The 115,046-nt window shown below is 63.3% G+C and carries 100 protein-coding genes (1 of these 100 running past the window's edge); 50 read left to right on the top strand and 50 right to left on the bottom strand.

Annotation, left to right across the window (positions count from 1 at the left end; translation table 11 throughout):
- The 6 genes from E8E75_RS17655 to E8E75_RS17630 form a co-directional block, all read left to right on the top strand.
- Positions 1 to 314, top strand: partial view of a DUF1302 domain-containing protein gene (locus tag E8E75_RS17655; RefSeq protein WP_120650860.1) — the 3' portion only. Its footprint begins 1,609 nt before the window's first position; the window shows 314 of its 1,923 coding nt (coding positions 1,610-1,923); its start codon lies beyond the left edge, outside the window; its stop codon occupies positions 312 to 314.
- Positions 315 to 354: 40 nt separating this feature from the next.
- Entirely contained in the window at positions 355 to 1,713 is a 1,359-nt protein-coding gene (locus E8E75_RS17650; protein WP_120650861.1) for a DUF1329 domain-containing protein, read from the top strand.
- A gap of 68 nt (positions 1,714 to 1,781) precedes the next feature.
- Entirely contained in the window at positions 1,782 to 2,834 is a 1,053-nt protein-coding gene (locus tag E8E75_RS17645) for a YCF48-related protein (RefSeq protein WP_280359490.1), read from the top strand.
- Between the two features lie 17 nt (positions 2,835 to 2,851).
- Positions 2,852 to 5,380, top strand: a complete 2,529-nt coding sequence (locus E8E75_RS17640; RefSeq protein WP_280359489.1) for an MMPL family transporter — start codon at positions 2,852 to 2,854, stop codon at positions 5,378 to 5,380.
- A gap of 138 nt (positions 5,381 to 5,518) precedes the next feature.
- The gene (locus E8E75_RS17635; protein WP_120650864.1) at positions 5,519 to 5,872 is read left to right on the top strand and encodes a DUF3302 domain-containing protein; all 354 of its coding nucleotides are present in this window, start codon (positions 5,519 to 5,521) and stop codon (positions 5,870 to 5,872) included.
- Between the two features lie 3 nt (positions 5,873 to 5,875).
- Positions 5,876 to 6,835: an HlyD family secretion protein gene (locus E8E75_RS17630; protein ID WP_120650865.1), complete on the top strand. Its 960-nt coding sequence runs from the start codon at positions 5,876 to 5,878 to the stop codon at positions 6,833 to 6,835.
- Between the two features lie 4 nt (positions 6,836 to 6,839).
- Here the strand turns inward: E8E75_RS17630 and E8E75_RS17625 are convergent, their stop codons facing one another.
- From E8E75_RS17625 to E8E75_RS17610, 4 genes are all read right to left on the bottom strand, one after another.
- Entirely contained in the window at positions 6,840 to 7,760 is a 921-nt protein-coding gene (locus E8E75_RS17625; protein WP_120650866.1) for a polysaccharide deacetylase family protein, read from the bottom strand.
- 2 nt (positions 7,761 to 7,762) lie between these two features.
- Positions 7,763 to 8,629 (bottom strand): GNAT family N-acetyltransferase, encoded by an 867-nt coding sequence (locus E8E75_RS17620; RefSeq protein WP_280359488.1) that lies wholly within the window; start codon positions 8,627 to 8,629, stop codon positions 7,763 to 7,765.
- Positions 8,630 to 8,706: 77 nt separating this feature from the next.
- Positions 8,707 to 9,108, bottom strand: coding sequence for a hypothetical protein (locus tag E8E75_RS17615; protein ID WP_120650868.1), 402 nt, complete (start codon positions 9,106 to 9,108; stop codon positions 8,707 to 8,709).
- A gap of 55 nt (positions 9,109 to 9,163) precedes the next feature.
- Positions 9,164 to 9,961 (bottom strand): alpha/beta hydrolase, encoded by a 798-nt coding sequence (locus E8E75_RS17610; protein WP_120650869.1) that lies wholly within the window; start codon positions 9,959 to 9,961, stop codon positions 9,164 to 9,166.
- 188 nt (positions 9,962 to 10,149) lie between these two features.
- On the opposite strand from E8E75_RS17610, the gene E8E75_RS17605 reads away from it, so the two are divergent.
- A complete protein-coding gene (locus E8E75_RS17605) occupies positions 10,150 to 10,689 on the top strand; it encodes a cysteine hydrolase family protein (protein ID WP_280359487.1) in 540 nt (179 codons plus the stop codon).
- 23 nt (positions 10,690 to 10,712) lie between these two features.
- Here E8E75_RS17605 and E8E75_RS17600 read toward each other — a convergent pair whose 3' ends face one another.
- Both E8E75_RS17600 and E8E75_RS17595 read right to left on the bottom strand, forming a co-directional pair.
- Complete coding sequence (locus E8E75_RS17600) at positions 10,713 to 12,278, bottom strand: aldehyde dehydrogenase (NADP(+)) (RefSeq protein WP_280359486.1); 1,566 nt, start codon at positions 12,276 to 12,278, stop codon at positions 10,713 to 10,715.
- 85 nt (positions 12,279 to 12,363) lie between these two features.
- Positions 12,364 to 12,987 (bottom strand): isochorismatase family cysteine hydrolase, encoded by a 624-nt coding sequence (locus E8E75_RS17595; RefSeq protein WP_120650872.1) that lies wholly within the window; start codon positions 12,985 to 12,987, stop codon positions 12,364 to 12,366.
- A gap of 102 nt (positions 12,988 to 13,089) precedes the next feature.
- Between E8E75_RS17595 and E8E75_RS17590 the strand changes: the two genes are divergently transcribed.
- Positions 13,090 to 13,611, top strand: coding sequence for a helix-turn-helix domain-containing protein (locus tag E8E75_RS17590; protein ID WP_280359485.1), 522 nt, complete (start codon positions 13,090 to 13,092; stop codon positions 13,609 to 13,611).
- Between the two features lie 3 nt (positions 13,612 to 13,614).
- Here E8E75_RS17590 and E8E75_RS17585 read toward each other — a convergent pair whose 3' ends face one another.
- Together E8E75_RS17585 and E8E75_RS17580 are read right to left on the bottom strand one after the other, a co-directional pair.
- Complete coding sequence (locus E8E75_RS17585) at positions 13,615 to 14,781, bottom strand: MFS transporter (RefSeq protein WP_120650874.1); 1,167 nt, start codon at positions 14,779 to 14,781, stop codon at positions 13,615 to 13,617.
- A 45-nt stretch (positions 14,782 to 14,826) separates the two neighbouring features.
- The gene (locus E8E75_RS17580) at positions 14,827 to 15,042 is read right to left on the bottom strand and encodes a DUF1127 domain-containing protein (RefSeq protein WP_120650875.1); all 216 of its coding nucleotides are present in this window, start codon (positions 15,040 to 15,042) and stop codon (positions 14,827 to 14,829) included.
- Positions 15,043 to 15,178: 136 nt separating this feature from the next.
- On the opposite strand from E8E75_RS17580, the gene E8E75_RS17575 reads away from it, so the two are divergent.
- Positions 15,179 to 16,684 (top strand): winged helix-turn-helix domain-containing tetratricopeptide repeat protein, encoded by a 1,506-nt coding sequence (locus E8E75_RS17575; RefSeq protein WP_120650876.1) that lies wholly within the window; start codon positions 15,179 to 15,181, stop codon positions 16,682 to 16,684.
- Between the two features lie 7 nt (positions 16,685 to 16,691).
- On the opposite strand, the gene E8E75_RS17570 is transcribed toward E8E75_RS17575, so the two are convergent.
- From E8E75_RS17570 to E8E75_RS17560, 3 genes are all read right to left on the bottom strand, one after another.
- On the bottom strand, positions 16,692 to 17,435 hold the full coding sequence (locus E8E75_RS17570) for a DUF3726 domain-containing protein (protein ID WP_153921872.1): 744 nt from the start codon (positions 17,433 to 17,435) through the stop codon (positions 16,692 to 16,694).
- Positions 17,429 to 19,135: a hypothetical protein gene (locus E8E75_RS17565; protein ID WP_218584186.1), complete on the bottom strand. Its 1,707-nt coding sequence runs from the start codon at positions 19,133 to 19,135 to the stop codon at positions 17,429 to 17,431. The genes E8E75_RS17570 and E8E75_RS17565 overlap by 7 nt, the downstream gene beginning before the upstream one ends.
- 187 nt (positions 19,136 to 19,322) lie before the next feature.
- Positions 19,323 to 20,228, bottom strand: a complete 906-nt coding sequence (locus tag E8E75_RS17560; RefSeq protein ID WP_120650879.1) for a LysR family transcriptional regulator — start codon at positions 20,226 to 20,228, stop codon at positions 19,323 to 19,325.
- Positions 20,229 to 20,321: 93 nt separating this feature from the next.
- On the opposite strand from E8E75_RS17560, the gene E8E75_RS17555 reads away from it, so the two are divergent.
- The 5 genes from E8E75_RS17555 to E8E75_RS17535 all read left to right on the top strand — a co-directional run bounded on the left by E8E75_RS17555 (position 20,322) and on the right by E8E75_RS17535 (position 25,923).
- Complete coding sequence (locus tag E8E75_RS17555) at positions 20,322 to 21,764, top strand: aldehyde dehydrogenase family protein (RefSeq protein WP_120650880.1); 1,443 nt, start codon at positions 20,322 to 20,324, stop codon at positions 21,762 to 21,764.
- 13 nt (positions 21,765 to 21,777) lie between these two features.
- Positions 21,778 to 22,764, top strand: coding sequence for a dipeptidase (locus E8E75_RS17550; protein ID WP_280359484.1), 987 nt, complete (start codon positions 21,778 to 21,780; stop codon positions 22,762 to 22,764).
- Positions 22,765 to 23,044: 280 nt separating this feature from the next.
- Entirely contained in the window at positions 23,045 to 24,556 is a 1,512-nt protein-coding gene (locus E8E75_RS17545; RefSeq protein ID WP_348530024.1) for a BCCT family transporter, read from the top strand.
- A 62-nt stretch (positions 24,557 to 24,618) separates the two neighbouring features.
- Entirely contained in the window at positions 24,619 to 24,990 is a 372-nt protein-coding gene (locus tag E8E75_RS17540; protein WP_280359483.1) for a RidA family protein, read from the top strand.
- 171 nt (positions 24,991 to 25,161) lie between these two features.
- Entirely contained in the window at positions 25,162 to 25,923 is a 762-nt protein-coding gene (locus E8E75_RS17535) for a TerC family protein (RefSeq protein WP_120650884.1), read from the top strand.
- Between the two features lie 178 nt (positions 25,924 to 26,101).
- Here E8E75_RS17535 and E8E75_RS17530 read toward each other — a convergent pair whose 3' ends face one another.
- The 3 genes from E8E75_RS17530 to E8E75_RS17520 form a co-directional block, all read right to left on the bottom strand.
- Entirely contained in the window at positions 26,102 to 26,350 is a 249-nt protein-coding gene (locus E8E75_RS17530) for a transmembrane sensor/regulator PpyR (RefSeq protein ID WP_120650885.1), read from the bottom strand.
- Between the two features lie 81 nt (positions 26,351 to 26,431).
- Positions 26,432 to 27,634: an NAD(P)/FAD-dependent oxidoreductase gene (locus tag E8E75_RS17525; RefSeq protein WP_280359482.1), complete on the bottom strand. Its 1,203-nt coding sequence runs from the start codon at positions 27,632 to 27,634 to the stop codon at positions 26,432 to 26,434.
- A 242-nt stretch (positions 27,635 to 27,876) separates the two neighbouring features.
- Positions 27,877 to 28,269 (bottom strand): response regulator, encoded by a 393-nt coding sequence (locus E8E75_RS17520; RefSeq protein WP_153921886.1) that lies wholly within the window; start codon positions 28,267 to 28,269, stop codon positions 27,877 to 27,879.
- Between the two features lie 297 nt (positions 28,270 to 28,566).
- Here E8E75_RS17520 and E8E75_RS17515 point away from each other — a divergent pair, with 297 nt between their 5' ends.
- The gene (locus tag E8E75_RS17515) at positions 28,567 to 29,496 is read left to right on the top strand and encodes a LysR family transcriptional regulator (RefSeq protein WP_153921888.1); all 930 of its coding nucleotides are present in this window, start codon (positions 28,567 to 28,569) and stop codon (positions 29,494 to 29,496) included.
- A gap of 30 nt (positions 29,497 to 29,526) precedes the next feature.
- Here the strand turns inward: E8E75_RS17515 and E8E75_RS17510 are convergent, their stop codons facing one another.
- On the bottom strand, positions 29,527 to 30,483 hold the full coding sequence (locus E8E75_RS17510; protein ID WP_280359481.1) for a helix-turn-helix domain-containing protein: 957 nt from the start codon (positions 30,481 to 30,483) through the stop codon (positions 29,527 to 29,529).
- 452 nt (positions 30,484 to 30,935) lie between these two features.
- Between E8E75_RS17510 and E8E75_RS17505 the strand changes: the two genes are divergently transcribed.
- Entirely contained in the window at positions 30,936 to 31,610 is a 675-nt protein-coding gene (locus E8E75_RS17505; RefSeq protein WP_153921893.1) for a response regulator, read from the top strand.
- Positions 31,611 to 31,744: 134 nt separating this feature from the next.
- Complete coding sequence (locus E8E75_RS17500) at positions 31,745 to 37,246, top strand: ATP-binding sensor histidine kinase (RefSeq protein ID WP_280359480.1); 5,502 nt, start codon at positions 31,745 to 31,747, stop codon at positions 37,244 to 37,246.
- 77 nt (positions 37,247 to 37,323) lie between these two features.
- On the opposite strand, the gene E8E75_RS17495 is transcribed toward E8E75_RS17500, so the two are convergent.
- The 4 genes from E8E75_RS17495 to E8E75_RS17480 form a co-directional block, all read right to left on the bottom strand.
- Positions 37,324 to 38,355: an NAD(P)-dependent alcohol dehydrogenase gene (locus E8E75_RS17495; RefSeq protein WP_153921899.1), complete on the bottom strand. Its 1,032-nt coding sequence runs from the start codon at positions 38,353 to 38,355 to the stop codon at positions 37,324 to 37,326.
- An 86-nt stretch (positions 38,356 to 38,441) separates the two neighbouring features.
- The gene (locus E8E75_RS17490; RefSeq protein WP_280359479.1) at positions 38,442 to 40,031 is read right to left on the bottom strand and encodes an MFS transporter; all 1,590 of its coding nucleotides are present in this window, start codon (positions 40,029 to 40,031) and stop codon (positions 38,442 to 38,444) included.
- Complete coding sequence (locus E8E75_RS17485) at positions 40,028 to 41,125, bottom strand: HlyD family secretion protein (RefSeq protein ID WP_153921905.1); 1,098 nt, start codon at positions 41,123 to 41,125, stop codon at positions 40,028 to 40,030. Before E8E75_RS17485 ends, E8E75_RS17490 begins: the two co-directional genes overlap by 4 nt.
- A 94-nt stretch (positions 41,126 to 41,219) precedes the next feature.
- Positions 41,220 to 41,981 carry an SDR family oxidoreductase gene (locus tag E8E75_RS17480; RefSeq protein WP_153921908.1) on the bottom strand — a complete coding sequence of 254 codons (762 nt, stop codon included), beginning with the start codon at positions 41,979 to 41,981 and terminating at the stop codon, positions 41,220 to 41,222.
- Between the two features lie 240 nt (positions 41,982 to 42,221).
- Here E8E75_RS17480 and E8E75_RS17475 point away from each other — a divergent pair, with 240 nt between their 5' ends.
- The 3 genes from E8E75_RS17475 (at position 42,222) to E8E75_RS17465 (ending at position 46,441) form a co-directional block, all read left to right on the top strand.
- The gene (locus tag E8E75_RS17475) at positions 42,222 to 43,820 is read left to right on the top strand and encodes a winged helix-turn-helix domain-containing protein (RefSeq protein WP_153921911.1); all 1,599 of its coding nucleotides are present in this window, start codon (positions 42,222 to 42,224) and stop codon (positions 43,818 to 43,820) included.
- 596 nt (positions 43,821 to 44,416) lie between these two features.
- A complete protein-coding gene (locus E8E75_RS17470; protein ID WP_153921914.1) occupies positions 44,417 to 45,850 on the top strand; it encodes a catalase in 1,434 nt (477 codons plus the stop codon).
- Between the two features lie 60 nt (positions 45,851 to 45,910).
- Positions 45,911 to 46,441, top strand: coding sequence for a hypothetical protein (locus E8E75_RS17465; RefSeq protein ID WP_153921916.1), 531 nt, complete (start codon positions 45,911 to 45,913; stop codon positions 46,439 to 46,441).
- A 146-nt stretch (positions 46,442 to 46,587) separates the two neighbouring features.
- Here E8E75_RS17465 and E8E75_RS17460 read toward each other — a convergent pair whose 3' ends face one another.
- From E8E75_RS17460 to E8E75_RS17435, 6 genes are all read right to left on the bottom strand, one after another.
- On the bottom strand, positions 46,588 to 46,968 hold the full coding sequence (locus E8E75_RS17460) for a RidA family protein (RefSeq protein WP_120650886.1): 381 nt from the start codon (positions 46,966 to 46,968) through the stop codon (positions 46,588 to 46,590).
- A gap of 134 nt (positions 46,969 to 47,102) precedes the next feature.
- A complete protein-coding gene (locus tag E8E75_RS17455) occupies positions 47,103 to 48,392 on the bottom strand; it encodes an FAD-dependent oxidoreductase (RefSeq protein WP_280359478.1) in 1,290 nt (429 codons plus the stop codon).
- A gap of 4 nt (positions 48,393 to 48,396) precedes the next feature.
- On the bottom strand, positions 48,397 to 49,974 hold the full coding sequence (locus tag E8E75_RS17450; RefSeq protein WP_280359477.1) for an aldehyde dehydrogenase (NADP(+)): 1,578 nt from the start codon (positions 49,972 to 49,974) through the stop codon (positions 48,397 to 48,399).
- Positions 49,975 to 50,050: 76 nt separating this feature from the next.
- Positions 50,051 to 50,998, bottom strand: a complete 948-nt coding sequence (locus E8E75_RS17445; RefSeq protein ID WP_280359476.1) for a dihydrodipicolinate synthase family protein — start codon at positions 50,996 to 50,998, stop codon at positions 50,051 to 50,053.
- A gap of 74 nt (positions 50,999 to 51,072) precedes the next feature.
- Positions 51,073 to 51,999 (bottom strand): 4-hydroxyproline epimerase, encoded by a 927-nt coding sequence (locus E8E75_RS17440; RefSeq protein ID WP_280359475.1) that lies wholly within the window; start codon positions 51,997 to 51,999, stop codon positions 51,073 to 51,075.
- Between the two features lie 33 nt (positions 52,000 to 52,032).
- Positions 52,033 to 53,661, bottom strand: a complete 1,629-nt coding sequence (locus tag E8E75_RS17435; protein WP_280359474.1) for an APC family permease — start codon at positions 53,659 to 53,661, stop codon at positions 52,033 to 52,035.
- Positions 53,662 to 53,972: 311 nt separating this feature from the next.
- On the opposite strand from E8E75_RS17435, the gene E8E75_RS17430 reads away from it, so the two are divergent.
- Together E8E75_RS17430 and E8E75_RS17425 are read left to right on the top strand one after the other, a co-directional pair.
- Entirely contained in the window at positions 53,973 to 54,752 is a 780-nt protein-coding gene (locus E8E75_RS17430; RefSeq protein ID WP_280359473.1) for an AraC family transcriptional regulator, read from the top strand.
- Positions 54,753 to 54,963: 211 nt separating this feature from the next.
- Positions 54,964 to 55,395, top strand: a complete 432-nt coding sequence (locus E8E75_RS17425) for a glycine zipper domain-containing protein (RefSeq protein WP_120650893.1) — start codon at positions 54,964 to 54,966, stop codon at positions 55,393 to 55,395.
- A 109-nt stretch (positions 55,396 to 55,504) separates the two neighbouring features.
- Here the strand turns inward: E8E75_RS17425 and E8E75_RS17420 are convergent, their stop codons facing one another.
- Together E8E75_RS17420 and E8E75_RS17415 are read right to left on the bottom strand one after the other, a co-directional pair.
- Entirely contained in the window at positions 55,505 to 56,569 is a 1,065-nt protein-coding gene (locus E8E75_RS17420; RefSeq protein ID WP_120650894.1) for an alpha/beta hydrolase, read from the bottom strand.
- A gap of 218 nt (positions 56,570 to 56,787) precedes the next feature.
- The gene (locus E8E75_RS17415; protein WP_153921933.1) at positions 56,788 to 57,690 is read right to left on the bottom strand and encodes a LysR family transcriptional regulator; all 903 of its coding nucleotides are present in this window, start codon (positions 57,688 to 57,690) and stop codon (positions 56,788 to 56,790) included.
- A 139-nt stretch (positions 57,691 to 57,829) separates the two neighbouring features.
- Here E8E75_RS17415 and salA point away from each other — a divergent pair, with 139 nt between their 5' ends.
- Together salA and E8E75_RS17405 are read left to right on the top strand one after the other, a co-directional pair.
- On the top strand, positions 57,830 to 59,119 hold the full coding sequence (gene salA / locus E8E75_RS17410; protein WP_256660948.1) for a salicylate 1-monooxygenase: 1,290 nt from the start codon (positions 57,830 to 57,832) through the stop codon (positions 59,117 to 59,119).
- 72 nt (positions 59,120 to 59,191) lie between these two features.
- Entirely contained in the window at positions 59,192 to 60,547 is a 1,356-nt protein-coding gene (locus tag E8E75_RS17405) for an aromatic acid/H+ symport family MFS transporter (protein WP_280359472.1), read from the top strand.
- Between the two features lie 143 nt (positions 60,548 to 60,690).
- Here the strand turns inward: E8E75_RS17405 and E8E75_RS17400 are convergent, their stop codons facing one another.
- The gene (locus E8E75_RS17400) at positions 60,691 to 62,400 is read right to left on the bottom strand and encodes an amidase (RefSeq protein ID WP_280359612.1); all 1,710 of its coding nucleotides are present in this window, start codon (positions 62,398 to 62,400) and stop codon (positions 60,691 to 60,693) included.
- Positions 62,401 to 62,917: 517 nt separating this feature from the next.
- On the opposite strand from E8E75_RS17400, the gene E8E75_RS17395 reads away from it, so the two are divergent.
- On the top strand, positions 62,918 to 63,169 hold the full coding sequence (locus E8E75_RS17395) for a hypothetical protein (RefSeq protein WP_153921942.1): 252 nt from the start codon (positions 62,918 to 62,920) through the stop codon (positions 63,167 to 63,169).
- Between the two features lie 123 nt (positions 63,170 to 63,292).
- On the opposite strand, the gene E8E75_RS17390 is transcribed toward E8E75_RS17395, so the two are convergent.
- Complete coding sequence (locus E8E75_RS17390; RefSeq protein WP_120650899.1) at positions 63,293 to 65,773, bottom strand: EAL domain-containing protein; 2,481 nt, start codon at positions 65,771 to 65,773, stop codon at positions 63,293 to 63,295.
- 665 nt (positions 65,774 to 66,438) lie between these two features.
- Here E8E75_RS17390 and E8E75_RS17385 point away from each other — a divergent pair.
- Positions 66,439 to 66,942, top strand: a complete 504-nt coding sequence (locus E8E75_RS17385) for a hypothetical protein (protein ID WP_280359471.1) — start codon at positions 66,439 to 66,441, stop codon at positions 66,940 to 66,942.
- A 199-nt stretch (positions 66,943 to 67,141) separates the two neighbouring features.
- Here E8E75_RS17385 and E8E75_RS17380 read toward each other — a convergent pair whose 3' ends face one another.
- From E8E75_RS17380 to E8E75_RS17365, 4 genes are all read right to left on the bottom strand, one after another.
- Complete coding sequence (locus E8E75_RS17380; RefSeq protein WP_120650901.1) at positions 67,142 to 67,768, bottom strand: XRE family transcriptional regulator; 627 nt, start codon at positions 67,766 to 67,768, stop codon at positions 67,142 to 67,144.
- Positions 67,769 to 67,771: 3 nt separating this feature from the next.
- The gene (locus tag E8E75_RS17375) at positions 67,772 to 67,933 is read right to left on the bottom strand and encodes a hypothetical protein (protein ID WP_162945807.1); all 162 of its coding nucleotides are present in this window, start codon (positions 67,931 to 67,933) and stop codon (positions 67,772 to 67,774) included.
- Between the two features lie 230 nt (positions 67,934 to 68,163).
- Positions 68,164 to 69,150, bottom strand: coding sequence for a fimbrial protein (locus E8E75_RS17370; protein ID WP_162945808.1), 987 nt, complete (start codon positions 69,148 to 69,150; stop codon positions 68,164 to 68,166).
- Between the two features lie 315 nt (positions 69,151 to 69,465).
- Complete coding sequence (locus tag E8E75_RS17365; RefSeq protein ID WP_280359470.1) at positions 69,466 to 71,364, bottom strand: potassium transporter Kup; 1,899 nt, start codon at positions 71,362 to 71,364, stop codon at positions 69,466 to 69,468.
- Between the two features lie 235 nt (positions 71,365 to 71,599).
- Between E8E75_RS17365 and E8E75_RS17360 the strand changes: the two genes are divergently transcribed.
- Positions 71,600 to 71,737, top strand: a complete 138-nt coding sequence (locus tag E8E75_RS17360; protein ID WP_153921951.1) for a hypothetical protein — start codon at positions 71,600 to 71,602, stop codon at positions 71,735 to 71,737.
- Between the two features lie 286 nt (positions 71,738 to 72,023).
- Here the strand turns inward: E8E75_RS17360 and E8E75_RS17355 are convergent, their stop codons facing one another.
- From E8E75_RS17355 to E8E75_RS17345, 3 genes are all read right to left on the bottom strand, one after another.
- Positions 72,024 to 73,001, bottom strand: a complete 978-nt coding sequence (locus E8E75_RS17355) for a sensor domain-containing diguanylate cyclase (protein ID WP_120650904.1) — start codon at positions 72,999 to 73,001, stop codon at positions 72,024 to 72,026.
- Between the two features lie 75 nt (positions 73,002 to 73,076).
- Entirely contained in the window at positions 73,077 to 73,583 is a 507-nt protein-coding gene (locus tag E8E75_RS17350) for an N-acetyltransferase (protein ID WP_120650905.1), read from the bottom strand.
- Positions 73,580 to 74,758 carry an MltA domain-containing protein gene (locus E8E75_RS17345; protein ID WP_280359469.1) on the bottom strand — a complete coding sequence of 393 codons (1,179 nt, stop codon included), beginning with the start codon at positions 74,756 to 74,758 and terminating at the stop codon, positions 73,580 to 73,582. Before E8E75_RS17345 ends, E8E75_RS17350 begins: the two co-directional genes overlap by 4 nt.
- Positions 74,759 to 74,915: 157 nt before the next feature.
- Between E8E75_RS17345 and E8E75_RS17340 the strand changes: the two genes are divergently transcribed.
- The 4 genes from E8E75_RS17340 (at position 74,916) to E8E75_RS17325 (ending at position 79,985) form a co-directional block, all read left to right on the top strand.
- Entirely contained in the window at positions 74,916 to 75,110 is a 195-nt protein-coding gene (locus tag E8E75_RS17340; RefSeq protein ID WP_120650907.1) for a hypothetical protein, read from the top strand.
- Positions 75,111 to 75,345: 235 nt separating this feature from the next.
- A complete protein-coding gene (gene ilvA / locus E8E75_RS17335) occupies positions 75,346 to 76,926 on the top strand; it encodes a threonine ammonia-lyase, biosynthetic (RefSeq protein ID WP_280359468.1) in 1,581 nt (526 codons plus the stop codon).
- A 239-nt stretch (positions 76,927 to 77,165) separates the two neighbouring features.
- Complete coding sequence (locus E8E75_RS17330) at positions 77,166 to 78,776, top strand: 5-guanidino-2-oxopentanoate decarboxylase (RefSeq protein WP_153921958.1); 1,611 nt, start codon at positions 77,166 to 77,168, stop codon at positions 78,774 to 78,776.
- Between the two features lie 183 nt (positions 78,777 to 78,959).
- The gene (locus E8E75_RS17325) at positions 78,960 to 79,985 is read left to right on the top strand and encodes a LacI family DNA-binding transcriptional regulator (RefSeq protein WP_153921961.1); all 1,026 of its coding nucleotides are present in this window, start codon (positions 78,960 to 78,962) and stop codon (positions 79,983 to 79,985) included.
- Between the two features lie 110 nt (positions 79,986 to 80,095).
- On the opposite strand, the gene E8E75_RS17320 is transcribed toward E8E75_RS17325, so the two are convergent.
- Positions 80,096 to 80,986 (bottom strand): LysR substrate-binding domain-containing protein, encoded by an 891-nt coding sequence (locus E8E75_RS17320; protein ID WP_256673291.1) that lies wholly within the window; start codon positions 80,984 to 80,986, stop codon positions 80,096 to 80,098.
- A 93-nt stretch (positions 80,987 to 81,079) separates the two neighbouring features.
- On the opposite strand from E8E75_RS17320, the gene E8E75_RS17315 reads away from it, so the two are divergent.
- Positions 81,080 to 81,832 carry a class II aldolase/adducin family protein gene (locus E8E75_RS17315; RefSeq protein WP_280359610.1) on the top strand — a complete coding sequence of 251 codons (753 nt, stop codon included), beginning with the start codon at positions 81,080 to 81,082 and terminating at the stop codon, positions 81,830 to 81,832.
- A gap of 245 nt (positions 81,833 to 82,077) precedes the next feature.
- On the opposite strand, the gene E8E75_RS17310 is transcribed toward E8E75_RS17315, so the two are convergent.
- The 5 genes from E8E75_RS17310 to E8E75_RS17290 all read right to left on the bottom strand — a co-directional run bounded on the left by E8E75_RS17310 (position 82,078) and on the right by E8E75_RS17290 (position 87,179).
- Positions 82,078 to 82,923 (bottom strand): ABC transporter permease, encoded by an 846-nt coding sequence (locus E8E75_RS17310; RefSeq protein WP_153921967.1) that lies wholly within the window; start codon positions 82,921 to 82,923, stop codon positions 82,078 to 82,080.
- Positions 82,924 to 82,931: 8 nt separating this feature from the next.
- Positions 82,932 to 83,768 carry an ABC transporter permease gene (locus E8E75_RS17305; RefSeq protein ID WP_153921970.1) on the bottom strand — a complete coding sequence of 279 codons (837 nt, stop codon included), beginning with the start codon at positions 83,766 to 83,768 and terminating at the stop codon, positions 82,932 to 82,934.
- A 10-nt stretch (positions 83,769 to 83,778) separates the two neighbouring features.
- A complete protein-coding gene (locus tag E8E75_RS17300; protein WP_153921973.1) occupies positions 83,779 to 84,894 on the bottom strand; it encodes an ABC transporter substrate-binding protein in 1,116 nt (371 codons plus the stop codon).
- Positions 84,895 to 84,982: 88 nt separating this feature from the next.
- Positions 84,983 to 86,074, bottom strand: a complete 1,092-nt coding sequence (locus tag E8E75_RS17295; RefSeq protein WP_280359467.1) for an ABC transporter ATP-binding protein — start codon at positions 86,072 to 86,074, stop codon at positions 84,983 to 84,985.
- 199 nt (positions 86,075 to 86,273) lie between these two features.
- Entirely contained in the window at positions 86,274 to 87,179 is a 906-nt protein-coding gene (locus E8E75_RS17290) for a LysR substrate-binding domain-containing protein (RefSeq protein WP_280359466.1), read from the bottom strand.
- Between the two features lie 154 nt (positions 87,180 to 87,333).
- Here E8E75_RS17290 and E8E75_RS17285 point away from each other — a divergent pair, with 154 nt between their 5' ends.
- The 3 genes from E8E75_RS17285 to E8E75_RS17275 all read left to right on the top strand — a co-directional run bounded on the left by E8E75_RS17285 (position 87,334) and on the right by E8E75_RS17275 (position 91,787).
- Entirely contained in the window at positions 87,334 to 88,917 is a 1,584-nt protein-coding gene (locus E8E75_RS17285) for an amidohydrolase (RefSeq protein ID WP_153921979.1), read from the top strand.
- A gap of 115 nt (positions 88,918 to 89,032) precedes the next feature.
- Positions 89,033 to 90,769, top strand: coding sequence for an amidohydrolase (locus tag E8E75_RS17280; protein ID WP_280359465.1), 1,737 nt, complete (start codon positions 89,033 to 89,035; stop codon positions 90,767 to 90,769).
- A 46-nt stretch (positions 90,770 to 90,815) separates the two neighbouring features.
- A complete protein-coding gene (locus tag E8E75_RS17275) occupies positions 90,816 to 91,787 on the top strand; it encodes a GTP-binding protein (RefSeq protein WP_120650920.1) in 972 nt (323 codons plus the stop codon).
- 407 nt (positions 91,788 to 92,194) lie between these two features.
- On the opposite strand, the gene E8E75_RS17270 is transcribed toward E8E75_RS17275, so the two are convergent.
- Positions 92,195 to 92,788 carry a hypothetical protein gene (locus tag E8E75_RS17270; protein ID WP_153921985.1) on the bottom strand — a complete coding sequence of 198 codons (594 nt, stop codon included), beginning with the start codon at positions 92,786 to 92,788 and terminating at the stop codon, positions 92,195 to 92,197.
- Between the two features lie 429 nt (positions 92,789 to 93,217).
- On the opposite strand from E8E75_RS17270, the gene E8E75_RS17265 reads away from it, so the two are divergent.
- The 15 genes from E8E75_RS17265 (at position 93,218) to E8E75_RS17195 (ending at position 107,787) form a co-directional block, all read left to right on the top strand.
- Positions 93,218 to 93,712, top strand: coding sequence for a hydroxyquinol 1,2-dioxygenase (locus tag E8E75_RS17265; RefSeq protein ID WP_120650921.1), 495 nt, complete (start codon positions 93,218 to 93,220; stop codon positions 93,710 to 93,712).
- 37 nt (positions 93,713 to 93,749) lie between these two features.
- Positions 93,750 to 94,769, top strand: a complete 1,020-nt coding sequence (locus tag E8E75_RS17260; RefSeq protein ID WP_120650922.1) for a hydroxyquinol 1,2-dioxygenase — start codon at positions 93,750 to 93,752, stop codon at positions 94,767 to 94,769.
- Positions 94,770 to 94,891: 122 nt separating this feature from the next.
- Positions 94,892 to 96,355, top strand: a complete 1,464-nt coding sequence (locus E8E75_RS17255) for an aldehyde dehydrogenase family protein (protein WP_280359464.1) — start codon at positions 94,892 to 94,894, stop codon at positions 96,353 to 96,355.
- 8 nt (positions 96,356 to 96,363) lie between these two features.
- Positions 96,364 to 97,431, top strand: a complete 1,068-nt coding sequence (locus tag E8E75_RS17250; RefSeq protein ID WP_280359463.1) for a maleylacetate reductase — start codon at positions 96,364 to 96,366, stop codon at positions 97,429 to 97,431.
- A 106-nt stretch (positions 97,432 to 97,537) separates the two neighbouring features.
- Positions 97,538 to 98,407, top strand: a complete 870-nt coding sequence (locus tag E8E75_RS17245; protein ID WP_280359462.1) for an intradiol ring-cleavage dioxygenase — start codon at positions 97,538 to 97,540, stop codon at positions 98,405 to 98,407.
- Positions 98,404 to 98,715, top strand: coding sequence for a YciI family protein (locus E8E75_RS17240; protein ID WP_120650926.1), 312 nt, complete (start codon positions 98,404 to 98,406; stop codon positions 98,713 to 98,715). Before E8E75_RS17245 ends, E8E75_RS17240 begins: the two co-directional genes overlap by 4 nt.
- Positions 98,712 to 99,038, top strand: a complete 327-nt coding sequence (locus tag E8E75_RS17235; RefSeq protein WP_280359461.1) for a Rieske 2Fe-2S domain-containing protein — start codon at positions 98,712 to 98,714, stop codon at positions 99,036 to 99,038. The genes E8E75_RS17240 and E8E75_RS17235 overlap by 4 nt, the downstream gene beginning before the upstream one ends.
- A gap of 255 nt (positions 99,039 to 99,293) precedes the next feature.
- Positions 99,294 to 100,184 carry a LysR family transcriptional regulator gene (locus E8E75_RS17230; protein ID WP_153921991.1) on the top strand — a complete coding sequence of 297 codons (891 nt, stop codon included), beginning with the start codon at positions 99,294 to 99,296 and terminating at the stop codon, positions 100,182 to 100,184.
- 383 nt (positions 100,185 to 100,567) lie between these two features.
- Positions 100,568 to 101,917, top strand: a complete 1,350-nt coding sequence (locus E8E75_RS17225; protein ID WP_280359460.1) for an outer membrane beta-barrel protein — start codon at positions 100,568 to 100,570, stop codon at positions 101,915 to 101,917.
- 80 nt (positions 101,918 to 101,997) lie between these two features.
- Positions 101,998 to 103,308: an ABC transporter substrate-binding protein gene (locus E8E75_RS17220; RefSeq protein ID WP_120650929.1), complete on the top strand. Its 1,311-nt coding sequence runs from the start codon at positions 101,998 to 102,000 to the stop codon at positions 103,306 to 103,308.
- An 89-nt stretch (positions 103,309 to 103,397) separates the two neighbouring features.
- Positions 103,398 to 104,120 carry an ABC transporter ATP-binding protein gene (locus E8E75_RS17215; RefSeq protein WP_120650930.1) on the top strand — a complete coding sequence of 241 codons (723 nt, stop codon included), beginning with the start codon at positions 103,398 to 103,400 and terminating at the stop codon, positions 104,118 to 104,120.
- A 4-nt stretch (positions 104,121 to 104,124) separates the two neighbouring features.
- On the top strand, positions 104,125 to 104,826 hold the full coding sequence (locus tag E8E75_RS17210) for an ABC transporter ATP-binding protein (RefSeq protein ID WP_120650931.1): 702 nt from the start codon (positions 104,125 to 104,127) through the stop codon (positions 104,824 to 104,826).
- A gap of 2 nt (positions 104,827 to 104,828) precedes the next feature.
- Positions 104,829 to 105,692 carry a branched-chain amino acid ABC transporter permease gene (locus E8E75_RS17205; RefSeq protein ID WP_280359459.1) on the top strand — a complete coding sequence of 288 codons (864 nt, stop codon included), beginning with the start codon at positions 104,829 to 104,831 and terminating at the stop codon, positions 105,690 to 105,692.
- Positions 105,692 to 106,708: a branched-chain amino acid ABC transporter permease gene (locus E8E75_RS17200; protein ID WP_153921997.1), complete on the top strand. Its 1,017-nt coding sequence runs from the start codon at positions 105,692 to 105,694 to the stop codon at positions 106,706 to 106,708. Before E8E75_RS17205 ends, E8E75_RS17200 begins: the two co-directional genes overlap by 1 nt.
- A gap of 149 nt (positions 106,709 to 106,857) precedes the next feature.
- Entirely contained in the window at positions 106,858 to 107,787 is a 930-nt protein-coding gene (locus E8E75_RS17195; protein ID WP_120650934.1) for a LysR family transcriptional regulator, read from the top strand.
- A 120-nt stretch (positions 107,788 to 107,907) separates the two neighbouring features.
- On the opposite strand, the gene E8E75_RS17190 is transcribed toward E8E75_RS17195, so the two are convergent.
- The 7 genes from E8E75_RS17190 to E8E75_RS17160 form a co-directional block, all read right to left on the bottom strand.
- Positions 107,908 to 108,333 carry a hypothetical protein gene (locus tag E8E75_RS17190; RefSeq protein ID WP_280359458.1) on the bottom strand — a complete coding sequence of 142 codons (426 nt, stop codon included), beginning with the start codon at positions 108,331 to 108,333 and terminating at the stop codon, positions 107,908 to 107,910.
- Between the two features lie 373 nt (positions 108,334 to 108,706).
- Positions 108,707 to 108,889, bottom strand: a complete 183-nt coding sequence (locus tag E8E75_RS17185; protein WP_120650936.1) for a hypothetical protein — start codon at positions 108,887 to 108,889, stop codon at positions 108,707 to 108,709.
- Positions 108,890 to 108,987: 98 nt separating this feature from the next.
- Entirely contained in the window at positions 108,988 to 109,626 is a 639-nt protein-coding gene (locus E8E75_RS17180) for an SCO family protein (RefSeq protein WP_153922000.1), read from the bottom strand.
- A gap of 20 nt (positions 109,627 to 109,646) precedes the next feature.
- The gene (locus E8E75_RS17175; RefSeq protein ID WP_280359457.1) at positions 109,647 to 111,425 is read right to left on the bottom strand and encodes a multicopper oxidase domain-containing protein; all 1,779 of its coding nucleotides are present in this window, start codon (positions 111,423 to 111,425) and stop codon (positions 109,647 to 109,649) included.
- Between the two features lie 358 nt (positions 111,426 to 111,783).
- Positions 111,784 to 112,338 carry a hypothetical protein gene (locus E8E75_RS17170; protein ID WP_120650939.1) on the bottom strand — a complete coding sequence of 185 codons (555 nt, stop codon included), beginning with the start codon at positions 112,336 to 112,338 and terminating at the stop codon, positions 111,784 to 111,786.
- Between the two features lie 228 nt (positions 112,339 to 112,566).
- Complete coding sequence (gcvT, locus tag E8E75_RS17165; protein ID WP_280357865.1) at positions 112,567 to 113,685, bottom strand: glycine cleavage system aminomethyltransferase GcvT; 1,119 nt, start codon at positions 113,683 to 113,685, stop codon at positions 112,567 to 112,569.
- A 127-nt stretch (positions 113,686 to 113,812) separates the two neighbouring features.
- Positions 113,813 to 115,046 (bottom strand): L-serine ammonia-lyase (locus E8E75_RS17160; RefSeq protein WP_280357867.1); only part of this gene is annotated, 1,234 nt, incomplete at its 5' end.

Genomic DNA, 115,046 nt, shown 5'->3' with positions numbered 1-115,046 from the left:
CGCCGATGTCGGTGAACGTCGGCCTGGACGGCGTCTCTCCGGTCCAGGGTGGTGGTGCCGAAGACACCGGCAACTACTCCGTGGGGATCGGCGCGGCTATCTACAACCAGTACTTCGTCGACCTGAAGTACGTGGACTCATTCGGCGATGCCAAGAAGTGCACCAACGGTGCCACCGACGGCTCGACTCCTAACGCATTGGATGCCACGCAGCGCTACACCTGCTATGCCGGGGGTTACTCCTCCTTCTCCGGCGGCGGAGCTACCACGGAAGACCGTGGCGCGGTTTACCTGACTTTGAAGACCACCTTCTGACATTCCGCACCGCTCGTGACCCGAGCAGGAGAACAACGAGATGAAATTCGTGAAAACTCTGATGGCGGCTTCCCTCGCGGTGGCCTTCTCCAGCACTTCCCTTGCCGCCGTATCGCCTGATGAAGCGGCCAAGCTGGGCAACAACCTGACCCTGGTCGGCGCCGAAAAGGCCGCCAGCGCCGATGGCTCGATCCCGGCCTATGAGGGTGGCCTGACCACCGCGCCGGCCGGCTTCAAGGCTGGCGACAGCATGCGTCCGGATCCCTTCGCCAGCGAGAAACCGCTGCTGGTGATCGATGGCAAGAACGTCGACCAGTACAAGAACCAGCTCAGTGCCACCACCGTGGAACTGGCCAAGCGCTACCCGGATTTCCGCGTGGATGTCTACCCGACCCACCGGACCGTAGCCATGCCCCAGGCGGTGCTGGACAACGCGGTCAAGAATGCCACCGGCGCCAAGACCGGCAATGGCGGCCTGGCCCTCGACAACGTACTGCCGGGCGTACCCTTCCCGATTCCGCAGTCGGGCGCTGAAGCCATGTGGAACCACCTGCTGCGCTACCAGGGTGTGACCATCAACTCCAAGTACGATTCCTGGAACGTCGACTCTGCCGGCGTGGCGACCCTCGCCACCACCGGCCAGGCCTTCATCAACTACCCGATCTACGAAAACCTGAACAAGCCCATCGCCAACACCGACGTCTATTACCAGATGAAGCTGTATTACTCGGGCCCGGCACGCCGCGCTGGCGAGGCGATCATGCTCAAGGACGCCGCCAACGCTGTCGAGCAACCGCGCCGCGCCTGGCAGTACCTGCCCGGTCAGCGCCGCGTGAAGCTGGCACCGAGCCTGGCCTACGACACCCCGAACCCGGGTACCGCCGGTGCTGGCACCTACGACGACGTGTTCGTCTTCAACGGTGCGCTGGACCGCTATGACTGGAAACTGGTGGGCAAGCAGGAACTGATCGTTCCCTACAACACCTACAAGCTGACCTACGCCCAGGACCCGAAGACCCTGACCACCCCCAACCACCTGGCACCTGACTACGTGCGCTGGGAGAAGCACCGCGTCTGGGTCGTCGAAGGCACGCTGAAGGACGGCGCCCGCCATATCTATGCCAAGCGTCGCTTCTACCTCGACGAAGACAGCTGGGTGGCCCTGGCCTCCGACCAGTACGACGCCCGTGGGCAGATCTACCGTGGCTCCTTCGCCTTCCTCAGCCAGAGCTACGACAAGCAAGTACCGGATACCACGCCGTTCGTGATCTACGACCTGGTGGGTAACTCCTACAACATCAACGGCATCGTTGGCCCGTACGGCGGCATCCGTTATATCGACCCGCTGACCAAGGCTCAGTGGGCAGCCGAGTCCCTGGCTGGCGCTGGCATTCGCTAAGCCAGGCTGGTTGTCGCTCCCTTTGAGTGTGGGGGAGCGACAACCCCTTTTTTTCAGAGGACGTCCCGATGATTTCTTTCAAGTTCATCGCCCTGGGCATAGCCCTGATGGCGGGTAATGCCCACGCCGCATCTTTGGTGGATGTGCTCGAACTGCCGGCGCAGCACAGCGAACTGGCGCTACGCAGCCCCTTGCTCGACCTGGTGCAGGCCGGCCAGCGCCTGGTCGCGGTAGGCCAGCGTGGTCACATTCTCTACTCCGATGACCAGGGCCAAAGCTGGACCCAGGCCAGCGTGCCGGTCAGCTCCGACCTTAATGCCGTGCAGTTCCCCACGGAGAAGCAGGGCTGGGCCGTAGGCCATGACGGCGTCGTACTGCACAGCAGCGATGGTGGTGCCAGTTGGGTAAAGCAGCTCGATGGTCGCCAGCTCGGTCGCCTCATGCAGGACTACTACAGCGCCCGGCCTGATGCCGGGCAATGGCTGGAAGAGGGCAAGCGCATCGAGACCGAAGGCGCCGACAAGCCCTTCCTCGATCTCTGGTTCAGCGATGAACGCAATGGTTTCGTCGTGGGTGCCTTCAACCTGATCTTCCGCACCCGCGATGGCGGGCAGAGCTGGGAGCCCTGGACCGACCGTACCGACAACCCGTCCGGCTACCACCTCAACGCCATCACCAGCGACGGCGAGCATCTCTACATTGTCGGGGAGCAAGGCCTGCTGTTGCGCCTCGACGACGGTGGTGAGCGCTTCCAGGCCCTGCAGTCGCCCTATCAGGGCAGCTTCTTCGGTATCAGCGCCCAGCCTGGCGCGGTACTGGCGTACGGCCTGCGCGGACACGCCTACCGAAGCACTGATGCCGGCGCCAGCTGGACAGCGGTGAAGACCGGGCTGAACAGCAGCATCACCGCGTCCACGCGCGACGCCCAAGGCACGCTCTACCTGTTCGGCCAGACTGGTCAGGCCTTGGCCAGCAGTGATCAGGGCGCCAGCTTCCAGCCCCTGGACATCGGCCAGCCAGTGCCTGTCTACGGCGCCCTGGCTTCAAGCGAAAACGGCCTGCTGCTGGTTGGCGCGCGCGGCATCAGCCAGCGCCCCGTGGTTTCTGGAAAACAAGAATAAATGCGAGGCATACCCACATGGGTGGCATGAAACAAGAGGCGATGCCGGTTATCCGGGATCTGAAAGACTTCGATGCGCGCGGCGGCAATCTGCTGGAGCGCATGGTGTTCAACCACCGTTTGCCGTTCGTGATCGGCATTCTGCTGGTGACAGTGCTGCTGGGCTACATGGCTTTCACGCGGCTGGAACTCAAGCCCAGCTTCGAGAAGATGATTCCCCAGGGCCATCCCTACATCCAGAACTTCCTGGAAAACCGAAAGGCCCTGCGCGGGCTGGGCAACAGTGTGCGTATCGTGGTGGAGAACACCGAGGGCGACATCTATGACCCGGCTTACCTCGACGCGCTGAAAAAGGTGCATGACGAGCTGTTCCTCACTGCCGGTGTCGATCGCGCCTGGATGAAATCCCTTTGGGCACCCGGCGTACGCTGGACCGAAGTGACCGAGGAAGGCTTCCAGGGTGGTCCGGTCATGCCTGATGGCTATGACGGCTCGCCTGCGAGCATCGAGCAACTGCGGCAGAACATCGCCCGCGCCGGCATCGTCGGCAGCCTGGTGGCCAATGATTTCAAGTCCACCATGCTGGTGGTGCCGTTGCTGGACCAGGCTACCGCTGGCAGCCAGGGTGTGGACTATCACCAGTTCTCGCGCAACCTGGAAGAAAAGCTGCGGCTGCACTTCGAATACGGAGGCGACCGCAAGGCGCAAGCTTCGGGTGAAGAAGGGCAGGGCCCGATCAAGGTCCGCGTGATCGGCTTCGCCAAGCTGGTGGGCGACCTGATCGATGGCCTGATGCGAGTCATGGCCTTCTTCGGCCTGGCCGTGGTTACCACCTTCTTCATCATCCTGGCTTACACCCGCTGCCTGCGCAGCAGCCTGCTGGTGATCGTCTGCTCACTGCTGGCCGTGGTCTGGCAGCTGGGGATCGTGGCCTGGCTGGGTTACGCGCTGGACCCGTACTCGATTCTGGTGCCGTTCCTGATCTTCGCCATCGGCGTGTCCCACGCGGCGCAGAAGATGAACGGGATCATGCAGGACATCGCCCTCGGTACTCACCGCCTGGTGGCGGCGCGCTACACCTTCCGCCGGCTGTTCCTTGCCGGGGTCACCGCGCTGCTGGCCGACGCCGTCGGCTTTGCCGTGCTGATGCTGATCGATATCCCGGTGATCCAGGACCTGGCGATCACCGCGAGCATCGGCGTTGCGGTGCTGATCCTCACCACCTTGCTGATGATGCCGGTGGCGCTGTCCTACGTTGGTGTGGGCAAGAAGGCCGCCGAACGTGCACTGCGTATCGACACCAATGCCGCAGCGCACAAGGGCTTCGGTCATATCTGGGACTTCCTGGACCGTTTCACCGAGAAGCGCTGGGCCCTGACCACCATTTGTCTCGCCTTCGCCCTGGGCGTAGGCGGCTTCATGGTCAGCCAGCACCTGCAGATCGGCGACCTGGACGCCGGCGCACCGGAATTGCGCCCGGAGTCGCGATACAACCGCGACAACGCCTACATCACCAGCCATTACGCGCTGTCCAGCGACCTGTTCGCGGTGATGGTGAAGACGGCGCCGGAAGGTTGCCTGAACTACCAGACCCTGATCCAGGCGGACCGCCTGGCCTGGGCCCTGCAGCAACATCCGAACGTGCAGGCGACCTCTTCGCTGGCCAACGCGGTACGGCAGATCACCGCCGGCACCTATGAGGGCAACCCGAAGTTCCTCAGCCTGCAACGCAATCAGGATGTGCTGAACTACGCCGCCCAGCAGGCTTCGGTGAACACGCCTGAGCTGTTCAATACCGACTGCTCGCTGATGCCGGTAATCGCCTTCCTCAAGGACCACAAGGCGCAGACCCTGGATGAAGTGGTGGCGATCGCCGAACGCTTTGCCACCGAGAACAGCACCGAGGATCGCCAGTTCCTGCTGGCGGCGGGCAGTGCGGGCATCGAAGCGGCGACCAACATCGTCGTGCGCGAAGCCAACCGCACCATGCTGTTCTATGTCTACCTGGCTGTGACGCTGTTCTGCCTGATCACCTTCCGCAGCTGGCGCGCGACCCTGGTGGCGCTGCTGCCGCTGGTACTCACCTCGGTGCTCTGCGAGGCACTGATGGTGTGGATGGGCATAGGCGTGAAGGTTGCCACGCTGCCGGTCATCGCCCTGGGGGTTGGCATCGGCGTCGACTACGCGCTGTATCTACTCAGCGTGCAGCTGCAATTCCAACGCCAGGGCCTGTCGCTGTCGGCCTCGTACAAGAAGGCAGTGTCCTTTACCGGACGAGTGGTGGCGCTGGTGGGAATCACCCTGGCCGCTGGTGTGGTGTGCTGGGCCTGGTCGCCCATCAAGTTCCAGGCCGATATGGGCATCCTGCTGACCTTCATGTTCCTCTGGAACATGATCGGTGCCCTGATCCTGATCCCGGCGTTGTCCTACTTCCTGCTGCGCGAGCACGGCGAAGCGGCACGGCCGGTGAGCCCGGTCGACGAGCCGGTCGCGCGCCCCGTCAGCGAGACGGTGCAGAGCGGCCAGATGGAGTCCGTGCAGCCCTGATCATCAAGCGAAGGAAGTTGGACTAATCTGGAAACGGGGGATCGCCGCCCGCCGCTTTGCGGCCGGCGGCGATGCCGTTTCGGATTTACCGACGCCCTGTCTCCATGTTGTAAGGGGCGTCTTTCAGGACACAACAACATGCTTGATTACTTCGCGCTGGGCATTCTCTTCTTCGTGGGGATCGTGCTGTTCTACGGCATCATCGTTCTCCACGACATTCCCTATGAAATTGCCGTACACCGTAACCATCCGCACCAGGACGCCATCCACGCCGCCGGCTGGGTGAGTCTGTTCACCCTCCACGCGCTGTGGCCGTTCCTGTGGATCTGGGCCATGTTGTACCGCGAGGACCGTGGCTGGGGCTTCGACCACGGCAAGTCGGGTTCCTCCCAGGATGTCGACCTGGCGAAGGAACTGGCGGATTTGCGTCAGCGCATCGAGCATCTCGAAGGACGCGCCCCGGCCCCGCAAGCCGAGCGGAAGGAGGGCTGAGCCATGGATCTGTTGCTGATTCTCACCTACACGGCGTTCTGCGTTGCCATCTTCAAGATATTCAAGATTCCTCTGAACAAGTGGAGCGTGCCCACCGCCGTGCTGGGTGGCATCGTGCTGATCGGTGCGCTGATCTTCCTGATGAACTACAACCACCCCTATTCGGAGGTGGCGCGGACCTACTTCGTTTCGGTGCCCATCGTGCCCGAGGTGTCCGGCCTGGTAACCGAAGTGCCGGTGAGGGCCAACCAGCCACTGGAGAAGGGTGATGTGCTGTTTCGCATCGACCCGACGCCATTCGAGAACAAGGTCAAATCCATCCAGGCGCAGCTGGTGTCGGCCCGTGCCGACCAGTCCCGCGCCCGTGAGCTGGCCGCGCGCAATGTCGGCAACCGCCGCGACGTGGATCTCACCACGGCACGCGTGGATGACCTGCAGGCCCAACTCAATATCGCCAAATTCAACCTTGAAAGCACCGTGGTCCGGGCGCCGAGCAAGGGCTTCGTCACCCACGTGTCATTGCGGGCGGGTGTGCGTGCGGTGAAGTTACCGCTGCGTCCGTCAATGGTCTTCATCCCGGACGAAGGCTTCTACTTCATCGCCTGGATGCGCCAGAACAGCCAGTTGCGCCTGAGTGTGGGTGACGAGGCGGAAGTCGCCTTCGACGGCATCCCCGGAAAGGTGTTCTCGGGCACGGTGAAGCAGGTGATCGGGGTGATCGGCGAAGGTCAGGTGCAACCATCCGGGACCCTGATCAGCTACACCGGTTCGCCACCTCCGGGCAGGGTGCCGGTATTCATCGAGATCACCGATCCGGCCTACGCCGAGTACGCTGCGCAGATGCCCGGTGGCGCCTATGGCCAGGCAGCGCTCTACAGCAAGCACTTCCACCATGTGGCGATCATGCGCAAGATCCTCCTGCGCATGGCGGCCTGGATGAACTACATCTTCCCGTTCCACTGATGCGCTATGGCGGGCTGCCCCCGGGGCTTCCCGCCTGATAGCCATGCTCGGCGATCCAGTGCCGGGCGATGTCTTCCCGCCGACATACCCAGACCCCGTCATGTCCCTGCACATGCTCAAGAAAGCGCGCCAGGGCCATGGCACGGGCCGGGTGGCCGCTGATCCGGCCATGCAGGCCGATGCTCATCAGCTTTGGCTGCCGCGCACCTTCCCGCCACAGGCAGTCGAAGGCGTCCTTGAGCAATTGGAAGAAGTCCTGCCCCGAAGCGAAGCCGTGGGGCATCAGGTAACGGGCGTCGTTGTTGACCAGCGTGTAGGGGATCACCAGGTGCGGCGGCGAGCCGGGCAGCCAGTAGGGCAGGTCGTCGTTGTAGGCGTCGGAGCTGTAAAGGAAGCCGCCTTCCTCGCGCAGCAGCCGGCGGGTGTTGGCGCTCACGCGGCCGGTGTACCAGCCCAGCGGGCGTCGGCCGCAAATGCGCTCGATCAGTTCGATGGTGCGCTGGATGTGACGGCGTTCCTCGTCTTCAGCGACCTCGCGATAGTCCAGCCAGCGATAGCCGTGTCCGGCCACCTCGTGGCCGCCGTTGTGCAAGGCATGGCCGATCTGTGGCACCAGTTCCAGGGCGCGACCGACGGCAAAGGCAGTCAGCGGCAACCCGCGCTCGTTGAACAGGTCGAGGATGCGCCAAACACCCGCGCGGGAGCCGTACTCGTAAAGGCCTTCGACGCTGAGGTCGCGCTCGCCGACGCGCACGGGGCGGCCCGGCAGTTCGTGCAGGTAGGCCTCCGACTGGACATCGCCGTTGAGCATGCAGGATTCGGCACCTTCTTCGACGTTCAGGACGAACTGTACCGCCACCCGCGCATTACCCGGCCAATGCGGATGAGGCGGCTTGCCGCCGTAGCCGAGCAGATCGCGCTCCACCGTCAGCCCAGCTCGAAGGTGGTGACGCCGAAAACCCGTTCCTGGGCAACCGAAGGAAGCGGGCCGAGGTACATCCGGGCGCAACCGAAGACTTCCTCCATGCCATGCCGTTGCACCAGGGCCATGGCGTCTGGATTGTTTTCCGGCGCATCCAGGAACAGCGGACCGTCTATGGCGAATCCAGCCAGTTGCGCGTAGAGCGCTTCGGCTGCGTTAGTGTCATTGGCAAACAGCGGGCCGATCTTGCAGCCTTGCTGACAACGCCGGACGACCCCGAAACCGGCCAGGCGGCCATTGCGCCGGCAGCCCAGGGCCAGGGCGTCGGGTTGGGCGATCCAGTCCTGCAGGAAACGGGGGCGAGGTGCCGGAAAGCAGAGGCGGTCGTAAGCCAGAACTTCCTCCAGCTTGAAGTCGGCCAGTGGCAGGATTTCTTCGTCGGGCGCCCATTCCGGTGGTTCGGCGACCTCTGTCCGGAAACGCAGGTTTCGATGGGAAAAGACGAAGCCGCCCTTGGCGTAGTAATCCTGCATGGCGAACACGCCGTCCATGCCGATGGCCGCACCGGGATGCAGTCGGGCGAGCAGTCGGTCACGGCGTGCGTACCAAAGGATGTCGCCGAGACCGCGCCCACGGAACTCCGGGCGGATGATGAAAAAGCCCATGAAACCGAATTCGCCCGTGTAAGAGGTGATGGCGCCACCACCGATCAGCTCGCCGTCCAGGTCCGCGGCTATGTAGGCCTCGGGGTCATTCAGCCAGAACAGCTCGGCGTCGTGCAGGCCGGGGTTCCAGCCTTCGCGCGCGGCCCAGCTGACCAGCTCGTCCAGCTCTGGGCGGAGCATGTTGCGGATGACCAACGGGATGGGCATGACGGGAACTCCTCGCCGACGGGGACGCTTTCGGTATAGCGCCAAGCGGGGAGGGCGGCCAGGCCGCCGGGCGGACGTCAGGCGTCACGCAGCAGGTCGTGGGAGTCCAGCAGGCGGTAGGCAATTTCCGGGTGCAGCTCCAGGCCCCGGCGAATGGCCGCCGGAATCGACTGGCGGGTCTTGCGGCAGAGGCCGGGCAGCTCGTCGATGAGGATCTCGATGCCACGCATGCTGCGCACTTCGTTGAAGCCGGGGGCGATATGCAGTCGCACGCCGAGCTGCTCGTAAATGCGCCGTTGCATATGCTCGAGGTCTTCCAGGCTGCGGATGTTCTCCAGCCGCTCCAGCAGGCGCTTCTCCTCCTGGCGGGTCAGCAGCAGGATGCGTACATCGGCGCCGGGCAAATCCAGCAACTCCTCACGCCCGCAGTTGCAGGCGCCAGGAGGGCAGGGTTGGCGAGTCGGGAGAGTCGGCGTCATGGCTTCCGATCATAGTCAGCCGATTGCCGGGGTGCCAACAGCGCCCCGAGCCGGTTCAACGCAGCAGTCCGGCAACGGCCTGGAGCACTGTCTCCGGTTTTTCGCGATGGGGAACATGGCCGCAGTTTTCGATGAGCAGCACCCGCGACGGGCCGTCGGTCAGGTGCGCGATCTGCTGAGGATGCAGGTCGGAGCCGAACTCGTCCTGGTCGCCATGGATGGCCAGCACGGGGCAGTCCAGCCGTTCGACTTCGGCTTCCAGTGTCCAGTCGGCGAATTCAGGCGAGAGCCAGGTTTCGGTCCAGGCGTCGAGCACCCAGCGTGCTTTGGCGCCGTGGTACTTCGCCAGTCGCTCGATCTGCCCATCCTGCTGGAAACCGGCCTTGGCTTCGCGGATGCCTTGCAGGGTGCGGTCCTCGACGAAGGCCTGGGCCGATTCGGTGATCAGCGCCAGGCAGTCTTCGCGGTGGCGCGCGGCGCAGTGGGTTGCCATGCCGCCGCCGACACTATGGCCGAAGGCAATGAACTGGCCGATGCCGAGGTGATCCTTCAGGGTGGGGAAGGCCTGGTCGGCTTCGTCGCCAACGAAACCGAGCGACAGTTCGCGCGGATTCGCATCCGAACGACCGAAACCCAGCCGGTCGTAAGCCACTACCGTCTTGCCGGTAATGGCGGCCAGCTTGGTGGGGAACTCGCGCCATAGCTCGACGCAGCCGAGGGAATCATGGAACAGGACAATAGGCGGCTCGTCGAAGGACGGGCTGAGGTGGGCGGGACTCCAGATGCGAACGAACAGACGGCCGTGCAGGCTGTCGATGTGCAGGTCCTGTGTGTGGTGGCTGGGGCTTGGCACGGGTGACTCCAACGCAAGGGACAGGCTACAGGCTGCCAGAAAATTCCGTGGTCGTAACGAGCTAGGGTGCGCTGTGCGCATGGCGCACCCTACGACGAGTGCGTGAGGCGGGTTGACGGGCCAGCCGCTGGTATCGATTGCCGCCCCGTCTTAAGCTTCGTCTTTCACCTCTGCAGGGACCGCTGCCCATGAAAACCGCTCTCCTGATCATCGACGTCCAGCGCGCCATCAGCGTCGGCCAGTACGCTGCTTTCGAAATCGACCGTGTGATCCCCACCATCAACGGCCTGAGCGCCAAGGTCCGAGCCGCGGGACTGCCCGTGGTGGTGATCCAGCATGAAGAGCCCGAAGCCTATTTCCTCTACGGCAGCGAGACCTGGCAACTGGCGGACGACCTGGTCGTGGCAGCCAGCGACATCCGCGTCCGCAAGACTACTCCCGACTCCTTCCACCGGACCGAACTGCAGGAAGTACTTCAGCAACGTGGTATCCAGCGCCTGATCATCTGTGGCCTGCAGACGGACTATTGCGTGGATACCACCGTGCGGCGCGCCCTTTCGCTGGGCTACGAGGTGGTTTTGCCGGCGGATGCCCACTCCACCCTGGACAACGCCGCCATCAGCGCCGCGCAGATCATCGCCCACCACAACGCAGTGCTCGGCAGCATGTCGAGCTTTGGCGTACGGGCAACTGTGGTTCCCGCAGAAACCGTGCAAATCGAGGGCTGAAACCTTCGCCGGGGCGCTATTGCCTACTGGCCGTCGACGATGCGCGGCAGATGCAACGGATTGGCCTCGCGCAGAGCTTCGGGCAGCAGTTCGTCCGGGAAGCCCTGGTAGCACACCGGCCTCAGGAAGCGTTCGATCGCCGTCATGCCCACCGACGTGAAACGACTGTCGGATGTGGCCGGGAACGGGCCGCCATGCACGGAAGCGAAGGACACTTCCTGAGGATGCGCAAAAGCGTTGACCACGATGCGCCCGGTGCGTCTTTCCAGGATGGGGAGCAAACGGCGGGCCAGCATCGTGTCGCTGTCTTCGAGGTGCATGGTGGCCGAGAGCTGACCGCGAAGCGAACGAGCCACGGCAAGCATTTCGTCGGAATCGCCAACCTTCACCAGCAGCGCCACTGGCCCGAATACCTCTCCCGCGAGCCGAGGCTCGGCGAGAAACTCCTGGCCATCGACCTCAAAGAGGGTGGCGCGGCCATCCAGGTCGGCTTTGGCTGCCGTCCCTTCGGCAAGGCGTTGGGCGCCGACGGCTATCAGCTCGGCGAGGCCGCTGACGTAAGCAGCATGGATGGCCGGAGTGAGCAGGGTGCGCGCAGGGGCCGTGCCGAGGCGATCCAGCATGGCCTGGCGCAGCGAGGTGAAGCCCGCGCCGTCGATGGCGATGAGAATCGCCGGTTTCAGGCAAGCCTGGCCCACATTGGCCAGCATGCGCTCGATGAAACCATCGCCGATCGCGCCGCCGCGTTCGGCCATAGCGCCCGGCAGGATGAAGGTCGGGTTGACGCTGGTCATCTCGGTGAAGACAGGGATGGGGTCAGGGCGCTGCTGCGCGCGACGATAAAGCGCCATGCCGCCTGCTTCCGATCCGGTGAAAGTCACGGCCTTGATCAGGGGGTGATCCACCAGGGCCTCACCAATGGTGTTGCCGCTGCCGCGCAGCATCGAGAAGACACCTTCGTGCAGGCCGCTCTCACGCACCGCCTTGCGAACGGCCCGAGCCATGATTTCGGAGGCTCCGGGGTGGGCGTTGTGGGCCTTCACGACGACCGTTGCACCGGCCGCCAGCGCCGAGGCGGTATCGCCACCGGCGACCGAGTACGAAATGGGGAAGTTGCTCGCGCCGAAAATGGCAACCGGACCTGTCGCGATTTTCTGCAGCCGGTGATCCATGCGCGGGCGGGGTTGGCGATCCGGCTGAGCTGGATCGATCGACAGCTGAAGGAAGCGCCCTTTGCGTACCACATCGGCGAACTGGCGGAACTGCGTTGAGGCCCTGCTAGCCTCGCCTTGCAGCTGGGCTTCGGGCAAACCGGTTTCCAGTGCGGCACGGGCAGCGAGGTCCTCGCGAACCTGATCCAGGTTGTCGGCGATGCGTTCGAGGAAGGCCGCCCGCACGGCAAGGGAACTGTGGCTGTAACTGTCGAATGCTTCGTCGGCCAAGGTCGCTGCCTTGTCCACCTCCAGCGCGCCGCCGAAGGCGAAGTCCGGCTCGATGAGCTGGTTGGAGGTGGGGTTGAGTGCTTTCATGGTCCCCTGGCGGGCGGGGACGTCACTGGCGCCGATGATGAGGTTTCCGGTCAATTCCATCTCTTTGTCACCTGAGTAAGCGGGGATTGGCGTCGTTTCGACGCACGGGGCCGCCACCTGGAACGGCGGCGACCAGGCTGGACGGTCAGTTGGCGAGATTCGCGATGAGCTCGCTCGTCGTCACGATGGAGTGAGCGAAGGTGGGACCGTTCAGCTCGTGGGCGGCGTGCATCATGTCGTGTCGGAAGGCGGCGGTCGCATCACGCACCAGCGTGACGTGGTAGCCGAGTTCCGACGCGAAGCGGGCGGTTGCCTCGATGCAGGTGTTGGCCAACAGGCCGACGATGATCACGTGGCTGATGCCGCGCTGCTTGAGGCGGAAGTCCAGGTCGGTGTTGGCGAACCCGCTGGAGCCCCAGTGCTCGGCGATGATGGTGTCGCCTTCGCGGGGTGCGAAGTCAGGGTGCCACTCGCCACCCCATTCGCCGCGGGCGAAGTGGTGGCCGTGCATGATCTTGCACTGGGTGGGCGTCGGGTGGTCCCAGCTCTCGTAGTCGCCCGGTTCCCAGCGCCGGTGCGGCACGATGAAGACGGGGATACCGCGCTCGCGAATCGCACGATCAAGCGTACGCAGGTTGTCCAGCAACCCGACTTCCGAGGCGATGGGCTCGATCAGGGGGTAGATGCGCCCGCCTTCAGAGAGAAAGTCGTTGTACGGGTCGACTAGCAGGTAGGCCGTTCTGGCGATGGGATAGGGGGTGTTCGACATCAGTGAGTCCTCGCGGTTAGGGGATGTCCATTGCTTCCCGAATTGACTTTGTTCGTTGTTGCTATGAAAATCATATTTACAAAATCAGCCTCGGGAGACGCTATGTCAAGCGCCAAAAAAACTGCTGAGACCCTGTGCCCGGTTTCCCGCGCCGAAGACCTGGTGGGCGACCGTTGGACGGTGTTGGTCCTGCGTGAACTGTTCATGGGAAACCGCCGATTCGACGAAATCCAGGCGCAGACGGGCGGTACGCCACAGATGGTTGCCACGCGCCTGAAACAGATGGAAGCGGATGATCTGGTACTGCGCACGCGCTACAACGAGCGTCCGGTGCGCTACGAGTACCAGCTCACCGCCAAGGGAGAGGCCTTCTATCCGGTGATCCTCGCCCTGCGCGCCTGGGGCGAGCAGTGGTGCAAGGCGCCGGAGGAGGGCATTGCCGTGCACTTCACGCACCGGACCTGCGGGCAGGCCGCCGGACTTGGGCCGTTGTGTGATGGCTGTGGGGAGGTCCTGCGGCGCGAAGACCTGATAGGCGAGCAGAATCCCGTCTATGCCGAGGAGCGCAATGGCCGACGCGAGTCCTTCCGGGCTGCGCGGGGCGCGGCGTCGAAGGACGACTGACGATCAGACCCGCTGCCGCTTCGCCAGAAGGAGCACCGCCAGTACGCCACACAGCAAGCCAAGGGACACTGGCATCCCCGGATGTCCCATCAGTTGCATCACCAGTCCGGTAGCGGGCGAACCCAGCATGCCCCCCACACCCCACACCAAGGCGAAGGCCGCGTTACCCGCCATCAGGGTTCGACCGCTGAAGCGCTCGCCGAGCTGGATCAACGACATGGTGTAGATCCCGAACGCGAATCCGCCCCAGACGAACACGAACGGCCAGATGAGCCACGTGTTCAGGGCCCATGGCAGCAGTACGCAACCGATGAGCGAAGCCAGGGCGCAGACCAGCATGGTTCGTTTCGAACCGGCCTTTTCAGCCACGCGGCCGAGCACGACCTGCAGACCGGCATTGCCCGCGATGTAGCAGGTGATGAGCGACGCGATTCGCTCCTCGGAGCTACCGAGCGCGGCGCCGTAGACTGCGAACAGGGAAAGCAGGATCTGCTCGAAGGCGGCCGCAGCGAACACCGCGAACAACAGGAGCGGCGCCAATGCGATGAATCCGCCAACCGATTTTGCCTCGCCTTCTTGGGGCATCTTTGGCAGGCGCGGCACGACCGCCAGCACGATCATCCCGCAGATGAGAAAGGCCGTGATGCCGATCAGGAAGGGCGGCCAACCCTGGGTGCCGACAATCCCAAGGGACAGCGGGCCGAGGGCGAAACCGGCCGAAACGATCGATGAATAAAGACCCAGGATGCGGCCACGGCGGGATGCGGGCGTGATCGCCATCAGCCAGGTTTCGCTGATCACGTAGAGCGGATTGGCGAAGAAACCGAGCAGAAAACGCAGCGGCATCCAGGCCCAGATGTGCTGCGTCCAGGCGATTGCGATCAAGGCGAACGCGGCGAGTATCGAACACAGGATCGCCAGCCGCCCTCCGCCCATGCGCTGTACCAGGGCCGGAATGAAGGGCGAGGACACGATGAAACCCAATGGGGTCATCGCCGCCGACAAGCCGATCAGGACGGGCGCCGTGCCCTGTCGTTCGAGAATGAAGCTGAGCAGCGGATAGGTCAGCCCTTGCGCCATTGCGAACACTGAGACGGTTGCGATGATGCCGGCCAACGCGGCCCATGGAATCCGGCCCTTTGGTGCTGATGCCGCACTTTCAGCCGTCATGCGGACCTCGTAATGGGACGATCCGGTGTCATTGCAGCTTTCACCTCATTCCTGCCAGAAGGGTTTGGCGATTTCTCTCTCGGCCTGACGCCGGGTCAGGCCGATATCCTCGATCAGATGGGGATTGGCCTTCGCCATTCGCTCAAGCTCAAGCCGAAAGCGTTTCCGCTCGCTCCAGGTCGCGATCATGCGGCGAGGGTGCGCCAGGTTGTAGCGCCGGTGCCACACTTCCGCCGGCCACGGGTGGGGAGTATCGTTCATGGCAGCCTCCTTGGGGTGTGAGGACCCGGAGGCCCTCGACCTGTCAGAGGTTGAATTCTGCGAAATGCGCGCAGCAGCGTAATTAAGCTCTTCCTAATAGTTCTCAAATCTTCCAAATGGGGTGCAGGTGCGTCGTATGCAGGGATCGCGCTTTGCATTTGGTCCGTTCGTTCTGGATTCCGCCGCGGGAACGCTTCTGCGGAATGAGGTTCCCGTTGCCATTGGCTACCGCGCGCTGCAACTGCTGGCAGCGCTCGTCGCGCGCCCCGGTGAAATCCTCGGCAAGGCCGAGTTGATGGATGCGGCGTGGCCCGGCGCGGTCGTCGAGGAAGGCAATCTCACCGTCCAGATCGCGCTGCTGCGTAAGTTGCTCGGTCCGGCCGCCGACGGTAGTCAGTGGATCGCCACCGTGCCGCGTGTCGGCTACCGCTTCGTCGGGGCTGTCCAGCAGCTTGGCAGCGCACGAAGACCCTTGCCCCTGCCCGACAAGCCATCGATCGCCGTGCTGCCATTCATCAATCTCAGCAACGATCCCGAGCAGGAAACCTTTGCGGATGGGCTGACCGAGGACCTGATCACTGATCTGTCCAGAAATTCCGGCCTGTTCGTCATCGCGCGCAACTCGGCCTTTGTCTACAAGGGCAAGGCCATGGATGTGCGCGGGATTGCCCAGGACCTTGGCGTGCGCTACCTGCTGGAGGGGAGCGCAAGGCGCGCCGCAGGGCGTGTGCGCATCAATGCACAGCTGGTGGATGCGACCAATGGCGATCATCTCTGGGCGGAGCGCTTCGACCGCAGCCTGGAAGACATATTCGCCGTACAGGACGAGGTCACCGGCAAGATCGTGCAAGCATTGCTCGGTCGGCTACGCGAACCCGCTTCGCGCCGGCGGCCGGCGAATATCGAGGCTTATGACCTCTGCGTGCGGGCGCGCAAGCTGATGGATGACTCACCGCAGACGGCGCAGGAAGCGCACCTGATGCTCACGCGCGCCGTCGCACTCGATCCGGGGTATGCCGAGGCCTATCGCTGGCTCGCCATGAACCACTGGATGGGCTGGGTGCATAGCGGCGGACCTACGGAACCAGACCGAGATGCCGCCCTGGAGCTGGCGCGCAAGGCGGTCTCACTCGACCCCGACGATGCCGGTTGTCGCTGGGTCCTGGCCTACCTGCTGGCCTATGGACGCAGCTTCACCGAGGCGGATGCCGAATTCGCCAGGGCGATCGCGCTGGACCCCAACGAGGCCGACACCTGGGCGGCGCTGTCCGATATCGCGGTCCTGGCCGGGCGGATCGAGGAGGGCCTTGAGTACATCCGCAAGGCATTCCGCCTCAACCCCTTCCCGGCGAGCTGGTACTACCTGGCGCTCGGCCAGGCGCAGTACGCCGCCGGCGATTACGAAGCCGCCATCGAGACTCTGCGCCGGGATGAGACCTATCGCACCAGCTCACGCCGCTTCCTGGCCGCAAGCCTTGCCCAACTCGGCCGGCTCGACGAGGCGCGCGCGGAGGTCGAGCTGTTCCTCGTCGGCAACCCGCTTTTCACCATTGGCCACTGGGCCTCGAGCGAGCCATTACGTGATGCTGCGACGCTCGAGCATTTCGTTGACGGCTACCGCAAGGCCGGCCTTCCGGAGTGACCGGTCCTCAGCGCCCGCCAGCGCCGCCGCGAGAGCGCTCGGAACTTTCCACCAGCACCGCTTCAGCGAGGCTGTTGAGGCGTTGCCAGAGCGCTGGAGAAATCTCCATGCCGTTTTCCAGGGCCTGTTCGCGGGCGAGGGCGAAGTTATCAGGGCTGACGAACCGCTCGCTCCGTTTGGCCACGACCTCACCGACCGGCTGCGGCTGGGCAGCCGTGCCGAGCATCAGGCTCAGCGATTGCCGTGTCGCCTGAGGTGAGTGTTCCGAAAGCGTGCAAGTCAGGTAGCTAGGGTGAGAGGCGCCAGCTTCGATCCAGGCGAGGTGGCGCTGCACCGGTGAGTGGCCGTTGTCCCAACTGGCCTGGGCCCAGAGGCCCCTTTGGGCGCAATCCGCCAGCAGTTTGAGCACGAACTTACGGTTATGGCAGTTCTGCACCTCAACGCGAAAAGCGGGCTGCTCCACAGCCTGGACGCAGGCCAGTTCCAACAGTGCCGGCAAGCAGTTCAAGGCGCTGCGTCCGTGGCAGTCAGCGTTCAGGCTACCCGGTTCGTCGGTAACGAGTTCGGTCGCGGCGCGATCACGGTCGGCGACCAGTTCCAGTGCTCGCTCCAGTTCGCCCAGACCATCCTCGCCATGCAATTGCAGCCAACCAACCAGGGCGGCCGCGTCTTCATAGTGGCCCGGCGTATAACCCATGCCCTCGAACACCCGCTTGAGCAGGGAAGTCAGTTCATTGGCGGAAATCAGCATGGATTTTTCTCCTGGGTAGGGGCCAGTGGCAGGAACCAGTCATCGTCGAACGGCTGGCCGATGTCTTCCAGCACGGGAGCACCCTGGAACATGGTGTTGCGGACCCACAGGCGCGAACGTGGGTCGAACTTGCTCACTCCGAAGAACGACAGCTTGCAGCGCAGCAGGTGCATGGGCAGGACGTCTCGGTCCAACAGGTTGGCGCGGATTTCGCCGTAGTGGGTGGTGGCCATGCCCTGGATGCGGCGGACGATGCTGCGTTGTTCCGGGTGGCAGAGCAGGAAGCGCGCGACCTTGTGCTGCGGGTATTGCGCGAGGTAATTCGTCAGTTGCCGATGGCATTGCTGGACCAGGTAACCGATACCCAGCGGCATCTGCTTTTCCCGGCCCTCGTCGAGGCTGCAATTGCCCAGGCGCGGTTCCTGCTTTTCCTCGGAGCGGTACCAGAAGGTTTCCTGTGCACCGTCTGCGTCGAAGTCGATGGCCAGGGCCCAGTCGTATTTCGTCTCGATCAGCGCTTGCAACTGCTGTGCGGACATCTCCGGTTGCAACTGGAATTGCTCGGGCAAGGCGAGGCGATCTTCCAGCTCATCCACGAGCTCAGGGTACAGTTCCAGCAAAATGCAGTTGATCAGCTCCTGCCCCTGCAGGCTGGCGTGGCCAAGGGCCCAGTCCTGCAACACTTGCCAGTTCTCCAGCGGATGCGCGCCGAGCCAATCGTGGAGGGCGCGCAGATCCGCCAGTACGCGCTGGTTGTTGCCGGTCTGCCACTCGTCCTCCGTAAAGGTTTCCTCGATATGGCGGATGGCCCGGTCAACCAGTTTCGGGACGCGCGCCAGCTCTGCCGGTGCCGCCGGGCTGGCGAGAATACGGGCCAGCGCCAGTTCGCGCATTTCGATCCAGCGGCTGATCAGTTGCGGGTGGTTGATCAGGTAGGGTGCCATGCCGAGGCCCGTGGAGTTGCCGATGCCGAAGTAGCGCTTGATCGTCGGCTCGAAGGGTACGGCGGTGGTTGGCGAGCGGCGCCGGGCAATGTGCTCGGCCTGTTGCAGGCTGAAGTTGCGCAGCATGAAGCAGGTGAACATCTCGGCTGAAAAAGGACGGGCAAAATCCGGGTGTTTGCGGCGGACCTTCTCCCAATCGGCCATGCCCAGTTTGCCGCTGCCGTAGACGGCGGTTGTGCGATACAGGTAGCCGACCTGGGCAATCCTGGCGATTTCCGGCTGCTCGCCACGGGCCAGGGCATCCACCACGCTGTCGAAGTTGCGCATGCTGCGGTTGGCGCGGGACAGCACCATCACCTTGGCGTCGAGCCGGCCTGCCTCTTGCAGTGGCACGTTCTGGCGCAAGTAGTCGACGTAGGCGTTATCCACGTCGCCCTCGCAGAGGGCCATGGTCAGGTCCCATTCGCTGGCGATGACGCGGTCATTGCGTTTCTCCGGGGCCAGGTACTGCGAGAACAGAACAAAGCTGAACAGGTCGCCGCGGGTGCGGATGCGGTAGATCACCGTGCCGTAGCCGTCGGCATCCAGTTCGAAGCGTTGCGCCTCGATCTGCCAGCGCTCACGCATGATCCGGCGGACCAGGCTGCGCATGAAGCTCAAGCGGCTCTGATGCAGGCTGCCAAGCCGTTCCAGGTCCATGACCAGGCTGGCAGGGCGCATCTGCAGGATCGCGGCTTCGGGCAAGCCCGATTCCATCATTGAAGGGGTGCTCATTCTGGGGCCCTCAACTGGCGTGTCCGCATTCCCGGGCCAGTTGGCAACCGGAAGCGGCTTGTTATTGATCTGCCGTCGATGGTGGGACAGGAGGCTCCCCGGAGCAATTCAGATCGCCCTATCGTCCGATAAGGAATCCTTATTCAAATGGCATGCTCGATCAGCATGGCTATCGCCACTCGTCCGGGTCGAGTTCGTTGTCCCGCAGGATGAATTCGTACAGGGCCTGGGCCGCTACCGGCAACGACCGGTTGGCCAGGCGGACGATTCCGATGTCGCGGGTTACCAGCGGGTCCGCCAGGGGGATGAAGCACAGTTGGCCGGGTTCGGCGGGGAAGGCGAAACGGGGCAGGGTGGTGATGCCCATGCCTGCTTCGATCATGGCCAGCAGGGAGATCATGTTGGAGATGTAGAACTGCGAATCGGCCACCAGCTCCTCGGCGCGGGTTCCGCTGAGCAGGCGCGAGGTGCCGTTGGCGATCAGGCGTTCGCCGCGCAATTGTTGCCAGCCGACCTCTGTTTCGGCAGCCAGCGCATGGTCCTGATGGCAGACCACGCCGATGCTGTCTTCCCAGATGGGGATGAAGCGAATGTCGCTCTCGGTTTCCCAAAGGCTGGAGATGCCGAAGTCCACCTGCTGGTTCTCCACCATGGTCAGGACCGCCTCGGAGTTGTCGTCGAACAGGCTGACATGCAGGTCGGTGGCGTCGCCTATGAAGCGCGCGAGGATGTCCGGCAGAAGTCGACTGGCAATCGACGGTACGGACGCGATGCGCAAGTGGCCGGACTTGTACTGCGCGATCAGGTTCATGTCGCGCACCACGCGGTCGTGGTGTTCGATCAGTTCCTTGGCGTAGGCGAGGAACTGGATGCCAAAGGGCGTCAGCTCCGGCTTTGTGACCCGCGCATTGCGTTTCTCGAACACGGGTTGGCCCAGCTTGCCTTCGAGGTCGCGGATGGACAGCGAAATGGCTGGCTGGGTTCGGTGTGCCCGCTCGGCCGCCGCATGGAACCCCTGGAGCTCGGCAACCCAGACGAAGTGACGCAGTTGCACGATCTTCAGGTCCGGCAGCATGGTAAGTTTTCCTTATCAACCAATATTCACAACTAATTTTAGTTTATCTGAGACGGCACCTACCATGCGCTCAAAGCGAGAACGGAGGTGCACATGTCCAGCAAGATTTTCAGCAACTACATCGGCGGCGTCTGGGTTGAAGGCGGCTCGAGTATTGCGAACCGAAGCCCTGCCAATGTCGAGGACGTCGTGGGTCACTACGCCCAGGCCAATGCCTCGCAGGTGGATCAGGCGATTCGCGCCGCCACCGCCGCTCAGCAGGTCTGGGCACGCAGCGGACTGGAGGAGCGTTACCAGGTGCTCATGGCGATCGGCAACGAGCTGATCGCACGCAAGGCCGAACTCGGCGAACAGCTGTCGAGGGAGGAGGGCAAGACCCTCGCCGAGGGCGTCGGCGAGGTCTATCGCTCCGGGCAGTTCTTCCACTATTACGCCGCCGAGGTGTTGCGGCAGCTGGGCGAGACAGCGGATTCCGTTCGTCCTGGCGTGGAGATCGAAGTCCGTCGTGAGCCGGTTGGCGTGGTCGCCATCATCACCCCGTGGAATTTCCCGATGGCCACGGCCGCCTGGAAGATCGCCCCGGCCCTGGCCTTCGGTAACGCAGTAGTGTTCAAACCGGCCAATGCCGTGCCGGCGAGCGCCTGGGCGCTGACCGAAATCATCGCCCGCCAGGCCCTGCCGGCCGGGACCTTCAACCTGGTCATGGGCAGCGGAGCCGAGGTCGGCGAGCGCCTGATCCAGTCCACCGGGATCAATGCCCTGAGTTTCACCGGCTCGGTGGAAACCGGGCGCCGGGTCGCCGCCGCCACAGCCGCCAATTTCGTGCGCTGCCAGCTGGAAATGGGCAGCAAGAACGCCTTGGTAGTGCTCGACGACGCCGACCTGGCGCTGGCCGTGGAGTGCGCGGTGAACGGTGCGTTCTTCGGCACCGGACAGAAGTGCACGGCATCGTCCCGACTCATCGTCACCGAAGGCGTGCACGACCGCTTCGTCGAAGCGCTGATCGAACGCATGGGACAGCTCAAGGTCGGCCATCCGATGCGTGAAGGCGTGCAGATCGGCCCGGTGATCGACGAGCGCCAGCTCGCGCAGAACCTCCGTTACATCGAGGACGCCAAGGCCGAAGGCGCGCGCCTGGTCTGCGGTGGCGAGCGCATTACCGAGGAGCATGAGGGCTACTACCTGCGCCCGGCGCTGTTCGTCGACACCCGAAACGATATGCGCATCAACCGCGATGAGGTCTTCGGCCCCATCGCCTGTGTCATCAAGGCGCGGGATTACGAGGAGGCGCTGGCCATCCTCAACGACACGCGCTTCGGGCTCACGGCCGGGATCATGACCCAGTCGCTCAAGCACGCCAGCGACTTCAAGCGCCGCGCCAACACCGGCTGCGTGATGGTCAACCTGCCCACCGCCGGCACCGACTATCACGTGCCCTTCGGCGGTCGCAAGGATTCCAGCTTCGGCCCCCGCGAGCAGGGGCAGTACGCCCGCGACTTCTACACCGTGGTCAAGACCGTCTACGTGCGTCCCTGAGGGAGAGAGCGCCATGCAAGAGCTTTTGATGATCGACGGCCTGCAGTATTCCAACTGGAGCCCCGAGCTGTTCCGGCAGATGCAGGAGGGCGGGCTGAGTGCCGTCCACGCCACCATCGCCTACCACGAGACCGCCCGTGAAACCCTGTCGCGCATTGGCGAATGGAATCGCCGCTTCGAGGCCTTCCCGGAACTGATCCGTCCGGTGCGGCAGGCTTCGGATATCCGCCTGGCCCACCAGGAAGGACGGGTCGGGATCTTCTTCGGCTTCCAGAATTGCTCGCCCATCGAGGATGACATCGACCTGGTGGAAATCTTCCGCCAGCTCGGCGTCTTCATCATGCAGCTGACCTACAACAACCAGAGCCTGCTGGCCTCGGGATGCTACGAGAGAGAAGACAACGGCATCAGTCGCTTCGGCCGCCAGGTGATCGAGGAAATGAACCGTGTCGGCATGATCATCGACATGTCCCACAGTGCCGAGCGCAGCACCCTGGAGGCCATAGAACTGTCGACGCGGCCGGTGATCATCTCCCATGCCAACCCCACCAGCTTCCATGCAGCCAAGCGCAACAAATCCGACGCGGTGCTGCGCGGAATCGCCGAGTCGGGCGGCCTGCTCGGCTTCAGCACCTATCCCTTCCACCTGCGCGGCGGCTCGGCGTGCCGGCTTGAAGACTTCTGCGACATGGTCGCGCGCACGGCAGACCTGATGGGTGTGGAGCACATCGGCATTGGTACCGACCTCTGCCAGCAGCAGCCGCTGCAGGTGCTGGAGTGGATGCGTAACGGCCGCTGGAGCAAAGCCAAGGACTACGGCGAAGGTTCCGCAGATAACGCCGACTGGCCAGCGCCACTGCAATGGTTCCGCGACAGCCGTGACTTTCCCGTCATCGCCCGCGGGCTGCGCGAGCGCGGCTTCGTCGAGGACGAGGTGCGCAAGATCATGGGCCTGAACTGGCTCGACCTGCTGGAGCGCGGTATCGCGCCGCAGCAGTGATTTCCTGACTCCCCCCAACGTGAGGACGCCATGAACAAGAACAAGAAAAGAGCCTCGACCTTCTCCCACCCTGGAGTTGGCCTGCGCCTGACGACACATCACCTTGATCCGTTGCCTCCGGAAGGCAGGAGCGAAACGCGTCCACCGTGCTGACGTTGAGTTCCGCTCCATTCCTGAACCCATGGTCATTCGCTCTGCCGAGTTCGATTCGGTAGAGCCAGCGCAACAACCTGGAGGCATCATGAAATTGTTCCCGACCCAGACCGTAGGCAGCGAACCGATGAAGTGCACGGCACTGCAAGGCGTCGATTTGCCCCTGTTCGTCATCACTGGCGGCTTCCTGCTCGCCTTCCTGATTGCGGCCCTGGTGGATATCGACGCGGTTTCCGCAATGGTCAACACGCTGTTCGCCTGGTCGACGAAAGCCTTCGGGCTCTATTGGCAGGTGCTGATGCTGGCAACGTTCCTGGTCAGCCTGGGCATTGGCTTCAGCAAATGTGGCCGCGTCCGCCTGGGTGGCATCAACCACAAGCCTGAGACCAGTACGTTCAATTGGATCGCCGTGATCATGTGCGCACTGCTCGCCGGTGGTGGTGCCTTCTGGGCCGCCGCCGAGCCCCTGATGCATTTCGCCAGCCCGCCGCCCCTGTTCGCTGGCGTTCAGCCGAACACTGAGCAGGCGGCCCATGTGGCCCTGGCGCAGTCGTTCGTGCACTGGGGGTTCCTGGCCTGGGCTGTGCTCGGCAGCCTGCTGGCGATCGTCCTGATGCACCTGCACTACGACAAGGGCCTGCCGCTGGCGCCCCGTACGCTGCTGTACCCGTTGCTGGGTGAGCGTGCGCTTAAAGGACCGATCGGCAACCTGGCCGACGCCACCTCGATCATCGCGGTGGTTGCCGGCACCATCGGCCCGATCGGTTTCCTCGGCCTGCAGATCAGCAACGCGCTGAATGCTGTATGGGGTCTGCCGAGTGACCTGCTGACCCAGTCCATCACCATCATCCTGGTGACGGTCATGTACACCACGTCCTGCCTGGTGGGGCTAAATGGCATCCGCATGGTCAGCGAAATCAACGTCTGGCTGATGATCGGCCTGGCTTTGTTCATGATCGTGGCGGGGCCGACCCTGTTCATCCTGTCCGGTTTCCCGGTGGCTTTCGGCCTGCAACTGGAACACTTCCTGCCGATGACCCTGTACCGTGCCGATCCGAAATGGCTCGACTGGTGGACGGTCTTCTACTGGGGCTGGTTCATCGGTTATGCGCCGATGATGGGGCTGTACGTGGCCAAGATTTCCCGAGGCCGCAGTATCCGCCAGATCATCCTGACCCTGTCGATCATCGCTCCGCTGGTCACCATGTTCTGGTTCACCGTGGTCGGTGGCACCGGTATCGGCCTGGAGTTGCAGACCCCCGGTATCGTCACCAGCCACGGCACCCAGCCGGAGGCCATGCTGCTGGGCGTTACCCAGAGCCTGCCGCTGGCGGGACTGGTCTCGGCGCTGTTCCTGTTCCTCAGCTTCATCTCGGTGGCCACCAACGGCGATGCCATGGCCTACACCGTGGCCATGGCGATGACCGGCAACGATTCGCCGAAGAAGTGGCTGCGTGCCTTCTGGTGCATCGGCATGGGGCTGGCGGCGGTGGTGCTGATCACCATCGGCTCGGGCGGAGTCTCGGCGCTGCAATCCTTCATCGTCATCACCGCTGTTCCCGTCTCCCTGCTGATCCTCCCTGCGCTCTGGAACGCCCCGCAGATCGCCCGTCGACTGGCCCGGGAACAGCAGGTCTAGTCCCTTGGGAGGGCGCGATGCCCGTCGCCCCTCCATTTTTTCTTCCCATGCTGGAGAGCTAAATGAAACAGTCCGTGAGTACCCGTTTGTTCCCGTCCAAGGCCCCACTGGAGTGGGCCGTGATCGGCAACGGGACCTTGTACACGGCGCAGATCCCCATCGATGTCGAAGGGCGCGTGGTGGATGGGGGGATCGAAGCCCAGACACGACAGACCCTGGACAACCTCAAGCACACCCTGGCCTGCGCCGGGCTTGGTCTGGATGCCGTGACCCAGGTGCTGATCTACGTGACCGACCGCAGCTACCTGGCGACCGTGAATGCGGTCTATGCCGAGTATTTCTCTGCTCCCTATCCGAACCGTGCCGCCATGGTGGTGGCCGGGTTGGCCCGTGAGGAAATGCTCGTGGAGCTGGTGGTCTACGCGGTGGCCTGAGCGGCCGCAGTCTCCAGTCCGCTCTGGTGATCCCGGACGACTGGTTTTCCGCTCGCCGATTGTCCCGGCGGCGACTCCAACTACGCTTGAACCTTGTACGTGCGCTTTTCCGTCACAAGCGGACAGGCGCCCGTACCCTTTTCGCCGTATGGCCTGACCTGGGAGCTTGGGATGGAATGGTTGCTCGACCCGGAAATATGGGTGGCCTTCTTTACGTTGACCGCACTGGAAATCGTCCTCGGTATCGACAACATCATCATGATCGCCATCCTCGTGGGTCGAATGCCGCCCCACATGCAGGCGCGCACCCGCTTCTTCGGCCTGGCCCTGGCGATGGTGACGCGCATCCTGTTGCTGCTTTCCATTTCCTGGATCATGCGGCTCACCGCCGACCTGTTCCAGGTGGCTGGGCAGGGGATATCCGGGCGTGATCTGATTCTCTTCTTCGGCGGCCTGTTCCTCCTCTGGAAGAGCAGCTCCGAGATGTACCAGGGCCTGGAGGGCGACGAGGAAGACTTCGACGAACCCAGGAGCCTTGCCGGCGGGCTCGTCGGCACCATCATCCAGATCGCCCTGATCGACATCGTCTTCTCGCTGGACTCGGTGATTACCGCTGTCGGCATGGTTTCCAACGTGCCGGTGATGGTTGCTGCCATCGTGGTCGCCGTGTTGGTGATGATGCTCGCTGCCGGAACCATCAGCGCCTTCATCGACAGGCACCCGAGCCTGAAGATGCTGGCGCTCTCGTTCCTGGTGGTGGTCGGCACGGTGCTGATTGCCGAGTCGTTCGATGTTCATGTGCCCAAGGGCTACGTCTACTTCGCCATGGCCTTCTCCCTGGCCGTGGAAGCACTCAACATCCGTGCCCGCACGGCCCGCGGCCGCAAGGCGGCGGAACCGGTGAAGCTGCACAGGGAGATGAAGGGGGAGTGAGTGTTGGCCGTCTTGAGTCGAGTGCGTCTCGTGCACTAGGGGCCTTACGGCTGCCGAGTCCTACTGTGGGGCGTGCAGCGAGGGCAAAGGCAAGTCGCGAATAAAAAAGCCCGCCAAAACAGGTGTTGGCGGGCGAATCAGGCGGGAACTAGAGCCAGCGTCCCCGCCCGGGGAGTATTCAGCTGAGCAACATCCCCGTACTTGCCTTGAGGCGGTATTGCGCCTGCAGGCGCAGTACGTAGCCGAGCTTGATCGAGGTCGGTCCGAGGATGGTCAGCAAGTGCGCCAGTACCAGCCAGCCCATGGACAGGTAGGCGTCGAAGCCATAGGCCAGCAGGGCCCCGATCACCAGCATGGCCATGCCACTGATCAGCAAGTGGCTGGAAAGCTTGTGGACGCGTTGGGGGGATTCGAAAAAGGCGAACATATCCATTGCTCCAGCAGAGGTTGCGGTCTGCTTGGCAGGCGTCCGTGACGGGGTCACGGACGCCTGGTCCATTCAGGGTGCTTAGGCCACCGGAATCATTGGGTCGGCTGCGGCCAGGGCGGTTGCTCGATCAGCTGCCGGGGGATAGATCCAGATGGTGTTGATCTGGGTCTTGAGCTGCTTGGCTTCATCCTTCACCAGCTTCAGCTGACGGTCCCAGCCCTCGGTGAACACCGCTCCCCAGGCACCGAGGTCCAGGCAGGTCACGTACTTGGGCTGGCTGTAGGGAATGGGCTGCACGCCCAGCAAGTCGGCGGCTACGTTGTTACCCGCATGGCGACCCAGGGCGATCGCGTGCTGGCAGGACATGGCGGCGAAGTTGCCGAGGTCGTCGGTAGCCGCATAGGCGACATCGCCGGCGGCGAAAATGTTGTCCTGGCCAGCCACCTTGAGGTTCTGGTCTACATGCAGGCGCCCCAGTCCATCGCGCACGCTGGTCAGTTGCTCGGTCAGCGGGCTGGCACGGAAGCCGACCGTCCAGATCACCGTGTTGCTCTCGATATGGCGACCGTCGGAGAGGGTCACACCATTGGCGTCCACGGCCGCCACGCTGGTACCGAGTACCCACTCGATGCCGAGGTGATCGGATGCTTCGACGATCGACGGGCGGATTCCGTCGCCCAGGGCAGCGCCGATCTGTGGAGCACGGTCGATGACGATCACGCGAATATCCTGGTCTTCGCCGAGCACCTCGCGCAGACGCGCCGGCATCTCGGTGGCAGTTTCGATGCCGGTGAAGCCGCCGCCGGCGACCACCACAGTGTTGCGGGCAAGGCTGTACGGGCGGTCCTTGAGCGACTTCAGGTGGTTCTCCAGACGCGCCGCGGATTCGATCTGGTCGACGTCGAAGGCATGGGCCTCCAGGCCGGGCACCGGCGGGCGGGCGAGTTGGCTGCCGGTCGCGAGTACCAGGCGGTCGTAACTCAGTTCGTGCTGGCGGCCAGATTCGTCGCGGTAACCGACGGTCCTGGCCTGCTCATCGATACGTTCTGCGCTGCCTTTGACGAAACGCACACCAACCGAGTCGAACAGGGCATCCAACGGGGCAAACATGGCATGGACGTTGGGCTCGTAGAAGCGCGGACGGATGCGCAGCTCGGCCTGAGGGGCGAGCAGGGTGATCACCACATCGTTGCGATCATGCTTGTCCAGCAGACGTGCAGCGCTCAATGCGCTCCAAAGTCCACCGAACCCTGCGCCAACAACCAGAATTTGCTGTTTCATGAAGTGCTCCTCGGAAGAAGTGGTCAATAAGATTGATGTTATTTCTTCAATTCCGGCGTGACGATTACAGGTCCATTGATACTGGGTTCCCATATTCGCTGAATCGGATCGTCCGCTGTGGTTACATGCTATCCATGGATATTTTTCAGCGCACTTCTACATAGGGTAAGTAGAGTTATGCGTCAGTCGAATTGATATATACGTAGGTATAATTTGAATTCGCCGCAGTGCTTTCCGGGTTCTCAGGGGTGTTCGCGCAGGGCTGTTTCGATACAGCTGAGCAGTTTGTCGGCTTCGAAGGGCTTGGGGAGGTAGGCGACCAGCCCCGGGGTGTCGGGACTGACGCGGGGGGAGACACCGTGGTAAGCGGTGATGAAGATGGTGGGAATGCGAAAGCCCATGGCGATGAGTCTTTCATGTAATTCGAGCCCACACATTCCCGGCATCTGGATGTCGGAGATCAGGCAGTGGGCTTCAGTCGGGCCGCTGGAGCCCAGGAACTCCAGAGCATCGGCGTAGGTCCTGGCCTGGTAGCCGCTGGACCTCAACAAGCCCTCCAGCGCCGTGCGGATGGATTCGTCATCATCGACAACTGCAATAACGGCCATGTCGCGCACCTGAGTAGCTTGCGTCATTTGGGGTTGCCCGTGACGGCACCCGTCGTTATTGGAAGATACGCTGTCTTATAACGTGGAGAAGTATACCTACGTATAGTCGCCGCCCCTCGAAACCAGAGGGGCCGGGTTCCCTTCTGTTGCATAATACCGAAGTACAAGTGCACACCCCGAAGGGATACTCAACCTGAACTGACGTACAAGTGACCGTTCGCCTGTTTCTCGAATAATCTGACACCCACTTCGCTGATTGCCTCCAGCAACTTTGGAGGTGCATATGAAAGTTGTAAGAGTTCAATCAACCAGGCGGCGAACATCATGAACAGAAATGACCTGCGGCGTGCCGACCTCAACTTGCTGGTTGTATTCGAAACCATGATGCGCGAGCGCAATGTCACTCGGGCCGGGGAGCGTTTGTTTATCGGGCAGACCACTGTCAGCAGCGCGCTGGCTCGCCTGCGCTCGATGTTCAACGACCCCCTGTTCATCCGTACCGGCGGGGTGATGGAGCCGACCGCGCGTGCCGAGGAAATCCATGCTCGGCTGGCGCCGGCCCTCGACGGCATCGCGGTGGCCCTGAGCTGCTCGCAGGAGTTCGACCCACTCACCAGTGATGCGGCCTTCCATGTCGGACTCTCGGACGATGTCGAATATGCGCTGCTTCCGAAGCTGATGAGACGCCTGCGCGACGAAGCGCCAAATATCACCCTGGTGGTGCGCAGGGTGGACCAGTGGCACTTGCCCCACCTGATTACCACGGGCGAGATTTCCGTGGGAATCAGCCTGACGCAGGCATTGCCGGCCAGTTCGCACTGCAAACGCCTGCGGCCGATGCAACCGGTGTTGCTGCGCGGTGATTCGGCGGCCAGCCGCCTGACACTGGATGAATTCTGTGCGCGGCCCCATGTGGTGGTGTCCTCGATGGGCAAGGTCATCGACGACGTCGATCACGCCCTGAGCCTGGGAGGGCGTCAGCGCAAGGTGGTGCTGGCAGTGCCGCAATTCAGCGCATTGCCCGGACTGCTTGCCGGCAGCGACATGGTCGCCATCGTGCCGGACTACGTTGCCCAGGCCATGGAGCGGCTGCATGGTATGCACGCCGAGTACGCTCCGCTGGACCTGCCGACTCCCGACCTGTCCATGGCCTGGCGCGGCGCTTGCCACGATGACCCGCGCGAGCGCTGGCTGCGCTCGTGCTTCTTCCGTCACTTCGGCCAGGCGCTGGAGCAGACCTCGGTTGCAGCTTGAATGGGGAGGGCGGGGCCTGTGGGATACGGATCAGTTCTCCCGTGTGAAACGGCTGCGGTAATCACGGGGGGAAATGGACAGGTTGCGCTGGAAGGTGCAGCGCATCCGTTCTTCGTCGCCGAATCCGCAGAGTCGGGCGATCTGTTCGATGTTGCGTGGCGTGTTCTCCAGCAAGCGCTTTGCCGCTTCCAGGCGGAACAACTCGATGGCCCTGGACGGGGTCCGGCCGGTCTTGAGCTTGTAGACCCTGGAGAAGTTGCGCTGGCTCATCTGCGCCTGTTGGGCCAGACGCTCCACCGTAAGGTTTTCGTCGCCCAGATTCTCTGCCAGCCACAGGTGCAGGTCGTCGAATGCCGCGCTTTCCTCCGATTGCGACTGCAACAGCGTGCTGTACTGCGCCTGACCGCCCGGACGCTTGAGATAGACCACCAGTTCCCTGGCCACCTGCATGGCCACTTCGCGACCGCAATCCGCTTCCACCAGGGCGAGTGCCAGGTCAATGCCCGCGCTCACGCCCGCCGACGTCCAAACCGTGCCTTCCTGGATGAAGATCGCATCGGCGTCGACGTCGATGGTCGGAAAACGCGCCTTGAGGGTGTCGCACATGGCCCAGTGCGTGGCGGCACGCCGACCATCGAGCAGACCGGCCTTGGCCAGCAGGAAGGCGCCGCTGCAGACCGCCGCGACGCGCCTGAATCGATGGGTCGTGCCGGCCAGCCAGTCCGCCAGGTCACCGTGACTGTCCAGGGTCTGGCAAATATCCGGGGCACCGGGAACGATGAGGGTGTCGGCAGGTGGTTCGCCCGGACGGTCGAGTCGTGAGGTGTCCACGACCAGGCCCTCGGCGGTTTGTATCAGGCCACCTTCGAGGCTCGCCGTACGCAGCTGGTAGCCGTGCAGCCTGCGTTCGGCCAGTGCCTTGGAGGCAACCCAGAACACGGTCTGGGCGCCAGTCAGGTCGAGCAGCCCCATTTTCTGGAAGGCCACGAATAGCACCTCTCGGGGCTGATCCCATGCTGGCGGATTCGTAGCATGGTGCTTGCCGGGATTTTTTGTCTTTGCCCCTGAAGAACCCACCATTGTCGTGGCCGCTCTTGCTGTATTGGCATGGGGAAATAATGGCTCGGGTCATGGCTTTTCAGGTGATCTGCCAGGGTCGGTCGTCGGAAAGTCAGATGCGCCTTTCTGCTGTCCGGGCCTGGCCGATAACAAGGGTTTTATGTCCTGGCAGGCCGCTGCACGGGCGAGTTAGCCTATTTCTCGTCGAGGGCGAGCTGTTCTCGGCCCCTTACCGCGCGTTATTAGCGCTCCGCTCCAAATCACCCCAAGCAATGTCAGCCCGGCCAGCACCGGGTCGCAGCGTTGCTGCGGGGGGAGTCATGGACTAATTTTTTTTTGACCAGCATGTAGATATGGCCGGTCCTCAGAAAGGAGGCAAGATGAGTTCGTGGTCGCAATCAACTTCGACCCAAAACGCAGGCGACCAGAAAGACCCAGTGGTCTATGTGGTCGATGACGACGAGTCGATGCGACTAGCGGTCGAGGGATTGCTGCGCTCAATCGGTTTGCGCGTAGAGACGTTTGAATCACCCCAGGATTTTCTTGCCTTCCCGAAGAGCAACGCTCCCAGTTGTCTGATCCTGGACGTCAGGCTGCGTGGCGAAAGCGGCCTCGCTTTCCAGGAGCAGGCCGAAAAGAGTGGTCTGCATATGCCGATCGTGTTCATGACCGGTCATGGTGACATCGCCATGACGGTCAAGGCTATGAAAGCCGGGGCAGTCGACTTCCTGGCCAAACCGTTTCGCGACCAGGACATGCTGGACGCAGTCGCCAATGCATTGGCGCTGGACGGCGAGCGTCTGGCAGCCGAGCGTTCCATTGCAGCGCTCCGTGCCGCGTACGACTCGCTTACCGTTCGGGAACGGGAGGTCATGGGGTTCGTCGTGGCCGGTCTGATGAACAAGCAGATCGCCTTCGAACTGAACCTCAGTGAAGTCACCGTGAAAGTCCATCGTGGACAGGTCATGAAGAAGCTGGCGGCGCGCTCCGTAGCGGACCTCGTCAGAAAATCGGAATCATTGGGCATCCAACCGCAGCCACGGAAGTCGTCCTGATGTCGGCACCGTCGGCAGTGCCATTGAGGCCTGTCGATGATCCACCGAGGCGGTAGCGTCCATCGCAATGAGGGGCGGCAGCCTGAGGGCAGGGTGCGGCATACCAGATAAAACTACAGATGGTTCCGAGACCAATGGGTAACAGACTCCAGATTTGCTGGGACGATGGCGAGCGCGTCTTCTGTCGCGGGCCACATCCACGAAACAGCGGCTACGAGGTGCTGGTCGCACGGCCCGCCGCAGAGCAACCGTCGCCAGCCAGCCTTGATCGCCTTGTTCACGAGTTCTCCCTGAAAGAGGAACTCGATGGCACATGGGCGGTTCGCCCGCAGGCCCTGGTGCGCGAGAGTGGCGGGATGCTGCTGGTGCTCGATGATCCGGGCGGCGAACCTCTCGAACGGTTGCTCGGCGCTCCCATGGAGATGGGCGCCTTCCTGGGCTATGCCGTGGGTATTGCCACGGCGCTGGGCAAGCTTCACCAGCGCGGACTCGTCCACAAAGACCTCAAGCCTACGCACATCCTGGTGAACTGCGCCGATGGGCAGACGCGCCTGACCGGGTTCGGACTGGCCTCGCGCTTGCCGCGAGAACGCCAGGCTCCCGAGCCCCCCGAGACCATCGCCGGCACGCTCGCCTACATGGCGCCCGAGCAGACCGGACGGATGAATCGGTCGATCGATTCGCGCAGCGACCTCTATGCGCTTGGCATTACCCTCTACCAGATGCTGACCGGTGCGCTGCCGTTCACAGCCTCCGATGCCATGGAGTGGGTGCACTGCCATATCGCCAGGAAGGCGATCGCACCGAGCGAACGGGTGGTCACGGTCCCCGTGGTTATCTCCCACATCGTCATGAAACTGCTGGCCAAGACAGCCGAGGAGCGCTACCAGACTGCAGCCGGCGTCGAACATGACCTGCGCCGCTGTCTGGAAGCGTGGCAGTCTGAGCAGCGCATCGACGACTTCCCTCTGAACGAGCAGGGCGCCCCCGACCGCTTGTTGATTCCGGAGAAGTTGTATGGGCGGGAGGTCGAGGTAGACACCCTGGTTGCCGCGTTCACTCGCATCGTCAACAGCAGTGCGCCGGAGCTGGTGCTGGTGTCGGGTTACTCCGGTATCGGCAAGTCTTCGGTGGTCAACGAACTGCACAAGGTATTGGTGCCGCCACGGGGGCTCTTCGCCTCCGGCAAGTTCGACCAGTACAAGCGGGATATTCCCTATTCGACCCTGGTACAAGCGTTCCAGAACCTGGTGCGGACACTGCTCGGCAAGAGCGATGCAGAACTGGAGGGCTGGCGGGATGCGATGCTGGAGGCGCTGGAACCCAATGCGCGGCTCATGACCGATCTCATTCCGGAGCTGAAACTCATCATCGGAGAGCAGCCACCGGTTCCGGAGCTGGAGCCGCAGCAAGCGCAACGCCGCTTCCTGCTGGTGTTTCGGCGTTTCATCAGCGTATTTGCGCGACCGGAACATCCGCTCGCACTGTTCCTCGACGATCTTCAGTGGCTCGACGCGGCCACCCTCGATTTGCTGGAAGACCTGCTGACCCATTCGGAACTGCGCCACCTGATGCTGGTAGGCGCCTACCGCGATAACGAAGTGGATGTCACGCATCCGCTGACCGCCAAGCTTCAGGCCATCAGGAATGCAAGCGTCAGGATCGACGAAATCAAGCTGGCGCCGCTCGCCACGGCTCATATCGAGCAACTGATCTCCGAGGCCCTGCATTGCCCGCGAGAACGCATCGAGTCGCTGGCGCGGCTGGTGCAGGACAAAACCGCAGGCAATCCATTTTTCGTGATCCAGTTTCTTCAGGCGCTGGTCGAAGAAGACCTGCTGACCTTCGACCATGACGCGCGGCATTGGCGCTGGAACCCTGATCGTATCCATGCCAAGGGTTACACAGACAACGTCGTGGACCTCATGGTCGGCAAGCTCGCCCGCCTGCCGTCTGATACCCAGCAGGCGCTGCAGCAGCTGGCCTGCCTTGGCAACGTCGCCCAGATCGACGTCCTCGCCAGCGTTCTGGGCATTTCTCAGCCACAGACTCAAACGGTGCTGTGGGAAGCGATTCGCCAGGAGCTGGTCGAGCGGCTGGAGGGTACTTATGCCTTCGTCCATGACCGGATTCACGAAGCTGCCTACTCGCTGATCCCCAAGGCATCACGCGCCGAAGCCCATCTTCGTATTGGCTGGCTGCTCGCCGCACAAACAGTCCCGGAACGACGGGAGGAGGCCATCTTCGAGATTGCCGGCCAACTCAATCGCGGTGCCGCGCTGCTGAACGACGCAGGTGAGCGTGAGCAACTGGCCGAGTTCAACCTGCTCGCCGGCCAGCGGGCCAAGGCATCGACTGCCTATGCGTCGGCGCTTACCTATCTCACCATCGGTGCGGAACTGCTCGACGAGGAGTGCTGGGAACGCCGCCATGAGCTGATCTTCGCGTTGGAGCTTAACCGGGCCGAATGCGAGTTCCTGACCGGGCAGTTGGCGGCGGCGGACGCCCGCCTGGTGGCCCTGGTGGAACGCGCCGCTTCTACCGTGGAGAAGGCGCTGGTAGCGTGCCTCCAGCTCGATGTTTGCCTGGTCCTCGATCAAAGCGACCGCGCCGTCGCGGTCTGCCTCGCCTATCTCAAACATGTCGGCATCGACTGGTCAGCGCATCCCGACGATGACGAGGTTCACTGCCAATACCAGCAAATCTGGTCACGGCTTGGCGAACGCAGAATCGAGGATCTGATCGATCTGCCAGTGATGGAGGATGCTGCCTCGCTTGGCACCGTCGAGGCGCTGAGCAAGTTGTTCGCGCCGGCCCTGCAGACGGACGCAAACCTGGCATGCCTGACGATCTGCAAGGCGGTCATCATCAGCATGGAGCACGGCAACAGCGATGCGTCGTGCGTGCTCTATGCCAATGTCGGCCGGGTCGCGGGACGGCGCTTCGGGGATTACCAGGCCGGTTTGCGCTTTGGCCAGCTCGGCTGCGATCTCGTCGACCGGCGTGGGCTCAAGCGCTTCGAGGCCAAGACCTTCCTCTGCTTCTCGATATTCGTCATGCGCTGGCTGCGGCCCGTGCGGGAGTGCCGTGCGTTGTTGAGCCGTGCCTTCGTGGCGGCGAACAGGATCGGCGATCTTCCGTATGGTGCCTACGCAGGCAACAGCCAGGTCTCGGACATGCTCTTCGCCGGCGAATCGTTGCCGACGGTGCAGACTGAAGCCGAGCGCGGCCTGGCCTATGCGCAGAAAGTGCGTTTTGGCCTGGTGGTCGACTTCATTGCCACGCAACTTGCCGTGGTGCGCGCCTTACGCGGGTTGACGACGGCATTCGGCTGTTTCGACGACACGAATTTCACCGAGCAACAGACCGAGGAACATCTGTCCGGCAGCCCGGACCTGGCACTCGCCGAGTGCTGGTACTGGACGCGCAAACTGCAGCTTCGCTACCTGGCCGACGACTACGGCGCGGCGATGGAGGCAGCAACGAAGGCGGAGGCATTGCTCTGGACTTCATCTTCGTTCTTCGAGGAGGCCGAGTTTCACTTCTACGCCGCGCTGGTTCGCGCTGCAGCCTGTGATACGGGGCCTGCGGAGGAGCGGGAGACACATCTGGCTGCCATGGCCGTCCATCACCGGCAGTACCAGGTATGGGCGGACAACTGCCGCGAGAACTTTGCCGATCGTACCGCCCTGATAGCTGCCGAACGCGCTCGCGTGGAGGGTCGGGAGCTGGAAGCCGAGCGGCTCTACGAAGAGGCCATCCAGGCGGCACAGGCAAGCGGCTTCGTCCATGTCGAAGCGCTGGCCAATGAACTCGCGTCGCGCTTTTACGCGTCGCGGGGTCTCGGCAAGATTGCCCAGCTGCATATGCGTGATGCGCGTTATGGCTACCTGCGTTGGGGCGCCAGCGGCAAGGTGCGACAGCTGGAGGCGAAGTACTCGTACCTGCGCGTGGAAGAACCTGCGCTCGGCCCAACAACCACGATCGCAACGCCGGTCGACAACCTCGATCTTGCAACCGTACTGAAAGTGTCCCAAGCCGTATCGGGAGAGATTGTTCTGGAAAAGCTAATCGATATGATCATGCGCACGGCCATCGAACAGGCCGGCGCCGAACGTGGCCTGCTGATCCTGTCGGACGGCGGCGTGCACTTGGTTGCGGCAGAAGCGACGACGGTGGGGGAAGCGACACAGTTGCAACTGCGAGATGTGCCGGTGAACGCGACCCTGCTGCCGGAATCAATCCTGCTCAATGCCCTGCGTACCCGGGACAGTGTCGTTCTCGACGATGCCGTGGCCGAGCCTGCTTTCGCCACCGACCCGTACATCCGCGAGCAGCGCCCGCGGTCGATCCTTTGCCTGCCCTTGATGAACCAGGCCAAGATGACTGGCGCCCTGTATCTCGAAAACAACCTGACTTCGCGGGTGTTCAGCCCGGCGCGGATAGCCGTCCTGAAGCTGGTGGCCTCCCAGGCGGCGATCTCACTGGAGAATGCCCATTTGTACCGTGATATCGCCGAACGCGAGGCAAAGATCCGTCGTCTAGTCGATTCCAACATCATCGGGCTCATCGTCTGGAATGCAGACGGTGACATCATCGAAGCCAATGATGCATTCCTGCGCATGGTGGGTTACGAGCGGGAAGAACTGGTGTCGGGACGAGTGGGTTGGCGAGAACTGACGAAACCGGATTTGCTCTCGGACAGTGAACTGGCCCTGGCTGAGGCCCTGCGTGCCGGAAGCGTGCAGCCTTTCGAGAAGGAATACATCAGGAAGGATGGCAGCTACGTGCCGGTCATCGTCGGCCTGGCTACTTTCGAAACGGGTCGCAAGGAAGGCGTCGCTTTCGTGCTCGATCAGACCGAGCGCAAGCAGGCCGAGCAGCAGGTCCGCGACAGCGAGCAACGTTATCGCGAGGTGCAGGCGGAGTTGGCACATGCCAACCGCGTCGCGACCATGGGGCAACTGGCCGCTTCGATCGCCCACGAAGTCAACCAGCCGATTGCCGCGACGGTGACCAATGCCCATGCCGCGCAGCGCTGGCTGAACGCCCAGCCGCCCGAGATTGGCGAGGTGGGTCAGGTCCTTGGCCGCATCATCAAGGATGCCAACCGGGCCGCGGAGGTCCTTGGTCGAATCCGCGAACTGATCAGGAAGGCACCGCCGCAGAAGGAAGCCGTGGACATCAATGTGGCGATACGCGAGATGGTGTGCTTCACCCAGGGAGAAACCAGCAAGTGCGGCGCATCGGTGCAGATGCAACTCGCGGAAGGTTTGCCCTTGATCGAAGGTGACCGTGTCGAGTTGCAACAGGTGCTGCTCAACCTGATCGTCAATGCGTTGGAGGCCATGAGCGGCGTCAGCGACGGCGCCCGGCAACTGCACATCAGCAGTGGGATAGACGACGCAGACACTGTGCGGGTGAAAGTGAGCGATTCTGGGCCGGGATTCGCTGATAGCGCCGAGAAAGTCATCGCCCCGTTTTACACCACCAAGGCAACCGGCCTGGGGATGGGGCTGTCGATCTGCCGCTCGATCATCGAGTCCCATGGCGGCCAACTGAGCGTGAGCAGCCGGCAGCCTTGCGGCGCCGTCGTCGAGTTCACCGTGCTCGCCCATCCCGCCGTTTCATCGTGATTGCCACCTACGGGTGACGCAAATCCCGGCCAGGTGCAATCGGGAAACGCGCGCGGCTCGCCGCCGCGCGCCCAACGTCAGCTGGATGCGTCCAGCACCACCCGGTAGCGAGCCTTGCCGCTACGCAGGTGGTCGATGGCGTCGTTGATCCGGCTCATGGGAAAGTGCTCGACCTGCGGCAGGATCTGATGGCGCGCGCAGAACTCCAGCATGGTCGCCATGGTCGCGGGTGAACCCACCGGGGAGGCCGACAGGCTCTTCTGCTGGCGCAGCAGGTTGAATACATGCACGGGAATCGCGCCGGGCACCACGCCGACGAAATTCAGGTGACCCTTGCGGCGCAGAGTGCCGAGCATGGCGGGCCAATCGAGGTCGGCGTTGGCAGTGACCAGGAGGAAGTCCAGGGTATTGGCGATCGCCGCCAGTGCCGCACTGTCGGTAGAGGGCACAACCTTGTGTGCGCCCAGGCGGCGGGCTTCGTCCTGTTTGCTCAAGGACGAGGTGAAGGCCGTGACTTCACAGCCCCAGGCATTGAGGAAACGCAGGGCAAGATGACCGAGCCCACCGATCCCCACGACGCCAACTCGGTCGGTGGGTTTCACATCGAACTCCACCAGCGGGTTGAACACGGTCGATCCTGCGCAGAACAACGGTCCGGCCAGGGCCGGGTCCAGCCCATCCGGCAGCGGGATCGCCCAGGCCCAGTGGGAACGCAGGCGGTCGGCGAAGCCGCCGTTGCTGCCGATGATCGTGGGTTTGATGGCGTTGCACATCTGGTGGGAACCCTCGATGCAGGAACCGCAGTGCATGCAGCTGCCCTTGTACCAGCCGATGCCCACCCGCTGGCCCAGCTTGAGTCCACGGACCTGGCTGCCCATCCGTACGATGCTGCCAACCACCTCGTGGCCGGGGATGAACGGGTAGCGGGTGAGGCCCCATTCGTTGTCGATCATCGATTGATCCGAGTGGCAGACGCCGCAGTACTCGACCGCGACTTCCACCTCTTCGTCCGCCAATGGGCCGGGGATATAGCTATGGCGTTCCAGTGGGGCTCCGGGCGCGACGGCGGCCCAGCCGGTGAATGTCGTGAGTTCCGCTGCATCGCTCATCGGTCAGCTCCTGCTGGAAGGGATCGGGGTGCCTGCGCTTCGCCGCGGCAGGGCCCGGGAAGTGTAGCCCGTCGCTCAGGCTTGTCTCATGCCCCGCCCTGGCGGGCTTTCGCGTATCGCGCGAGTCCGATCTTGATGCCCACCAGCATGGGGGCGGCGACCACGAATAGCAGGGAAACGGCAACGAAGGCCGAGTCGAAGGCAATTACCGTGGACTGACCGGTTACCACCCGTCCCAACAGGTTTATCGCTGCCTGGCTGGCGGACGCTGTGTCCATACCCTTCGCGGCCAGCAGGGTGGTCGTGGTCGTCAGCCGCTCGATGAGGGCGCCACCTCCAGGGGTGACGTGCGAGCCGAGCACCGCAAGATTGGCGGCGACGTTATGCTCGATCAGGGTCTGCAGTGCTGCAACCCCCGCCAGGCCTCCCAACTGACGACCCGTATTGAACAGGCCGATGCCGGCGGCCAGGTTCTGGCTGTTCAGGTTGCTGAAGGCGATCAGCGTGATCGACAGGAACAGGAAGCCAAGGCCAAGACCGCGCAACAGGATGGCGGACATCATGTCGTCGGCGCCGCTTTCGCTGGTGGAGCCGGACAGCATCCACATTGCGATCATGATTATCAGGATGCCAAAAGGCACTGTGGCAAACGGCGCAACGCGACGCACCTGCATGAGAAACGCCGAGATAAGCAGCGCGCCAACAAAGGATACGGCGCTCGGCACCAGGAGCTGGCCGGCATCGGTCGGGGTGAACGCCAGGATCGACAGGGCGAACACGGGTATCAGGAACGCACTGCCGAACAGGGCGGCGCCGGCGACAAAGCTGACGATGAAGGCGAAGAGAAAGTCAGTCGACTTGAACAAGCTGAAATCGAGCAGGCCTTGCCCCTTGGCCAGCACCTGTTGGCCGAGGAAGGCGAGCAGGGCGGCGATGCCAATGACGGTCAGCCACAGGATGCGGGGTTCCTCGAACCAATCCCAGCGGGTGCCCTGGATGAGTACGTAGGTCAGGCAGAACAGGCTGGCGGACATCAGCAAGAAGCCGAGCCAGTCAAACCGGCGCGATCTGATCCTGACGGGTATCGGATCATCGGCGATCAGCAGCAGGCCGCTGGCCACCAGGGCGAGCGGCACAACGCTGAAGAAGATCCACGTCCAGGACTCGCTGTCTATCAACCACCCTTGCAAGGCCGGGGCGAGCGTTGCGGGTGCGACGACCGCCCCCACGGCGAAAAGGGCTTGAAGGATGGGCTGGTGGGCGCGTGGGTAAGCGAAGAAGACGATCGCCTGGCCAACGACCAGCAAAGAGCCGCCGGCGAAGCCCTGGATCATCCGCAGCGCCATCAGCACATCCAGCCGCGCCGTGATGGCTGCCATGCCGCAGGCCAGGCCCAGGACCAGGGTCAGGGTGATAAACAGGGTACGCGGGTGGAAACGGCTTACGAACCATGAGGCCGTCATGAACCCGATGAGCTTGAGTGCGATGTACCCGACATCCAGCCAGGCGAACTCATCAGGCGTTGCGGAAGTGTCGCCGATGATGTCACTGCGTCCGAGCGCCAGGACGGTGCCGGTTATCGCTTCAGTCAGCGAGGCCAGCACGATGCCGACCATCAGGAGGATTCCAGTCGCGCTCTGGTTGCGGCTCTGCGTGCCAGCGGCGACGGCGTTCATGAGCCACTTCCATGATCAACTTCGACGCGTGCCGACAGGCCCGGAACAATGCGGCCCGGCATGGGATTATTGGCAAAGCGAATCTTCACCGGGACGCGCTGCACGACGCGCACGAAGTTGCCGGTCGCATTGTCGGTGGGGAGCAGGCTGAACGCCGATCCGCTGCCAGGTGCAAAGCTGTCGACCACGCCTTCCAGCGCTTCGTCCGGATAGCCGTCGATGGTGATGCGGACGCTCTGGCCTGCGCGGATATGTTCGAGTTGGGTTTCCTTGAAGTTCGCCACGACCCACACATCATGGACCGGCACGATATCCAGCAGGGCGACGCCCGGTGTGACGAAGCGGCCGATGCGGACCTGGCGGTTACCGACCACGCCATCGACCGGAGCGCGTACCACGGTACTGTCGAGATCGATCTGGGCGAGGTCGCGGGCGGCTTGAGCCTGCGCCACGGCCGCCACGGCGGCTTCGCGCTGGGCGAGCAGGACGGCGATGCGTTGCTGTTGAGCCTCCATGGTTGCCGAAGCGGCTGATACCTTCGCTTCGGTTCCCAGGCGTGCCGCGTCGCTTTCGTCGACCAGGGCCTGGCTGACGGCGTGGCTGCGAATGAGCTTGCGGCTCCGATCATGGGTCTTGGCTGCCAGATTCCTCTGTGCCACGGCCGAGCGCCTTTCGGCTTCGGCCTGTCGAATCAACGAGCGCTGCAGCTGGGTTTCCGCATCGACATTGGTCAGCCGAGCCTCGGCTGCCTTGACGTTGGCGACCGCCTGCGCAAGGCGCGCACGGTAGTCCTGATCATCGATCCGGAACAGCACGTCACCCGCCTGGACGCTCTGATTGTCCTCGACCTCGACCGCGGTGACGTAACCGGCAACCTTGGCCGCTAGCGATGTGGCGTCACCGCGGACGTAGGCATTGTCGGTCGTCGTCTCGCCAACGGAAACCGCCATGGTCCATCCGATCGCGGCTGCCACTACCGCGCCGAGGCACAGCAGTACGCCAATCACCTTTCGCTTGCTTCGCCGCGCCGGTACTGCACCGATCTCGGAGCTTGCGCCGGCGGCACTGGCGATCTTGTCCTCGAGCGATTTCATATCTTCATTTCCTGTTGAATATCAATGACGTGCAGCAGCTCCTGGACCGCAGTCGCCTGCTGCCGGGGCTGTCGATTGTTGATGCAGCTGTTGCTCAATTCGCCCCGTGGGCGGCCTGGCTGCCCAGCCAGGTGTCGTAGTGGATCGTGCCAAGGCGCGGGTGCTCGCCGGGAGTCAACGATTGATCGTCGAGGAGGACACCGAAATAGCGCGCATGGACGTCCGGCACGACTTTGCGCGTGTCCTGGGTGATCTGCAGGAAGCGCCGGATCAATTCGTCGAGCGGAATGGCTTCGGGACCGGCGACTTCGACGGTGCCGTTGGCCGGTGCTTCGAAGGTGATTTCCGTCAGCGCCGCCACCACATCGTCCGACGCGATTGGCTGGATCAGAGCTGGCGAGAGGTGAATCTCCTCGCCCTCGGTAGCCGACTGCGCAATCCCGCCGACAAACTCGAAGAACTGCGTCGCGCGCACGATGGTGTAGGGAATGCGGGACGCCTTGATGAGTTCCTCCTGCACGATCTTTGCCCGGAAGTAGCCGCTGTCCTGGAGTCGTTCACTACCTACGACCGAGAGCGCAATGTGATGGCGAACTCCGGCGGCGGCTTCGGCAGCCAGCAGGTTGCGACCGGACTCTTCGAAGAACTCGAGGACGGCTTTGTCGTCCCAGGCGGGCGCGTTGGCGACGTCGACGACAATCTCGGCGCCATCCATCGCCTCTGCCAGGCCTTGGCGGGTAACGGTATTCACGCCCGTGCTCGGGGCTGCGGCGATCACGTAGTGGCCGCGCTCGCGGAGGTTTTTTACCAGTTTGGAACCGATGAGGCCGGTGCCTCCGATGACGACGATCTTCATGGGGTCTCTCCGCTAAGGGGCTGCAACCATCGCAGTCGGTGTAGTGAGAGAGTGCCGCTGTGTGTCAGGGAAGTCCTTGTGGCGGCCTTGAGTTGTCCTTCGGGGAAGCTTGTTTTTTCGTCCAGGGGAACAGTTGTTGCAATGATTTCCGTTGGAGCGGCCGGTGCATCCAGCAAGGCGCCGCCGTGGTATCAATGTCAGCTATTGACCTGCAGTCGCGTTCGCGAGGAGACACCGATCTTGCAATTCATGTTTGGAGACTACGTGCTCGACCAGGGGCGCCGGGAACTGACCTTGCGCGGGCAAGTCGTGGCCGTAGGGCCACAGGTTTTCGACCTATTGCTGCTGCTCGTCAGCAACCGCGACCGCGTTGTCAGCAGGGACTACCTGCTCGAGGCAGTCTGGAACGGCCGAGTTGTCTCGGAGTCGACGATAACCAGCCACATCAATGCCGTTCGCAAGGCCATCGGTGATTCCGGCGAAGAGCAGCACCTGGTGCGGACGGTGGCCCGCAAGGGGTACCGCTTCGTCGGTGACATCAAGGTCGTTGAGGTCGGTGAAACGCAGCTGCCTGCCGGGCCGGGCATTGGCGAAGATGAACCGGTCGAGCGGAAGGCAACGCCTCCCGCCGCGCTCGTCCTGCCAGACAAACCCTCCATTAGCGTCCTGCCCTTCCAGAACCTCAGCGGTGACCCGGACCAGGACTATTTTGCCGACGGTATCGTCGAAGACATCATCGTTGCGCTGTCGCGTATCCGTTGGCTGTTCGTCATCGCGCGCAATTCCAGCTTCACCTACAAGGGGAGGGCGGTGGACCTGAAGGAAGTCGGTCAGGCGCTAGGCGTGCGCTATGTGCTGGAGGGCAGTGTGCGCAAGGCCGGGAACAAGGTGCGCATCACCGGGCAACTCATCGACGCGACCAGCGGGACGCATCTATGGGCGGAGCGTTTCGAAGGGACGCTCGATGACATCTTCGAGTTGCAGGAACGGATTGCGGAAAGCGTGGTAGGCGCCATTGCGCCGCAGCTCGAACTGGCTGAGATCGAGCGTGCCAAACGCAAGCCCACGGAAAGCCTGGACGCTTACGACTATTACCTGCGCGGAACAGCGAAGCTGCACAGCGGCACCCGGGACGCCGCCGAGGAAGCGTTGAACCTTTTCTACAAGGCCATCGAACTTGATCCTGAGTTCGCATCGGCCTATGGCATGGCAGCCTGGTGCTATTTCTGGCGCAAGTTGAATGGCTGGATGATCGATCGGGAAAAGGAAATTGCCGAGGGGGCGCGGCTTGCGCGGCTAGCGATGGAGCTCGGTCGGGACGATGCGGTGGCGCTGACGCGGGGCGGGCATGCGCTTGCTCATCTGGTGGGCGATCTCGATGTTGGCATCGCGCTTGTCGACAGGGCTCAAATGCTCAACTCCAACCTGGCTACCGCCTGGTTCCTTGGCGGGGTCTTGCGTGCGCTGCGCGGTGAAACTGACGCCGCCATCGAACACTTGAACCACGCCGCTCGCCTGAGTCCGCTGGACCCGGAGATGTTCAGGATGCAGGTCGGGATGGCGATCGCGAACTACTTCGCCGGGCGCTTCGATGTTTCGTCGGCCTGGGCGGAGAGGGCGCTGGAAAACCTGCCCAGCCTCCTGCCCGCCGTCGCGCTGGTGGCGGCCAGCAATGCCCTGCTCGGCCGGATGGACAAGGCGCAGCACGCGATGCAGCGCCTGCACGAGCTGAACCCATCCCTGCGCATCAGCAACCTGAAGGACTGGCTGCCGATAAAACGGCCGGAGGATTTCGCGCGGTTCGCGGAAGGATTGCGCCTGGCCGGCTTGCCCGAGTGACCGCAATGCCAGTGCGCGCGGCGCACCCTAGGTCCAACGTCACGGCAGCCTCCGCTGTAGGGCGCTCCATGCGCACCAGGACCGTCGGTTGGCGCCGAGTGCAACGCGGCCCGGCAAGGTGCCGGGAACATGCACCCGACGTTGGGCTTATCAGGCTCAGCATCCACCTACGCGCCGGTTCATAGCCCCAGGCACGGCTTCAGGCGGCACCGGGCAGAGCGGCGTCGCCGGAAAAGTGAACCAAGGTATCGAAGCCCCACGCGAGGGTATGAGATTACCGACTTCAGGTAGAAGTGCCCCGGCATATCCCAAGGCTTATCGTGGCTTGCGCTCGGCGATTCGACCGGGTCGCACGAGGTCATTTCGTTCCAGGCGGTAAAGGCCTCGCAACTGCATAGCCGGCGCCCCGATTCACGAGGCAGGACGGCCGGTCTCACAGCCACCAGGCAAGCGACTCCGCGCGGGTTGATCGATACGCTGCTGTTCGAATGGGCGGGGCCACCTGTACCTCCCGTCTGGTCATGCGAATCAACGGCCGATCAATGCCAACGCGCAAGGTTGTCCTGATGACCAACGCTCACCAGAAGGAAAGGAAGATGAACGAACTCACCACGGCATCCGGTGCTCCCGTCGCCGACAACGACAGCATCCAGACCGCTGGACCTCTTGGGCCGGCACTGCTGCAGGATGTCTGGTTGTTGGAAAAGCTTGCCCATTTCGACCGCGAGGTGATTCCGGAACGACGTATGCACGCCAAGGGCTCCGGCGCCTACGGCACCTTCACCGTTACCCATGACATCACCCGCTATACCAAGGCCAGGCTGTTCAGTACTTCCGGGAAAAGAACCGAGGTCTTCGTGCGCTTTTCCACGGTGGCGGGCGAACGCGGCGCGGCCGACGCCGAGCGTGATATCCGCGGGTTTGCCATAAAGTTCTACACCGAGCAGGGCAACTGGGACCTGGTAGGCAACAACACCCCGGTGTTTTTCATTCGTGATCCGTTGCGCTTTCCCGACCTGAATCATGCCGTGAAGCGTGATCCGCGCACCGGCCTGCGCAGTGCCCAGAACAATTGGGACTTCTGGACGCTGTTACCCGAGGCACTGCACCAGATCACCGTGTTGATGAGCGATCGCGGGATTCCCGCCAGCTACCGGCACATGCATGGCTATGGCAGTCATACCTTCAGCTTCATCAACGCTGCGAACGAGCGTCACTGGGTGAAATTCACCCTGAGGAGCCAACAGGGTATCCGCAACCTCACCGACGAGGAGGCCGCAGCCCGCATCGCCCATGACCGCGAGACTCACCATCGTGACCTCTTCGAGAGCATCGAGCGTGGCGAATACCCGCGCTGGACCCTGTATGTCCAAATCATGAGCGAGCAACAGGCTGCCGCCCACTACCACAATCCGTTCGACCTGACCAAGGTGTGGCCGCACGGCGACTTCCCCCTGCATGAGGTTGGCGTCCTGGAGCTCAACCGTAATCCGGACAACTACTTCGCCGAAGTGGAGCAGGCCGCTTTCAGCCCGGCCAACGTAGTCCCGGGGATCGGCTTCTCACCCGACAAGATGCTTCAGGGGCGACTCTTCTCGTACGGCGACGCCCAGCGCTATCGCCTCGGGGTGAACCATGCCTCGATCCCGGTGAACAGCCCGCGTTGCCCAGTGCACAGCTATCACCGCGACGGCCTGATGCGGGTTGATGGCAACCAGGGTGGTCGGTGCCCCTATTCCCCCAACAGCAGCGCCGAGTGGGTCGACCGCAAGGACTTTGCCGAGCCTCCGCTGGCGCTACAGGGTCCGGCTGACCACTGGCTGCAGCGCCCGGATGAGGACCATTTTTCCCAGGCAGGCGAGCTTTTCCGTCTGATGACCCCGGCGCAACGACAGGGGCTGTTCGACAACACCGCACGTGCCATGAAGGGCGTTTCCAGGGACGTCATCGAGCGTCATATCAGCCACTGCGCCCAAGCCGACCAGGCCTATGGCTCCGGTGTCCAGGCAGCGGTGGAGCGTCTCCACTGAGCAGCGTTCGGCCCCGTCCGTGCGGGGGCGCCGGTCGTCGAGTGCAAAAGGTTGAACGTCATGAACCACGCCAAGGTCTGCTTCTCCAGTCACACCGGCGGACGAGTCGATCGCGCTGCCGCGCCGGCTCTGTGGCTGCCGGCCGCCACTCGGATAGAGCTGGTGGATCTGCTACAGCAACAGTACGTACTCACTGTTGACGTGCACGCCGATCTGCAACAGGCCCAGTGGCTTTTGCGTCGCCTTAGCTTCAGGGCCTTGCGCAGGGTGCTGCGCAGCATGGCGCTGATGGCGGCCAGCCAGCTGGGTCCTCTTGCTCATTCCATCACTGGGCTTGGCGGCTACCTGCCTGGCGCCCACGTGTTCCAACCCCAGCTGATGTTCGACAACAGGGCGCCCCTCTGCTTCTCGGAATGCATTGCACGGGTCCAGCGGGACATCGAAGAACTGGAACGCCTGCCTGAGCGTCTTGGCCGACTGCTGGAAGGGGACTCGATTCGAAGCGAATCGCTCGCCGCCCTCCGGCTGGAGGACACCCGACTGGCCAGCAGGCTGCTGGTGGCCAGGGTGCGTCATGTGCTGGCGCCGTAGGTGTCGCACGTCATGCCGTAGTGCGCCCAATTCAGGCACGTCGTCTCGTTTGGGCGCACCAGGGCCGAAGGTTGGCGCAGCGTGCAACGAGGTCCGACAGGGTGTCGGGATCAAACCGCACGCTCAGCGCCATCCTGCGAAAACGCTTAGCCCTTGGCTGCGATTGCAGTGACTTCCACACGCATGCCTTCCACCGCCAGCGCAGCCACGCCAACGGCGGCGCGAACCGGCCAGGGCTTGGCGAAGAAGCGCTGGTAGACCTCGTTGAAGGCGGGGCGGTCGGCCATATCGGTGAGATAGATGGTCAGGTGCATGACCCGGTCCATGGAGCTGCCGGCGCGCTCCAGCGCGACCTTCAGTGCCTGTAGGGTGCATTCGCTTTGCGCGACGATGTCGCCCAGCTCCAGGCTGCCGTCGGCGCGGGTAGGGATCTGGGTGGACACCAGCAAGCCGCCGAAGCTGGCGACGTCCGAAGAAATGGATTCCGGGTCTGGATCTGGGAGGAAAGTGAGGTCGTGGTTTGCCATGGCAGCTCTGCTCGAGTGGTAGGAAGGCGGCTTGTACATCACCCCCGGTGGCTCGGCCAGCCGGGGTGTCCGCTGGGGCGACGCCGTTTTCGCGGCCAGTTTATAGCGCCATGGGTGGCTCCAGAAGCCGCAAGTCAGAATCGGTCGAGCCGATAGGCTTCCAATGCCGCTAACCCGTGCTGGCCATCGGTTGTTGCCGGCAAGGCCGCCAACTGGGCGATGTGTTCTGCAGTCACCGCAGCCTGGGTCAAGCCGAGATGCTGGTGGCCGAAGGCGAGCAGTACCTTGCCGTCGCACACCCGGTCGATGATCGGCAGGGAGTCCGGCAGGGATGGACGAAAGCCCATCCATGGCGTGGCTGCTTCGACACTCAGGTCACGGCGGAACAGGCCTTTGCTCAGTCGATGCAGCTGCCAGGCGCGCTCCATGTTCGGCGGCTGCTCGAGGCCGGCGAACTCGACTGTACCCGCCAACCTCAAGCCGTCAGCCATTGGCGTCATGATGAACTTGCGCTCCAGCGAGGTGACTGCGAATGGCAGGCGCTCATGCTCATTGGGCAGCATCAGGTGATAGCCGCGTTCGGTATCCAGTGGCACCTTCCTGCCGGTTAGCGCCGCGGTGATCCTGGCCGAGTGGGCGCCGCAGGCGATCAGCACCTGGCGGGCATGCAGGCCGCCGTCATGGGTGGTCAGCACGATGCCGTCCTGGCGCAAATGGCCACCCTGAACGCTTTGCCTGCGGAACTGCACACCCAGGGATTTCGCAGCTGCAACCAGTTCACAGACCACCCGGTAGGGATCGAGGAAATGCCCGGTGCGCGGAAAGAACAGCCCACCCTGAATCCGTTCGCTCAACTGCGGAGCCGCTGCATGGACGGCCTCGGCCCGCCAGAAATCGACCGCCACGTCCTGGCCGCGCATCCGTGCCTGCAGGGCTTCGAGCGCCCGGCGCGATTCGGCGCGTTCGAACACCAGCAATGAGCCGTCTTCCTTCAGCAGGCCCGGCCGGTCAATCGTCTTCAGCAGCCGCTGCCAGGCACCGAGGCTGCCTTCGTTGAGCGCGCGTATGCCGGCGACGGTTCGCCGGAACGGCGTTGGGTGCAGGTTCAGCAGTAGCCGCGTGAACCAGGGCAGGGCGCGTGGCATGTATTTCCAGTCCAGGCGCAACGGACCCATGGGATCCATGAGCATGGACGGCAGTCGTTTCAGGATCGACAGGTCCGCAATCGGGAACACCTGTTCGGTGGCCAGGTGCCCGGCATTGCCGAACGAGGCGCCCTGGCCAGGGTCATGCCGGTCGATGACCACTACACGCTTGCCCTGGCGCGCCAGCTGCAGGGCGCAGGCCACGCCGACGATACCGGCGCCGACCACGGCGATGTCCGCGTGAGTCTGTGGCGCGTTTGATGGATTGGCGTTGACCATGTTCCTAGGCCTCTCTCTGGCCATCGAGCAGGCGGCGCAGCCGCAAAGGGTTGCTGTGCCGGAGTGCGGACGGCAGCAGGCCGTCGGGGAAGTCCTGGTAGCAGACCGGCCGCAGGAAACGCAGGATTGCGGCGGTGCCGACCGATGTCGTGCGTGCATCCGACGTGGCCGGGAACGGACCGCCGTGGACCATCGCATCGCAGACTTCGACGCCGGTTGGCCAGCCATTGACCAGCAAGCGGCCAGCCTTGCGCTCCAACGTGGGCAGCAATGCCCGGGCTTGCTCCAGATCGGCCTCGTCCAGATGCAGGGTCGCGGTCAACTGGCCTTCCAGGTGTTCGGCAACCTCGCGGACCTGCTCATCGTCGGCACACTGCACGATCAACGACGCAGCGCCAAATACCTCGCCCTGCAGGGCCGAATCGGCAAGGAACGCCTCTGCCCGGGTCACGAACAGGCGAGCCTGGCATTGGTTGGGGCCTTCGCCCGGCAGACCGGTCGCCGCTGTTTGCGCTTGGCCGTGCTCGGCCAGCTTGGCAACGCCGGCGGCGAAGGCCTGGAAGATCCCCGGGGTGAGCATGGTCTGCGCCGGGCTACGCCCGACGTGCTCGCTAGCCGCGACGATAAAGCGATCCAGTGCCGGGCCCTGACGGGCAATCACCAGGCCGGGGTTGGTGCAGAACTGACCTGCGCCCTGGGTCAGTGAGGCGACGAAGCCTTGTGCCAGCGCCTCGCTGCGTGCCTGCAGGGCTGCGGGGAAGAGGAACACCGGATTGATCGAACTCATTTCGGCGTACACCGGGATTGGCTCGGGGCGCGCTTGCGCGGCATTGCACAAGGCGACTCCGCCGCTGCGCGACCCGGTGAAACCTACCGCCTTGATACGCCTGTCGCTGACCAGGGCGATGCCCACTTCGCGACCGGAGCCATACAGCAGCGAAAACACGCCTTGCGGCAGCGCGCATTTTTCCACGGCGCGGGCGACGGCCCGACCTACCAGCTCGCTGGTGCCAGGGTGGGCACTGTGGGCCTTGACCACCACAGGGCAGCCGGCCGCCAAGGCCGAAGCGGTGTCGCCACCGGCCACCGAGAAGGCCAGGGGGAAATTGCTGGCGCCGAACACGGCCACCGGGCCGAGCGGCACCTGGCGCTGGCGCAGGTCCGGGCGCGCAATGGGATTGCGCTCCGGCAGAGCCGTATCGATCCGCGCATCGAGCCATCCACCGGCACGCACGGTGCGGGCGAAGAGTCGCAGTTGCTGGCAGGTGCGACCCCGTTCGCCCTGAATGCGCGGGCGCGGCAGGCCGGTCTCGGCCATGGCCCGTTCGACCAGCGCATCGCCAAGGCTTTCGATCTCGTCGGCAATGGATTCGAGGAAATCGGCGCGTGCCGCCAGTGGCGTTTCGCGATAGGTGTCGAAGGCTGCCCAGGCCAGGGCACACGCCTGGTCCACATGCTCGCCTGTGCCGCCCGGATAGGGCGGGTCGAGCGGTATGTCAGTGGCCGGGTCGATAGCCCGGATCGCTTCCCGGCTGCCAGTCACGCTGTGCCGGCCTATGAGCATGTTGCCTGTCAGGGTCATGGTGCTTCCTGGAGAATTGAGTGGGTCCGTCTGCGGAACAGCGATGTTCCGCAGGGGCGCGATTAGCAGCGGGTCGTCAGGCGACGTTCTGCTCGGCTGACCAGTTGGCGTACCACTGGCGGAACAGCGCGTACTGGTTCTCGGCATAGCGACGCTGGGCATCGCTGAGCGCATCGCTCTCGTTGAAGTGCAGGGTGTACTCCGTGTCGCCGTTGAGCACCATCAGGTGTTTGTAATAGAGCACCAGGTCGCAGCCTTCGTCGAAGGAGGAGAGCACCGCCAGCGCGGACTCCAGCTCCCGTGCCAGTCGGCGCGCCCTGGCATCGCCCTTGGCTGCCTGCTTGCTCAGCGCCACCAGGTGCAGCACTTCGCGGGGCAGGGCATTGCCGATACCGGTGATGGCGCCCGTGGCGTTGCAATTGACGAAACCGTGGACCACCTGGGTATCGACACCGACCATGAGGGTGACCTCATCGTCCTTGGAGGTGATGTTCTCGGCCGCGTAGCGCAGGTCGGCGGCGCCACCGAACTCCTTGAAGCCGATCAGGTTCGGGTAGTCGCGGCGCAGTTCGAAGAACAGGTCGGCGCGGGTGGCGAAGCCGTAGTAAGGGCTGTTGTAGATCACCGCCGGCAGGCCCGGAGCCGCCTTGAGGATGGCGGCGAAGTGTGCCTTCTGCGCAGCAGGGGAGGCACCGCGGGAGAGAACGCGAGGGATCACCATCAACCCGTGGGCGCCAACCTTGGCGGCGTGTGCAGCGTGGGAGACCGCCTCGCGGGTGTTGACCGCACCGGTGCCGACGATGGTCGGGATGCCAGCGGCCACCAGGCGCGCCACGCCTTCCTGGCGTTCGGCTTCGGTGAGCAACGGCCAGTCGCCCATGGACCCGCAATACACCACGGCACTCATGCCGATATCGATCAGCTCGCGGCCCTTGGCCACCAGGGCGTCGTAATCCGGCTTGCGTACGGCGGTGCAGGGGGTCATCAGGGCGGGGATGCAGCCGGTGAAGATGTTGTCGCTCATTGTTTTAACTCCTTGAAGCAGTCATGCAGGTGTTTGGGGGAAGAGAGGGTCGAAGTGGTATCCGGCGCGATGGCTCAGATACCCCATGCGAAGGGGTCCTGTTCATCGATCAGCAGGGTGCTGTCGGCGGTCATGTAGGCGCGGCCGGTTATGAAGGGGCGGATGCGTTCGCCATCCCATTCGTAGCGGCCTTCGAACTGGCTTCCGGTGATGCTCGCCTGAATCCAGGATTGGCCTGCGGCGAGCTTTCCATCGGCCGCCAGGCACGCCAGCTTGGCGCTGGTGCCGGTCCCGCAGGGCGAGCGGTCGTAGGCCTTGCCCGGACACATGACGAAGTTGCGGCTGTCGGCCTCGTCGTCATCGGCGAACAGCTCGACATGGTCGATCAGGGCGCCGTCTGCGCCGTGGATGCCCTGGGCCTGCAAGGCCTTGAGCATCGACCAGGTGAACTCGGTCAGGACCTCGACGTTGTCGAGGTGCAAGCTCTGGCCATGTTCTGAAACCAGGAAAAACCAGTTGCCGCCCCAGGCGATGTCGCCGAATACGAGGCCGTGGCCAGGGACCTCGACCGGAACCTGCTGGCGGTAGCGGTAGGCCGGCACGTTGCCGACGGTCACTGCGCCGTCTTCATGCAGGGTGGCGCTGACCTGGCCGACCGGGGTATCGATCTTGTGCACGCCGGGGCCGATCAGCCCCAGGTGGTGCAATGAGGCGACCAGGCCGATGGTGCCGTGGCCGCACATGTTGAGGTAGCCGGCGTTGTTGAAGAAAATCACGCCGCACGTGGCATCCGGGGACACCGGTTCGCAGTACAGCGCACCTACCAGCACGTCGTTTCCGCGTGGTTCCAGCAGGCAGGCGCGGCGCCATTGGTCATGCTGCTGGCGCAGCGCATCACGCTTCTCGGCCATGCTGGTGCCGGTCAGTTCGGGGAACCCCTTCATCACCAGGCGAGTGGGTTCGCCGCCGGTGTGGGAATCGATGATGTGTACGCGTTTCATATTCCTGTCCCTTGAGAAAGCACGGAGGCGACGTCAGGAGGACGCCTGGGGATGAGTGCCGATGGGGTAACGGGCAGAAGTGGCGTCGACGCCTGCTTCGCTTTCATCGTCGCCGGTCAGACGCACCAGATGAGCGGGCAGGCCGGTTACGGCGCCCCAGTAGTAGATGCCCATGGCGCATGCCGCCACGACCAGGGTGTCGAACGGATGGCCGAGCACACCCAGGCCACCGAAACTGCCGAGCCCGGAGAGCACGATGGTGATGGCGTAGAAACCGATCAGCCACGCCGATGACCGCACTTGCTGGCGCAGGTCGATGTGTTGGGTCGGCACGAAGCGGCCGCACAGCAGGTACACCACGAACATCAGGATCTGCAGGCCGAGCAGCCAGGACACGGTGCTCCAGCCCGACCAGTAGACGATCAGGGCGGCGATGATGAACGACAGCGGGCCAAGCAGGCTCATGGCCTTGACGCGGAACGGGCGTGGCATGCCGGGTGCATTGCGGCGCAAGGCGGCCACGGTGACCGGTGCGACGGCGTAGCTCAGTACCAGCGCGGCGGAGACCACGTTGATCAGGGCTTCCCAGGACGGGAAAGGCAGGGTCCAGAACACCGACAGGGCGAAGGTCAGCCACAGTGCCGGGCGCGGGATGCCGGACTTCTCGTCGATGCGGGTGAAGACCTTGAAGAAGGTGCCGGTTTGCGCCCAGCCATAGACGACCCGAGGCGTAGCATTCATGTAGATGTTGCCGCAGCCGCTGGGGGAGATCACCGCATCGGCGACCACCAGATAGGCCAGCCAACCCACGCCCAGCGCCAGGGCGATATCACGATAGGGCAGGGCGAGTTCCTTGGAGACGCCGCCCCAACCGTTGACCAGCATTTCGGTGGGCACGCCGCCGAGGAAAGCCACTTGCAGCAACACATAGATGGCGGTGGAGAGCAGCACCGACAGGATCAGCGCAATCGGAATGGTCCGTTGCGGGTTCTTCACTTCGCTGGCCACCGAGATGATCGGCGTGAGCCCGAGGTACGCGAAGATGATGCCGCCAGCGGATACCGCCATCTCGATGCCGGAAAGGCCGAAGGGCGCGAAGCCCTGGGTCTCGAAGTTCTCCGGTTTGAAGAAGCTGAACAGCACGCCGATGACCAGCAGCGGCACGATGAACTTGAACACGCTCACCAGGTTATTGGCCTTGGCGAAGGTCTTCACGCTGCGGTAGTTGAGCATGAAGAAGAGGCAGAGCAGGCCGAACTGCACGAGCCAGCCGATGACCGTGGGATCGCTGGAGCCAGCCTTGGTCAGCTCGGGGAACCAGGCGGCAGCGTATTGGCGAGAGGCGACCACTTCGATCGCCACCAGGCTCGAGAAGGCGATCAGGGTGATGAAGCCCATCAGGTAGCCGAGCAAGGGACCGTGGGAGTACACCGGGTAGCGCACCACGCCGCCGGCACGCGGTAACGCGGCCCCCAGTTCGCAGTAGACGATACCCAGCAACAGCACGGCGAAGCCGCCCAGCAACCAGGAAAAGATGCCTGCAGGACCTGCGATGGATGAAACGTGACTGGCCGCGAACAGCCAGCCCGAGCCGAAGATGGCCCCCAGGCCGATGAAGGTAAGGTCTATCAATGAAAGTTGTTTCTTGAACTTGCCTGACATGGCGTCGCCTTCTTGTGAGTTGTTGGATAGGCAAAGGTGGTGTCACTGGAAGTTGCGATCGGCAGTGCGCCAGGAATGGGTCGTTGGTGACCGTTTCCTGTTGTTTTCTGGCTGCACGCGATGGCCATAGAGTGGACCGGTCGATGCCCCTGCGCTTGATGGTTTTCTTCAGATCGAATGACGAAATCAGCACAATTAAATAATTGCCGTGGCACTCGCAGTGCTGCATCCGAGCCTGCTCGACAGGCTGTGTGCCTTGCGTCAATCTGCCCGCCACGTCCTGGCCGGTCGGCCTTTGAGGGGGAAGAGTCATGACCCAGAACGCGCTTGCGATGCTGTGCCAGGGAGCAGATCAGCAGCGTCCCGAAACCATGGAGCAACTGTTGGCGGGTGTGGCCCTGCTGTTGCCCATGCTGGACGTGATTCCGAATGCCGCGATCTTCATCAAGGACGATCAGGCCCGCTACGTAATGGCCAATCGCACACTGGTGCAGCGGTGCGGCCTGAAGCAGTTGCAACCGCTACTGGGCAAGACCAGCGCCGAGGTTTTTCCCGCGCAGCTGGGGCCCGGTTACACCGAACAGGATCGACGGGTCCTGGAACATGGCCACGTGTTGGAAGACCAGTTGGAACTGCATCTGTACGGGAGCCGCGAACCGGGTTGGTGCCTGACGCACAAACGACCGCTGTACAGCCGCAGTGGTGAAATCATCGGTCTGGTGGGCATCTCGGTGGACCTGCAGTCGGCCAGTGATACGCACCCGGCCTACCAGCGCCTCGCTGCCGTGGACGAATACATCCGCACGCATTTCCATCAACCCATCACCTTGGGCGAGTTGACGCGCATTGCCGGCATTTCCGTGGCTCAGCTGGAGCGCTACTGCAAACGGGTGTTCCACCTGACACCGCGGCAGCTGATCCACAAGGTGCGGCTGGAGCACGCGCATCGGCTATTGCACACCGACCTGCCGATTACCGAGGTTGCCCTGCAATGCGGCTACACCGACCACAGTGCATTCAGCCGGCAGTTCAAGATGCTGACCGGGTTTACCCCGCGACAGTACCGACAGGCGACTGGCATCGAGTGGTGAGGTCGCGGATATCGGTCCTCCCCGATTGTTTGCTCGATACCTGCCCGGACCCCACATGAGTTCGCTGGCTGGCATTGCGGTTTGCTCGATAGGCGGTAGCGCTAGCCGGTAGTCCCTTGACTCAGGTCCATGAACGGCCCGACTTGCGTTGTCTGGTGATCTCGCATCCGCCAGAATCTGCTTTTTCCCGTCCTGTCAGAGGTTCGCAAGCATGCGCAAATCATTATCCGCACTAGCACTCAGCATCCTGGCGTCGCAGTACGTAGTCGCCGGCGAAACCACTAATACAGCAATCGGCGGTGGCGTCGGTGGGGCTTTGGGCAGCGTCGTTGGCCAGGCGGTCGGCGGCAGCACTGGCGCTGCGATTGGAGCCGGCCTGGGCGGTGCGGCGGGCGGCGCGGTGAGCGCGAAAGATGGCAAGAAGACAGAAGCGGCGATTGGCGGTGGCCTTGGCGCGGCTGGCGGCCAGGTGATCGGCAACAGCGTAGGTGGCTCCACCGGTGGTGCAATCGGCGCCGGCCTGGGCGGGGCGGCCGGTAGTGCTATCGGCAACAATCTGGCCGATGACGACGACCACCACGACCACTACGACAACCGCAAGGCCAGCCACAAACATAAACACAAGCACAAACACAACGACTGATCCCCGCTGTCGTTGCACGAAAGCCCGCCTCTCTGGCGGGCTTTCGCGTTTCATTGCCCGGATGATTCACCTTCAGCCCTGAGGTGCCTGCAGTCAGGCCAGCCTGGCTTCAGAGCTTGTCAGCATCGATGACAGCCTTGGCGAACGCCTGCGGATCTTCCTGTGGCAGGTTGTGGCCGATGCCGCCGGTGATCAGCCGGTACTCATATTTGCCGGTGAAGCGCTTGGCGTAGTCCTCGGCTTTCGGATGCGGTGCGCCGTTGGCGTCACCTTCGAGCGTAATGGTCGGCACGCTGATGGATGGCGTAGTGGCCAGCTTCTGCTCCAGGGCCTGGTACTGACTCTCGCCCGGCTCCAGGCCCAGGCGCCAGCGATAGTTGTAGATGGTGATGTCGGCGTGGTCAGGGTTGTTGAGAGCGGCTGCGCTGCGATCGAATGTGGCGTCATCGAACGCCCATTTCGGAGAGGCCAGTTGCCAGATCAACTTGGCGAAGTCGTGGGTGTTCTGTTTGTAGCCCTCACGGCCGCGGTCGGTGGCGAAGTAGAACTGGTACCACCACTGCAATTCAGCCTTGGGTGGCAACGGCTTTTTGCCGGCAGCCTGGTTGCCAATCAGATAGCCGCTGACCGACACCAGCGCTTTGACGCGCTCTGGCCAGAGCGCGGAGACGATGCCAGCCGAGCGCGCGCCCCAATCGTAACCGCCGAGTACGGCCTGTTTGATCTTGAGCGCGTCCATGAAATCGATCACGTCACTGGCCAGTGCGGCGGGTTGCCCATTGCGAAGGGTTTTCCCGGAGAGGAAATGTGTGTCGCCGAAGCCTCGTGCGTAGGGCATCAGCACCCGATAGCCCTTGGCGGCCAGCAATGGTGCGACCTCGTCATAGCTGTGGATGTCGTATGGCCAGCCGTGCAGCAGGATGACCACCGCCCCGTCAGCCGGGCCGACTTCGGCATAGGCCACGTTCAGCAGCCCGGCCTTCACATGTTTCAGCGGGCCGAGCGGGGAGGGGGCTACCTGGTGAGTACGCGCCCCGGTCGCGGCGGGCGCCATGCTGGCGGTGGTTTGCGCGTGGGCTGCGCCGAGTTGCAAGAGCGCCAAAGCGAGGATCGAGGCGCTGACGAGGTGACGGCGATTCTTGTCGGACGCGTTGTTCCGCTGTGCCATCGACATGGTGATGTCTCCGTTGCTGGCGATTGGTTGAGGGCCGGGTAGTCCCCTTCGGGCCACGCAAACAGTTGAATGCCACGGCGTATCTGGCCTGTGTCGAATCTACGGCCGGACTGGTAGGCGTGTATCCCGACCTCCTTCAGAGACACTTTGATACACGGCAACTCGACAGGACGACGCCCGGCCTGCCGCGCAATCGCTGCATCTGGCCGGCATCTTCTTCAATCCGCGAACAGCTCGAACATCAGTTGCCTGATCCAGCGATTCGCGGGGTCACGGTGGTACTTCGCGTGCCAGAACAGGTTGATGTCGATCTCCGGCAACTCGACCGGGTGGGGCAGGGCGACCAGGCCAAAGGGTTCGACGCAGGAGTCGGCAAAGCGCTCGGGCACGGTGGCGAGCAGGTCGGTGCGCTGGAGGATATGACCGACGGCGACGAAGTGCGGCACTTCCAGGCGTATATCCCGCTCTATGCCCAGGCGTGCCATGTGGGCGTCCACCTCACCGTGGCCGGTGGTGGCGGCGATCACCCGTACATGACCGTAGCGACTGAACCGCTCCAGGGTCAGCGGTTCGCGGGTGGCCGGGTGGTCCTTGCGGCACATGCACACGTAGCGATGCTGGAACAGGCGGCGTTTGTAGAAACCCGCCTGCAGGTGTGGCAGCAGCCCCACGGCGAGGTCGACGGTTCCGTTCTGCAGCGCCTCGATCAGCGTGACCGAGGTATTGCGCACGGTGCTGATTCGGCATTTGGGCGCCAGCCGGGCCAGCGCGTCCATCAGGCGCGGGGTGAAGTAGATTTCGCCGATGTCGGTCATGGCGAGGGTGAAGGTGCGCTCGCTAGCCAAGGGATCGAAGTTGTCCTGCCGGCTCAGGGCATCTCGCAGGGTGTGTATGGCCAGTGACACGGGCTCTGCCAGTTGGTCCGCGTAGGGCGTGGGCTCCATGCCCTGGTAGGTGCGCACGAACAGGTCGTCCTGCAGGGTGGTGCGCAGTCGCTTGAGCGCGTTGCTGACGGCCGGCTGGGTCAGCCCCAGGTTGTCGGCGGCCGTGGATACGCGCCGGTCGATGAGCAATTGGTTGAAGACCACCAGCAGGTTCAGGTCCAGATCGCGCAGGTCCATGGGGCGTCCCGTGAAGTGGAGGGTTCGATAGGAATATTCATAGCTGAAATAGTCTGTATGCGAGTTGGTGCATTTATCAATATTTCTCGGGTCGCCATGATGGTTCCACTCCAACAACAACACCATCATGGGTACGAACATGAGCAAGAAGCCTGCTTTGCGCGTCGGCATCATCGGCGGCGGTATCTCCGGCGTCGCCCTGGCACTGGACCTTTGCCGTCACTCCCATCTCGACGTCCAGCTCTTCGAGTCCGCCCCTGCCTTCGGTGAAGTGGGCGCCGGCGTCTCCTTTGGCGCCAACGCAGTCCGGGCCATCGCCGGTCTTGGGCTCGCGGAGCCATACGGGCAACTGGCCGACCGTACCCCTGAGCCCTGGCAGGACGTGTGGTTCGAATGGCGCCGCAGCAGCGATGCCGGCTACATCGGCGCCAGTGTGGCGCCGGGCGTGGGGCAGTCCTCGGTGCACCGGGCAGACTTCCTGGATGTGCTGGCCAGCCGCTTGCCCGAAGGCGTGGCGCGTTTCAGGAAGCGCGCCGTCGGCGTGGAGCAACAGGGCAATGAGGCACGGGTGCTGTTCACCGATGGCAGTGAGTACCGGGGCGATCTGCTGATTGCCGCAGACGGTATCAAGTCCGCCATGCGCAGCCATGTGCTGGAGGGGATCGGCGCCGCGCCGGTCGCTCCGCGATTCACTGGCACCTGCGCCTATCGCGGCCTGATTGATAGTCAGCGCCTGCGCGAGGCCTATCGCGCTGCCGGGGTCGACGAGCATCTGGTGGATGTACCGCAGATGTATCTCGGCCTCGACGGCCACATCCTCACCTTCCCGGTGAAGCAGGGCCGCATCATCAATGTGGTGGCGTTCGTTTCCGACCGCAGCAAGCCCAACCCCGAATGGCCCGAGGATGCCTCCTGGGTGCGCGAGGCCAGCCAGCGCGAAATGCTCGAAGCATTCGAAGGTTGGGGCGATGCCGCGCGCATCCTGCTCGAATGCATTCCGGCGCCCAGCCATTGGGCGCTGCATGACCTGGCCGAACTGCCCGGCTACGTGCACGGCCGCGTGGCGCTGATCGGTGATGCCGCGCACGCCATGCTGCCGCACCAGGGGGCCGGGGCAGGGCAAGGACTTGAAGATGCCTACTTCCTGGCGCGCCTGCTGGGTGATCCGAACGTGAGTCAGGGCAACCTGGACGGATTGCTGGCGGCCTACGACGCGTTGCGCCGGCCGCGTGCGTGTCGCGTGCAGCGCACTTCCTGGGAGGCGGGCGAGTTGTACGAGCTGCGCGACCCGGTCGTCGGTGACGACGAGCAGGCCCTGGGACCGACCCTGGCCAGTCGCTTCGACTGGCTGTGGAACCATGACCTGGACGCAGACGTCGCCCAGGCCCGCGCCCGACTGGGCTGGGAGGCCGTCAGCCGCTGCGCCTGATTCCGCCTCGTCCTACCGGGGCGGGCCTGCAGGCCGCTCCGGCTCTATAACAACGACAAGAAGAGCCATGCCATGCGTACCATCGACGTTTCCGCCCTGCTCGACGGGGCTCGCTTCAATGCCTTTCACGCACGCGTGCTGTTCTGGTGCGCGCTGATCATCATTTTCGACGGCTATGACCTGGTCATCTACGGCGTGGTGCTACCCGCGCTCATGCAGACCTGGAACCTGACTGCGCTCCAGGCCGGCCTGCTCGGCAGCTGCGCGCTGGTCGGGATGATGTTCGGCGCGCTGTTCTTCGGCCCGCTGTCCGACCGCATCGGACGCCGCAAGACCATCATGACCTGTGTGGTCCTGTTCAGTGGCTTCACCGTGGTCAACGGCTTCGCCCGCACCCCTGAGGAGTTCGCCATCTGCCGCTTCATAGCGGGGCTCGGCATCGGCGGCGTCATGCCGAATGTCGTCGCGCTGATGAACGAATACGCGCCGAAGAAGATTCGCAGCACCCTGGTGGCGGTCATGTTCAGTGGCTATTCGGTAGGGGGCATGCTGTCCGCCGGCCTGGGCATGGTGCTGATACCGCACTGGGGTTGGCAGGCGGTGTTCTTCGTCGCCGTTGTGCCCTTGCTGGTATTGCCGTTGCTGGTGCGCCAGCTGCCCGAATCGATCAACTTCCTGGTTCGCCAGGGCAAGGTCGGAATGGCCAGTGAGCTACTGGAAAAGGCCGCCCCGGAATACCGGCCCGGCGCTGGTGATCAACTTGCACTGGCCAAGGGGCAGGCTGGCAAGGCCGCCATTGGCCAGCTCTTCCACGATGGGCGCTCGCTGAGCACCCTGATGCTCTGGGTGGCGTTCTTCTGCTGCCTGCTGATGGTCTACGCCCTGAGCTCCTGGCTGCCGAAACTGATGAATGCTGCCGGCTACGGGCTCAACTCCAGTCTTGCGTTCCTTCTGGTGCTGAACTTCGGGGCCATCTTCGGTGCCATTGGCGGCGGTTGGCTCGGGGACCGGATCGGTCTCGGTCGGGTGTTGTTCGCCTTCTTCACTCTCGGCGCGCTGTCCCTCAGCCTGTTGGCGCTGAAATCCCCGCTGCCGGTGCTGTACCTGCTGATCGGCATGGCTGGTGCCTGCACCATCGGCACGCAAATCCTCGCCAACGCCTGCGCGGTGCAGTTCTATCCGGCGCATATCCGTTCCACCGGACTTGGCTGGGCCATGGGTATCGGCCGCATCGGCGCGATCATCGGCCCGCTGCTGGGCGGTGCGCTGCATGCCGCGCAACTGCCGATTCAGGCGAGCTTCCTGGCCTTCGCCCTGCCGGGCCTGATCGGTGCCGCCGCTATCCTGGTGTTTCTCTGGCACCGTCCTGGCAATGGAGCGCTGGTCAGCGATGCGGTCGACAAGCCGCTGGAGTCCGTCTCCGGTTGAGCAAGTAACGCCGAGACCGCCCCGGATACTGCCGGGGCGGGATTCGTCTGAAGTGAACTACTGGGTGCATGTCTGGACTCGCCCGTCCCTGACCGTAGTGAGCGGGATTGGGACTCGCCGCCCCAATCCCGCCCGTTACATCGTCAGCCGCGCGGCAATGGCGGGGTGCGCGGGGGGATCAGACGCTTCGAGCCGGTCGATTCGAATGCCGAGGCGAAGCGCAGCAGGGCCGAGTCATCGTATGCGCGACCCGCGAAGGTCAGCCCGATGGGCATGCCGATGTCCGGCATCACGCCCATCGGCACGGTGACCGTGGGAACGCCCAGATGGCGGATGGCGAGATTGCCGTTGGCAACCCAGATGCCATTGCTCCAGGCGATATCCGCGGACTGCGGATTCACATCGGCATCCGCCGGGCCAACGTCGGCCACCGTCGGAAAGAGCACCGCGTCCAGGCCCAACTGGTCCATCCAGTCTTCAAGGTCCATTCGACGCGTCTTTTCGAGACCGCGCAGACCATCCGGAAGGGTGGGAATCTGGTCCCACTGCTTGATGCCGCGTTCGGCCATGCGCACGTATTCGTCCATGCCGGCGGCCAGGTCGCCTTCACGATTCGGCAGGGTGCCCGGGTCATGGGGGAAGATCTGCGGTCCGTCAACGTCGACGAGGCGGTTCAGCTTGGGATCGCCGTTGGCGCGCAGGAAGTCATCGAAGCCCCAGGCCGACAGGTCCCAGAGCTCGTCATGCAGGAACTCCTTGGATACCACACCGCGGTTGAACACAGTCGGCGCGCCGGGGCGATCGCCCTCGCAGTTGGACACCAGTGGGAAATCGACCTCGACCACTTCGGCCCCGGCCGCTTCGAGTGCCTTGCGCGCCTCTTCCCAGAGACCGATGACGGAAGGGCGGGTATTGATTCGTTGCCCCGTCGGGCCGCCAATACCCGGTGCTTCGCTGGTGCCGGCTTCCAGATCCTTGTTGATGAACATGCGTGGAACGCCGAAGCGTTTGCCCGCCAGGGCCTCGGGCGTGGCAGCGAGATCAAGGTAGGACGCGGGGCGCACCGAAGCGACGCTGGGGATCGGCACCCACGGCTGCAGGCGCCACAGGTCGCCACGTTTGTCCGGGTCCTCGGCTACGACCACATCCAGTACTTCCAGCAGGTCGGCCATGGTCCTTGCGTACGGCACCACGACGTCCATGGTCGGCGTCAACGGCCAGTTGCCGCGTACCGAGATCACCCCGCGCGAAGGCGTGTAGGCGCACAGGCCGTTGTTGGACGCCGGCCCGCGCCCGCTCGACCAGGTTTCCTCGGCCAGGCCGAATGCCGAGTAACTGGCTGCGGTCGCGGAGCCCGCACCATTGGACGAGCCCGAGGCGAACGGCGCGGTGAGGTAGTTCGCGTTGTATGGACTCTCCGCACGACCGTAGACGCCGCGCTGCATGCCACCGTTGGCCATGGGCGGCATGTTGGTCTTGCCCAGACAGATGGCACCGGCGGCGCGAAGCCGTTCGATGGTGAACGCATCGCGATAGGCGATCAGGTCCTTGAAAGCCGGGCTGCCGGATGCCGCGGTCAGCCCTTTCACCAGGTAGCTGTCCTTGGCCGTATAGGGAATGCCATCCAGTGGTCCGAGCGTTTCGCCTCGCGCGCGGCGCGCATCGGATGCTTCGGCTTCCTTGAGCGCCTCGGGGTTGCGAACCACGACTGCGTTCAGAGCGGTTGGGGTGTCGGGACCATCGTAGGCATCGATCCTGGCGAGATAGGCCTGGACCAGCTCGACAGCTGTCGTGCGGCCGGACTCGAGCGCGGCGCGCAGTTGGGCAATGGAAACCTCGGTTACCTCGATCATGCTGTCACCGCCGGTGGTTGTTGGGTTATGCATTGAATCTCTCCATCACGCTGAACGCGGGGTCCAGGAACATCAACTTGCTAGAACCAGTACTCATTTCGGCCCTCGTTTCAGCGCAACACGGCTCAGGGCTCGGCTGAAACCAGGGCCAGGGTATTCAGCGCACTATTTTGCACCAAGCGCGATGTGGATGAGTCGCTGACATGCATCGACTGCCGATGGCAAGCATCCCGGCCGCCAGGGTTGCGCATGCGTGTGGAGGCGGCCCGTCTTCAGGTCGAAGACGGGCGGCACGCCCCGGGAGTTTCGCCGAAGCGCACGCAAGGCTGAACCATCGCGATCAGCGATCAGTGCTGGCAGAAGCGGGCCCGGTTGCCGAAACGACCAGGCATTTGCAGGTTGAACGAGGCCCAATAGGGAACTTGCCAAGGAACACCGCTTGGCGGCTCCACCGCATGGGCCGGGATAATCGGTTGTAATGAAAGAGCCGGGAATCCTGGCCAGAGGAGGGCATGTCATGCCTATTAGTCGATTTTCTGTGTGGGTGGTTGCGATGTTCCTGACGGTTTCGGCAGGTGCGTCCTGGGCCACTGAGCAGGCCGAACAACGCCGGGCCGCACGCGAAGTGCGGCAGGAAACACGGCAGGACTCACGCCAGATCAAGCAGGACTGCCGCGCCGCTGACCAGCAGTACAACGCACAGTGTCGGCAGGACAAGCGCCAGACCAAGCAGCAGGGGCGGGAGAGGGCAAGGGACATCAAGTACTGAGCACGCTTTGCAGACCTGGCTTTGTGTAGGAGCGAGCGTGCTCGCGAAAGTCGAGCTCGGCAGGTTCGCGAGCAAGCTCGCTCCTACATGCCACGCTCCGAGCACAATGGGTGCTTGGAGGACTCAGTTCTCCGCCATCGACCGTTCGTGGACGTACTGCTTGAACTGTTCGGCCGGAAGAGGGCGGGAGAACAGGTTGCCCTGGTAGGTGTGACAACCGTGGCTGACGAGGAAGGCGCGTTGGGCCTCGGTTTCCACGCCTTCGGCAATCACCGAGAGCCCGAGGATCTGGCTCAAACTCACGATGGCGCAGGCGATGGCTGCGTCATTGGGGTCGACCAGCACGTCGCGGATGAACGACTTGTCGATCTTCAGCTGGTCCAGCGGCAGGCTCTTCAGGTAGGAGAGCGACGAGTAGCCGGTGCCGAAATCGTCCAGTGACAGGCCAATACCGATCTCCTTCAGTTCGATCATCTTGGCGACGGTATTTTCCATGTCTTCCACCAGCAGCCCCTCGGTCAGCTCGAGCTTGAGCCTCCTCGGGTCGGCACCCGTGTAGCGCAGCACGGTCAGTACCTCTTCCACGAAGTCGGGGTGGTGGAACTGGCGGGCGCTGACGTTCACCGCGACGACCAGTCGGGCGGTTTCCGGGTGCTTGGCCCAGGTCGTCAGTTGAGCGCACGCGGTTTGCAGTGCCCAGCGACCGAGCGGCAGGATGAGTCCGGTTTCCTCCGCCAGCGGGATGAAATCGGCCGGCAACACATTGCCGCGTTCGGGGTGCTGCCAGCGCATGAGTGCCTCTGCACCCACGATGCGGCCCTGGCTGTTCACCTGAGGCTGGAAGTGCAGCGATAGTTCCTTGCTTTGCAGGCCTTGTCTCAGGTCGGACTCCAGTCTGGCGCGGGCAGTGGCGACGGCCTGCATCTCCGGGTCGAAGAAACGCATGGTGTTGCGTCCGGCGGCCTTGGCGCGATACATCGCGAGGTCCGCGCGCTTCATGATGTCGTCGACGGTATTGAGCTGCCCTTGGAATAGGGCGATGCCCAGGCTGGGCGTGCTGTGGTGTTCGTAGCCGTCCAGCGGGTAGGACAGGTTCAGCGAGCTGAGGATCTTCTCGCAGATGGTCTTGGCCTGGATGGCGGCATCCGGGGGGTTCTCGCTGAGTCCTTCCAGCAGGACCACGAACTCGTCGCCGCCAAGGCGGGCGACGGTATCGCTTTCGCGAATGCAGGCGGACAGACGATGGGCGACCTGTTGCAGCAGCATGTCGCCCCGGTCGTGCCCCAGGGTGTCGTTGAGGGCCTTGAAGTTGTCCAGGTCGATCAGGATGACTGCGCTCGTGTGCTGGCTGCGGGCGCTGCTGGCCAGCGCGTGCTGCAGGCGATCCAGCATGAGTCGCCGGTTGGCCAGGCCAGTGAGTTGGTCGTAGAAGGCCAGGCGCTTGACCTCTTGCTCCGCGGCTTTGCGGTGGGAGATGTCGGTGTTGATCGACAGCACGGACTGCGGCAGGCCGTTGTCGTCGCGTACCAGGGTGCGGTGGCTCTCGAAGTTGATGGTGCTGCCATCCCTGCGTCGCAACGTTACCTCTCCCGACCAGTCGCCCAGTTCGATCAGGCTATGGGTGGCCGTGTCGATGGGGGCATGGCTAGGGTAAATGAGCCCCTGGGCCGACATGCCAAGCGCCTCGTCCCTGGTCAGTCCGTAAAGTCGCTCGGCGCTCCTGTTCCAGTAGAGGATGCGGTGATCCATGTCGTGTACGACGATGGCGTCCTGGGCCTTGTCCAGCAGCGATGCCTGCTGGCGGAACTGCCGTTCACTCTCGCGCAGTACGCTCAGGTAGCCTTCGCGCTCTGCAGCGTGGGACTCCATTTCACGTCGGATACGGCGCCCGTAGAAGACGGCTGCGGTAACCATCAGCAGCACGAAGACCATGATGGCGTATTCGATCCGGCGCAGTTCCTCGACCGATTCCAGTTCCTCCTCCAGGAGCTTGCTTTGGATCAGGCCGACGCGTTCGCGCACGGCGGCAAGGGAGGCGAGCAACTTGGCGTACTTGCGGTCCATGGTCGCCATGCGCTTGCCGGCTTCGTCCGACTTGCCTTCACGGAAGAACGAGAAGATGAGCGTGGCCTCTTTCACCATTTCGACCATGGCCGAGTCGACCTCTGCCACTTCACCCTTCAGGGCGAGCGTGAAAGCCTGGATGTCCGCGCTGTGTTCGGCCTGATTGGCGATTCGCACTTCCAATTGCTGCTTGGCGTTCGCCAGATGCTCGTCGAAGGCACGCAAGGCGGCAGTCATGTTCTGCGATTCGGCTTCGACATCATGGGTGTCGAACACGTTGTTGCCCGGCGCGTTCACTTCCGAGGCCAGGCTTCCAAGGGTCGAATAAGCGGAAAGCTGCTGGACCCAGGACTGGTTGGCCTTGATGGAGCGGTGGTAGGTATCGACGATCAGGTGGTTCAGGAGAACGCTCAGCACCACGACCAGCACGTCGAAGCCCGCAAGGAAGAAGTACATGCGGTGCCAGCGGGTCGTGGGTTGATTGTTCGAGTGGGCAGATATGACTTGGTTGGCAGCGCTTTCGCTCTCGAACGAATCCATTTCACGATCTCCAACCAACGTCCCTATGTATGGACCTGATAAGCGCCGTTCAAAAAGCAAGACATCCTGTTCGTTCAACCCCGGCACCGGATCCCCCGGAACTGGCGCCAGATATCGATTTCCATTCGGCATGGTGACACTCAAAGCATAGCCATGGATTTGCCATTATTTCGCGGGCCGACTGCTGGTCCGCAGGTGGCGACGGGCTGTCGTGATGAGCGCGGCGATCCCAGCGGCCGTATCCATGGTTAGGCTCTTTTCCGCGCGATCACCGTGCAGCCCGGCAGGCTCAGACGCTGCGGTTCGCCATCAGCGGGAAATCGCGCTGAGTGGGTGGGCACTCCAGGACGGGGCCCTCCGACTTTGTGCAGGCACCGGGGCTGGGCAATAAGAAGTGCCCGGTCGTTAGATTGAATATTCACTAGGGTTATTTGCTAATTCCTGAAACGCATATCCATTGCGCCGATAAAGCCGCTATCGATTCATGCCTGTTCGTGATCGCGGGCAATTCGCTGTGATCACGAAAGCAGCCACTGCAATCCATGGCGAAAACGCCGGCCGGGCATGTCCGGCCGACGCTGCCTCGTCACCTTGTCCGACAGATTCGCACCCCTAGAATCGGCCCCATTCCGGTTACACATTCCATCCTTTGAGGGAGCGCCACCATGATGAATGCCATGCAGATGCAAATGCCGATGTCCGCCAACACCATGATGCCGATGATGGGCATGCCCATGATGATGGCCACCATGCAGTGCGACATGCAGGACGACGGCATGATGTGCAAGATGATGCCGGCCATGGGCATGGACATGACGATGTTCCGCAACAGCGCGGAAATGATGGCGATGATGATGAACTGCGGCATGCCGATGATGATGCACTGCGGCAACATGTCGATGATGTGCATGTCCCAGGCCGGCATGGCCATGATGCCGATGCTGAACATGATGCCGATGATGGGGATGGGCATGCCCATGCCGTCCATGAAGTGCATGATGGAGTGCTCGACGCAGGGCGACGCCATGATGTGCAAGATGATGCCGATGCAGGGCATGAACATGGAAATGTTCAAGAACTGCTGCGCCCTGATGATGAAAATGACAGAGTGCGGCATGCCCATGATGATGAGCTGCAACGGCATGCCGATGATGTGCTGCACCTGCTGATTGGCAGGATGTGAAAAAGCCCGGCCGGGAATCCCGCCGGGCTTTTTTTGTGCCTGCTTGTCAGGTCTTGGCGCGACGCAGGGCAGTCGTAGGGCGGGCATCGCTCTTCATGTCCACCATCGTGGTTCGGCATGGCACTGATGGTGGATCGGTGAAGCGTGATCCACCCTTGTGGGGGTGTGTGGGGAAGAAGGGCGGCTCAGTCGAGCCGCTCGGCGTAGGTGGTAACCAGGTAGGCCACCGCTTCGCTGTTGGAGGGGTTGCGGTAGGCGTGGGGTTGGTCGGCGTAGAACAGGATCGAATCGCCGGTGGCGAGCAGGAAGCGTTCCTCGTTCACGCTGATCTCCAGCACGCCCTGGGCGACGACCAGGTTTTCCTGGGTGCCGGGGGCATGGCCGGGAGAGTCCTCGGTGGCCAGTCCCGCAAGGCGCAACTCATAGAATTCCACCTGGCGCGAACAATCGAAGGGAAACAGCGCGCGGCTGACGAAGCTGCCGTCGCTGCTCACCAGGCGCTTGCTCTGGCGTGCCGGTAGTACGGCGACGCCGTCGAATGCGCGGTCATCCAGGAATGCGGCCACAGAGACCTTCAGACCCTGGGCAATCTTGCACAGCACCTTGATCGAGGGAACGCTGCGCCCGGATTCGATTTGCGCCAGCATGGCGCGGCTCACGCCGGAAACGCGGGCCAGACCGTCCAGCGAGAGGTTGCGCTTGGCGCGCAGGCGCAACAGGTTGCTGGCGACGCGCTGGCTGATTGGGTCGTCCACGGCAGTGGCCGAGAGCAACACCTGGTCAACGGCGTCGAGAGGTAGCGAATGACCCATGACTCACGCCTCGCGAATGCCATTTTCCCTCTGTTGCTGGATGAGCTGGAAAGCCCCGTAACCAGCCCGGCATGCGTACATCGTCCACATCAGCTCGGCCATGCGGCGCGCTTGACGGCGCGTGCGATAGCGGGCGAGGTCGATGACGTTGTCGGTGCGGTCCATGATGCAGCTCCTTGGGGAGTCCTGAGGGTTACGGGAGCAAGACTAGCTTTTGTCTTCTTAGATCAATAAATACTTAATTATTATTTGGTAATTCGTTTTGGATATTTAAAGGCGAACACTCGTTTGGCGCGTGCGGCGCCCCAGGGGCTGTGACTGCTTGATCCGAAAAGAAGAAGCCAGGGCGTGGGCCCTGGCTTCCAGTCGTTTCAGTGAATCGTGGTTTCGACGAGTCAGAAGTGAGTCACCTCGACGATGACGCCTGCACTGAAGGGGCCGATTTGGGGCCGGTTTTCCCGCCAGAGCAGGTCGGCCCGGAAGGGAACCCTGACGACTTCCCGATAGGAGCCGCTGTGCAGGCTGAACCATTTGTTGAGGGGGGCGGTGGTTCTGTGATCGGGCCTTACCAGGGAGATGCCGACCGAGGGGTTGTCGTCGGGAACGAGCATGCCGGCGGCATCGGTGGCGGTGACCGGTGTGAATTTGGCTTCACTGGAAAATATGTCCTTGCTGCACGTCCTGGATATTTCAAGGTTGAAGTCGACGGCGCTGGCGACCTTGCCCCGTTGTGCGTCCCGGGCGTGGACCATGGGGAAGGTGATGTGATCGGGAACGAGGCTGAGTGTGGGAGTACAGGCAGAAGAGCGCACAAGCTGCAAGTTGTAGATAGTAGGAATGAACAACTGTCTGGCTGACAGGGAAGTATCACGGTCAACAGTGAATACAGTGTATGTCCCCACTTGGGTGGCCATGCCCGACGGCGGAAAGACGCCTCGCTTGAGCACGACAAGGCTGAAATCGAGGGTGAAATTGGCATGTCGCCCACACATCCCCGGTTTTCCATCGATTCCGCACACCATTTCTGTTTGAACGCCGGTAGGGATCTTCTCTCCCGTGCGCGTGTATATCTTTCCGCCAAAACGCATACCTACTTCAATGCCGCCATCGATTTTGTGGCTTTTCGGATTCACATAGATGGAAATGGGGATCTGGTCGCCGAGGCCCCCAGGGTCAAAGGCGTCCGCCCGACAGGACACTTTTCGGCTGAGTGGTTCGGATTCCCAGACGATGGTTCCATCCTCCAGGTCGGCGCCTACGGCCAGTCCGCGGGGCAGCGTAAAACTTCCACCGTTTCCCTGACAAAGCATTGCGAGGCTGGTTGAAGGGTGAAGGAGTATCAACAGTAGCGTTGGAAGAATGAGTTTGCTGATGTAGCGCATGGGCCGGTTGTCCTGAATCCATTTCTCGATCATCGATGGCCGCACGCGAACACATGAGGGCGAACGGCCGTGAGTAACGCCAGATTTCCGGGGCATCACTTTCTGTGTTACGGGAAATGAGGACAAGGCGAGGACGTGTGCGCTGTCTGTGCAAATTGTCCGAACACACTGTAGGCAGTCGGGCAGCCTTTAATTGGCCTTGAGCGTCGAAGCGCCTGGCGAGGCGAAGTGGAAAAGGCTCGACCTGTTGCGGGCCAAGCCTATGGGACTGGATGGAACCGGGGCGCCGGAGGGAGCGGTGGCGCCAGCCGGGGGTCAGATCTCGACCTGGGTGCCCAGTTCGATCACTCGGTTCACGGGCAGCTGGAAGTAGCGCAGGCTGCTGTTGGCGTTCTTGTGCAGGAAGGCGAACAACCCTTCCCGCCAGAGCGACATGCCCAGGCCCTTGGTGGGAATCACCGTCTCGCGGCTGAGGAAGTAGGTCGTGCGCATGGGCGTGAAATCCAGGCCTTCCAGGCGACAGGTGCTCAGCGCTTCCGGGACGTTGGGCTCTTCCATGAAGCCGAAATGCAGCAGCACCCGGTAGAAGCCGCCGTCGTAGCGGGTGACTTCGAAGCGTTGACCATCCTCGATACGCGGCGTGTCGCGAGTCACGACGGTCAGCAGCACCACTTGCTGATGCAGGACCTGGTTATGCAGCAGGTTGTGCAGCAGTGCATGGGGCACGGCGTCGGGGCTGGCACTGAGGAACACTGCAGTACCTTCGACGCGGTGCGGCGGCTGCAGGCAGATGCTGTCGATGAAGCCACGCAGGGGCAGGGCGGTTTCGTCGAGGCGCTCGATGAGGATGCGCTTGCCGCTTTTCCAGGTGGTCATCAGGAGGAAGAGGATCACCCCGGCGATCACCGGGAAGGCGCCGCCCTGGAAGATCTTCGGCACGTTGGCGCTGAAGAACAGCGAGTCGACGATCAGGAAACCCAGTAGCAAAGGCACTGCCAGCCAGCGTGGCACGCGCCAGAGCAGCAGCATCACCGCCGAAACCAGCAGGGTGTCGATCAGCATGGTAGTGGTCACGGCCACGCCATAGGCTGCCGCGAGGGCGCCGGATGAGCCGAAGCCGATCACCAGCAACACCACGCAGGTCATCAGCGCCCAGTTCACCACGCCGATATAGATCTGTCCCTGCGCTGCGCTCGAGGTGTGCTGGATCTGCATGCGTGGGATGTAGCCGAGCTGGATGGCTTGCTGGCTCAGCGAGAAGGCGCCGGAGATCACGGCCTGAGAAGCGATGACGGTGGCCAGGGTGGCGAGGCCGATCATGGGCAGCAGCGCCCATTCGGGGGCCAGCAGGTAGAAGGGGTTGCGGGCGGCCGCCGGGTTGGCGAGCAACAGGGCGCCCTGGCCGAAGTAATTCAGCACCAGGCCGGGCAGCACCAGGCTGAACCAGGCGCGGGCAATCGGCTTGCGGCCGAAATGCCCCATGTCGGCGTACAGGGCTTCGGCGCCGGTCAGGGCCAGTACCACCGCACCGAGGATGGTCACGCCAATGCCGGGATGGGCCAGGAAGAAGTTCAAGGCCCACCAGGGATTCATCGCCTGGAGCACTTCGGGGTGTTGGACGATGCCGTAGACGCCCAGTACGCCCAGCACTACGAACCAGACCACCATTACCGGGCCGAAGAGAATGCCGATGCGGGCCGTACCGTGCTTCTGGATCAGGAACAGGCCAATCAGCAGTACAACGGTCACCGGCACCACCCAATGGCTCAGGCCCGGCAGGGCGACATCCAGACCTTCGACTGCGGATAACACGGAGATGGCCGGGGTGATCATGCTGTCGCCGTAGAACAGTGCCGTACCGAACAGGCCCAGCAGCACCAGCAATTTGCTCAGTCTCGGGTAGGCCGCCGTGGCGCGGCGGGCCAGTGCGGTCAGGGCCATCACGCCGCCTTCGCCGCCATTGTCGGCGCGCAACATGAACATCACGTACTTCAGCGACACCACCCAGAGCAGCGACCAGAGTACGAGGGACAGGATGCCGTACACCCCCTCGGGATTGACCTGTACGCCGTAATGGCCGGCGAATACTTCTTTCAGGGTGTACAGCGGGCTGGTGCCGATGTCGCCGTAGACCACACCGGCTGCGGCCACGAGCAGGCCGAACGAGGAATGAGGGCGAGCATGGGTGTGCTGCTCCAGGACGTTGGAACTCATGGAATCACTCCTGGGGGCTCGGTGCGGAGGGCGTCGGGGTCACGGCGTTGGTGCGGATCGGGTATGGCGGCGAACTGCCAAAAAGGGGCGGCAAGTATCCGTTGTGGGCGCAGCCGGCGGCGTAAAAAATGCGTAAAAAAGTCAGCGCCCGACCGGCTGGCGCCCGTCACTTGTGAGTGATCCCGGGGCTTATATGCTGAATGCTGTAGTCGGTCGAATGATGCGGAGGTGTGCGATGAGCGTTAATGCACTGGGTCTGATCGTCATCGGTTGCCTGTTCTTCGGCTGCATCGGCATGGTGCTGTGGGGCAACCGTCCTCTGGTCAAGGATTGGTTCGATCACCACCACTGGCACTGGCCACGGTTCCACTGATGCGGCGAATCAGCCCCTCTTTGGAGGGGCTGTGCTTTTGGGGGACGCGTCGCTCAGGGGAAGCTCAAAAAGGACCGCCACGGTGCCAAGGCGCAAACAGGCACTTCATCCCGTGACGGCCAAGCTCAAGAACGATGAGCAGCTTTAAAATGCATCGTTTTTGCATCTGGCGGTGTGCCATTAGCGCCGGCCATTTGACCGTACAGGCCGAAAGCAGCGCCCGGATTCCGATGGTCCGTGTTTGCCGGGCATACGGCGCACCCCAATGTGACGCTCCGGGCGAAGGTCAGTGACCTTCGCCCTGCTCGACGGGTACTGCCGCACTAATCCAGTGGGCTGACTCCAGGCGATTTCGGCCGCGTTGCTTTGCCTTGTAGAGCAACCGGTCGACGGCCTGGATGAAGGGCAGGGGCTGCTCATCGTGGCGGGGCACCACGGTGCCGACCCCCAGGCTGATGGTGAGCAGTGAGGCGATGCTGGATTTCTCGTGGGGTATGCACTGCTCGCGGATCAGCTTGCGGCAGCGCTCGGCCACCTGGCGAGCGGCGGGTTCATCGGTACCCGGGAGGATCAGCACGAACTCTTCTCCGCCGAAGCGGGCGACGAAGTCACGAGGGCGGATGGCAGCGTTCATCAGCGCACGGCCGACGCTCTTCAGGCAGTCATCGCCCTGGATATGGCCATAGTGGTCGTTGTACTGCTTGAAGTAGTCGATATCGAGGAGGATCAGCGACAACGGCTCGCCGGTGCGTTGGGCACTTGCCCACTCCACGTCGAGCATCGAATCGAACATGCGCCGGTTGGCCACGCCAGTAAGGCCATCCTTGTAGGAATACTCTTCGAGCTGCTTCTGCAGGTCGATCAGCTGTTGCTCTGCCTTCTTCCGCTCGCTGATGTCGAACATGAAGCCGATCAGTGCTTCCACTTCACCGTCGGCGTCGCGCATGACATGCACCACGTCGCGAATCCATACGTAGTCGCCAGTGGTCGTCAGCGCGCGGTAGTCAGCCTCGTGATCGGTGCCGGCCTGGGACTGTGAAACGCAGAAGGCGACGACCGCATCACGGTCGTCCGGGTGCATGCGTTCGGCCCAGTCATTGACCGAGACCCAACTCGACTGGCTCCAGCCCAACAGCGCTTCGATCTGCGGGCCGATGTAGGCGAAGGTCATGGTCTTCCAGTCGATCTTCCAGGGGATCGCCCGGGTGGACTCCAGCAAGGCCTTGTAGACCTCCTGGGTGGTGGATTCGATGTCGTCGCTCATGGCTGCCCCCGTACTGGCCGACTCGGTTGGCGCCTTCCCTTGCGCAAAGCCTTCTTATACCGAATCGGACGCCGGTCAGGCAGTGGCTTCGAAAGCCACGTGGTAGCTGACCTCACCTACTGGCCACTCACCGCTGAAGGACAGGGCCTGGAAGTACTCCGCCGGCACGCCGGGCAGTACCAGCCCCGGCCGTACGACGAAGCCGAAGCGACCGTAATAGGCAGGGTCGCCCAGCAGCACGCAGCCTTGCGCCCCCAGTTCGCGCAAGGCCGCCAGGGCCGCGCCCATGAGTCGCGAACCAATGCCAGTGCCTTGGCGCGCCGGCGCCACGGAGATCGGGCCCAGGCCGTACCAGTTTGGCGCGCCGGAAGAAATGCCTACCGGCGACAGGGCTACGTGGCCAACGATCTCTCCAGCGTCTTCCGCAACCAGGGAAATCGACAACTGCCCGGCACGACGCAAGGCGTTGACGATGAACTGCTCAGTACCGCTGCTGTGAGGGGCTGTGGCGAAAGCAGCGGCAGTCAGGGCCTCTATGGCCGGGATGTCGGCGGGTACTTCCGCGCGGATGCCGAGGCTCATGATTTGCCTCCCTGGACTTGTGGTGCGGGTGAACCGGGCAGAGGAATGCCCTTGGGCCAGAGCAACCAGATCTGGCCTTGTTGTTTCATGTTACCGGCCAGCTCGCCGGCCTCCATGCCAGTGCCCCAGAACAGGTCTGCGCGCACTTCGCCAGCAATCGCGCCGCCGGTGTCCTGGGCGGCGACCGGACGGATCACCGGGCTGCCGTCGGGCCGGGTGGTGGAGAGCCAGAGCAGGCTGCCGAGCGGGATCACCTTACGGTCGATGGCCACGCTGTAGCCGGCGGTAAGCGGCACGTTGAGCGATCCGCGCGGGCCTTCGTTGCTGTCGGGGTTGAGGCCGAAGAACACGAAGCTCGGGTTACTCGCCAGCAGTTCCGGCACCCGCTGCGGGTTGGCTTTCGCCCAGTCGCGAATCCTGCCCATGCTGACGTCTTCCTGCTTCAACTGGCCTTGTTCCACCAGCCAGCGGCCCACCGGGCGATAGGGATGGCCATTCTGGTCGGCATAACCGATGCGCAGTTGGCGCCCGCTCTCCAGTTGGATGCGTCCGGAGCCCTGGATCTGCAGGAACTGCAGGTCCATCGGGTCGGTCAGCCAGGCGAGCACAGGCGCCTTGACGCCCTGGGTGCGGATGGTCGCGGCATCGTCATAGGGCTTGAGCACGCGGCCTTCCAGGCGGCCGCGCAGGCGCTTGCCCTTGAGTTCCGGGTAGAGGCTGTCGAGGGCGACCACGATCATGTCTTCGGGAATCCCGTAGACGGGAACGGGCGTCTGCTCGCTCTGCTCCAGGCTGCCGGCGTAGACCGGTTCGTAGTAGCCAGTGATCAGACCCTGCGGGCTGTTGCGCGAACTGCGCAGGCTGTAGACCTCCAGCTGCGTCTTCAGCCAGGCGCGAATAGCGGCTGGATCATCCGGCACCTGCGCGGCGCTGCTGCAGGTGGCGGACCAGACCGGGTCCTTGGCCAGACGTGCGCAGGCCGAACGCCAGGCGGTGAAACCGGCGATCACGTCGGCGTCGCTGCTGGTAGGGAGTTCTTCCCAACTGGCCTTGGTGTAGGTATCGACCTTGGGCGGTTCGGGCTTGGTGGGTTCCTTGTCGCAACCAGCGAGCAGGGAGAGCAGGGCGGCGACGCACAGCGCCAGCCGGCCCGGACGGTAGAGAGGGGCGATCACGTCGTGATGTTCCTGATGGGAGAATCGAGGCCGGTAGCTTGGTGAATGGCGATGGCAACGTCAAATTGGGCGGACCGAAGCATTGATCCAAGCCACTGAAATCAAAAAGAAATATTCATCTAATAGGGTGCATGCAGTTTTTCTGGAGCTCCTTGGCGTGACCCGTACCGTTAGAAACTTCCGCAAAACCCTGGACGCCGTGGCGATGAACAACGAGGACGCTGCCTTGGCCGTAATGCGCGCGGCCGACCGCATAGGTGACGCCGTGTTGAAAGAGCAGCTGTTCAATGTGATCCAGCGAATGAACCAGGACGCGGCGGAGCTGCGGATGGTTCGTGATCAAGTCTCCTGACTGTGCAGTTGTAGGAATCTTCCTTTTGCCACGAGTGCATTTTCTGCTTGACCTGCAGGACTGCGGGCCTCTAGATTGCCCGCCATGACGCAATTCCCTTGGTTGTCCGGCCCCGCGATTATTACCGCCATTCCAGCAGTGGCGGGTTAGCCGACGACCAAACAAAAAACCCGCCCTCGAGGCGGGTTTTTTCCTTCTGTCTCCTGGGCGCCAAGATCGAAACCAGGAGCCCAGCATGACCACCTTCACCACCCAACCCGCCGAACGTCTCACCGAGCGTCCGCTGGATGCGCGCGAAAGCCTGCTCAAGCACTACGTGCGCAAGATCCTCGCCGCGCCGGTGTACGACGTGGCCATCGAAACGCCCCTGCAGCCCGCACGGCAACTGAGTGAGCGCCTCGGCAACCAGGTGCTGCTCAAGCGCGAAGACCTGCAGCCGGTGTATTCCTTCAAGATCCGTGGCGCCTACAACCGCGTGGTGCAGTTGAGCGATGAAGAGCGCGCGCGTGGTGTGATCGCAGCCTCGGCGGGCAACCATGCACAGGGCCTGGCCCTGGCGGCGCGGGAGCTGGGTGTGAAGGCGACCATTGTGATGCCGCGCACCACGCCCGAGCTGAAAGTGCAGGGCGTGCGCTCTCGTGGCGGCAAGGTGGTGCTGCATGGTGATGCCTTTCCCGACGCCCTGGCCCATGCGCTGAAGCTGGCGGAGGAGCGGGGCCTGACTTTCGTGCCGCCCTATGACGATCCGGACGTGATCGCCGGCCAGGGCACCGTGGCCATGGAAATCCTCCGCCAGCACGCCGGCCGCCTGGACGCCATCTTCGTGCCTGTCGGCGGCGGCAGTTTGATCGCCGGCATCGCCGCCTATGTGAAATACCTGCGACCCGAGGTGAAGGTGATTGGCGTCGAACCGGAGGATTCCAATTGCCTGCAGGCCGCCATGGCTGCCGGGGAGAGGGTCGTGCTCAACCAGGTGGGGCTGTTCGCCGATGGTGTGGCGGTGGCCCAGATCGGCGCGCATAACTTCGAGGTCTGCCGGCACTTCGTCGATGAGGTGCTGACGGTGAGCGCGGACGAGATCTGCGCGGCGATCAAGGACATCTACGATGACACCCGCTCCATCACCGAACCCGCCGGCGCGCTGGCCGTGGCCGGGATCAAGAAGTATGTGGAGCGCGAGGGCGCCAGCGGGCAGACCCTGGCGGCCATCGATTCGGGCGCCAACGTCAACTTCGACCGCCTGCGCCATGTGGCCGAACGCGCCGAGCTGGGGGAAAAGCGCGAAGCCATCATCGCCGTGACCCTGCCGGAGCGACCCGGTGCGTTCAAGGCGTTCTGCGAGGCACTGGGCAGGCGCCAGATCACCGAGTTCAACTATCGCTACAACTCGGGAGACGAGGCACACATCTTCGTCGGCGTGCAGACCCATCCGGTTTCCGATCCTCGCGCGGCACTCGTGGCGAGCCTGCAGGACCAGGGCTTCCCGGTACTCGACCTCACAGAGAACGAAGTGGCAAAGATGCATGTGCGCCACATGGTTGGCGGCCGCGCCGCATACATCGGCGAAGAGCGGCTGTTCCGCTTCGAGTTCCCCGAGCGTCCGGGCGCCCTGTTCAACTTCCTCAATAAGCTGGGCGGGCGCTGGAACATCACGCTGTTCCACTACCGCAACCACGGCGCCGCCGACGGTCGTGTGCTGGCCGGTCTGCAAGTGCCGGAGGATGAGAACCACCTGATCTTCGAGGCGTTGGACGAGATCGGTTATCCGTACTGGGAAGAGAGCGACAACCCGGCCTGCAAGCTGTTCCTGGGCTGAGACCGCGGCTGATCCTGGTGTCTTTGTGGGAGCGATTTCATTCGCGAATGCCGGTCTCAGGCCCGCTGCATAGCTGCACGGCAGCGTCGCTGACCGATCGCGATTGAAATCGCTCCCACATGCGAATCAAACCCTCCCGTTCAACCTCGTCGGACAATTCCGACAAAAGCGATGTTAACGCTAACAATCTGGTGTTAGAGTGCGCCCCATTCGTTGACCGATCCTTTGGAGGACTGCCCATGTTGACCTGCGGAGAACTGCTGGTTGAGCTGCTGGAAGGCTTTGGCGTGGATACCGTGTTCGGTATCCCTGGCGTACACACGGTAGAGCTGTATCGCGGCCTGCCCAATACCGCTATCCGTCACGTGACCCCGCGCCACGAGCAGGGCGCAGGCTTCATGGCCGACGGTTACGCCCGCGTGTCCGGCAAGCCGGGCGTGTGCTTCATCATCACTGGCCCGGGGATGACCAACATCACCACTGCCATGGGCCAGGCCTACGCCGATTCCATCCCGATGCTGGTGATTTCCAGCGTCAACAACACCGAGCAGCTGGGCATGGGCGGCGGCCGTCTTCACGAGCTGCCGTCCCAGCGCAACCTGGTTTCTGGCGTTGCCGCCTTCAGCCACACCCTGATGCGCCCCGACGAGCTGCCGGACGTACTGACTCGCGCCTTCGCCGTATTCAATGGTGCGCGTCCGCGCCCTGTGCACATCGAGATTCCGATCGACGTGATCACGGCCCCAGCCGACCACGTACGCCGCAAGCTGGGCGCTCTGCCGAGCCGCCCCGGTCCTTGCCTGGACGCCATCGCCCGCGCAGCCGAAATGCTCAAGGGCGCCAAGCGTCCGCTGGTACTGCTGGGTGGCGGTTGCGCCGACGCCGGCGCTGAAGCACAGCGCCTGGTCGAAGCACTGGATGCGCCTACCGCCTACACCATCAACGCCAAGGGCGTGCTGCCCAAGGGCCATCCGCTGGCGCTGGGCTGCAACCAGGCCTGGGTGCCGGTGCGCCAGATGGTGCTGGAGTCCGACGTGGTGCTGGCCATCGGCACCGAGCTTGGCGAGACCGACTATGACGTGGTGTTCGACGGTAACTTCCGGATCGAGAGCCAGCTGATTCGCATCGACATCGACGCCGAGCAACTGAACCGTAACTACCCGGCCGACATCGCCATCCTCAGCGACTCTCGCAAGGCAATGGCTGCCCTGGCCGATGCGCTGGGCGCGAAGGCTGCTTTCCATGCCGAGAGTGCCGGTTCGAAGCGTGCAGCTGCCGTGCGCGAGCAACTGGACGCGCAGTGGCCGGAAAGCTGGAACGGCCAGCGCAAGGTTCTGGAAACCCTGCAGCAGACCCTGCCGGACCTCATCGTGGCAGGCGACTCGACCCAGCCGGTCTACTCCGGCAACCACCTGTTCGAGGCGACCCGTCCGCGCAGCTGGTTCAACTCCGCCACTGGCTACGGCACGCTGGGCTACGGCCTGCCGGCGGCTGTCGGTGCCAAGCTGGCCGCTCCCGAGCGTCCGGTTATCGCGCTGATCGGCGACGGCGGCATCCAGTTCACCCTGCCGGAACTGGCCTCGGCCGTGGAGGCGGGCGCGCCGATCATCGTGCTGCTGTGGAACAACAGCGGCTACGGCGAGATCAAGCGCTACATGAAGAACCGCGACATTCCCACCATAGGCGTCGACATCTACACCCCGGACTTCCAGGGTCTGGCCCGTGCCTTCGGCTGCAATGCCGAGAAGGCCGAGAGCCTGGAGCATCTGGCCGAGCTGCTGAAGTCCGCCGCCAAGGCCGATCGCCCGACGGTGATCGAAGTGTGGGAGCACGCGGAGTTCCTGGCCTGATCCAGGACCGTTCCTGCTTTGTAGAGGGGCCGCGTTGTGGAAGCGAATTCATTCGCGAAAAAGGGCGATGTCGTCGCTCCGGATTTGTTGGGCAGGTCTTCGACCTGCTTCGCGATTGAAATCGCTCCCACACGGAATGTTCAGGGATAATGCGCCTCCCTGAACACGGCGCCAGAGGCCAGGATGTCGACCAAGAGCAAACCCACCCTGCACGACGTCGCCCAATTGGCCGGGGTATCCGGCATGACGGTGTCGCGGGCGCTGAGTAAGCCGGATATGGTTTCCGAGCGGACTCGGCAGAAGATCGAGCAGGCAGTACGCGAACTGGGTTACGTCCCCAACCTGGCTGCCAGCCAGTTGGTGACCCGACGCAGCGGCATTATCGGTGCGCTGATCACCACCATCACCAATCCCATCCTCGCTGCCACCATCGAGATCCTCCAGCAAGGGTTGGCACGGGCCGGTTACCACCTGCTGATCGGTGAAACCCGCTTCTCCCAGGAAGAAGAAGGCAAGCTGTTGCGCGCTTTCCTTGGGCGCCAACTCGACGGGCTGATTCTCGCCTACGGCTACCACGCGCCGGAAACACTGGAGCTGCTCCAGTCCACCGATGTTCCGGTGATCGAACTCTGGGACCTGCCCGAGGGCGAAATGCCGCGCCAGCCCGTGGGCCAGGTGGTGGGCTTCTCCAACTGGGCCGCCGGCGCTGCGGCGGGGCGTCACCTGGTGGAGTGCGGTTACCGCAGGCCGGCCTTTTTCGGGTACGACGATGAGCGCGAAAACTTGCGCTTCGCCGGTTTTCGCCAGGCCGTGCAGGACGGACTCGGTGTGGAACCTTTGCGGCTCAATACATCGCCCGTACCGCACATCGACGACGGCGTGGATGTAATCCAGCGCTTCGCTCGCGGCGAGATCGAGTGCGATGGCGCCTTCTTCACCAACGACATGCCCGCTATTGGTGCGCTATTCACCTGTCAGCGGCTGGGTATCCGAGTGCCGGATCAACTCGGCATCTGCGGCTTTGGTGACCTGCCCATTGCCCGCGTGGCGACGCCGTCACTCACCAGTGTGCGGATTCCCGCCGAGCGGGTGGCCAACGCCACTGTGGACCTGCTATGCCGGCGCATTGCTGGCGAACAAGAGTGGGAGGCGCTGGTGGATGTAGGCAGCGAATTGGTGGCGCGGGAGTCGACAGCGCTACGGGTCTGATGCCCCCATCTGTGGGAGCGATTTCAATCGCGAAGCAGGTCAAAGACCTGACAGGGTGGCCACTGCGGAGTCTTTTCGCGAATGAATTCGCTCCCACCAAAAGCGCCTGGTCAGTCCTTCGCCTGCAGCCACCGCTCAAATTCCCTGACCTTGGAATCCCGGCAACCCGCTGGCACTACGAGGTAGTAGTCGCCACGGTGCAGTGGTTCGGTGCTGGCGATCACTAGCCGGCCAGCTTCCACTTCCGGGACAACGAAGTAGCGCGGCAGCACCGTGATGCCCAGGCTGTGCACGGCAGCATCGAGGACGAACTGGAAGTGCTCCAGGCGTTGGCCGGGCAGGGCGTCGATCTCTTTCGGCGACAGGCCGGCACTTTGCAGCCAGAGCTGGGTGGAAGACTTGCCTTGATCCGCAAGGGCGCTGTGATGGAGCAGGGGATAGCGCAGGATGTCCCGCCGTTCGTTTACCGGGCCATGGCGTTCAAACAGTTCCGGGGTGCACACCGCCACCATCTCGCCCCCCATCAACAGATGGGCCTCGTACCCCGGCCAGTTGCCGTCGCCGAAAAGCACGGCCAGGTCGAAGCCTTCCAGTTGTTCATAGAGACGGTGCAGGTCGTTCATCACCTGCAGTTCGATCTCGGGATGCAACTGCCCATACGCCTTCAGTCTCGGCAGGAGCCAGCGGGTGGTGAGGGAGGGCTCGGCACCGATTCGCAGGCGACCGGAGCGGTTGGCGCTGACGCGTTGGGTGGCGGCTTCCAGCTGGTCCAGCAACGGGCTTATCTCTTCCACGTAGCGACGGCCGTCCTCGGTCAGCAACAGCCGCTGGCGAACTTTCTCCACCAAGGGACGGCCGAGCATTTCTTCGAGGTTCTTGATCTGCCGGCTGACGGCGCCCTGGGTCAGGCTGAGTTCCTCCGCTGCGCGGGTGACGCTCATGTGCCGGGCAAAGGCAGCGAAGCAGGTGAGGGAAATCATGCTGGGCAGGTGTCGGCGCATGGTGGTTCATTACGAAATGGAATGAGCTCGAGGAGGATAAATCGATATCTCCTGGCCAACAAGCGGCCCTAGTCTGCCTGCCTCGACAACCAGATAGCCTACGGGGAACCGATGAGCACTACAGAACAACAATTGCGTACCGATCTTGCCGCCGCCTACCGCCTCCTGGACCTCAATGGCTGGAGCGACCAGGTCTTCACCCATATCTCGGTACGCCTTCCAGGAGACGATCCGGCATTCCTGATCAACCAGTACGGCCTGCGTCCGGAGGAGGTCAGCGCGTCCAACCTGATGGCGATCGATGTCGACGGCAACAAGCTCCAAGCCAATGCGCCGGAAGTGAACCCGGCGGGTTTCACCATTCACAGCGCGGTCCACATGAACCGTCATGACGCCGTCTGCGTGATGCACACCCACACCATGGCTGGCATGGCGGTTGCGGCGCTGGAGGAGGGCCTGCTGCCGCTGAACCAGACCAACATGACCTTCTACGATCGGGTCGCCTACTACGACTACGAGGGTGTGCCGCTGGACCTGGAAGTGCGCGGCCGCATCGTCGCTGCCTTGGGCAGCAGCAAGGCCCTGATCCTGCGTAACCATGGTTTGCTCACGGTCGGCCGCAGCGTCGCCGAGGCCTACTTCCTCATGTATTACCTGAACCAGGCCTGCGAGATTCAGCTTGAAGCGATGAAAACGGGCCGGCCGCTGATCATTCCCGATCACGACGCCTGTGAGTTCACCGCACGCCAGCTGAACAACGACCGCTACCACCTGGAGAGCGTGGACCTGGTATGGCAGGCGGAGCTGCGCCGGCTGGATCGGATCGATTCGTCGTTCAGGGTTTGATAGCGCTTTTCACTGCGGGGGCGAACCTGCGGTTCGCTCAGCGATTGAAATCGCCCCCACAGGGTTTCGAGATTGCCGGATGGCATGGCGTTCTCGGCGCGAATCACCCCTCTCCTGAGGGAGAGGGGTAGGGGTGAGGCCACTAGCAGGCCGGCTCCGACCTCCCAGGTTCGCGAGCAGAGCTCGCTCCTACAGCCTGAATCCCCAACACAAAAAAGCCCGGACATGGTCCGGGCTTTTTCGTATCAGGCCGGCGCGGTCGCCGTCCGTGTTGCCGCCTCCCTGGCCTTTCGCTCCGCCAGGTACTGCAACAGCAGTCGTGCGCAAAGTACCAGCAGGGTCACCCCGATCAGCAGCACGGAAATGGCTGCCACGCTTGGGTCGACGTTATCCCGCAGGCCACCCCAGATGCGACGGGGCAGGGTGTTGACGTCGACGCTGGTGATGAACAGGGTCACTGCCACTTCCTCCCACGACAGCGCAAAGCTGAGCAGGGCGGTGGAGGCGATGCCGAGCTTGAGGTTCGGCATCACCACCAGGAAGGTAGTCTGCATCAGGCTGGCACCAAGGTTGCGCGAGGCCAGTTCGATGCGGCGGTCGATCTGGCTCAGGGCGACCAGCATGGTCACCACGCCGTAGGGCACCACCATCACCACGTGGGCGATGATCACGCCGGGAATGGTGTCGTAGCCGAAGCCGGGAGCGATGCGCCCGAGGTTGGTTTCCATGAAGTACAGGACCAGGGCCGAGATCACCGGCGGAATCGCCATGGGCAGTAATACCAGGCCGATCAGCACGGTGGCCAGACGCGAGCGCAGGTACCAGATGCCGAGGCTGAAGCTGACTGCCAGGGCGGTGGCGATCAGGCTGGTGGCGAACGCGATGCCGAGGCTCTGGAGGATGCTCGCCATCCACTCCGGGTTGCCCAGCAGGGCTTCGTAGTGGCGCAGCGACCAGTTGCCGTTGGGCATCGACAGGTAGCGCTTGCTGGTGAACGACACCGGGATGACCGTCAGCAGCGGGAACAGCATGAAAGCCATGGCCACCGTGGCGAGCAGGCGGGTGGAAAGACCCGTTTTGTGTGTATTCATGATTGACCTCAGCCCACCAGACGGTTGACACGGGTGATACGCAGCAGCAGCCAGATCAGGGCGCTGACCAGGGCCAGCAACACCACGCTGAGTGCGGCACCCAGACCCCAGTTGCTGGTCTGGAACATCTGCAGGAAGACGTACTCGGCGATCATCACGGTCTGGCCACCACCCAGCAGCACCGGGGTGATGAAGAAGCCCAGGCAGAACACGAAGACCATGATGAAGGCTCCCAGCAGGCCCGGTACGGTCTGCGGCAGCAGCACCTGCCAGAAGGTTCGCAGCGCGCCGGCACCGAGGCCGCGGGATGCCAGCAGAACGCGTTGATCGAGCTGGCGCATGCTGGAAAGCAGCGGGAACAGGGCATAAGGCACCATGAAATGGAGCATGCCGATAACCACGCCGGTTTCGTTGCGGGTCAGCTGCAACGGCGAGTCGATCAGGCCGAGACCCATCAGGCCGCCGTTCAGCACGCCGTTGCTGCGCAGGGCGATGAGCCAGCCGAATGCCCGTACCAGCACCGAAATCCAGAACGGGATGAAGATGCAAATCTCCACCATGCGTTGCCAGAACGGCGGGCTGAACACCCAGCAGTAGGCCAGCAGGTAGCCGATGACCAGCGCCAGGGTGCTGACCGTCAGGCACAGGCGCAGCGTACGCCAGAGCATGTCGTGGATAGCGGGATCGGTAGCGATGCGCTGGTACTGATCGATGCCGGGCTCCGGCAGGGTGAAGCTCCAGCCCACCACGCCGAGGAACGGCAGCAGGTAGAAGACCACCAGCAACAGGGGCAGAGGGATCAGCAGCAGGCTGCGCTCCAGGTTGGCGGAGTGGGTTGTGCTCATGCGCGGCGGCTCACTTGGAAAGGTGGGTCAGGTACTGTTCCAGGGTGGTGGCGTAGTTGTCGGCATACCACTCGGTGTTGAGGAAGATCTGCTTCTTGAAGTTTTCCTCGGACGCGCAATCCGCTTCGCGTTGCTCCGCCGTCATCAGCTTCTGGGTGGCGCTGTTGGACGGACCGTTGCCCAGCAGTTCGAAGAGCTTGAGTTGGCCTTCTGGCTGAAGCGCGTGCTGGATGAAACGCATGGCTTCCGGGCTGCCGGCCGGGTTGTCTTGCAGGACGGCCCAGCTGCTGGCGTTGAGGAAGGCATTGTCATAGCCCCAGCGGATGCGACCTTCGCTGTCTTCGGCGAGCAGCTTGGCGCGAGTGCTCCAGATGGCGCCCATCGAGACTTCGCCTTCGATCATCAACTGCTGGCTTTCCGCGCCGGAGCTCCAGAACGACAGGACGTGAGGCTTGAGCTCGTCGATCTTGCGCAGGGCACGCGGGACATCCAGCGGGTAGAGCTGTTCAGCGGGGACGCCGTCGGCCAGTAGCGCGGCCTCGAGCATGCCGTTCATCCACTTGTAGAGAGTGCGCTTGCCGGGGAATTTATCCACGTTCCAGAAATCGGCCCAGCTCGCTGGGCCCTGATCTCCGAACTGCTCGCTGTCCCAGGCCATCACGTAGCTGAACAGGTAGCCGGCGATGCCATGGTCGTGGGACAGGGCGGGGGCGACCTGGCCACGCTGGATGACGCTGTAGTCCAGCGGCTGGAGGATCTTGTCGCGGCCGAGGGTCATGGCGCTGTAGCTGTCCACGTCCACAACGTCCCAGCTCGGCTTGCCACTGGCCAGCTGCGAGCGGATGGCGCCTTCGGTCGGGCCGGCGCCGTCGATACGGACCTGGATGCCGGTGCTCTGGCTGAAGCTGTCGGTCCAGGCGCGGCGGAAGGCGTCCAGCGCATCACCCCCCCAGTTGACGACTACCAGCGGCTTGCCGTCGTCGGCCCAGCTGATACCGCTGCGCATGGCGAGCGGCGCGGCTGCCAGCAGGCCCATTGCCTGGATGAAGGTGCGGCGGTTGATCTGCCCGCCACGGGCTTTCTCGATGAGGACTTCGATGCAGTCGCGCTGATGTTCCTGGCTCATGGGCAATTCCTCGCGTGGCCCGCCCATATGGGCGCGGCCGATTGTTGTTGTAGGGAAGCGCAGTGGGAAAAAGTGGCGATTCGGTCGGTCAGGCATCCAGCAGGAAGCTGCGCTGTACCGGCCAGCTCAGCCATACCGGGGTGCCACTGGCCAACTGCGCGCCGGGATGGTTGCCGGGTACCGCCAGGTTGATGGCCGGGGCGTCCTGGCCGAGCTTCAGGGCGAGGTGAGTACTGGCGCCCTGGTAGACCTTCTCGGTGAGGTGCGCGGCGACGATGTTGTGACCGGTGAGCTCGGGACGCTCGATGTGCAGGTCCATGTGCTCGGGGCGTACCGCCAGCAGCTTCGGTTGATCGCCCAATGCCTGTGGAGCTGCGGCGTGCAGGTGGTTGTCGCCGCAGCGGCCGCTGGCATTGGTGCCGTTGCGGGTCAGGTCCGCCAGGGGGAAGAGGTTCATCTTTCCGAGGAATTCGGCAACGAAGCGGCTATTGGGCCGATCGTAGATGTCTTCCGGGCTGTCGACCTGGGCCAGCCGGCCCTGGTTGAAGATGGCGATGCGAGTGGAAAGGGCCAGCGCTTCGCCCTGGTCGTGAGTGACGAACACGAAGCTTGTACCCACTTGGCGATGGATCCGTTGCAGCTCGGCCTGGAGCTGTTCGCGCAGGTTCTTGTCCAGCGCGGAGAGGGGCTCGTCCAGCAGCAGCAGGTCCGGTTCGAATACCAGCGCGCGGGCGATGGCGACACGCTGTTGCTGGCCACCGGAAAGCTCCGCCGGCTTCTTCTTCATGTGCGCGCCGAGGCCCACCACTTCGAGGATGTGTTTGACGCGACGTTGGCGTTCTTCTGCCTTCACACCGCGAATGCGCAGCGGATAGGCGACGTTGTCCTCTACCGACATGTGCGGGAACAGGGCGTAGCCCTGGAACACCATGCCGAAGTTGCGTTTCTCGGCCGGACGACGGCTGATGTCTTCGCCGTTTTCCATGAGTTTGCCGGCGCTGGCTTCCAGGAAGCCGGCGAGGATCATCAGGAGGGTGGTCTTGCCTGAACCCGACGGGCCGAGGAGGGTGAGGAACTCACCCTGGCGAATGTCCAGGTCGATGCCGTCCAGGGCGGTGAAATGTCCGTACTGTTTCCTGATCCCCTGGGCGCTGAGCTGGATGGCCTGACTGCTTGGCACTCTGGTGACTCCCCTTGTTGTGCTGGGACTCGCAAATGGGTCCCGGATTGGGCGTTTTGGCCATTATTGTCAAAGGCAGCGCTACATCAATGGAATTATTTCTCCATTAATGTTTAGTTTTTTTGGACATTTGAAAGGGGATGGAAAGCACTGAATGTGGGGGCGAATTCATTCGCGAATGAATTCGCCCCCACAGCTTTCAGCGATGATCTGACCACAGTTGGGTCGAGGCTTGCAGTTGGGTCTTCACCCAGTTGCTGAAGGCTTGTACGGCGGGGCGTTCGGCCTTCTGCGGGTCGGCCACCAGGTAATAGCCTCGATGGGAGTCGATGGCGATCTCGAACGGGCGGACCAGCAGGCCACGGGCCATGGCGTCGCCGCTGATAAGGTTATCGCCCATGCCCACGCCCTGTGCGGCAATGCAGGCGGACTGCGCGCAATGCGCATCGGAGAAGACGATGCCGGTGCCGGCATCCACGCTCGATGCGCCAGCGGCGGCGAGCCAGACCCGCCAGTCGCTGTAGTCGCTCATGTGCAGCAGCGGGAATCCGGCCAGTTCCTGGGGGATTTTCAGGCCGCCCAGGGCGTTGATCAGGCGTGGACTGCATACCGGGAAGAAGCGCAGGGCGACGATCTGCTCCACTGACATGTCCGGCCAGTCGCCAATGCCATAGGCGATGAAGAGGTCGACGTTGGTGTTGCCAACGTGGTCCGGCGTGCGCGGCGAGATCAGCTGCAACTGGATTTGCGGGTACTCGCGCAGGAAGCCGCCGATGTGGTGGCACAGCCAGTAGGTGGCGAAACCGGGGTTGCAACTGACGCAGAGGCGCCCGGAGATTTCCTGGTCATCCAGGCGTCGGCTGGCTTCTTCCAGGTTCGACAGGATGCGGTGCACCTCCCGGGCATAGCGCTCGCCCCGGTAGGTGAGGCCGATGCCGCGACCGATACGTTCGGTCAGAAGGAACCCCAGGCTCTCCTCCAGGCTGCTGATCTGGTGGCTGATGGCGCTGCGGGTCAGGTTCAGCTCATGGGCGGCGGCGGACACGCTGCCCAGGCGGGCGACGGCGTCCAGGGCACGGAGGGCGGTCATCGAGGGGAAGCGCATGGTGGCTCCGGAATTCTGGATGTTGGGTGAAAATATCTAAACATTAGTGGCGAAATAAATCGATTGTTGTATCGCTCGACTCAACAATACTAGGGCCAGCCCACCGCTGGCCCTGCACGGACGGGCCCGGTCATACCATCAAGGAATCCCCTTCATGCACGAGCCCAAGCAATTCGCCCTGGAATGGGTGGCGCAGCAGCACAAGACGCTGTCCGATTGGCACCAGGTCATCTGGCATTACGCCGAACCCGCGTTCCGTGAGTACAAGTCCTGCGCATGGTATGTGGAATTGCTGCGCAAGGAAGGCTTCGAGGTGGAAGAGGGAAGCGGTGGCATGCCCACGGCGTTCTGCGCCACCTTCAAGAACGGTGAAGGCCCGGTACTGGCCACGTACGGCGAATACGACGCCGTGCCCGGCAATTGCCAGGCTGCAACGACCCGCAAGATGCCGCGCGACGGCCTGTCGCGTTTTGCCCCCGGCCATACGGACCCGCACTCGGCGCTGGGCATCAGCGCTCTCGGTGGCCTGCTGGCGGCCAAGGCGGCGATGCTGGAGCACGGCATCCAGGGCACCCTGAGGTTCTTCGGCGAGCCGGCGGAAAAGCTGCGCGCCTCCAAGCCGGTGCATGCCGCCAAGGGCTATTACGACGACATCGACGCGGCCATCAGCTTCCACCCCACCTACATGCTGCCGCTGAACAACACCACCACATGGGATACCCATTGCGGCATCGCCTACGCCTACATCTACACCTTCACCTGCGATGAGCCGCAGAACTGGATCGCCTCGGACAAGTACAGCCCGATTCCGCAGAACCACCTGGCGGCTCGTGCACCGGGTGCCAACGATGCGCTGGTGCACTTCTACACCCTGAACGAGAGCCTGCGTCGCTCGACCCTGCCGTTCACCGGCCTGTGGAGCTACAACGAGGCCATCCTCACCGCAGGCCAGGCGACCGCGGACAACCTGCCGCCGCACATTTCGCAGATCCAGTACCTGCTGCGCTGCGACTCCATCGAGCAGGCCGAGACCATTTCCCAGGTGATGGACAACAACGCTGCCGCCACCGCGATGGCCACCGGGTGCCAGTGGAAGAAAACCTGGGTGTGCAAGTCCCGTGGTGGTCTGCCCAACCATGTGATGGCCCAGGCCACCTACGACAACCTGGCGCTGGTCGGCGCGCCGAGCTGGGGCAATGAAGCCATCGAGATCGCCCAGGAAATCCAGGCCAATCTCGGCCTGGAACCGATGGAAAAGCCCTTCCTGCCGGCTACCGAGGAATTGATCGAGCCGCAGGAGTGCGAACGCCAGATGCGCCTGCAGATGCCCGCATGGCAGAAGCACCTGACCTCAGACGACTACCCGGAATACACCTGGCATTGCCCGACCGTGCGCCTGCTCGTAGCACGACCGATGCTTTCGGCGCCGGCTGGCTACACCTATCCCGATTGGGTGGCCAACGCCCTGGGCGGCATCCGCCAGACCATCGACCCGATGATCCACGTAGCGGCCAAGACCATCGCAGCGACCCTGGTGGACCTGTTGACCCGTCCGGACCTGCTGGCTGCCGCCCGCGCCGAATTCGTCGAGCGCACCGGTGGGGGTATCGGTGGCAGTCGCTGGCAGGCACCGCTGCTGCCGAAGGATTTCCAGGCTCCCCATCGCTATCGCTGGCCGGAGTACATCCGCACCGTGCGCGGTGAGGAATGGTGGATTCCCGCGCGCGACGACGAATGAAGCGGCGGCGAGCCTGCCATTCAGGCTTGCAGCCCTGACGATTCCAACGATTCAAGACTGACTCTGCCAAGACGGGTGGAAAGCCCGCGCTTATTCCGAAGAAGGTGTCACTGCCATGGGTACCCCCACCGATTACCGCTCCAGTAACGTTCCAGGTCCTTCCGGCGCTGCCGACCTGCTGCTGACCAACGGCCGCATCTACACCGTGGACGAGTCCAACTCCTGGGCCGAAGCGGTGGCCATTCGCGGCGGGCGATTCGTCGCGGTCGGCTCCAGCGCCGAGATGGATGGCCTGATCGGCGCCCATACCCAGGTCCTCGACTTGAAAGGCCGCTTCGCCATGCCCGGCATCTACGACATGCATACCCATCCGGACCTGAAACTGGCGCCGGGCTACGCGGGGTATCTGGAAGTGGGTGTCGAGGACCCGACACCGGAGCAGGTCAAGCAGGCCATTCTCGACTACGCCGCTGCCCATCCTGGCGATGGCTGGGTCTACGGCCAGTATTTTGTCCGTTACACCTTCAAGCAGGCCGGCCTGGTGCCAGATCGCGAATGGCTGGACAGCGTCCTGCCGGATCGTCCGGTGGCCATCCTCGATCGTTCCTGGGGCTGCATGATGGTCAACTCCAGAGCATTGGAGCTGGCCGGTATCGACGCCAATACCCTGGACCCGCGTCATGGCTACATCGAGCGCGACAGCGTGACGGGTGAGCCCACCGGCATCCTGGTCGACGGCGCCTACGCACTGATTCATGCCGCCATGCCGCCGACTCCCCAGCACGCGCTCAAGCGTGCGTACCGCGAAGGCGTCTGGTTCCAGAGCGGTCATGGCGTGGTCGGCACCAAGTACGTGCACGTCTGCGAACACCGCCTCAATGCGCTGAAATCCATCGACCAGGTCGGCGAGCTTTCAGTCCGCGTGGAAGCCGCCATCAGTTGGCAGGACGATATCTTCCCGGTGAAGCGCCGTTGGGAGCTGCTGGCCGGCGAGCGGCACTTCTATAGAAGTGCGCGGCTCAATGCCAATGCGGTGAAGTTCCACTTCGACGGCACCCACGAGTCGCGCTCGTCCTACCTGTCCAGCGCCTGGCCGGGCGAAAGCAGCTGGCGCGGTCACCTCAATCTGACGCCGGAGCACATCACTGACATGGTGGTGGACATGGATCGCAAGGGCATCCGCGTGATCGCCCATTGCACCGGCGACGGCGCCTCCGACCTGTTCCTCGATGCCGTAGCCGAAGCGCGTCGGCGTAACGGCGACACTGGCGTGCGCCATCAGTGCGCCCACAGCACCACGCTGCTGGATGCCAACCTGCCGCGCTTCGCCGAGCTGCAGGTAACGGCGGAGTTCTCGCCGGTGGGCTGGTTCCCGTCGTCCTTCGCCAACGCCCGTGCCGTGTTCGGCGAAGACCGCATGCAGCGCGCCTACAACTTCAAGGGTGTGCTGGAGCACGGCGGGGTGGCCGTGATGGGTACCGACTGGCCAGTCTCCAGCATCAATCCCTGGATCGGCTTCGAGGCCATGGTCACTCGCGAGAATCCCTACGGCGAGGAAGAGGGACAGTTCTATGGCAGCCCCATCAGCCTGGAGCAGGCCATTCGCGTGATGACACTCAATGGTGCCTGGTGCATGGGGATCGAAAACAAGGCCGGCTCCATCGAGGTGGGCAAGTCCGCCGACCTCATCGTGCTCGATCGCAACCTGTTCGAGGTAACGCCCAAGGGCAACATCCACAACACCCAGGTGCAGCTGACTCTGCTGGAAGGCGAAGTGACCTGGGACCGACATGGCGAGTTCGACGAAACCAGCTACGCCGCCACCTGGCGTGGCGAGTTGCCGAATTTCTGATGTGCAAGGCCGGGAGAATCCCGGCCGACGGCCAAGAGGCAGGACGATGAGTAAACGCAATCCTATCCCCGTGACCATAGTTTCCGGCTTTCTCGGCGCCGGAAAGACCACCTTGCTGAACCGCATCCTCACCAGTGATCACGGTCTGCGCATGGCTGTGATGGTCAACGACTTCGGTGCCATCAATATCGATAGTCAACTGATCGTCAGTCAGACTCAGACCATGGTCAGCCTCGCCAACGGCTGTATCTGCTGCACCGTGGAAAGCGACTTGATCGAGCAGCTCGGGCGCCTGCTGGACGACCGCGCCAATCGGCCGGAGTACATCGTCATCGAGGCGAGCGGGGTATCCAATCCGAGCAAGATCGCCAATACGCTGCGTTACCCGCAGTTCCGCGAAGCGCTGGCCATCGACAGCATTCTGACGGTGGTCGATGCCGAGCAGTTCGGGCAGCTGGACGGCGCCATGGCCCAACTGGCAATGGAGCAGCTGGATGTGGCGGACATCATCGTGGTGAACAAGGTGGACCGGGTTGGTCGCGAGCAGATTGACGCGCTCAAAGCCCGCTGGTTTTACCCTAATGCCCGGGTGCTGGAGAGTCAGTACGGCGAAGTGCCGCTGGAACTGGTACTGGGGGTTGGGCGCTTCAAGGCAGGGTGGAGCTTCCGTCCAGCTGCCGTAGCTTCGGCCCCGGTGGTAGCGGCCGTGAAAGAAGAGGATCACTCGGTGATCTTCGAGACCTGGAGCTTCGCCAGCGAGCGGCCCATGTCGCTCAAAGCCTTGCGTCAGGCACTCTCGGCCCTGCCGGCGGATATCTACCGCGCCAAGGGGGTTTGTCAGATCGCCGAAGCGCCGGGCAAGCGTTGCATCCTGCATCTGGTGGGAAGCCGCAGCGAAATCCTGCCGGAATCGGGTTGGGAGGGCCGGGAGCCCTACACGCAACTGGTCTTCATCGGTAAGCGAGGGAGCATCGACACGGCGTCGATGCAAGCGGCGTTCGGGAAGTGTGTGGCCTGACTTCATCCGTCATTGGGATGACCGTATGTGGGGTGAATTCATTTGAACTTGCGAGACCACGTCCTGTGGAGGTGGTCATGAGTCGTCGGCTCTTCCTGTGACGATTCGAATCCGCGGGCTAGAAGGATGATCCCAATCCGGTGGGGTGCTCCGTGCGCACCGTCGGTTTGACGTGGCGTCGAAGCTGATCCTGAAATCGGTGCGCTAAGCGCACCCTGCGGTCCAGACCGAGCTGAAGAGGTCAGCCTTGCGCGCGGGGTTGGATTCGCCCCTACAAGGGCGGCGGCGCTTACCTGAAAACTAGCTTTCCGCCCCCCAGAAAGACTGAAGGCGCCACATGTGGCGCCTTCTGCCTTTCGAGGAACTGCATACATCGTGATTGCCTGCCTCTGAACTGTGCTCCGGGATCAGCTGATGCGGTTGGCACCAGTGCGGTCGGCACCGCCTTCGGCTACGTCGAAGCCTTTGGTGCGGTCGGAGCCGCCTTCGGCAACGTCGAAGCCTTTGGTGCGGTCAGAGCCGCCTTCGGCTACGTCGAAACCTTTGGTGCGGTCAGAGCCACCTTCGGCTACGTCGAAGCCTTTGGTGCGGTCAGAGCCACCTTCGGCTACGTCGAAGCCTTTGGTGCGGTCGGAACCGCCTTCAGCTACGTCGAAGCCTTTGGTGCGGTCGGAGCCGCCTTCGGCAACGTCGAAGCCCTTGGTGCGGTCGGAGCCGCCTTCGGCAACGTCGAAGCCCTTGGTGCGGTCGGAGCCGCCTTCGGCAACGTCGAAGCCTTTGGTGCGATCAGAGCCACCTTCAGCAACTCGCAGGGACTGGGAACGATCAGAACCGTTCTCCGCGATGCGGTTGGCACCAGTGCGATCAGCACCGCCTTCGGCTACACGGTTGATGGTGGTGCGGTCGGAACCCCCTTCAGCGACAACGGCACCCTGCGGCAGGGCAAAAGCAGTGGCGGACAGGCTGGCGATGAACAGGCTGGCGAGGATTTGCTTTTTCATTTTGGGCACCTTGGTGAGGAGGGGTTGGAATTCGTCTACGGGGCCCATGTTACTGATGTGATTTCGATGAAGAAGTGATCCTGCGTGATGGTTGCCATCGATGCTAATGATAGTTATGTGAGTACCATTAAAAACAATAAGGTAGGTGTTAATTAGGAGCGCAGTTGCGCAAGATGGAAAGGCGTTTTCTATGGGATGGAATAATCGATTAAATCGATTTATCTGCCCGATAGAGTCGCTCCATTGCAACCTCGGTCACGCGTTCTGCCTGATGGATACAGTCGAAGCTACGGCTGAAAGTGCCGCATTAGAGCGCTCGGAGCACTGTTCGCGTTTTGCAAACACTGTTGTCGCCCGGTCTGGAATTGTTGCCTGCGGGTGCCGCTCGTAACGTTCACTCATCCACTACAACAACAAACGGTGAATGAGATGAGCACTGCCGCGTTCCGTACCGTCTTCGGCTCGCTCGACGACCATCGCATGGGGTCGATCGAGATCATCCAGGGCGAAGCCCGCCACTATGCGTTCTCCAACATCTTCGACGTTGCCAGCCGCTCCGCCCCCTATGAAAAGGTGGTGGTCGGCCTGAACCTCGGCTACGTGATCGAAACCCTGCGCGCCGAAGGTGTCTCGCCCTGGTACACCGCCGCCCACGACGAATTTGCCATATCCGTGGACAGCGAGGTGCGCGTGGACTTCCTCAAGCTCGACGAGCCCCTGGCGGATGGCGAAGGCACGCGTCTGGCCGGTGAGCAGCCCAAGGGTCGCCCGATGGGTTACGTCCTGCTCAAGCGCGGTCACCAGGCCCTGCTGCCGGCGGGCTGCGCCTACCGCTTCGAAAGCGCGCGTCCTGGCGTACTGCTGCTGCAGACAATCAAGGGACCGCTGTCGGTGGAGAAGTGGGCAGACATCTGCCTGAAGTGACCGCCTGACCTACAACCAGAACAAGAGGACATCCACCATGGCCATGCTCGAATCCCTCGACACTTCCGCCAGCTTCGCCGCCGATGAGGTGGAAGCCAGCCTGCCCGATGCAGTTACCGGCTACCGCGCATTCAAACTGGGCGCCTTCACCCTGTCCCGCGACGAGTATTTCGTACGCATCCAATGGCCGGCCAAAGGCCAGGAGCGCTCGCACCTGATTCCTGCCGATGCCTTCCTGCGCGCCACCATGCGCGATGTCGCCTGGGGCTTCTTCTACGGCTGGGTGAACTTCGATGAAGTGATCGGCACCCGCAACCACTACGGCAAAGTCGACCTCTACGCCGGCACCTTCAACGGCGTCCTGCGCGAGGCAGGCGTCGACTACACCGAACAGTTCGAGACGCCGAAGATCATGGCCACCTTCAAGGCCATCCTGCGCGACTGGACCAACGCCGGCTTCGATCCCTTCGCCGCACCGGAAGAAACCGGTAGCGCCTTCGGTCGCAAGAACGGCGACAACATCGAAGCCATCGAGCGTTTCCGTGTCGCCACACGCCGCATGCCGGGCCTGCCGGACGATTCGCCGCTGCGCAATGACCTGCCGGTGAACCGCCAGTTCGTCGACGTACCCCAGGATGAGCCGGAAATCCATGCCGCCGAAGGCTTCGAAGGTGAACTGCATGCCTTCAACCTCTACAAGTACCTGTCCCGCTCCGACGTGACCTGGAACCCGTCGGTCAGTTCGGTGTGCAAGGCGAGTCTGTTCTGCCCGACCACCGAGGAATTCATTCTCCCGGTATTCCACGGCAACGATCGCGTGGAGTGGTTCCTGCAGCTCTCCGACGAGATCATCTGGGACGTGGCCGACAAGGACGATGGCGCTCCGCGTGCGCGCATCACCATGCGCCCTGGCGACATCTGCGCCATGCCCGCGGACATCCGCCATCAGGGCTACTCGACCAAGCGCTCCATGTTGCTGGTTTGGGAGAACGCCACGCCGAACCTGCCGCAGCGCTACGAAAGCGGCGAGCTGCCGCCGTACCCGGTTGAGTTCTGATCCATACAGCTCCCTCTCCCGCCGGGAGAGGGTTGGGGTGAGGGTCGCCTCATCTCCTGAGCAAGCCCCGTAATTGTCCAATGCCGCCGCTGAATTCCCGCGGCGCCCGGAGAGCTTTACCCATGCAAAACCAACTCTTCATCGACGGCCGCTTCGTGCCGGCCCAGAAGGGCGGGACCATCGCAGTCCTGTCTCCCCACGACGGCTCGCTGATCACCCATATCGCCGCCGCTGAAGCCGAGGACGTGGACCTGGCGGTCGCAGCCGCCAAACGTGCCTTTCCAGCCTGGGCCGCACTGTCCGGTGCGGAGCGTGGGCGTCTGCTGCTGAAGCTGGCGGATAAGATCGAGGAACACCACGAGGAGCTGGCGCAGCTGGAGTCCCTGGATACCGGCCACCCAATCCGCGACTCGCGCAGCCTGGATGTGCCGCGTACCGCGGCCTGCTTCCGCTATTTCGGTGGCATGGCGGACAAGATCGAAGGTGCGGTGATCCCGGTCGATACCGGCTTCCTCAACTATGTGCAGCGCAAGCCTGTCGGCGTGGTCGGTCAGATCGTGCCGTGGAACTTCCCGCTGATGTTCACCAGCTGGAAGATGGGCCCGGCGCTCGCCGCCGGCAACACGGTAGTCATCAAGCCGTCCGAGATCACTCCGCTGTCCACCCTGCGCATCGCCGAGCTGATGAAGGAAGTGGGCTTCCCTGATGGCGTGGTCAACGTAGTGCCGGGATACGGCCACACCGCCGGCCAGCGTCTGGCCGAGCACGAGGACGTGGGCAAGATCGCTTTCACCGGCTCCACCGCCACTGGCCGGCGCATAGTCGAAGCCTCCCAGGGCAATCTCAAGCGGGTGCAGCTGGAGCTGGGCGGGAAGGGCGCCAATATCGTTTTCGAAGACGCCAACCTGGACGCTGCCGTGAACGGCGCTGCCTGGGCGATCTTCCACAACCAGGGCCAGGCCTGCATCGCCGGCTCGCGGCTGATCCTCCATGAACGCATCGCCGACGAGTTCCTCGAGCGCTTCATCGGCTTGGCGCGTTCCATCCGCCTGGGCAGCCCGCTGGACCCGAACACCGAGATGGGTCCGCTGACCTCTGCCCAGCATCGCGACCGCGTGCTGGACTATGTGGACATCGCCCGCGCCCAGGGCGGGCGCATTCTCACGGGTGGCAAGGTGCCCAGCGATCCGGCGCTCGCCGCCGGCTACTACATCGAGCCGACTGTCGTCGAAGCCCACCCGGACCACCGCGTGGCCCAGGAAGAGGTGTTCGGTCCCTTCGTCACGGTTCTGCGCTTCTCCACGGATGAAGAAGCCTTGGCAATTGCCAACGGCACCCAGTACGGCCTCGGCAGCGGCCTCTGGACCCGCGACCTGCAGCGCGCGCACCGCATGGCGGCGAACATCCATGCTGGCATGTGCTGGATCAACTGCTACAAGCGGGTCAGTCCCGGCAGCCCGTTCGGTGGCGTCGGCCAGTCCGGCTATGGCCGTGAGATGGGCTTCGAGGCCATCCACGACTACACCGAGGCCCGCTCCGTGTGGGTCAACGTGGACGCGAAGATTCCGCCCCATTTCAAGCGTTGAGGTCCTGCATGAATCCCTTCATCTATCAAGGCCTGGCCTCTCGTGTGGTATTCGGTTGGGGCAAGCTGGAAACCCTGGCCGAGGAACTGGACAAGCTCGGCGCCCGCCGCGCACTGATCCTCACCACACCAGAACAGCGGCACCTCGGCGAGCGGGTGGCAGAGATCCTCGGTGAGCGTTCGGCCGGGGTCTATCCGCAGGCGGTGATGCATGTGCCGGTGGAAGTGGCCCGTGCCGCCCGCGACGAGGCGACCCGGCTCGGCGCCGATTGCTGCGTCGCCATCGGCGGTGGTTCCACCATCGGCCTGGGCAAGGCCATTGCGTTGGAGTCCGGCCTGCCCATCCTGGCGGTGCCGACGACCTATGCGGGGTCCGAGATGACCCCCATCTATGGCCTCACCGAAAACCGCCTGAAGAAAACCGGGCGCGATTTTCGCGTGCTGCCCAAGACGGTGGTCTATGACCCGCAACTGACCCTGAGCCTGCCGTCGGCAATCTCTGCCTGCTCGGGCATGAACGCCATGGCCCATGCGGTGGAAGCGCTCTACGCCCAGGATGCCAACCCCATCATCGCCCTGATGGCGGAAGATTCGATCCGTGCGCTGGCCGAATCCCTGCCGGGCGTGGTTGCCAACCCGGAAGATGCCGACGCCCGCAGCCGCGCGCTCTACGGTGCCTGGCTGGCTGGCATCTGCCTGGGCTCGGTGGGCATGGCCATTCACCACAAGCTCTGCCACACCCTGGGCGGCACCTTCAATCTGCCCCACGCACAGGCCCATGCGGTGGTGCTGCCCCATGCGGCGCACTACAACCGCGAGGCTGCCGCCGAACCCCTGCGCCGTGCCGCGCGTGCGCTAGGGGGCAAGGAGGCGGAGGAGTTGGGGCCGCTGCTGTTCGCCCTCAACCGGAAGCTGGGTATTCCCGCATCGCTGGCCGAGATCGGCCTGCCCGAGGAAGGGCCAGCGGAAGCCGCTGCGATCGCCTGTTCCAGTCCCTACTACAACCCGCGCCCGTTCGAGCAGGACGCCATCGAAACCATGCTGCTGCGCGCCTGGAAGGGCTTGCCGCCGGAATAACTGCTCCGTGTAGGGCGCGCCGTGCGCACCTGAGGCCTGCACAGGCGTCCTGGTGCGCCCGGCGCAACCTGCAGACGACGAGAATTGAGACCCACGGGAACACAAGATGAACAACATCCCGGCCAATGAAGCCCGAATCTCCGCGCAGGCCGTCGCCGCCTTCGCCAACACGCCCAACCCGCGCCTGCGCCAATTGGTGCAGGGCCTGGTGCGCCATCTCCATGCCTTCGCCAGTGAAGTGGAACTGACCGAAGACGAGTGGCTGGAAGGCATCCGCTTCCTCACTGACACGGGCAAGAAGTGCGATGGCACTGTGCGTCAGGAGTTCATCCTGCTCTCGGATGTGATTGGCCTGTCCATGCTGGTGGACGCCATTAACCATCGCGCCAGTGAAGCCGCCACTGAAACCACGGTGTTCGGTCCCTTCTACATCGCCGGCATGCCCGAGCGCGGCCATGGCGAAAACATGGCCTTCACTCCGGGTGAGCCGGCCCTGGTGCTGGGCCGGGTGCTGGATGCAGCCGGCGAGCCCATCGCCAATGCCGTGCTGGATGTCTGGCAGACGGCCGAGAACGGCATGTACTCCGGACAGGACCCGGACCAGCCGCTGGCCAACCTGCGGGGACGCTACCGCACGGACGACGAAGGCCGCTTCGCGATCCGCACCATCGTCCCTGTGAGCTACCCGATTCCCACCGATGGCCCGGTAGGGCGTCTGCTCCAGGCCAGCGACCGCCACCCCTGGCGCCCGGCGCACCTGCATTTCATGGTCATGGCCGAGGGGCAACGGACCCTGGTCACCCATCTGTTCAATCATGACGATCCCTACCTGGAGTCCGATGTGGTGTTCGGCGTGAAGGATTCGCTCAAGGTGGTCTACCAGCCGTGCCAGGCAGGTCATCCGTTGGCGGCCGAGCATGGCATCGATGGTGCTTTCCGCCTGGCCGGCTACGACTTCGTGCTGGAGCGCGCATGAGCCAGTACTTTGCCGTCTTCGCTACAGACAAGCCTGACCAGTTGGCCCTGCGTAACCAGGTGCGTCCCGCCCATCGCGAACACCTGCGCAATCCCTATCCGCACCGGGTGGTGGTGCGCCTCGGCGGACCTACCCTGGACAGCGGCAACGGCCGCATGAACGGTACCCTGCTGGTGGTGGAAGCCATGAGCCTGGGCGAGGTCCAGGCATTCCTCGGGGACGACCCCTATGTCCGCGCCGGCCTGTTCGAGCACATCGAGATCCGCCCCTGGAACTGGGGCCTGGGCAACCCGGAGCTACGCGGGTGAGCGCACTTTGCACGCTGGACGCCATCATCGACGGCGGCGCCCTGGCCGTAGAGTGCATGCTCGAGGGCAGGGCCCATCCACTGGTGTTGGTCCGTCGTGGCGAAGAGGTGTGGGGGTACCGCAATCGCTGCCCGCATTTCTCAGTGCCGCTGGATTTCCGTCCGGGTGAGTTCAGCACCTATCGCGGCCAGGTCCTGATGTGTGCCCACCACAGCGCACTGTTCCGCTTTGAGGACGGCCACTGCATTGAAGGTCCCTGCGCAGGCAGCCGACTCGAAGCGGTGCCGGTGCGGGTGGTGCAGGGGGCTGTGGTGCTGCTGTAGGGGTGCCGCTCTTGTTGTAGGGGTGATTTCAATCGCCATGCGGACCGAAGGTTCGCCGTCACAGGTGCCAGTCCCGTGTTTTGGGCGTGTGGGCTTCGCTGCGCTCTGCGCCAACCTACGGGGCAGCTGCGCCGCCCTTGGCGAATGAATTCGCCCCTACAAGGATTCGCAAGACTTTCGCGTCTTAACAAATGCCAATGCCCAAATCCGCTAAACCTGTGATAACGGCCCCTCGTTCATCACAGGCGGTAAGCAATGAACCTGTTCGAAGACATGCGGGTATTCGTGGTAGTGGTCGAAACCGGCAGCTTTTCGGCGACTGCGCAGCGGCTGAACATCGTCAAGTCGGTGGTCAGCCGGCGCATGAGCGCGCTGGAGCGGCACTTGGAGTGCCGGTTGTTCAACCGCACCACCCGACGCCTCAGCCTGACCGAAACCGGCCTGGACTATTTCGAGCGCGCACAGCGCATCCTGCGTGACCTGGCCGAAGCCGAGGAGGCGACCCGCAGTCTGCAGAGCGAGCTGCGCGGGCGCTTGCGCCTTGCCGCACCGATGTCTTTCGGGCTGAAACACCTGTCGCCGGCACTCAACGAGTTCATGCGTGTCCACCCCGGCCTGGACGTGGAGCTGGACCTCAACGACCGCTACGTGGACCTCGTCAACGAAGGCTACGACCTCACCTTGCGCATTGGTCGCCTGCCGGATTCCACCCTGGTGGCCCGTGAGCTGGGGCCCTGTCCCCATGCAGTCTGTGCCAGTCCCGAGTACCTCGCGGCCCATGGCGCCCCGGAAGTGCCGGATGATCTGCGCGAACACCAGTGCCTGGGCTACAAGAACCGCGCGAACAGCAGCCAGTGGCAGTTCCTCATGGGGGGCGAGTGGCGTTCGGTGGTGGTGCGGCCGCGTCTGATCGCCAACAACGGCGAGGTGCTGGTGCAGGCGGCGGTGGATGGCCTTGGGCTGGTGTCGCTGCCGCGCTTCCTGCTGGAGGAAAGCCTAGCCAATGGCAGGTTGGTGGAAGTGCTGCGGGACTTCCCGCTGCCCAGTTCGCAGATCTACGCCGTCTGCCCGCCGGGGCGGCGCTTGCCGGCCAAGGTGCGGGCGCTGATCGACTTCCTGGTGCAGCGGTTCGCCACCAATCGGTAGGGTGCGCCATGCACGCCGGTCGGGTTCAGGAGTGGCCTGGCCGACTGGTCATCGCGGGAGCGATTTCAATCGCGAATGAATTCGCTCCCACAGCAGTAGCCTGGACCACGCCTCACGAGCCAATTCGAAGCTCCCGAATTCGAATGGATAGACGTGATTTCCGTCCGATAACCGCCCATCCCGCAATCCCCATTTCCGCGCCGGCCGCTCTAGCGCGGCGTGTGCGGCATTGTTCGTGAAGCACGAACACTCATATCGCGGAAACCGGAATTGTTGGCGGGGAGGGGCGCTTGTAGCTTGCGACCCAACCGAGCAACCAGACCCGCACTGCCAGCGGTGCACGTCTCGGCTTCAGGCTGACTAATAACAACAAGGTAGCTGCCATGATCCCTCGCAAGCCCCTTTCCGCGTCATCGCTGTGCGCTCCGGTCCTGGCGGCCGCCGCGCTGTTTCCCGCATTCACCCAGGCTGCCGAGCCGGGGCCGTCCGGTTCGCTGTTTCGCAGCGCATTCGGCGACGGCCTGGAAAAGGACTACGGCATCAAGGTCCATGGTTGGGCACAGGCCGGCTGGATCTACAACGACAACGGCAGCGACGACGTGAGCAAGCAGGCCTTCTTCAACAATGACGAAGGCTTCAATCTCAACCAGTTCGCCCTGGCTATCGAAAAAACACCCAAGGGCAATGTGGTCGGTCGCGTGGGCCCGTTCCCCGGACCGATGCCGCAGGAAGCCGACTGGGGCTTCAATGTCACCGCCCTTTACGGCAAGGACGCGCGCTTCTTCAAGACCTACGGCTTCGACGAAGACCTGGGCGTCAACCGCAGCGCGGACGCTAACGACGAAAACTTCAACATCGCCCAGGCCTACCTGGATTTCTACATCCCTGTGCTCGGCGGCTCCAACCTGATGCTCGGTGTGTTTCACACGCCGCTGGAGAACGAGATCGGCTTTGCCCTGCCGAGCCCGGCGCCGACGGACTTCTACAGTCACACCTATTCCTTCATGCACGGCCCGGCCAAGCACACGGGGGCGCTGTACTCGTTCAAGCTGCCGCAGGAGGAGGGCGGCAGCATGCTCGGCTTCGAGCTGGGCGTGGTGCAAGGCTGGAACAACATGCAGGACCCCAATGGCGATCCGGACGTGATCGCCAACCTGCGCTGGCGCTCTGCGGACTTCCGTACTTGGGTCGACTGGGAAAACATCTACGGCAATGGCGCTGGCGACAGCTTCGCCGAATGCGCCTGCGGCTCGCCGCTTCCTGCCGGGACCGATGACCAGGACCTGACCCGCTACGCCTCGTACCTGACCGTGTCCCACGTGCTGGATGAGCGCAACCGGGTCGCCGTGGAGTTCAACTACGGCCAGCAGGAGGACGCAGCTTTCGCCGCCTTTGCCGACAAAGGCAATGCCCACTGGTACGGCACCGACGTCAACTGGTACCACCGCCTGGACGACAACCTGATGTGGAACAGCCGCGCCGAGTGGTTCTACACCGATGCCCCGGTGCATGTGGTGATGGCCAATATCGACCCGCAAACCGGCATCCCCGATCCGAGCTGGGGCAGCTTCTACGGCTTCACCACCAACCTGGCATGGACACCGGTGCCGAACGTCCGCCTGCGCCCCGAGTTGCGCTACGACATCCACAGCGGCAACGGCCGCGACGCGTTCGGCGGCGGTGGCGAAGACAGCCAGCTGATCGGCTCCTTCGACGTCACTGTCTTCTTCTGATCCGGCTCCAAACCACTGCCATCCCGGCCGGGCCCCAACGCGCTCGCGCCGGGTCTCATCCTCCAGTCGAGGTAAGCGTCATGGACAACAACAAGAAACTCCTCGGTGCCGGGCTTTCCCGGCGTGATTTCCTGCGGGCCAGCGGCGTCGTGGCTGGCGGCTCGCTGCTCGCAGGCTTTTCTTCAGGACCGTTGCTGGCGGCGGAGAAGGTCATCCGCATCGGCTATGTCAGCCCGCAGACCGGGCCGCTTGCACCGTTTGCCGCGGCGGATGGTTACATCATCGAAAGCCTCGCTTCGGTGCTGAAGAGCAGCATCACGGTGGGCGGCCAGCGCTGCCGCCTGGAGGTGATCGTCAAGGACAGCCAGTCCAACCCCAACCGCGCCGCCGAAGTGGCCAACGAACTGATCCTCGAAGATGGTATCGACCTGATGCTGGTGTCTTCGACCCCGGAAACCACCAACCCGGTGTCGGACCAGTGTGAGATCAACGAAATTCCCTGCATCTCCACCGTCGCGCCCTGGCAGCCCTGGTTCTTCACCCGTGGCGGCAAGCCGGACGAAGGCTTCCAGTGGACCTACCACTTCTTCTGGGGCCTGGAAGACGTGATCGCCGCCTACACCGCCATGTGGGGTGGCATGGGCAGCAACAAGGTGATCGGCGGACTGTTCCCCAACGACGGCGATGGAAATGCCTGGGGCGACGGCAAGCTGGGCTTCCCGCCGGTGCTCGCGCAGAAGGGCTTCCAACTGGTGGACCCAGGCCGCTTCCAGAGCCTCACCGACGATTTCTCCGCACAGATTTCCGCGTTCAAGAAAGCCGAGGCCGAGATCGTCACGGGGGTGGTCATTCCGCCGGACCTCACCACCTTCTGGACCCAGGCACGCCAGCAGGGCTTCCAGCCCAAGGCCATGTCGGTGGGCAAGGCGCTGCTGTTCCCGTCGGCGGTCGAGGCACTGGGCAAGGCTGGGCACAACCTTTCCACGGAAATCTGGTGGAGCCCGAGCCATCCCTTCAGTTCGTCGCTCAATGGCCTCAGTGCCGGACAGTTGGCCGCGCGCTACACCCAGGCGACCGGCAAGCAGTGGACCCAGCCGCTGGGCTTCGTGCATGCGCTGTTCGAGTTGGCGGTGGACATCCTCCAACGCACCGAAGAGGTGGGTAACCCCGAAGCTACGCGTGACGCGCTGCTGAAGACCGAGCTGAACACCGTAGTCGGTCCCGTGAGTTGGAAAAACGGCCCGGTCAAGAACGTCGCCAAGACCCCGCTGGTATCCGGCCAATGGCGCCTGGGCGGGCCTTTCACCTACGACCTGGTAATCACCAGCAATCAGACCGCGCCGCAGATTCCTCTGGGTGGGGAGATGCAGGCAATCACCTACGGCGGTTGAGTTCGGGCGCGGGCCGGGTTCCCTCACCCCACCCCTCTTCCTTAGGGAGAGGGGGTTCGTCCGTGCTCACTTCGAACAGGTAACGACATATGCAACAACTCCTCGTAGTGGAGCAGGTGCACAAGAGCTACGGCTCGGTGAAAGTGACCGACGATCTCAGTCTGGCGCTGGCTCCGGGCGAAGCGCTGGGCATCATCGGGCCCAACGGCGCCGGCAAGAGCACGCTGTTCAACCTCATTGCAGGTGGTGTGGCCGCTGACAGCGGGCGCATCCACTTCCAGGGTGAAGACGTCACCCGCGAACCGGTGTTCAAGCGGTGCCAGCGGGGCATCGGCCGCTCCCACCAGATTCCCCATCCCTTCGTGAAGATGACGGTGTTCGAGAATCTGCTGGTGGGCGCCACCTTCGGTGCCGGCCAGACGGAGAAGGACAGCCATGCCTGGTGCGCGCACGTCCTTGAACTGACTGGCCTGATCAAGAAGGCCAATGCTCTGGCCGGCTCACTGACCCTGTTGGAGCGCAAACGCCTGGAAATGGCGCGCGCCCTGGCCACCCGGCCGCAACTCCTGCTGCTCGACGAGATCGCCGGCGGCCTCACCGAGCCGGAGTGCCTGGAACTGGTGGGCACCATCCAGGGCATCCACCGCTCCGGTACCGCGATCATCTGGATCGAACACATCGTCCACGCACTACTGGCTGTGGTCGGCCGCCTGGCGGTGATCAACTTCGGTCGCAAGCTGGACGAAGGCGAGCCCCATGCGGTGATGGCCAACCCGAAGGTGCAGGAAATCTATATGGGTATCGGGAGCTGAAGTCATGCTGACGATCCGCAAACTGCGCGCCGGCTACGGCGACTTCCAGGCGTTGTTCGGCATCGACCTGGATCTGGCCGAAGGGGAAACCCTGGCCATCATCGGCTCCAATGGAGCCGGAAAATCCACCTTCCTGCGTTCGCTGGCCGGGCTGATCCGCAACGATCCCGGTTCCATTCGCTTCAAGGATGAGTACATCGGCAGCCTGCCTGCCAACCAGGTACTGGAGCGGGGCATCGCCCTGGTGCCGGAAGGCCGCAAGCTGTTCCCGTCGCTCAGCGTCGAGGAGAACCTGCTGATTGGCGGCTACAGCAAGCGCCAGGGCGCCTGGAACCTGGAGCGCATCTACAGCCTGTTCCCGGTGCTGGCCGACCTGCGCAAGCGCCCCGGTACCGCGCTCTCCGGTGGCCAGCAGCAGATGGTTGCCATCGGCCGCGCGCTGATGTCGAGCCCGAGCCTGCTGCTCTGCGACGAGATCAGTCTCGGTCTCGCGCCGACCACCATCAAGGACATCTATGCCGCACTGCCGTCAATCAAGGCCGATGGCACGGCGGTAATCCTGGTCGAGCAGGACATCAACCAGGCGCTGGCGGTCGCTGACCGTTTCTACTGCTTCCAGGAAGGTCGGGTGTCTCTCTCCGGCAAGCCGGGCGAGGCGAGCAAGGATCAGATCAAGGCGGCCTATTTCGGCCTGGCGGAGGCATGACGATGGAATGGCTCGATACCCTGGCGCAGGGCGTGCTGCTCGGCGGCCTATATGCACTGTTCGCGGTTGGCCTGTCGCTGATGTTCGGCATCATGCGTCTGGTCAACATCGCCCATGGCGATTTCATTGTGCTGGCGTCCTACCTGGCCCTGGTGGTGGTGGACATGCTGGGCATTTCACCCCTGGCCAGTCTGGTGCTGGTGGTGCCGGTGATGTTCGTGATCGGTTATGGCCTGCAGCGCCAAGTGCTCAATCGCACCCTCGGCAATGACATCCTGCCGCCGCTGCTGGTGACCTTCGGGATGTCGATCATCCTGCAAAACGTCCTGCTGGAATTCTTCAGCGCCGACAGCCGCAAGCTGTCCCAGGGCGATCTGGAAGTGGCCAGCGTCGCCGTCGGCGGGCTCAGCCTCGGCGTCATGCCGCTGATGGTGTTCGGCAGTGCTCTGCTGGTGATCGGCGGTTTGCAGCTGCTGTTCTACAAGACCAGCCTGGGGCGCGCCTTCCGCGCCACCTCGGATGACCAGCACACTGCCCAGCTGATGGGCATCGACAATCGCCACATCTTCGGCCTGGCCATGGCCCTGGCGATGGCGGTGGTGTCCATCGCCGGCGTGTTCCTCGCGGTGCGCACCAGCTTCGACCCCAGCGTTGGCCCAGCGCGCCTGCTCTACGGTTTCGAGGCCGTGATCATCGGGGGCCTCGGCAGCCTCTGGGGCACCCTGGCCGGCGGCGTGATCCTCGGCGTTGCCCAGGCGATCGGTGCGCGCATCGATCCGGGCTGGCAGATCCTTGCCGGCCACCTGGTGTTCCTGCTGATCCTGGTTTTCCGCCCCCGCGGCCTGTTCCCCCGGAGTGTCGACTGATGAATGCGATGAACAATGCCTACCTCGTCCAGCGCGCTACCCGCAGCAGTCAGGTGGGCCTGGCACTGCTGGGTGTGCTGGTGCTGGTTCTGGCGTCTCTGCCGTTCTGGGCCGATCGCGCGGTGCTGCGCCTGGTGGTGGAATTCTCCTACTACCTGGCCCTGGCACAGATGTGGAACCTGCTGGCGGGTTACGCCGGGATGGTTTCGGTGGGCCAACAGGCCTTCGTCGGCCTCGGCGGCTACCTGCTCTTCGTGCTGGCTTCGCAGCTGGGCGTGCCGCCGCTGGCAGCGGTGTTTCTCTCCGGGCTGGTGGTGGCGCTGCTGGCGGTGCCGACAGCTCTGGTGCTGTTCCGCCTGCGCGGCGCCTATTTCGCCATCGGTACCTGGGTGGTGGCCGAGGTGTTCCGCTTAGGGCTGGCGCAGGTCGGTAGCCTTGGCGGCGGTTCCGGACAGAGCCTGCCTGCCTCCATTGTGCGGCAGATTGGCAGCAGCCGTGACGGCCGCGAGATGCTGATGTACTTCAGCGCCCTGGCCATTGCCATCGGTGCGGTGCTGGTGGTTTACCTGCTGTTGCGCTCGCGACAGGGACTGGCGTTGACCGCCATCCGCGACTCCGAACCGGCGTCCGGAAGTCTGGGTATCAACGTGTTCCGCACGAAGTTGATGGTCTACGTGTTGGCCGCCGGATGTACCGGTGTGGTGGGGGCATTGATCTTCCTGCAGAAACTGCGAATCTCGCCGGATGCCGCCTTCAGCGTGCAGGACTGGACCGCGGCGGTGATCTTCATCGTCATCATCGGCGGCATCGGGACCCTGGAAGGTCCCCTGATCGGCACCCTGATCTACTTCATCCTGCGTAGCTGTTTCGCCGAGTTCGGTGCGCTGTACATGATCATCCTCGGCGGCGTGGCTGTGCTGATGATGCTCAAGGCGCCCCAGGGTGTATGGGGAGTGGTGAGCGAGCGTTTCGGCTGGCAGCTGTTCCCGATGCAGCGCAAGTTGATCGGTGGTTGAGGCATGGGGAGTTGCCCTTCTTGTAGGGGCGAATTCATTCGCCAAGGGCGGCGCAGCTGCCCCGCTCGAATGCGAAGGGAAGACCTTTGGCCTTCTTGGCGATTGAAATCGCCCCTACAGTTAGAGCATCGCTATAACCGGGTACACCTATGGATCGCCTTCTCAGCATCGAAGCCTTCGTTCGCGTCGCGGAAACCGGCAACTTCGCCAAGGCTGCCCAGCAACTGGGCGTGACCCGCTCGGTCATCAGCCACCGCATCCAGCAGTTGGAGGAATACATCAGTGCGCCGCTGTTCCACCGCAGTACGCGCCATGTTCGCCTCTCGGAAGTAGGGGAGACCTACTACAAGGAATGCGCCGACATGGTGGCCAGCTTCAACAGCCTAACGGAGCAGATGCGCGATCTGCGGGCCAAGCCCACCGGCAAGTTGCGCATCCAGATGCTGCCGGGCTTCGCCCTCGGCCACTTCGGCGGCCTGCTGGCTGAGTTCACTGATCTGTACCCGGACATCGAGGTGGATGTAATCGTCAACGACCGCGTGGTGGACCCCATCGAGGAGGGCTTTGACGTGGCCTTCCAGATGTTCCCGCCGCTTGCCGAGTCGCTGATCGAGCGCAAGCTGTTCTCGGTGCGGAGGCTGTTCTGCGCTTCTCCGGATTACCTGGAGCGGCATGGCGCGCCCACCGTCCCGGCGGACCTCCAGGCGCACAAGGTGGCGTTGTACGAGGGCTACCCGTCGCGCAACAAGTGGGTGTTCAACGGTGATGAGCAGGTGGAGCTCAACCTCACGGGTCAGGTGCGCTCCAATTCGGTCCATCTGCTACGGGACTACGCCGTCACCGGCACCTGCGTAGTGTGCCTGCCTACCCTGGTGGCCAGCGATGACTTGCTGGCCGGGCGTCTGGTGCCAGTACTTACCGACTACTCCCTGACGTCCTTCAACTTCTCTGCTGTCTATCCGGCGACCCAGCGCCGAGCGCTGAAGGTGCGCACCTTGATCGACTTCCTCGTGGAGCGCATCAGCGATGCACCAGCCTGGGACCGACCGCTGCTGGAGCGTGGCTGGGTGCAGCCCTGATCAAGTGCTGTGCCGTGATCTTCGCCAGCCCCAAAAAGACTGAAGGCGCCACAAGTGGCGCCTTCTGCCTTTGGAGGAATTGCATACATCGTGATTGCCTGCCTCTGAACTGCTCCGGGATCAGCTGATGCGATTGGCACCAGTACGGTCGGCACCACCTTCGGCTACGCGGAAGGCATTGGTACGGTCGGAACCCCCTTCAGCAACATCAAAGGCCTTGGTGCGATCGGAGCCACCTTCGGCAACACGCAGGGATTGGGAACGCTCGGAGCCGTTTTCAGCGACGTCGAAGGCCTTGGTGCGGTCGGAGCCACCTTCGGCAACACGCAGGGACTGGGAACGCTCGGAGCCGTTTTCAGCGACGTCGAAGGCCTTGGTGCGGTCGGAGCCACCTTCGGCAACGCGCAGGGATTGCGAACGCTCGGAGCCGCTTTCGGCAACACGGTGAACGTTGGTGCGATCAGCGCCACCCTCGGCAACCGAGAGGGCGAAAGCGGAAGCGGACAGGCTGGCGAAGAACAGGCTGGCAAGAATTTGCTTTTTCATTTTCGGGCACCTCGTGGAGGGTTGGAATTTGTCTACGGGGCCCATGTTACTGATGTGATTTCGATGAAGAAGTGATCCTGTGTAATGGTTACCATCGACGTTAATGATAGTTGTTGAGATATCACTAAAAACAATGGCTTAAGAGATTTTTCAGGGAGTAGTTGCGCAAAGTGGAAAGGCTTTTTCCTGAAATTGGTATAATCGATTAATTAGATGTATTTGAGCGGGAAAAGAATCGTTGAGTGGCAACGCGACGATGGAAGTGCCGATTTAGAGCGCTGGATGCTCTAGTGGCATGTGTTCAGCGGGAACTGGCGGCGGATCGAGGAATGGCATCGAAGGCAATGCCCCCATTGCGGGGGCGGCGCCGGGATCAGCGTTTGCCCATGGAGCGGCGCGAGCCGCGCGGTGCGGGACCGGGACGCTGGCCGCGGTCGTGGCCCTTGAGGGTGAGGTAATAGGGGACGTTCTGCTTCTTCGGCTTGGCCGGAGCGGTTTCGGCGGTCGGGGTTTCCACCGGTTGAGTGTCGACCTGGTCGATGTCTTGGCTGGTCATGGTGTTCTGCTGCTATCAGGCTTTGGCCCCTGGCTGGGCTGGAGGCGCGCATCATACACCAGCCGGCCTCCGGGTGCTCCCGAAGGCCTCTGGACGGCTCAGGACGGTTGCTGCATCCCCCAACCGGTCAGTTCGACGCGATGGTCCACATGGTTGATGGCCGAGAGAATGTGCTCCGGGTCGGTCAGCGCCGGCGCCATGGTCCACCGGCCGATGGGCTCATTACCGATCCGCACCATGCCGGTATGGGTCAGCTGGTTGCCATCCACGATTGGATCTACGTCATAGAAGCCCAGGGCGTAGCGCAACTCGAGGATGTCTTGAGGATCGCCGGTGAGGTACTCCCAGCCCGGACCGATGTGGAACTTGTCTACGTATTCCTGCAGGTGGTGCGGTTGGTCCAGCTCGGGTTGCAGGGTGATCGAGTACATGAAAATGTCCCGTCCTACCCGATCGCCCAGCATCTGTTGCACCTTGCGCAGGTTGGCGGTGGCGGTGGGGCAGTTACGGCCACAGCTGGCGTACATCATGTTCAGCACAACCACCTTTCCGCGCAGCAGGTCCCGGTAGAACTCCACCTTCCGACCCTGGTGGGTGAACAGCGTTGGGTTGGGAAAGCGCCCATCGCCCTGACGAGGTTGCGGCTGGCGTTCCGCGGCGATACCCAGTGAGCCCAGGGCAGCCAGCCCCAGCACACCGGCGCCGAGGCCGCCGATCAGATTTCTGCGAGTGTTCATGGAAATTCCTCCCGCGGCCGTTATACGAGGTCGAAGCGCAGCATCATCGCGTGGTCTTCGTGGATCAGGTTGTGGCAATGCATCACGTACTTGCCGACGTAGTCACGGAAGCGGATGAACACGCGAATGGTCTCGTTCTTGTTGATCACGTAAACGTCCTTGCGCCCTAGTTCATGGGCCGGGATGGGTTGTGAAACGCCATTCCTGATGCGCGCGATGATGCGGCCTTCCTCCAGGTGGATGTGGATCGGGTGCGACCAGCCGTTGTCGATGTTGACCAGCTCCCAGATTTCCCCGCGCCCCCTGGGCACGTTGAAGCGTGGCGCGTTGACGTTGACGAACTGGCCATTGATCGCCCACATGTTGTTGGCGCGCTCGAAGACGAACCGGCGCACCGGAGCGGCGGCCACCTCGGCCGGATTCAGCGGCGGCAGTGGCCGCAGGTTGGCCGGTACCTGGCTGAGGTCCTGGGAGGTTGGCCAGCGGTCGACCACTATCTTCAGTACGCGTACCCCAGGCTCCTTGATGTCTTTCGGCCCACGGGTTTCTTCCTGGCGCATGCGGTTGACCAGATAGAGGGTAGTGCCCACCACGTACTTGGAAAAATCGACCACGATGTCGGCGCGCTCGGCCATGCCGAGAGTGACCGATTGCTGGTTGAACAGGGGCTTTGGCAGCAGGTTGCCGTCGTTGGCGATGTAGGTGAAGTTCTGCTTGACGTTGTTCGGGTTCACCAGCGAGAAGGCATAGAACAGGCTCGGGCCGGCATTCAGCAGGCGGAAACGATAACGTCGCGCGGCCACCTTGAGCACCGGCTCGATCATGCCGTTGACCAGCACCTTGTCGCCGAGCACGCCTTCGGGGTTGATCTCGTCGTAGTAGAGCTTGCCGGCGGCGTCGAAGCGGCGGTCGGCGAACTGCAGCGGGTAGTCATAGGCGCCGCTCGGCAGGCGCAGAGCCCCGGGCGTGGGGTCGGCTTCGTTGCCTGAATCCAGCGAGTCATAGAGTAGGTAGAAGCCCGAGAGTCCGCGGTAGAGATTGGGTGATGTGAAATCCAGGGTGTGGTCGTGATAGAAGAGCGTGCCCAAGGCCTCAGTGGGGTCGCCGACGTTGTCCTGGTGATCTTCGAAGCCGGCACAGCAGTTGGGGTAGAAGTGATCCTTGAATTTGCCTTTGGCGGTCAGGGTCGGGCCGGCCTTGGTTGCGCTGTAGTAGTCACCGGGGAATCCGTCACTCTCCGAACCGCAATGCAGATTGTGCAGGTGAGTGGAGATTTCCGGCGTACCGAAGCCAGTGTGATTGGCGGGCAGGTCGTTGTAGATGCGGCAGATCATCGGTGAACCGTAGCGCGAGGCGACGGTGGCGCTGAATTCCTTCGGCGGAGTATTGGCGGCGCGGTAATTCCAGACTTTCTGGATCGGATAGGCCGGGTTGAACTGCCAGTCGCGCTCGACCGCGCGAAGCTCATAGTAGTTAGCGTTGGGGCGGAACTTGTTCCAGAACTGATGTCGCGCCCGTCCGGCTTCGCCGCCGGCGGTGTTGGCCAGTTCGGTAGGACTCGGAGTCAAGTAGGGAACGGCGGCGGCGCGCACGATCTCGGTGGGCAACTCCATGACCCATGGAGTAGTCGGTGGGCTGGGCGGCAGTACCGGAGGGATGCTCGATGCTTCGCTGGCCGGGGCGCGCAGCAGCGCTGGCGCCGCTACCGCGGCGGCTGACAGCTTGAGGAAGTCGCGCCGGGTTTCGTCCACCAACCTGTCTTTTTTGTTTTTCGGTTGTCGCGGGTCTTTGCCTTTCATGGATGCACTCCACCTCCCCACCACGAATTCGCGCGAACGGCCTGCCATGGATGCAGTGCTCCAGGGCTCTTTTTCCCCATCCATTCCCACGAAGGTGCAGGCCGCAAAGGGTGAATCTGTTTGCACGGCCAATGCGCCAATAAGCCGACTAAAGACCTCTCATTTGCGGTGCGCAATCCGCGTTCCGGCAGTATTTTGTCGCTTTTGGTGGCCAGTGGCTTCTGGCTCTAGGTGTGGCGCAGATTGTTTCTAAATATTTCTGGAAGACGGGCGGCGGGGATTGGAGGGCAGGCGGTAGAGCGGTTGGCGCGGGGTGAAGGCGACCGGAAAAGGAGCGATTCCGGTCGCGTGCAGCGGGTTATTTGTACTTATCGTGGAACAGTGCGATCTGCTTAACCGGCTTGGGCTCTTCCTTGGCCAGTACATAGACCACGCGCTGACCTTCAGGCCCGCCGCCGATGTCGACGTAGCTGAAGGTGGGTTCGCCGATGCGGTACATGTCCATCATGTCGCCGTAGCGGCTGAACACGTAAATGATGCCTTCCTCATCACGCATTTCGCCGTAGAAGGGCTGCGCTGGCGGCAGGCTGATGTCGAGGAAGCGCTTGGCGGAAAGGGTCTTTACGTCCTTGCCCTGATCGGCGGCTTTCAGTACCAGGATGATGTCGCGGCCGAACCCGTCCTGCTTGCCGGCGCTCTGCTTGATCGGAGCAGTGCCGCTCTTCACGAATTCGCGGTAGGTGGCGTAGTCGTCGAAGACGAACAGTTCCTTCTCGGTGCGGATCTGGTACCAGTCCTCGTTGTCCAGGGCTACCGGCTTGGCGGGGGCCGGGGCTTGTACGGCGCAGGCGCCAAGGGTGGCGGCCAGCAGCGCCGCAGCCAAGGGCTTGATCAGGTTCTTCTTGTGGTTCATCGGAGGTCCTCCCCAGGAAAGTTGAGCAGAGAATCTGCCTGCGCTGGATGACCGGTTGATGACGGCTTTGTGTCGCTGTGATGAAAAGGAGAAGGCTTTGTTTTTCAGCGGGTTGGAACGATTTCTTGAGAGCTGATCTGCGCTCGTAGTGTTGGCAAGAAAAAAGGGTGAAGGCCTGCGCCATCACCCTTCAAGGCCCCGCCGTGACGGGGCGTTGGGGACTCTGTATCAGCCGCGGTAGTAACGCTGCGGCACGAAGGGCGTCTTGGCCACTTTCATCGCCACGCGCTTGCCGCGCACCAGGGCCCAGACCTCGCTGTCCACGGCGGCATGGCTGGTGCTCACGTAGCCCATGGCGACCGGGGCGCCCAGGCTGGGGCCGAAGCCACCGCTGGAAACGCGGCCGATCACCGTGCCGTCGGCGTCGACGATCTCGGCGCCTTCGCGCACCGGCACACGTTCCTGCGGCAGCAGGCCGACGCGCTTGCTCGGCACGCCATCGCGCTGCTGGGCGAAGACCCGGCCGGCGCCAGGGAAATTGCCGGCGCGCAGGCCGTCGGCGCGGCGGGCCTTGGAGATGGCCCAGAGCAGGCTGGCTTCCACCGGGGTGGTGGCGGGGTTCATGTCGTGGCCGTAGAGGCACAGGCCGGCTTCCAGGCGCAGCGAGTCGCGCGCGCCAAGGCCGATCGGCTGGACTTCCGGCTGGGCCAGCAGGGTGCGTGCCAGGGCTTCGGCCTGGGCCACGGGCACGGAAATCTCGTAGCCGTCCTCGCCGGTGTAGCCGGAGCGGCTGACGTAGCACTCGACGCCCTCCAGGCGCACGCTGCCGAACTGCATGAAGGTCATCTTCTGCACTTCCGGGGCGAGGCGGCCGAGTACCGCGGCGGCCGCCGGACCTTGCAGGGCGAGCAGGGCGCGGGAGTCGAACAGCGATTCGATTTCGCACTGCTCGGCGAGGTGTTGCTTGAGGTGCGCCAGGTCCTGTTCCTTGCAGGCGGCGTTGACCACCAGGAACAGGGTGTCGTCCGCCAGGCGGGCGACCATCAGGTCGTCGAGGATGCCGCCGTTCTCGTCGGTGAACATCGCGTAGCGCTGGGTGCCCACCGGCAGGTCGAGGATGTCCACCGGCACCAGGCTCTCCAGGGCGCGGGCGGCGTTGTCGCCACGCAGGATGACCTGGCCCATGTGCGAGACGTCGAACAGGCCGGCCTGCTCGCGGGTGTGCAGGTGTTCCTTGAGCACGCCGAGGGGGTATTGCACCGGCATGTCGTAGCCGGCGAAGGGCACCATGCGGGCGCCGAGTTCGAGGTGCAGGGCGTGCAGCGGGGTCTTGGCGAGGTCGGTCATGTAAGGCTCCAAAGCAAAAGTCGGTGCGGGTTGGGGCAGCCCTCTCCCCCGGCCCCTCTCCCTGAAGGGCGAGGGGAGACAAGCTCCCTCTCCCGCGTGCGGGAGAGGGCTGGGGAGAAGGTGCTCTTCAGCATTCGATGATGTTCACGGCGAGGCCGCCGCGGGCGGTTTCCTTGTACTTGCTCTTCATGTCGGCACCGGTCTGGCGCATGGTGCGGATCACCTTGTCGAGCGAAATGAAGTGCTGGCCGTCACCGCGCAAGGCCATGCGCGCGGCGTTGATGGCCTTCACCGAACCCATGGCGTTGCGTTCGATGCAGGGCACCTGGACCAGGCCGCCGACCGGGTCGCAGGTCAGCCCGAGGTTGTGCTCCATGCCGATCTCGGCGGCGTTCTCCACCTGCTGCGGGGTGCCGCCGAGGACTTCGCAGAGGGCGCCGGCGGCCATCGAGCAGGCCACGCCGACCTCGCCCTGGCAGCCGACTTCGGCACCGGAGATGGAGGCGTTCTCCTTGTAGAGGATGCCGATGGCGGCGGCGGTGAGCAGGAAGCGCTCGACGCCGTCGTCGTTGGCGCCGGGCACGAAGCGGCTGTAGTAGTGCAGCACCGCCGGGACGATGCCGGCCGCGCCGTTGGTGGGCGCGGTGACCACGCGGCCGCCGGTGGCGTTTTCCTCGTTCACCGCGAGGGCATAGAGGTTGACCCAGTCGAGCACCGAGAGGCTGTCCTTGAGGCTGGCCTCCGGGTGTTCGCTGAGCTGGCGGTAGAGCGCGGCGGCGCGGCGCTTGACCTTGAGTCCGCCGGGCATGATGCCTTCCTTGCGGCAGCCGGTGGTGACGCAGTCCTGCATCACCTGCCAGATCTTCATCAGCCCGGCGCTGGTTTCCTCGGGGGTGCGCCAGGCCTTCTCGTTCTCGCGCATCAGGCCACTGACGGCGAGCCCGCTGGCGCTGCACTGGGCGAGCATGTCGCGCCCGGTCTTGAACGGGTAGGGCAGCGGCGTGCGGTCCTCGACGATGCGATCCAGGCCGGCGGCTTCCTCATCGACGACGAAGCCGCCGCCCACCGAGTAGTACTCGCGCGCGCGGATCTGGATGCCGGCGGCATCGAAGGCGCGGAAGATCATGCCGTTGGGGTGGTAGGGGAGCGGCTTGCGGATCAGCGCCAGGTGTTCCTTTTCCACGAAGTGGATGGGTTTCTCGCCCCCCAGACGCAGTTCGCCGCGCTGGCGAATGGCCGCGAGGCGCTCGTCCACTCGTTCGGTATCGACGGTGTCCGGCTGTTCGCCTTCCAGGCCGAGCAGCACGGCCTTGTCGCTGCCGTGGCCCTTGCCGGTGGCGCCGAGGGAGCCGTACAGCTCG

It is taken from the genome of Pseudomonas sp. BN606, assembly GCF_029873115.1.
Lineage (GTDB): Bacteria > Pseudomonadota > Gammaproteobacteria > Pseudomonadales > Pseudomonadaceae > Metapseudomonas.
The sequence above is the reverse complement of the archived record's forward strand: the minus strand, read 5'-3'. Positions and strand labels throughout refer to the sequence as shown.

Coding starts and splice junctions, on each gene's coding strand:
- E8E75_RS17650 (WP_120650861.1), top strand. CDS start 355: ATGAAATTCGTGAAAACTCTGATGGCGGCTTCCCTCGCGGTGGCCTTC.
- E8E75_RS17645 (WP_280359490.1), top strand. CDS start 1,782: ATGATTTCTTTCAAGTTCATCGCCCTGGGCATAGCCCTGATGGCGGGT.
- E8E75_RS17640 (WP_280359489.1), top strand. CDS start 2,852: ATGGGTGGCATGAAACAAGAGGCGATGCCGGTTATCCGGGATCTGAAA.
- E8E75_RS17635 (WP_120650864.1), top strand. CDS start 5,519: ATGCTTGATTACTTCGCGCTGGGCATTCTCTTCTTCGTGGGGATCGTG.
- E8E75_RS17630 (WP_120650865.1), top strand. CDS start 5,876: ATGGATCTGTTGCTGATTCTCACCTACACGGCGTTCTGCGTTGCCATC.
- E8E75_RS17620 (WP_280359488.1), bottom strand. CDS start 8,629: ATGCCCATCCCGTTGGTCATCCGCAACATGCTCCGCCCAGAGCTGGAC.
- E8E75_RS17615 (WP_120650868.1), bottom strand. CDS start 9,108: ATGACGCCGACTCTCCCGACTCGCCAACCCTGCCCTCCTGGCGCCTGC.
- E8E75_RS17605 (WP_280359487.1), top strand. CDS start 10,150: ATGAAAACCGCTCTCCTGATCATCGACGTCCAGCGCGCCATCAGCGTC.
- E8E75_RS17600 (WP_280359486.1), bottom strand. CDS start 12,278: ATGGAATTGACCGGAAACCTCATCATCGGCGCCAGTGACGTCCCCGCC.
- E8E75_RS17595 (WP_120650872.1), bottom strand. CDS start 12,987: ATGTCGAACACCCCCTATCCCATCGCCAGAACGGCCTACCTGCTAGTC.
- E8E75_RS17590 (WP_280359485.1), top strand. CDS start 13,090: ATGTCAAGCGCCAAAAAAACTGCTGAGACCCTGTGCCCGGTTTCCCGC.
- E8E75_RS17585 (WP_120650874.1), bottom strand. CDS start 14,781: ATGACGGCTGAAAGTGCGGCATCAGCACCAAAGGGCCGGATTCCATGG.
- E8E75_RS17580 (WP_120650875.1), bottom strand. CDS start 15,042: ATGAACGATACTCCCCACCCGTGGCCGGCGGAAGTGTGGCACCGGCGC.
- E8E75_RS17575 (WP_120650876.1), top strand. CDS start 15,179: ATGCAGGGATCGCGCTTTGCATTTGGTCCGTTCGTTCTGGATTCCGCC.
- E8E75_RS17570 (WP_153921872.1), bottom strand. CDS start 17,435: ATGCTGATTTCCGCCAATGAACTGACTTCCCTGCTCAAGCGGGTGTTC.
- E8E75_RS17565 (WP_218584186.1), bottom strand. CDS start 19,135: ATGGAATCGGGCTTGCCCGAAGCCGCGATCCTGCAGATGCGCCCTGCC.
- E8E75_RS17560 (WP_120650879.1), bottom strand. CDS start 20,228: ATGCTGCCGGACCTGAAGATCGTGCAACTGCGTCACTTCGTCTGGGTT.
- E8E75_RS17555 (WP_120650880.1), top strand. CDS start 20,322: ATGTCCAGCAAGATTTTCAGCAACTACATCGGCGGCGTCTGGGTTGAA.
- E8E75_RS17550 (WP_280359484.1), top strand. CDS start 21,778: ATGCAAGAGCTTTTGATGATCGACGGCCTGCAGTATTCCAACTGGAGC.
- E8E75_RS17545 (WP_348530024.1), top strand. CDS start 23,045: ATGAAGTGCACGGCACTGCAAGGCGTCGATTTGCCCCTGTTCGTCATC.
- E8E75_RS17540 (WP_280359483.1), top strand. CDS start 24,619: ATGAAACAGTCCGTGAGTACCCGTTTGTTCCCGTCCAAGGCCCCACTG.
- E8E75_RS17535 (WP_120650884.1), top strand. CDS start 25,162: ATGGAATGGTTGCTCGACCCGGAAATATGGGTGGCCTTCTTTACGTTG.
- E8E75_RS17530 (WP_120650885.1), bottom strand. CDS start 26,350: ATGTTCGCCTTTTTCGAATCCCCCCAACGCGTCCACAAGCTTTCCAGC.
- E8E75_RS17525 (WP_280359482.1), bottom strand. CDS start 27,634: ATGAAACAGCAAATTCTGGTTGTTGGCGCAGGGTTCGGTGGACTTTGG.
- E8E75_RS17520 (WP_153921886.1), bottom strand. CDS start 28,269: ATGACGCAAGCTACTCAGGTGCGCGACATGGCCGTTATTGCAGTTGTC.
- E8E75_RS17515 (WP_153921888.1), top strand. CDS start 28,567: ATGAACAGAAATGACCTGCGGCGTGCCGACCTCAACTTGCTGGTTGTA.
- E8E75_RS17505 (WP_153921893.1), top strand. CDS start 30,936: ATGAGTTCGTGGTCGCAATCAACTTCGACCCAAAACGCAGGCGACCAG.
- E8E75_RS17500 (WP_280359480.1), top strand. CDS start 31,745: ATGGGTAACAGACTCCAGATTTGCTGGGACGATGGCGAGCGCGTCTTC.
- E8E75_RS17495 (WP_153921899.1), bottom strand. CDS start 38,355: ATGAGCGATGCAGCGGAACTCACGACATTCACCGGCTGGGCCGCCGTC.
- E8E75_RS17490 (WP_280359479.1), bottom strand. CDS start 40,031: ATGAACGCCGTCGCCGCTGGCACGCAGAGCCGCAACCAGAGCGCGACT.
- E8E75_RS17485 (WP_153921905.1), bottom strand. CDS start 41,125: ATGAAATCGCTCGAGGACAAGATCGCCAGTGCCGCCGGCGCAAGCTCC.
- E8E75_RS17480 (WP_153921908.1), bottom strand. CDS start 41,981: ATGAAGATCGTCGTCATCGGAGGCACCGGCCTCATCGGTTCCAAACTG.
- E8E75_RS17470 (WP_153921914.1), top strand. CDS start 44,417: ATGAACGAACTCACCACGGCATCCGGTGCTCCCGTCGCCGACAACGAC.
- E8E75_RS17465 (WP_153921916.1), top strand. CDS start 45,911: ATGAACCACGCCAAGGTCTGCTTCTCCAGTCACACCGGCGGACGAGTC.
- E8E75_RS17460 (WP_120650886.1), bottom strand. CDS start 46,968: ATGGCAAACCACGACCTCACTTTCCTCCCAGATCCAGACCCGGAATCC.
- E8E75_RS17455 (WP_280359478.1), bottom strand. CDS start 48,392: ATGGTCAACGCCAATCCATCAAACGCGCCACAGACTCACGCGGACATC.
- E8E75_RS17450 (WP_280359477.1), bottom strand. CDS start 49,974: ATGACCCTGACAGGCAACATGCTCATAGGCCGGCACAGCGTGACTGGC.
- E8E75_RS17445 (WP_280359476.1), bottom strand. CDS start 50,998: ATGAGCGACAACATCTTCACCGGCTGCATCCCCGCCCTGATGACCCCC.
- E8E75_RS17440 (WP_280359475.1), bottom strand. CDS start 51,999: ATGAAACGCGTACACATCATCGATTCCCACACCGGCGGCGAACCCACT.
- E8E75_RS17435 (WP_280359474.1), bottom strand. CDS start 53,661: ATGTCAGGCAAGTTCAAGAAACAACTTTCATTGATAGACCTTACCTTC.
- E8E75_RS17430 (WP_280359473.1), top strand. CDS start 53,973: ATGACCCAGAACGCGCTTGCGATGCTGTGCCAGGGAGCAGATCAGCAG.
- E8E75_RS17425 (WP_120650893.1), top strand. CDS start 54,964: ATGCGCAAATCATTATCCGCACTAGCACTCAGCATCCTGGCGTCGCAG.
- E8E75_RS17420 (WP_120650894.1), bottom strand. CDS start 56,569: ATGTCGATGGCACAGCGGAACAACGCGTCCGACAAGAATCGCCGTCAC.
- E8E75_RS17415 (WP_153921933.1), bottom strand. CDS start 57,690: ATGGACCTGCGCGATCTGGACCTGAACCTGCTGGTGGTCTTCAACCAA.
- salA (WP_256660948.1), top strand. CDS start 57,830: ATGAGCAAGAAGCCTGCTTTGCGCGTCGGCATCATCGGCGGCGGTATC.
- E8E75_RS17405 (WP_280359472.1), top strand. CDS start 59,192: ATGCGTACCATCGACGTTTCCGCCCTGCTCGACGGGGCTCGCTTCAAT.
- E8E75_RS17400 (WP_280359612.1), bottom strand. CDS start 62,400: ATGATCGAGGTAACCGAGGTTTCCATTGCCCAACTGCGCGCCGCGCTC.
- E8E75_RS17395 (WP_153921942.1), top strand. CDS start 62,918: ATGCCTATTAGTCGATTTTCTGTGTGGGTGGTTGCGATGTTCCTGACG.
- E8E75_RS17390 (WP_120650899.1), bottom strand. CDS start 65,773: ATGGATTCGTTCGAGAGCGAAAGCGCTGCCAACCAAGTCATATCTGCC.
- E8E75_RS17385 (WP_280359471.1), top strand. CDS start 66,439: ATGATGAATGCCATGCAGATGCAAATGCCGATGTCCGCCAACACCATG.
- E8E75_RS17380 (WP_120650901.1), bottom strand. CDS start 67,768: ATGGGTCATTCGCTACCTCTCGACGCCGTTGACCAGGTGTTGCTCTCG.
- E8E75_RS17375 (WP_162945807.1), bottom strand. CDS start 67,933: ATGGACCGCACCGACAACGTCATCGACCTCGCCCGCTATCGCACGCGC.
- E8E75_RS17370 (WP_162945808.1), bottom strand. CDS start 69,150: ATGCGCTACATCAGCAAACTCATTCTTCCAACGCTACTGTTGATACTC.
- E8E75_RS17365 (WP_280359470.1), bottom strand. CDS start 71,364: ATGAGTTCCAACGTCCTGGAGCAGCACACCCATGCTCGCCCTCATTCC.
- E8E75_RS17360 (WP_153921951.1), top strand. CDS start 71,600: ATGAGCGTTAATGCACTGGGTCTGATCGTCATCGGTTGCCTGTTCTTC.
- E8E75_RS17355 (WP_120650904.1), bottom strand. CDS start 73,001: ATGAGCGACGACATCGAATCCACCACCCAGGAGGTCTACAAGGCCTTG.
- E8E75_RS17350 (WP_120650905.1), bottom strand. CDS start 73,583: ATGAGCCTCGGCATCCGCGCGGAAGTACCCGCCGACATCCCGGCCATA.
- ilvA (WP_280359468.1), top strand. CDS start 75,346: ATGACCACCTTCACCACCCAACCCGCCGAACGTCTCACCGAGCGTCCG.
- E8E75_RS17330 (WP_153921958.1), top strand. CDS start 77,166: ATGTTGACCTGCGGAGAACTGCTGGTTGAGCTGCTGGAAGGCTTTGGC.
- E8E75_RS17325 (WP_153921961.1), top strand. CDS start 78,960: ATGTCGACCAAGAGCAAACCCACCCTGCACGACGTCGCCCAATTGGCC.
- E8E75_RS17320 (WP_256673291.1), bottom strand. CDS start 80,986: ATGCGCCGACACCTGCCCAGCATGATTTCCCTCACCTGCTTCGCTGCC.
- E8E75_RS17310 (WP_153921967.1), bottom strand. CDS start 82,923: ATGAATACACACAAAACGGGTCTTTCCACCCGCCTGCTCGCCACGGTG.
- E8E75_RS17305 (WP_153921970.1), bottom strand. CDS start 83,768: ATGAGCACAACCCACTCCGCCAACCTGGAGCGCAGCCTGCTGCTGATC.
- E8E75_RS17300 (WP_153921973.1), bottom strand. CDS start 84,894: ATGAGCCAGGAACATCAGCGCGACTGCATCGAAGTCCTCATCGAGAAA.
- E8E75_RS17290 (WP_280359466.1), bottom strand. CDS start 87,179: ATGCGCTTCCCCTCGATGACCGCCCTCCGTGCCCTGGACGCCGTCGCC.
- E8E75_RS17285 (WP_153921979.1), top strand. CDS start 87,334: ATGCACGAGCCCAAGCAATTCGCCCTGGAATGGGTGGCGCAGCAGCAC.
- E8E75_RS17280 (WP_280359465.1), top strand. CDS start 89,033: ATGGGTACCCCCACCGATTACCGCTCCAGTAACGTTCCAGGTCCTTCC.
- E8E75_RS17275 (WP_120650920.1), top strand. CDS start 90,816: ATGAGTAAACGCAATCCTATCCCCGTGACCATAGTTTCCGGCTTTCTC.
- E8E75_RS17270 (WP_153921985.1), bottom strand. CDS start 92,788: ATGAAAAAGCAAATCCTCGCCAGCCTGTTCATCGCCAGCCTGTCCGCC.
- E8E75_RS17265 (WP_120650921.1), top strand. CDS start 93,218: ATGAGCACTGCCGCGTTCCGTACCGTCTTCGGCTCGCTCGACGACCAT.
- E8E75_RS17260 (WP_120650922.1), top strand. CDS start 93,750: ATGGCCATGCTCGAATCCCTCGACACTTCCGCCAGCTTCGCCGCCGAT.
- E8E75_RS17255 (WP_280359464.1), top strand. CDS start 94,892: ATGCAAAACCAACTCTTCATCGACGGCCGCTTCGTGCCGGCCCAGAAG.
- E8E75_RS17250 (WP_280359463.1), top strand. CDS start 96,364: ATGAATCCCTTCATCTATCAAGGCCTGGCCTCTCGTGTGGTATTCGGT.
- E8E75_RS17245 (WP_280359462.1), top strand. CDS start 97,538: ATGAACAACATCCCGGCCAATGAAGCCCGAATCTCCGCGCAGGCCGTC.
- E8E75_RS17240 (WP_120650926.1), top strand. CDS start 98,404: ATGAGCCAGTACTTTGCCGTCTTCGCTACAGACAAGCCTGACCAGTTG.
- E8E75_RS17230 (WP_153921991.1), top strand. CDS start 99,294: ATGAACCTGTTCGAAGACATGCGGGTATTCGTGGTAGTGGTCGAAACC.
- E8E75_RS17225 (WP_280359460.1), top strand. CDS start 100,568: ATGATCCCTCGCAAGCCCCTTTCCGCGTCATCGCTGTGCGCTCCGGTC.
- E8E75_RS17220 (WP_120650929.1), top strand. CDS start 101,998: ATGGACAACAACAAGAAACTCCTCGGTGCCGGGCTTTCCCGGCGTGAT.
- E8E75_RS17215 (WP_120650930.1), top strand. CDS start 103,398: ATGCAACAACTCCTCGTAGTGGAGCAGGTGCACAAGAGCTACGGCTCG.
- E8E75_RS17210 (WP_120650931.1), top strand. CDS start 104,125: ATGCTGACGATCCGCAAACTGCGCGCCGGCTACGGCGACTTCCAGGCG.
- E8E75_RS17205 (WP_280359459.1), top strand. CDS start 104,829: ATGGAATGGCTCGATACCCTGGCGCAGGGCGTGCTGCTCGGCGGCCTA.
- E8E75_RS17200 (WP_153921997.1), top strand. CDS start 105,692: ATGAATGCGATGAACAATGCCTACCTCGTCCAGCGCGCTACCCGCAGC.
- E8E75_RS17195 (WP_120650934.1), top strand. CDS start 106,858: ATGGATCGCCTTCTCAGCATCGAAGCCTTCGTTCGCGTCGCGGAAACC.
- E8E75_RS17190 (WP_280359458.1), bottom strand. CDS start 108,333: ATGAAAAAGCAAATTCTTGCCAGCCTGTTCTTCGCCAGCCTGTCCGCT.
- E8E75_RS17185 (WP_120650936.1), bottom strand. CDS start 108,889: ATGACCAGCCAAGACATCGACCAGGTCGACACTCAACCGGTGGAAACC.
- E8E75_RS17180 (WP_153922000.1), bottom strand. CDS start 109,626: ATGAACACTCGCAGAAATCTGATCGGCGGCCTCGGCGCCGGTGTGCTG.
- E8E75_RS17175 (WP_280359457.1), bottom strand. CDS start 111,425: ATGAAAGGCAAAGACCCGCGACAACCGAAAAACAAAAAAGACAGGTTG.
- E8E75_RS17170 (WP_120650939.1), bottom strand. CDS start 112,338: ATGAACCACAAGAAGAACCTGATCAAGCCCTTGGCTGCGGCGCTGCTG.
- gcvT (WP_280357865.1), bottom strand. CDS start 113,685: ATGACCGACCTCGCCAAGACCCCGCTGCACGCCCTGCACCTCGAACTC.